General features: G+C 57.5%; 96 protein-coding genes, 3 tRNA genes and 1 other RNA gene (2 of these 100 running past the window's edge). 56 read left to right on the plus strand and 44 right to left on the minus strand.

Going from position 1 to position 115,343, the window contains the following annotated elements; all coding sequences use genetic code 11:
- From KRR23_RS09690 to KRR23_RS09715, 6 genes are all read right to left on the minus strand, one after another.
- On the minus strand, nt 1-806 hold the 5' portion of the coding sequence (locus KRR23_RS09690) for a hypothetical protein (protein ID WP_216742329.1). It extends 736 nt beyond the left edge of the window; only the first 806 of its 1,542 coding nucleotides appear in the window; the start codon lies at nt 804-806; its stop codon lies beyond the left edge, outside the window.
- A 4-nt stretch (nt 807-810) separates the two neighbouring features.
- Nucleotides 811-2,925, minus strand: a complete 2,115-nt coding sequence (locus KRR23_RS09695) for a hypothetical protein (RefSeq protein WP_216742330.1) — start codon at nt 2,923-2,925, stop codon at nt 811-813.
- Between the two features lie 213 nt (nt 2,926-3,138).
- Nucleotides 3,139-4,503: a DNA cytosine methyltransferase gene (locus KRR23_RS09700; protein ID WP_216742331.1), complete on the minus strand. Its 1,365-nt coding sequence runs from the start codon at nt 4,501-4,503 to the stop codon at nt 3,139-3,141.
- Nucleotides 4,504-5,250: 747 nt separating this feature from the next.
- Nucleotides 5,251-6,219 carry a DUF932 domain-containing protein gene (locus KRR23_RS09705; protein WP_216742332.1) on the minus strand — a complete coding sequence of 323 codons (969 nt, stop codon included), beginning with the start codon at nt 6,217-6,219 and terminating at the stop codon, nt 5,251-5,253.
- Between the two features lie 120 nt (nt 6,220-6,339).
- A complete protein-coding gene (locus tag KRR23_RS09710) occupies nt 6,340-6,681 on the minus strand; it encodes a hypothetical protein (RefSeq protein WP_216742333.1) in 342 nt (113 codons plus the stop codon).
- Nucleotides 6,682-6,728: 47 nt separating this feature from the next.
- Complete coding sequence (locus KRR23_RS09715; protein WP_216742334.1) at nt 6,729-7,073, minus strand: hypothetical protein; 345 nt, start codon at nt 7,071-7,073, stop codon at nt 6,729-6,731.
- 76 nt (nt 7,074-7,149) lie between these two features.
- Here KRR23_RS09715 and KRR23_RS09720 point away from each other — a divergent pair, with 76 nt between their 5' ends.
- The 3 genes from KRR23_RS09720 to KRR23_RS09730 all read left to right on the plus strand — a co-directional run bounded on the left by KRR23_RS09720 (nt 7,150) and on the right by KRR23_RS09730 (nt 9,185).
- Nucleotides 7,150-7,395, plus strand: coding sequence for a helix-turn-helix domain-containing protein (locus KRR23_RS09720; RefSeq protein ID WP_216742335.1), 246 nt, complete (start codon nt 7,150-7,152; stop codon nt 7,393-7,395).
- Nucleotides 7,396-8,220: 825 nt separating this feature from the next.
- Entirely contained in the window at nt 8,221-8,667 is a 447-nt protein-coding gene (locus KRR23_RS09725) for a hypothetical protein (protein ID WP_216742336.1), read from the plus strand.
- A 74-nt stretch (nt 8,668-8,741) separates the two neighbouring features.
- The gene (locus KRR23_RS09730; protein WP_216742337.1) at nt 8,742-9,185 is read left to right on the plus strand and encodes a hypothetical protein; all 444 of its coding nucleotides are present in this window, start codon (nt 8,742-8,744) and stop codon (nt 9,183-9,185) included.
- Nucleotides 9,186-9,561: 376 nt separating this feature from the next.
- Here KRR23_RS09730 and KRR23_RS09735 read toward each other — a convergent pair whose 3' ends face one another.
- On the minus strand, nt 9,562-10,824 hold the full coding sequence (locus tag KRR23_RS09735) for a hypothetical protein (RefSeq protein ID WP_216742338.1): 1,263 nt from the start codon (nt 10,822-10,824) through the stop codon (nt 9,562-9,564).
- Between the two features lie 629 nt (nt 10,825-11,453).
- On the opposite strand from KRR23_RS09735, the gene KRR23_RS09740 reads away from it, so the two are divergent.
- From KRR23_RS09740 to KRR23_RS09760, 5 genes are all read left to right on the plus strand, one after another.
- Nucleotides 11,454-11,867 carry a hypothetical protein gene (locus KRR23_RS09740; protein WP_216742339.1) on the plus strand — a complete coding sequence of 138 codons (414 nt, stop codon included), beginning with the start codon at nt 11,454-11,456 and terminating at the stop codon, nt 11,865-11,867.
- A 6-nt stretch (nt 11,868-11,873) separates the two neighbouring features.
- Complete coding sequence (locus tag KRR23_RS09745) at nt 11,874-13,127, plus strand: hypothetical protein (RefSeq protein WP_216742340.1); 1,254 nt, start codon at nt 11,874-11,876, stop codon at nt 13,125-13,127.
- Nucleotides 13,128-13,794: 667 nt separating this feature from the next.
- Nucleotides 13,795-14,085, plus strand: a complete 291-nt coding sequence (locus KRR23_RS09750) for an AlpA family transcriptional regulator (protein ID WP_253912008.1) — start codon at nt 13,795-13,797, stop codon at nt 14,083-14,085.
- A 4-nt stretch (nt 14,086-14,089) separates the two neighbouring features.
- Entirely contained in the window at nt 14,090-15,568 is a 1,479-nt protein-coding gene (locus KRR23_RS09755; RefSeq protein ID WP_253912009.1) for a YfjI family protein, read from the plus strand.
- A 349-nt stretch (nt 15,569-15,917) separates the two neighbouring features.
- The gene (locus KRR23_RS09760; protein WP_216742342.1) at nt 15,918-16,973 is read left to right on the plus strand and encodes an inovirus-type Gp2 protein; all 1,056 of its coding nucleotides are present in this window, start codon (nt 15,918-15,920) and stop codon (nt 16,971-16,973) included.
- Nucleotides 16,974-17,066: 93 nt separating this feature from the next.
- Here the strand turns inward: KRR23_RS09760 and KRR23_RS09765 are convergent, their stop codons facing one another.
- The 9 genes from KRR23_RS09765 to KRR23_RS09805 form a co-directional block, all read right to left on the minus strand.
- Nucleotides 17,067-18,092 carry a hypothetical protein gene (locus KRR23_RS09765; RefSeq protein WP_216742343.1) on the minus strand — a complete coding sequence of 342 codons (1,026 nt, stop codon included), beginning with the start codon at nt 18,090-18,092 and terminating at the stop codon, nt 17,067-17,069.
- A gap of 235 nt (nt 18,093-18,327) precedes the next feature.
- On the minus strand, nt 18,328-19,563 hold the full coding sequence (locus KRR23_RS09770) for an integrase domain-containing protein (RefSeq protein WP_216742344.1): 1,236 nt from the start codon (nt 19,561-19,563) through the stop codon (nt 18,328-18,330).
- A gap of 182 nt (nt 19,564-19,745) precedes the next feature.
- Nucleotides 19,746-20,139: a transfer-messenger RNA gene (gene ssrA, locus KRR23_RS09775) on the minus strand.
- Between the two features lie 93 nt (nt 20,140-20,232).
- A complete protein-coding gene (locus KRR23_RS09780; protein ID WP_103318571.1) occupies nt 20,233-20,508 on the minus strand; it encodes a hypothetical protein in 276 nt (91 codons plus the stop codon).
- Between the two features lie 163 nt (nt 20,509-20,671).
- A complete protein-coding gene (locus KRR23_RS09785) occupies nt 20,672-23,482 on the minus strand; it encodes an FAD-binding and (Fe-S)-binding domain-containing protein (protein WP_216742345.1) in 2,811 nt (936 codons plus the stop codon).
- Nucleotides 23,479-24,150: a lactate utilization protein C gene (locus KRR23_RS09790; RefSeq protein ID WP_216742346.1), complete on the minus strand. Its 672-nt coding sequence runs from the start codon at nt 24,148-24,150 to the stop codon at nt 23,479-23,481. The genes KRR23_RS09785 and KRR23_RS09790 overlap by 4 nt, the downstream gene beginning before the upstream one ends.
- Nucleotides 24,150-25,604 carry a LutB/LldF family L-lactate oxidation iron-sulfur protein gene (locus KRR23_RS09795; RefSeq protein WP_216742347.1) on the minus strand — a complete coding sequence of 485 codons (1,455 nt, stop codon included), beginning with the start codon at nt 25,602-25,604 and terminating at the stop codon, nt 24,150-24,152. The genes KRR23_RS09790 and KRR23_RS09795 overlap by 1 nt, the downstream gene beginning before the upstream one ends.
- The gene (locus tag KRR23_RS09800; protein ID WP_216742348.1) at nt 25,601-26,425 is read right to left on the minus strand and encodes a (Fe-S)-binding protein; all 825 of its coding nucleotides are present in this window, start codon (nt 26,423-26,425) and stop codon (nt 25,601-25,603) included. The genes KRR23_RS09795 and KRR23_RS09800 overlap by 4 nt, the downstream gene beginning before the upstream one ends.
- A 146-nt stretch (nt 26,426-26,571) precedes the next feature.
- The gene (locus tag KRR23_RS09805; protein WP_216742349.1) at nt 26,572-28,260 is read right to left on the minus strand and encodes a lactate permease LctP family transporter; all 1,689 of its coding nucleotides are present in this window, start codon (nt 28,258-28,260) and stop codon (nt 26,572-26,574) included.
- 261 nt (nt 28,261-28,521) lie between these two features.
- Here KRR23_RS09805 and KRR23_RS09810 point away from each other — a divergent pair, with 261 nt between their 5' ends.
- On the plus strand, nt 28,522-29,289 hold the full coding sequence (locus KRR23_RS09810) for an FCD domain-containing protein (protein ID WP_216742350.1): 768 nt from the start codon (nt 28,522-28,524) through the stop codon (nt 29,287-29,289).
- 173 nt (nt 29,290-29,462) lie between these two features.
- Here KRR23_RS09810 and smpB read toward each other — a convergent pair whose 3' ends face one another.
- Complete coding sequence (smpB, locus tag KRR23_RS09815; RefSeq protein ID WP_019691770.1) at nt 29,463-29,945, minus strand: SsrA-binding protein SmpB; 483 nt, start codon at nt 29,943-29,945, stop codon at nt 29,463-29,465.
- A gap of 118 nt (nt 29,946-30,063) precedes the next feature.
- Between smpB and KRR23_RS09820 the strand changes: the two genes are divergently transcribed.
- The 3 genes from KRR23_RS09820 to KRR23_RS09830 are packed head-to-tail and all read left to right on the plus strand — an operon-like array spanning nt 30,064 to nt 32,219.
- Nucleotides 30,064-31,467 carry a sodium-dependent transporter gene (locus KRR23_RS09820; RefSeq protein ID WP_216742351.1) on the plus strand — a complete coding sequence of 468 codons (1,404 nt, stop codon included), beginning with the start codon at nt 30,064-30,066 and terminating at the stop codon, nt 31,465-31,467.
- A gap of 7 nt (nt 31,468-31,474) precedes the next feature.
- Nucleotides 31,475-31,909 (plus strand): type II toxin-antitoxin system RatA family toxin, encoded by a 435-nt coding sequence (locus tag KRR23_RS09825; protein WP_145015679.1) that lies wholly within the window; start codon nt 31,475-31,477, stop codon nt 31,907-31,909.
- The gene (locus KRR23_RS09830) at nt 31,902-32,219 is read left to right on the plus strand and encodes an RnfH family protein (RefSeq protein ID WP_216742352.1); all 318 of its coding nucleotides are present in this window, start codon (nt 31,902-31,904) and stop codon (nt 32,217-32,219) included. The genes KRR23_RS09825 and KRR23_RS09830 overlap by 8 nt, the downstream gene beginning before the upstream one ends.
- Nucleotides 32,220-32,279: 60 nt before the next feature.
- Here the strand turns inward: KRR23_RS09830 and KRR23_RS09835 are convergent, their stop codons facing one another.
- A complete protein-coding gene (locus tag KRR23_RS09835) occupies nt 32,280-32,807 on the minus strand; it encodes an outer membrane protein assembly factor BamE (protein WP_054594074.1) in 528 nt (175 codons plus the stop codon).
- A gap of 97 nt (nt 32,808-32,904) precedes the next feature.
- Between KRR23_RS09835 and fur the strand changes: the two genes are divergently transcribed.
- Nucleotides 32,905-33,309, plus strand: coding sequence for a ferric iron uptake transcriptional regulator (gene fur / locus KRR23_RS09840; RefSeq protein ID WP_019691775.1), 405 nt, complete (start codon nt 32,905-32,907; stop codon nt 33,307-33,309).
- A 75-nt stretch (nt 33,310-33,384) separates the two neighbouring features.
- Here the strand turns inward: fur and recN are convergent, their stop codons facing one another.
- Complete coding sequence (gene recN, locus KRR23_RS09845) at nt 33,385-35,058, minus strand: DNA repair protein RecN (protein ID WP_216742353.1); 1,674 nt, start codon at nt 35,056-35,058, stop codon at nt 33,385-33,387.
- 248 nt (nt 35,059-35,306) lie between these two features.
- On the opposite strand from recN, the gene grpE reads away from it, so the two are divergent.
- From grpE to KRR23_RS09885, 8 genes are all read left to right on the plus strand, one after another.
- Entirely contained in the window at nt 35,307-35,873 is a 567-nt protein-coding gene (gene grpE / locus KRR23_RS09850; protein WP_054594072.1) for a nucleotide exchange factor GrpE, read from the plus strand.
- A gap of 102 nt (nt 35,874-35,975) precedes the next feature.
- Nucleotides 35,976-37,892, plus strand: a complete 1,917-nt coding sequence (gene dnaK / locus KRR23_RS09855; RefSeq protein WP_216742354.1) for a molecular chaperone DnaK — start codon at nt 35,976-35,978, stop codon at nt 37,890-37,892.
- Between the two features lie 319 nt (nt 37,893-38,211).
- Nucleotides 38,212-39,336 carry a molecular chaperone DnaJ gene (dnaJ, locus tag KRR23_RS09860; protein WP_054594070.1) on the plus strand — a complete coding sequence of 375 codons (1,125 nt, stop codon included), beginning with the start codon at nt 38,212-38,214 and terminating at the stop codon, nt 39,334-39,336.
- Between the two features lie 10 nt (nt 39,337-39,346).
- Nucleotides 39,347-40,153: a 4-hydroxy-tetrahydrodipicolinate reductase gene (gene dapB, locus KRR23_RS09865; RefSeq protein WP_216742355.1), complete on the plus strand. Its 807-nt coding sequence runs from the start codon at nt 39,347-39,349 to the stop codon at nt 40,151-40,153.
- 258 nt (nt 40,154-40,411) lie between these two features.
- Nucleotides 40,412-41,548 carry a glutamine-hydrolyzing carbamoyl-phosphate synthase small subunit gene (carA, locus tag KRR23_RS09870; protein WP_216742356.1) on the plus strand — a complete coding sequence of 379 codons (1,137 nt, stop codon included), beginning with the start codon at nt 40,412-40,414 and terminating at the stop codon, nt 41,546-41,548.
- A gap of 139 nt (nt 41,549-41,687) precedes the next feature.
- Nucleotides 41,688-44,909 carry a carbamoyl-phosphate synthase large subunit gene (gene carB, locus KRR23_RS09875; protein ID WP_216742357.1) on the plus strand — a complete coding sequence of 1,074 codons (3,222 nt, stop codon included), beginning with the start codon at nt 41,688-41,690 and terminating at the stop codon, nt 44,907-44,909.
- Complete coding sequence (gene greA, locus KRR23_RS09880) at nt 44,906-45,382, plus strand: transcription elongation factor GreA (RefSeq protein ID WP_054594066.1); 477 nt, start codon at nt 44,906-44,908, stop codon at nt 45,380-45,382. Before carB ends, greA begins: the two co-directional genes overlap by 4 nt.
- A 28-nt stretch (nt 45,383-45,410) precedes the next feature.
- On the plus strand, nt 45,411-45,815 hold the full coding sequence (locus KRR23_RS09885) for a hypothetical protein (RefSeq protein WP_054594065.1): 405 nt from the start codon (nt 45,411-45,413) through the stop codon (nt 45,813-45,815).
- 9 nt (nt 45,816-45,824) lie between these two features.
- Here the strand turns inward: KRR23_RS09885 and KRR23_RS09890 are convergent, their stop codons facing one another.
- Complete coding sequence (locus KRR23_RS09890) at nt 45,825-46,133, minus strand: YhbY family RNA-binding protein (RefSeq protein WP_019691785.1); 309 nt, start codon at nt 46,131-46,133, stop codon at nt 45,825-45,827.
- A 106-nt stretch (nt 46,134-46,239) separates the two neighbouring features.
- Between KRR23_RS09890 and rlmE the strand changes: the two genes are divergently transcribed.
- The 16 genes from rlmE (at nt 46,240) to KRR23_RS09970 (ending at nt 61,732) form a co-directional block, all read left to right on the plus strand.
- Nucleotides 46,240-46,890, plus strand: coding sequence for a 23S rRNA (uridine(2552)-2'-O)-methyltransferase RlmE (rlmE, locus tag KRR23_RS09895; protein WP_019691786.1), 651 nt, complete (start codon nt 46,240-46,242; stop codon nt 46,888-46,890).
- Nucleotides 46,891-47,080: 190 nt separating this feature from the next.
- On the plus strand, nt 47,081-48,982 hold the full coding sequence (gene ftsH, locus KRR23_RS09900; RefSeq protein ID WP_054594064.1) for an ATP-dependent zinc metalloprotease FtsH: 1,902 nt from the start codon (nt 47,081-47,083) through the stop codon (nt 48,980-48,982).
- An 8-nt stretch (nt 48,983-48,990) separates the two neighbouring features.
- On the plus strand, nt 48,991-49,842 hold the full coding sequence (gene folP, locus KRR23_RS09905) for a dihydropteroate synthase (RefSeq protein WP_216742358.1): 852 nt from the start codon (nt 48,991-48,993) through the stop codon (nt 49,840-49,842).
- A gap of 16 nt (nt 49,843-49,858) precedes the next feature.
- Nucleotides 49,859-51,196, plus strand: coding sequence for a phosphoglucosamine mutase (glmM, locus tag KRR23_RS09910; protein ID WP_216742359.1), 1,338 nt, complete (start codon nt 49,859-49,861; stop codon nt 51,194-51,196).
- Nucleotides 51,197-51,262: 66 nt separating this feature from the next.
- Nucleotides 51,263-52,018: a triose-phosphate isomerase gene (gene tpiA, locus KRR23_RS09915; RefSeq protein WP_216742360.1), complete on the plus strand. Its 756-nt coding sequence runs from the start codon at nt 51,263-51,265 to the stop codon at nt 52,016-52,018.
- A 4-nt stretch (nt 52,019-52,022) separates the two neighbouring features.
- Complete coding sequence (secG, locus tag KRR23_RS09920) at nt 52,023-52,406, plus strand: preprotein translocase subunit SecG (protein ID WP_054594060.1); 384 nt, start codon at nt 52,023-52,025, stop codon at nt 52,404-52,406.
- Nucleotides 52,407-52,428: 22 nt separating this feature from the next.
- Nucleotides 52,429-52,514: transfer RNA gene (locus KRR23_RS09925), tRNA-Leu, on the plus strand.
- Between the two features lie 96 nt (nt 52,515-52,610).
- Nucleotides 52,611-52,687 (plus strand) — tRNA-Met (locus KRR23_RS09930).
- A gap of 139 nt (nt 52,688-52,826) precedes the next feature.
- On the plus strand, nt 52,827-53,285 hold the full coding sequence (gene rimP / locus KRR23_RS09935) for a ribosome maturation factor RimP (RefSeq protein ID WP_024265126.1): 459 nt from the start codon (nt 52,827-52,829) through the stop codon (nt 53,283-53,285).
- A gap of 47 nt (nt 53,286-53,332) precedes the next feature.
- Nucleotides 53,333-54,814, plus strand: coding sequence for a transcription termination factor NusA (nusA, locus tag KRR23_RS09940; RefSeq protein ID WP_019691793.1), 1,482 nt, complete (start codon nt 53,333-53,335; stop codon nt 54,812-54,814).
- Between the two features lie 26 nt (nt 54,815-54,840).
- Nucleotides 54,841-57,357, plus strand: a complete 2,517-nt coding sequence (infB, locus tag KRR23_RS09945; RefSeq protein ID WP_054594059.1) for a translation initiation factor IF-2 — start codon at nt 54,841-54,843, stop codon at nt 57,355-57,357.
- 159 nt (nt 57,358-57,516) lie between these two features.
- On the plus strand, nt 57,517-57,918 hold the full coding sequence (rbfA, locus tag KRR23_RS09950) for a 30S ribosome-binding factor RbfA (RefSeq protein WP_019691795.1): 402 nt from the start codon (nt 57,517-57,519) through the stop codon (nt 57,916-57,918).
- A 3-nt stretch (nt 57,919-57,921) separates the two neighbouring features.
- Complete coding sequence (gene truB / locus KRR23_RS09955) at nt 57,922-58,839, plus strand: tRNA pseudouridine(55) synthase TruB (RefSeq protein WP_216742361.1); 918 nt, start codon at nt 57,922-57,924, stop codon at nt 58,837-58,839.
- Between the two features lie 117 nt (nt 58,840-58,956).
- Nucleotides 58,957-59,226 (plus strand): 30S ribosomal protein S15, encoded by a 270-nt coding sequence (gene rpsO, locus KRR23_RS09960; RefSeq protein ID WP_003197723.1) that lies wholly within the window; start codon nt 58,957-58,959, stop codon nt 59,224-59,226.
- 197 nt (nt 59,227-59,423) lie between these two features.
- Nucleotides 59,424-61,529, plus strand: coding sequence for a polyribonucleotide nucleotidyltransferase (gene pnp / locus KRR23_RS09965; RefSeq protein WP_216742362.1), 2,106 nt, complete (start codon nt 59,424-59,426; stop codon nt 61,527-61,529).
- Between the two features lie 127 nt (nt 61,530-61,656).
- A tRNA-Thr gene (locus tag KRR23_RS09970) sits at nt 61,657-61,732 on the plus strand.
- Nucleotides 61,733-61,742: 10 nt separating this feature from the next.
- Here the strand turns inward: KRR23_RS09970 and KRR23_RS09975 are convergent.
- Nucleotides 61,743-62,249, minus strand: a complete 507-nt coding sequence (locus KRR23_RS09975; RefSeq protein ID WP_216742363.1) for a hypothetical protein — start codon at nt 62,247-62,249, stop codon at nt 61,743-61,745.
- Between the two features lie 302 nt (nt 62,250-62,551).
- On the opposite strand from KRR23_RS09975, the gene KRR23_RS09980 reads away from it, so the two are divergent.
- Complete coding sequence (locus KRR23_RS09980) at nt 62,552-62,857, plus strand: DUF6388 family protein (protein WP_054598178.1); 306 nt, start codon at nt 62,552-62,554, stop codon at nt 62,855-62,857.
- A 38-nt stretch (nt 62,858-62,895) separates the two neighbouring features.
- Here the strand turns inward: KRR23_RS09980 and nadC are convergent, their stop codons facing one another.
- Complete coding sequence (gene nadC, locus KRR23_RS09985) at nt 62,896-63,744, minus strand: carboxylating nicotinate-nucleotide diphosphorylase (protein WP_216742364.1); 849 nt, start codon at nt 63,742-63,744, stop codon at nt 62,896-62,898.
- A 353-nt stretch (nt 63,745-64,097) separates the two neighbouring features.
- Here nadC and KRR23_RS09990 point away from each other — a divergent pair, with 353 nt between their 5' ends.
- From KRR23_RS09990 to KRR23_RS10005, 4 genes are all read left to right on the plus strand, one after another.
- Nucleotides 64,098-65,222, plus strand: a complete 1,125-nt coding sequence (locus tag KRR23_RS09990) for a DUF1631 family protein (RefSeq protein ID WP_216742365.1) — start codon at nt 64,098-64,100, stop codon at nt 65,220-65,222.
- Between the two features lie 53 nt (nt 65,223-65,275).
- On the plus strand, nt 65,276-65,836 hold the full coding sequence (gene ampD / locus KRR23_RS09995) for a 1,6-anhydro-N-acetylmuramyl-L-alanine amidase AmpD (RefSeq protein ID WP_216742366.1): 561 nt from the start codon (nt 65,276-65,278) through the stop codon (nt 65,834-65,836).
- Nucleotides 65,833-66,669 (plus strand): regulatory signaling modulator protein AmpE, encoded by an 837-nt coding sequence (gene ampE / locus KRR23_RS10000; RefSeq protein WP_216742367.1) that lies wholly within the window; start codon nt 65,833-65,835, stop codon nt 66,667-66,669. Before ampD ends, ampE begins: the two co-directional genes overlap by 4 nt.
- Before the next feature lie 293 nt (nt 66,670-66,962).
- A complete protein-coding gene (locus KRR23_RS10005; RefSeq protein WP_216742368.1) occupies nt 66,963-68,993 on the plus strand; it encodes a methyl-accepting chemotaxis protein in 2,031 nt (676 codons plus the stop codon).
- Between the two features lie 28 nt (nt 68,994-69,021).
- Here KRR23_RS10005 and KRR23_RS10010 read toward each other — a convergent pair whose 3' ends face one another.
- Nucleotides 69,022-69,798 (minus strand): TatD family hydrolase, encoded by a 777-nt coding sequence (locus tag KRR23_RS10010; RefSeq protein ID WP_216742369.1) that lies wholly within the window; start codon nt 69,796-69,798, stop codon nt 69,022-69,024.
- Nucleotides 69,799-69,801: 3 nt separating this feature from the next.
- The gene (gene cra / locus KRR23_RS10015; protein WP_216742370.1) at nt 69,802-70,797 is read right to left on the minus strand and encodes a catabolite repressor/activator; all 996 of its coding nucleotides are present in this window, start codon (nt 70,795-70,797) and stop codon (nt 69,802-69,804) included.
- A 306-nt stretch (nt 70,798-71,103) separates the two neighbouring features.
- Here cra and ptsP point away from each other — a divergent pair, with 306 nt between their 5' ends.
- The 4 genes from ptsP (at nt 71,104) to KRR23_RS10035 (ending at nt 78,315) form a co-directional block, all read left to right on the plus strand.
- The gene (gene ptsP, locus KRR23_RS10020; RefSeq protein ID WP_216742371.1) at nt 71,104-73,965 is read left to right on the plus strand and encodes a phosphoenolpyruvate--protein phosphotransferase; all 2,862 of its coding nucleotides are present in this window, start codon (nt 71,104-71,106) and stop codon (nt 73,963-73,965) included.
- A complete protein-coding gene (gene pfkB, locus KRR23_RS10025; protein ID WP_216742372.1) occupies nt 73,965-74,906 on the plus strand; it encodes a 1-phosphofructokinase in 942 nt (313 codons plus the stop codon). Before ptsP ends, pfkB begins: the two co-directional genes overlap by 1 nt.
- 11 nt (nt 74,907-74,917) lie before the next feature.
- Nucleotides 74,918-76,657 carry a PTS fructose-like transporter subunit IIB gene (locus KRR23_RS10030; protein ID WP_216742373.1) on the plus strand — a complete coding sequence of 580 codons (1,740 nt, stop codon included), beginning with the start codon at nt 74,918-74,920 and terminating at the stop codon, nt 76,655-76,657.
- Nucleotides 76,658-76,773: 116 nt separating this feature from the next.
- On the plus strand, nt 76,774-78,315 hold the full coding sequence (locus KRR23_RS10035) for an alkaline phosphatase (RefSeq protein WP_216742374.1): 1,542 nt from the start codon (nt 76,774-76,776) through the stop codon (nt 78,313-78,315).
- Between the two features lie 199 nt (nt 78,316-78,514).
- Here the strand turns inward: KRR23_RS10035 and KRR23_RS10040 are convergent, their stop codons facing one another.
- Together KRR23_RS10040 and KRR23_RS10045 are read right to left on the minus strand one after the other, a co-directional pair.
- Nucleotides 78,515-81,046, minus strand: coding sequence for a sulfite reductase flavoprotein subunit alpha (locus KRR23_RS10040; protein ID WP_216742375.1), 2,532 nt, complete (start codon nt 81,044-81,046; stop codon nt 78,515-78,517).
- Between the two features lie 146 nt (nt 81,047-81,192).
- A complete protein-coding gene (locus KRR23_RS10045) occupies nt 81,193-83,517 on the minus strand; it encodes a TonB-dependent siderophore receptor (RefSeq protein ID WP_216742376.1) in 2,325 nt (774 codons plus the stop codon).
- 206 nt (nt 83,518-83,723) lie between these two features.
- On the opposite strand from KRR23_RS10045, the gene KRR23_RS10050 reads away from it, so the two are divergent.
- Together KRR23_RS10050 and KRR23_RS10055 are read left to right on the plus strand one after the other, a co-directional pair.
- Nucleotides 83,724-84,404: a Fe2+-dependent dioxygenase gene (locus KRR23_RS10050; protein ID WP_216742377.1), complete on the plus strand. Its 681-nt coding sequence runs from the start codon at nt 83,724-83,726 to the stop codon at nt 84,402-84,404.
- A gap of 2 nt (nt 84,405-84,406) precedes the next feature.
- Entirely contained in the window at nt 84,407-85,165 is a 759-nt protein-coding gene (locus KRR23_RS10055; RefSeq protein WP_216742378.1) for a tetratricopeptide repeat protein, read from the plus strand.
- Between the two features lie 79 nt (nt 85,166-85,244).
- Here KRR23_RS10055 and KRR23_RS10060 read toward each other — a convergent pair whose 3' ends face one another.
- From KRR23_RS10060 to KRR23_RS10080, 5 genes are all read right to left on the minus strand, one after another.
- A complete protein-coding gene (locus tag KRR23_RS10060) occupies nt 85,245-86,408 on the minus strand; it encodes a type III PLP-dependent enzyme (protein ID WP_103318642.1) in 1,164 nt (387 codons plus the stop codon).
- A 445-nt stretch (nt 86,409-86,853) separates the two neighbouring features.
- Nucleotides 86,854-88,011, minus strand: coding sequence for a betaine/proline/choline family ABC transporter ATP-binding protein (locus tag KRR23_RS10065; RefSeq protein ID WP_216742379.1), 1,158 nt, complete (start codon nt 88,009-88,011; stop codon nt 86,854-86,856).
- Nucleotides 88,008-88,661, minus strand: a complete 654-nt coding sequence (locus KRR23_RS10070; RefSeq protein WP_054594039.1) for an ABC transporter permease — start codon at nt 88,659-88,661, stop codon at nt 88,008-88,010. Before KRR23_RS10070 ends, KRR23_RS10065 begins: the two co-directional genes overlap by 4 nt.
- 12 nt (nt 88,662-88,673) lie before the next feature.
- Nucleotides 88,674-89,567 carry a glycine betaine ABC transporter substrate-binding protein gene (locus KRR23_RS10075; protein ID WP_216742380.1) on the minus strand — a complete coding sequence of 298 codons (894 nt, stop codon included), beginning with the start codon at nt 89,565-89,567 and terminating at the stop codon, nt 88,674-88,676.
- 24 nt (nt 89,568-89,591) lie between these two features.
- Entirely contained in the window at nt 89,592-90,308 is a 717-nt protein-coding gene (locus KRR23_RS10080) for an ABC transporter permease (protein ID WP_216742381.1), read from the minus strand.
- Between the two features lie 375 nt (nt 90,309-90,683).
- Here KRR23_RS10080 and KRR23_RS10085 point away from each other — a divergent pair, with 375 nt between their 5' ends.
- Complete coding sequence (locus KRR23_RS10085) at nt 90,684-92,267, plus strand: peptide chain release factor 3 (protein WP_216742382.1); 1,584 nt, start codon at nt 90,684-90,686, stop codon at nt 92,265-92,267.
- A 241-nt stretch (nt 92,268-92,508) separates the two neighbouring features.
- The gene (locus KRR23_RS10090; protein ID WP_103315791.1) at nt 92,509-92,739 is read left to right on the plus strand and encodes a hypothetical protein; all 231 of its coding nucleotides are present in this window, start codon (nt 92,509-92,511) and stop codon (nt 92,737-92,739) included.
- A gap of 119 nt (nt 92,740-92,858) precedes the next feature.
- Here the strand turns inward: KRR23_RS10090 and KRR23_RS10095 are convergent, their stop codons facing one another.
- The 10 genes from KRR23_RS10095 to KRR23_RS10140 all read right to left on the minus strand — a co-directional run bounded on the left by KRR23_RS10095 (nt 92,859) and on the right by KRR23_RS10140 (nt 106,614).
- Nucleotides 92,859-93,830 carry a peptide ABC transporter ATP-binding protein gene (locus KRR23_RS10095; RefSeq protein WP_216742383.1) on the minus strand — a complete coding sequence of 324 codons (972 nt, stop codon included), beginning with the start codon at nt 93,828-93,830 and terminating at the stop codon, nt 92,859-92,861.
- Nucleotides 93,830-94,798 (minus strand): ABC transporter ATP-binding protein, encoded by a 969-nt coding sequence (locus tag KRR23_RS10100; RefSeq protein WP_216742384.1) that lies wholly within the window; start codon nt 94,796-94,798, stop codon nt 93,830-93,832. Before KRR23_RS10100 ends, KRR23_RS10095 begins: the two co-directional genes overlap by 1 nt.
- 10 nt (nt 94,799-94,808) lie before the next feature.
- Nucleotides 94,809-95,720, minus strand: a complete 912-nt coding sequence (locus KRR23_RS10105; protein WP_019691855.1) for an ABC transporter permease subunit — start codon at nt 95,718-95,720, stop codon at nt 94,809-94,811.
- Between the two features lie 10 nt (nt 95,721-95,730).
- On the minus strand, nt 95,731-96,741 hold the full coding sequence (locus KRR23_RS10110; protein WP_103315790.1) for an ABC transporter permease subunit: 1,011 nt from the start codon (nt 96,739-96,741) through the stop codon (nt 95,731-95,733).
- Nucleotides 96,742-96,815: 74 nt separating this feature from the next.
- Nucleotides 96,816-98,411, minus strand: a complete 1,596-nt coding sequence (locus KRR23_RS10115; RefSeq protein WP_216742385.1) for an ABC transporter substrate-binding protein — start codon at nt 98,409-98,411, stop codon at nt 96,816-96,818.
- A gap of 78 nt (nt 98,412-98,489) precedes the next feature.
- Nucleotides 98,490-99,884, minus strand: coding sequence for an OprD family porin (locus tag KRR23_RS10120; protein ID WP_216742386.1), 1,395 nt, complete (start codon nt 99,882-99,884; stop codon nt 98,490-98,492).
- 170 nt (nt 99,885-100,054) lie between these two features.
- Nucleotides 100,055-101,656: an ABC transporter substrate-binding protein gene (locus tag KRR23_RS10125; RefSeq protein ID WP_216742387.1), complete on the minus strand. Its 1,602-nt coding sequence runs from the start codon at nt 101,654-101,656 to the stop codon at nt 100,055-100,057.
- 302 nt (nt 101,657-101,958) lie between these two features.
- On the minus strand, nt 101,959-103,584 hold the full coding sequence (locus tag KRR23_RS10130; RefSeq protein WP_216742388.1) for an ABC transporter substrate-binding protein: 1,626 nt from the start codon (nt 103,582-103,584) through the stop codon (nt 101,959-101,961).
- A gap of 258 nt (nt 103,585-103,842) precedes the next feature.
- The gene (locus KRR23_RS10135) at nt 103,843-105,444 is read right to left on the minus strand and encodes an ABC transporter substrate-binding protein (RefSeq protein WP_216742389.1); all 1,602 of its coding nucleotides are present in this window, start codon (nt 105,442-105,444) and stop codon (nt 103,843-103,845) included.
- Between the two features lie 453 nt (nt 105,445-105,897).
- Nucleotides 105,898-106,614, minus strand: a complete 717-nt coding sequence (locus KRR23_RS10140; protein WP_216742390.1) for an SIMPL domain-containing protein — start codon at nt 106,612-106,614, stop codon at nt 105,898-105,900.
- A 391-nt stretch (nt 106,615-107,005) separates the two neighbouring features.
- Here KRR23_RS10140 and KRR23_RS10145 point away from each other — a divergent pair, with 391 nt between their 5' ends.
- The 4 genes from KRR23_RS10145 to KRR23_RS10160 all read left to right on the plus strand — a co-directional run bounded on the left by KRR23_RS10145 (nt 107,006) and on the right by KRR23_RS10160 (nt 111,558).
- Entirely contained in the window at nt 107,006-108,268 is a 1,263-nt protein-coding gene (locus KRR23_RS10145; RefSeq protein ID WP_103315782.1) for an ATP-binding protein, read from the plus strand.
- Nucleotides 108,261-108,821 carry a response regulator transcription factor gene (locus tag KRR23_RS10150; RefSeq protein WP_103315781.1) on the plus strand — a complete coding sequence of 187 codons (561 nt, stop codon included), beginning with the start codon at nt 108,261-108,263 and terminating at the stop codon, nt 108,819-108,821. Before KRR23_RS10145 ends, KRR23_RS10150 begins: the two co-directional genes overlap by 8 nt.
- Before the next feature lie 96 nt (nt 108,822-108,917).
- Nucleotides 108,918-110,645, plus strand: a complete 1,728-nt coding sequence (locus KRR23_RS10155) for an ABC transporter ATP-binding protein/permease (protein WP_216742391.1) — start codon at nt 108,918-108,920, stop codon at nt 110,643-110,645.
- Between the two features lie 166 nt (nt 110,646-110,811).
- Nucleotides 110,812-111,558: a FadR/GntR family transcriptional regulator gene (locus tag KRR23_RS10160; RefSeq protein ID WP_216742466.1), complete on the plus strand. Its 747-nt coding sequence runs from the start codon at nt 110,812-110,814 to the stop codon at nt 111,556-111,558.
- 11 nt (nt 111,559-111,569) lie between these two features.
- Here the strand turns inward: KRR23_RS10160 and KRR23_RS10165 are convergent, their stop codons facing one another.
- The 3 genes from KRR23_RS10165 to KRR23_RS10175 all read right to left on the minus strand — a co-directional run bounded on the left by KRR23_RS10165 (nt 111,570) and on the right by KRR23_RS10175 (nt 113,995).
- The gene (locus KRR23_RS10165; RefSeq protein ID WP_216742392.1) at nt 111,570-111,926 is read right to left on the minus strand and encodes a hypothetical protein; all 357 of its coding nucleotides are present in this window, start codon (nt 111,924-111,926) and stop codon (nt 111,570-111,572) included.
- Nucleotides 111,927-112,169: 243 nt separating this feature from the next.
- Nucleotides 112,170-112,361: a hypothetical protein gene (locus tag KRR23_RS10170; protein ID WP_216742393.1), complete on the minus strand. Its 192-nt coding sequence runs from the start codon at nt 112,359-112,361 to the stop codon at nt 112,170-112,172.
- Nucleotides 112,362-112,375: 14 nt separating this feature from the next.
- Nucleotides 112,376-113,995, minus strand: a complete 1,620-nt coding sequence (locus KRR23_RS10175; protein ID WP_216742394.1) for a phospholipase — start codon at nt 113,993-113,995, stop codon at nt 112,376-112,378.
- Between the two features lie 236 nt (nt 113,996-114,231).
- Between KRR23_RS10175 and kdgD the strand changes: the two genes are divergently transcribed.
- Together kdgD and KRR23_RS10185 are read left to right on the plus strand one after the other, a co-directional pair.
- On the plus strand, nt 114,232-115,143 hold the full coding sequence (kdgD, locus tag KRR23_RS10180; protein ID WP_216742395.1) for a 5-dehydro-4-deoxyglucarate dehydratase: 912 nt from the start codon (nt 114,232-114,234) through the stop codon (nt 115,141-115,143).
- Nucleotides 115,144-115,217: 74 nt separating this feature from the next.
- Nucleotides 115,218-115,343, plus strand: the start of a protein-coding gene (locus KRR23_RS10185) for an aldehyde dehydrogenase family protein (protein WP_216742396.1). The gene runs 1,320 nt beyond the window's last position; the window shows 126 of its 1,446 coding nt (coding positions 1-126); it begins with the start codon at nt 115,218-115,220; the stop codon falls past the right edge of the window.

The raw sequence follows: 115,343 nt of genomic DNA on the forward strand, positions 1-115,343 counted from the left end.
CGGCATCTGTCATTTGCGTGGCAACACCAGGTAACGTGAGCAGCGGTTCCTATTCGGCATAAACTCTCCAGCATGCTGACCCATTGTCTACGAGTAAGGTCCTGTTTCAAATCGAGAACCACGTGGAGATCTTCGACAAAACGCTTGGCCGGGCAGTTAAGGTTTAACGGGCCGCGGAAGGTGCTTTCATCTTGCGGGAACGCGGTCGGCTTTTGCCAAGCTTGGCTTAGGCTCTCGACACGCCAAGACTCGAACTCAGATTGCAGCATTCTTGCCCAGATATCATCCTCTTCCGAAGTAACACTTAACTTGCTGAATAGTTTCTGCCAGATAGCCAGAGCTGCATCGTAATCACCGCAACCGATAGCTACCATTCGTGCCACAAGCTTGCCTGGGTTCCATGGGTGGCCTTTGAGTCGTGCCGACATGGAGTAAATTGTAGCGTCGGGCACAAGCGGGGCAATTTGGCTTCCTCTCTGGCGGGATTGTCCCGCTAGATTCGGCGTCGCGATTACTCGATTTACCACGTTGTTCCACAACTTGGTGTCGAACTCGACTTCGCTCTGCACATTACCCGGACGCTTGCCATTTTCCAGCTGTTTTTTGAAAGGGGTTCCAAGGTTCCAGACGGTTTCACTCACCGCGCTATTATTGAGGAATCCTACGTTCCGATACAAGGAAGCCAGGAGAATCTCGCCTGTCGTTACTTCGGGTGACGGAGTCAAGTGCAAGAAGCTGTCTTTGTAAGTTTTATGTAGGCTCGCCTGCTTCCAGGGGTCGTTCAAGTAATCTTTTAAAGTGTCCACGAATTTATCCCCTGAATCGGATAGTTTTGCCGACTTTTAACGTGTAGGTTTCCTGGCCTATGGTTAGATCCACGTTGCCGTCTACAAAGTTCTTGTCCCTCGCTATCTGGCCTGCTGTTACTGACTTTACTTCATCAAAGAGGGCAAATACTTCCTGTGGCAGGGAGGCGGGGTCTAACCCTTCCTCGAGTTCCACGAGAGCTTTGTATAATGCGAAAGTTACTGGCACGTACCGGTTGTGAACCTTGATGAAAGGAAAGCGGTTTGCCGGCCGAGATATATCTCCTTGAAACATTTCTATTGAGGTCTTTACGCTGCGAACTCTAAGCGAAACCTCCCTGTCCCAGTGTGCAACTGGCTGCCCAAAGGTAGTAGATAATGGGATTTTGAAAAAACGCCTGTCTTCGTTCACTAGTTGTTCGACAAGGTCTTCTAGGGCTTCATGATGTAAGTCGCTCTGATATAAGCCAGCATAATCTGCGAATAACGTTTGATCTTTAGGAATGCCGTATCTTAATCCGAGGCTCCGTTTTGCTAACCTTCCGGCGAATTGTCTCAAGGAGGATTGGAGCCGCCGCACTTGCCTTGATACCTTGGCGGTGTGGTGTTGGTCCATCAACGCTTCATCTGCGTCTGATAACTGTGCAAGCAATTTTCGTTCGCTCGGTGCCAGACGATTGCCTACCAGTTCCAGTCCGTCTTTTATGGATAGACTAAAATGCTCATCCACGTCGTTGACGGTAACTGTTTTTCCATCCTTCGCTTCGGTAAATATATTCTGTTCCCCGTATAAAAGCGCGGGGTCCAAGAATGTGGCGAAATCACCTGACAAAAGTTCACTGATGGCGGTGTGTTCTTTCTCGGCCAGAGTTTTGAGTGACCTAAAATGATACTTTGCTAAGTTGAAGGACTTTTCGTCAAGCTGGTCGGGTACCTTCGAGCCCGCGAACACTGCATTGTAAGCCTCAAGGTGTTTTCCCGAGGCTAGTTTGGGCCAGTTGGAAAAAAGTCGGTGGTGGTATAACCGAGAGGTCAATAAGTAGCGAGCTCTCGCTCCAGCCAAGGTGCCAGGACCCTTCGCCTCCAGTTGCAGCATCTTAGTTGTCCAGTCGCAGGGTGCGTAGGATTTACCGTCGATTGTTAAGGAACCAGGCTCCCCAATAAAAAGATGGGATACTAGGGAGTACAGGTCACGAAATGTCCATCGCTTGCCAGATGCGAGCTCGTAGTAGTAAAGAAATTGAATCAGGTTATCGCGAGCTTTTTTGCTCGCCAGCAAACTTCTGTTCTGACAAAACGGGCAGTCTGTCTTGTTGTCACACGCTGGTTTCCACTTCTCTTCGGCCAGAGCTTTTTCTAGCACTCGATGGGCGACGCTGCTGTTGGAGTCGCCGTTTTTAGGGGCTACCAAAGAGTCCACATCCATTGGCCACAAAGCAAGGGTGCTTTCTTGAAGAGGCCAGCAAGCTGGGGCATCGACTCCGCCACTTACGGCTGAGACGATTCTTGCGATAAATGAGGCCATCTCTGTGTCGCCGTTTCGGATGGCAAGTGCTGACGTGTTCGCGAGGATCCCGCGATTTACACAGCCGATGTAAATTCCGTTGTACTCTCCGTACCTAATTCCCCTCAGTTCTTCTAGTAGCAGCGACTCCGCTGTCTCGCCTGGCTGCGCTGGATCTTTTTCAGTGGCGTCTTGCACCAACCGGATCACCGAAGTCATCCCACTGCCGTCAGGTACGATACCGTTAAACCTAACCTCGGTTCGCCGAGGGGGAAGAGCCCCTGTTGGCGTCTCGTACTGAGCGGCGAACTTAGCCAGCAACAGTCCGCCAGCAAGGCTTAACCGGTCAAAAGTTTCGATGGCACCCTCAACGGCATCTGTTTTCCCGTTACCGGGGCCGCCGACTAGTAGTACAGCCGAAGGAGTCCCTGGCGTGCCTGCGATTACTGACTCAACCCAACTTGACAGTTTTTCCACTAGAGGAGTTGCTAATTGCTCTTTTACCGGCCTTCCGGAATCTTTCTGAAAGGGCTGCCTGACTCCTCCTTTTTTGGCACCAGACCAGTTGGTCAGTCCCTCCGGGTAAAGCAATTCATCTTGCTTTTCAAATTCCATGATAACCCTTGAATACGAATGCTTGAGCCGCTGCGACCCGTTGATAAGGCTGGCCGGTTAAAGTTGCACAGAGTTGAAGCAGGGAAACAAGCCTTCCTCTAGTGGTTGCTTTTACGGTTGGCGGCTGGGTACCTTGCTGCCCTGGCGACCAGGGCAGCAAGGTACCCCGACCCTTTGAGTGGGGGCAATTCACTTTCCTTAAGTCTTGTGTTTCTAAGCTAAGGCTAAGGTTTGTTGCTCTACCTCAATGATTGCGTGGCGGCTAGCGGCAGCCATTGCTTCCTCTAGTACCGATCTGATGGCTAGACCGATAGCTCTCGCAAGGTAAGGAGGAACTGCGTTACCCACCTGAGTGTATCGTGGGCATTCTTTGGTTCGTCGACTGCCCCCCGTAGTGAATTTACCGCGGAACTGGAACCAATCGGGAAACGACTGCAGGCGCGCAGACTCTCGGACAGTCAGTATTCTTGGTTCGCTGTAATGGAGCACATCGTCGGGGAGCGTTGTTATTGTTGGTGCAGGGTTCTCCGCCCGCATAAGGCAAATGCGGTGCTTCTTGAGACCATATTTCTCCCGCTGGGCCAAGGTCATTAAGCCACCTTTGATGCACTCGGGGTCCTGGATAATGCTCCTAAACCTTTCACTGATTTCGGGCTTGTGTTTTGCTAAGCGCACGCTGTCCATAGAACCGTCCACCCCTCGTTGCATAAGGGCTTGATAGTGTGTCCGAGGCCCCTTATATGCAAGCTCTTGAAAACCGGTGCGGGAGGAGGGGTCAGTGCATGGTCTGGTCCCCGCGTGTTTTATTTCCAGATCAGAAATGGCCTCTGAAGCGCTGACTGATTCGGGAAGGCCAAGCTCCTGAAGTTGGCTTAGCCTCGCTTCCTCTAATAGCTCGAAAGCTCTGGTGGCGCCGCCACGAAGATGACAAGCGAGGTCCTTGCGGATCCCAATTACGATTAGGCGTGGACGCTTCTGGGGAACTCCGAAGAGTGAGGAGTCCACTATTCGACCGAGGACCTGATAGCCGACCCTGTCCAGACTTTCGACAAGCTTGTCATAGTAGGATTGGGGTTTCACCGGTATCCCAAGGTCTTTCCAAGACTTGGCCTTATGTGCGACCTTCATGCCTGGCACGTTTTCCAGGACGATGGCCGCTGGCTGAATGGCCTTGACCATTTCCACGTACTTCTCAAACAGTTGGTTTCGTGGATCGCTCTCTAGGCGCTTGCCTGCGAAGCTGAATCCCTGGCAGGGAGGGCCTCCCGCAAGCACATGCACTTTGCCGTTAAGCTTGGAAAGATCAAGTGGATGCTGTTCAAGAATTTCATCGATACCCCAGGCTTTTCTTTCCAGCCAAGAGGGCCACTCGAACTGACTCACGGGTACGTCGCGGCCTTCGAGTAGGTTGGCTGACAGAGTGGAGAACGCCATTTTGTCGCGCTCTACGGCAAAAACACCATTAAGTCCTGCCAGCGAAAGACCGAGCGAGAGGCCTCCACAGCCCGCAAAAAGATCCGCAAACATTAGCGGTTGCCCAGGGGTGGGTAACGAAGGGGGAGTCTCGATATTTTTCATGGGCTCCTGCCCGGATATGGCTGTGTTCAGGGTAGGGAGCGTCTCGCGAAACCCTTCGCTATCACCTATGTACTCAGGCCGACGGTGGATTTTTCTCACCGGAGACGAGGAAGGTTCAACCACAAAGTGGTCTAGGGGCAGCTCGATAGGCGTCGAAGGTGCAATAGTGATGGATAATGGATTGACCTGCAAGGAAACGCAATGGCTTGTAACGTCTGGAGGTCGGCCATGGTTGAGATCGGAGGGGCCTCTTATGTCGTTGAATTGGCGCATAAATTCTTTACCGGATAGTTAAGGGGTGTCGATAGGTGGTAGCCACATGGTTGAGCTCCATCAGCCGGTCTGTAACCGAGCAATCTCTAAAAGTGAGCTTGTGAGCGAAGGCTGGCGAAAGTAGCCATCCGGCTGTGACTATTGACTGGAATGGAGAGGTCAGATGTAGTCCCCTTGATGGTTGAGGTCGAGCAATCAGCGATTAAGCATTGATAGTGCGAGTCCTCGATGAGCAGGGGCAGGGGAGTACTGGCCTGGCAGGCGTCGATAGAAAAGCTGGTATCGAGGAGCGCACCGCTGGGTTTTAGGTGCCTTGGTCTCTCCCGCTCGAGATGGGTACTGTTTTTATATACAGTATCCACCTTTTCGCGAATTGCAAGGCAGGTCCGTCGAGCGGGCAGAGCCTGACTACCCTCCTGAGCGGGAGGTTCAAATGTCCCGCTCCTGAGTTAAAGGTGGCCAGAGGAAGGAAGCTCACACTACGAGTTGGAGAGCTGCATCTAATGCTTTCTGTTTGATTACCGCGCCCTGACCAAACCAAGCGGAATCCATTCGATACTCAGAGCTCCTGGCGCGTCTTTCATGATCCACGTATTCGGTCACCGCGTTCAGCAAGCCCCATGCTGTTCCGCGAGCGGACTCCATATCAGAACCTCGGCCTTTACCTTCGTACAGGCTCTGTACCTTCTCCATTGCTCGTTTGTTTGCCTGTACTTTGGGAATCGGGTCATACACGTTGGTGTCGCAAAGCACGTTCATAAAGAAGCCCATGGCCTCAGGCCACTGAACCTTACGTTCCGCAAGCGTGCGCATCCGGTACATAAATTCGTCCCATTGCGAAACGGCTATGCCCAGTTGTTTTTTTACTGCTTGCGAATCAAAGCGCGTGTTGTGCGGAACCTTGATGGCGCGGGCAGCGCTATTCAGGGAGATCGTCAAAGTGTTGTTACAGACCACGCGCACTGTGGTCGGAGTTGCTGTGGTAGCAAGGGTGCCGTCACAGGAAGTGGCCAGCAGCAGATAGCCGTTGACCTGATCGTTACCCTTCAAGGCAGTGGTCTGCCCAGTACGGGCTAGCGCCCAGAACTTGCGCCCACCTTTTAATACTCCAGCGGTCTCCAGTTCATAACCAGAGCGCTCGGACAGGTCTCGATAGAACTCCAGCACCTCACGTGGCTGTACAACTTGATAACGCTGGGACACAACCGACAATGGAGCCTTGGTGTCAGAGCGATAAAGAACCTTCTGATCGGGAAAGGAATGAATGGTGCTGAGATTACCGATGGTGTCCGCCTTGAAGTGGACCGGGCTTTCTTGGATATACCAGTTCATACCTGCTTCACGTTGCCAGATTTCGAGTGGTTGTTTCTCGGATAGGCGACTTCCCAGACCATGCCAAGGAGTGGCGCCAACGTAAGCCATGTTTTCGATTAGATGCGACATAATGTGCTCTCGAACTAAGTGAACGAAATAAAAAGGGCCAGACAATTGTCTGGCCCTTTTTTGCTGCGGTTGAAGTCGTATGACATTATTAACGCGTTTCTGGATTGCATTTTTTAAAGGTTATAATGTGCCACCAATACCTTGGCGGCACCAGGGGAGTATGTTTTGCCTAGCCCATTGTGTGTACTGGGCACCCCAAGCATTGGAGGAGGCTATGAAGTTGTTGGCCACCCGTGCGCCCACGCGCATATCAATATTTTTGTTGTTGTTCATGTTGACGGAAATTGTATACAGAGGATTGTTGGTGGTGCTGTTGATGTTTGCATATGCATTAATTACGAAAGACTGCGCGTAGCTACACGCTTTTTCGGTAATCGGATATTGCTGAGGATCTAATTGTGCTGCATGTGCGTGAGGGGTAAATATAATCATCACTAACAGCGTCTTTCTCCAAAAATACATACTTGCTCCCTCTAGAGTTTTCTTTGGTGGAAGCCTTGAAAGGCTGGTCAGGTACAGTTTCTAAGTGCAATTACATCGAAGTCTTTTAACTTGCCCCAGCCCACTACTTTCCCCTCGCCTGTTTGCGGGGCGGGCAGCGAGTAATCTGGGGTAGTAATCAACCTGATAAATCCATTCTCTTCTGCGTCTATGCGAAAAGATGACATAGAGGTCAAAGATTTCGCGCCTTCTGGTGAGGGCTTATCAGAGATATAGGTGGGTTTGACGAGGGATAGATTGCCGTTGGGGAGCGTTTTTGTTTTAGGAAATACGCATTGCCCGACCTGATTTGACGCGTAGGCGGCATTCGCCGCCAGCAGGCCTGACACGATTAGTAAAAGTACCTTTTTCACGAAACTCCTTAAGACGGCTCAAAATGGGTCGTAAATACCGTGGCCGTATAGGCATCATATCCACACCATTGCAGGCATGACAAGAGTCTCTGGTGCACGCGACAACGAAGCTAATCTGACCCGGTTCGGGGCGGCTGTACGTGCTCGGCGGAACGCTTTGTCACTTTCCCAAGAGGCCCTTGCAGATCTGTCAGGCGTGGACCGGTCACACATGGGCAAGATTGAACGGGGAGAGCGAAACGTTACGCTCCTCAACATTGTTCGAATCGCAGAAGGTTTGAATTGCAAACCTTCGGATCTGCTCAGCGAGGCAGGGATATAGGGTCTAAGACCATTTTTATTCGCTGCTGAACTGGAAGCCACAATCCAAGCACTCGTTGTTGTCTAACACTTCCTCGTCGAATACTTGCCCTAACGTAGCGCCTGTTACCCCTCCCGCAGCACCTCCGAGCATCCCCCCAAAAATAGCGCCAGCGAATGTTCCAATTGCTAGTCCGATAGGGCCAGCAACAATCCCGATCAAGGCGCCGGCCTCTGCACCACTCACCGCGCCAGTTACTCCTCCAACGGCCCCGCTGACGCCCCCCACAACACCCCCCACTTTTCTTCCATAGTTTTTGGTTCTTACCCTTGTAGATTCACAGCTTGGGCAATTCATGATTTTTTTCCTCGTATGGTAATCAACTCAATTTCGAGGTTCGGTTCATTGAATGAACCTCCAGCTCTCATTGGGGTGATATGTGACTGTCTTTTTCTAGCTTAGATAGCCTATGAGCATCTGCGACATCACCACCGGGTGATCCGAGGAGAGCGTAAAATCGAAGCCTGAGTGAGAAAGTTTCAAGCCGAAGGTGTGGTTGTACGCATCCGATATGTACTGACAGAGCCACATAAACACCTCTGATCGGGTGGTTGTTGAAACGCTGCCTCCTTCAAATGAGATCTTGGGTGTCCCCGTTGCCCCTTAGGAGTACGACCGCCTAGAAGCAACCCGCTGACCCAATTGGTGGCCACATGCGGTTATTGATGTACAGTGACATTTCTACCGGGCTGGCTGCATCGTTGGGGCTGGCACACAGCTTTATGCAAGCTAACGTCAATCATAGGTGCGGCCCAATTTTTCTTAAACAGCATGGATTAAGCGCTTATGAAAGGTGACCGAAACCGCCAGCCCATAAAGCAGGACTACACGTCTGCCTTAGGGCAAGCTGCATTTTGCTTCTCGATCTGTGAATGGAACGTAGTTTGGAGCTGTGAAAAAATCAAACCTGGGGCACTAGGGAAGATCTTGGACGAGGAACTCACTGCGGGACGAATTGCGAAGCGCTATATTGATTTAGTACGCAATATGCCTAGGTCGGCGGCGCGCGATGAACTCACCTCCGTCGCCCAGGACTTTGCAGGTTTGGTGCAGGTTCGAAATGACATATTTCATGGAAAACCTTGCACCGGGGCGAATGGAGAAGCTCGTTTGAGCTCTAAGAAAGTTCTTGAGATAGAAGATCTCGAAGAAGCGGCCGACGCGTTCAGCGAGTGCAGTATTAGGGTGAACAGCCTCCTGCACGGATTTCTGAAGACATATGTTCCAGTATAGCTACTGCAAGGTGCTTCTCGAACTAGCCTCTTGTGCCGACCGTACCGCCCACGATTCTCTTTGTCAGATAACATATGAAAATACTTAAAACACTCTTCGGTTTAAAAAAAAGTAGCCTTGCCAGGATAGAGATATCCTCTTTACCTAAAGATTTGCTGGGGAAGCTTATGATGGCGGGGTGTACCGCGCCAAAACAGTGCTATGCGAATTGTTTGTCCGCAGTTACCAATCATCTGTTAGCTGAGACGTACGTGCTTTGCTATGTGGAGATAGCGAGTGGCGAAAAGCTGGGGCATGCCGTAATTAAAATAGGCGATAACTATTACGATCCTACATTGGAGCCCCAAAATGTGAGGCCAGTAAGATATTGGCTTCATACTGAGTTCTCCAAGAGTGAGGTTCGTGATTTTGTACGGGCCCAGCATGAACATATAATCAAAACTAATGGCGGTATAGAGATCTACCCTCCATCCTTAAGGGTGGACGGAAAAATTGTTTGCGAAGAAATAAAATCTTAAAGTGGTGAAAACTGTTCGATGGACAAACTGAAGGCGGTACACGTGTTCGCCGTCTATAAGCATTGGATTGTGAAGAGGGTGTTCTTTTCATGAGTTATCGATAGGCTACTTATGGCCGGTTTCTACCGGTCGAGGTGCACCCGTACGCTGGTCAGATCCTATGCAAACGGGTGGTCAAGTCCCTGCTATGACTCACCGTAATGCGAGCTCCCATCAAACGGGGTTTATCGAGACCAGATGCGTCGGCGTGATGCACAACAACCCATACCGGGTGTGGCTGGTGAAAAGGGAATTCTGCAGGTGGGGAAGCGCTTGATGGCACAGCAGACGTTGCTGGCCAGCACGTTTAGCTGACCAACAACTTATTCACTCATCCTCACTCGGCACTGCCACCCGCTGCAATGTCGGTGGATGGCATATGTTGAGATGAGCCGAATCTGGCGTGTGCCGCCAGGGCCAGTACCAAGATGTCGTTCGTAGTGATGTCAGCCTTGAATACCCGGCCTTCTTTGACAGGAGGGCGATTCTGAAAGTCGCGAAAGGTGTCGTTGCTTATGACGTACTCAGTCTCCCCACTTGCGAGCTCGATAATGCTCTCGTCGGCTTTACTGCCCTGGGCGATCTCGTGGATCTGGACCGAGTGAGGGAAATGCTTTTCACCATCTGGCCAGAGCTTTGCTGAATTCTTCAAAGTCCCCGGATCGAAGCAGATGATGATCTCGACGCCAGGCCACAAATGCTGAAGGGTCGGAAGCAGGTGAGTGAGTGCGACCACACCGATGAATTTTCGATTGGGGTTTCTCCCTCGATAGCAAAGGTTTGTGCCATCAATGACTATGCGGGTGATGCCTCGGCTATCACGCTTTTGCAACTCAACAATTCTGGTCTCAATTTTTGCAAGGTTGCGCTGCAGGGATTCGACCTGCCCGGTTTTGATTCGGACAGCTTTGTCGGTATTGTCGAGCCCAAACAGATTGAAGCATTGCTGCTGCACACCCCGCCGACTCATTGCGTCTGGTGCTGCTTTGAACCGGAGGTCAAATTCAGTTGCCGATTCCTGAGCTTCGATCGCCAAAGCCAGTTCGCCAGTCAGCTTTTCCCTTTCATGCAGCGGCTCCACCAAGTGCTCATCAAAACGTCTCACATCTGCTTCGAGCTTCGCGACGTCGGGTTCAAGGTCAGCGACCTGGCGGTTGTAGGTAGCGATCTCTGCATCAGCCTCTAACCAGTCCAAGCTTTTGTGGAACTGGATCTGGTAATAGATCTTCTCGACGGCGCCGACCCGAACCTTGAGCTCAGCCTCGAGGCCAGCAATCTTGGCCTCACGCTCAGGGTCCATCTGCTGATCAGTAAAACCCTTAGAGCTGGGTGTTGAGCCAAAGACCTTGAATTTGATGACATCGAGTAAAGAGGGTTGTGGCCAGCTCACCAGTAGCGGTTTGCCCATACGCGCCGTGTTCAGTGCCTTCTGTAGAGCGACTACTCGAGCACGCGCCTCATCAAGAGCTATTTGGGCCTCAACCTCGTTGAATCGATGAAGCCAGCCCAGTAGAGTGTGCTGGTCTTTGACATTTCTCTTGGCCGCCAATAGGGCAGCGGCTGCAGCTTCGAATCGCTTGCGATATGGGTTGAGTTCCATTGGTGCCCTCAGTCACGTCTATCTCGGGTATTCGTGCTTTGACCTTTTGGGTCAGTCTTGTTCAAAGCGCCTGGCTGGGCAGGTCATCCAATCCAAGCCGTGAGAGCAAACCCCATTATCCCACTATCCCACTCCTCTGCTTGAGTCGCTCGGAGTTCCTCTTGGGTTTGATATTCATAAGTCTCACGCGCATAAGCGAAAGCGGATTTCTCAGCCTCCCGATCGGAAAACTCATCCAGCATCGATTCGCACAACGTAGAGTGAACAACGGTCTCCTATGTTGCGCCGTGTTTACAGGCAGCTGAATAGAGGTCATCGACGCGTTGCTTGATCTCTCAAGAGGCATCCGTTTCGTGCATGATTCAGGTGCCCTAGTCTGTGAGCGTTGCTGGACATTCTAACGCCCTTGGGCGGTGCACATAGCCAAGTGCTCTCGTGCGACACGAATAGCACGAATGCTTCTTTGCTTCGAGTGGCCTTACCCATTGATCTCGGCCGCGTTGGTTTCACCGCTGTACTAGTGTAGGAAAAGGTACGGCACTTTTCGCAATTGTCAGCCTCATGTCGACTGAACACAATTGCCTCCAAGCCGTTCGGAAATGTCTTTCGAGCGTAACCTGGAGTTCAGCATGTCTTTTTTCGACTCGCTTTTTGATTTGGTTGGCAGCGCGATTGGCACGGTAGGTGATCTAGCAGTTTCAGCGGTCGACATTGTGATCGAAAACCCTGGCAAAACCGCATTGGTATGCCTCGGTACGCTCGCCACTGGTGGTACAGCGCTGGCTTTTGCAGGTCCACTCGCTGCAGCCGCAGGATCTGCAGGGCTGTTGGGCGCTACGGCATCGGGGACGGCAATTAGCTCACTCTCAGGTGTAGCGCTGACAAACGCTTCACTGGCGGCTGTTGGTGGAGGCGCGCTCGCTGCTGGCGGTGGTGGAATGGCGGTGGGCGCTACGGTAGTGGCTTCGACCGGAGCGGCATTAGGTGCTGCAGCTGGCGCTGGTGTAGCGGCAGGTGTCGCAGAGGCGGACAAAAAAGGGTAGGGGTAGATGCCGCGCATGACCAAGGCACATAAGGCTGGTCTGGATTTTCTTGACTTGGTTTTCTTCAACGACCTGGTCGTTCACGTAGGCATGGATGTCGAAGAACGCTCGCAGCTCGATAAAATCGTAGAGCGGGTCACGCTAGAGGTCGAGAGCCGGCATTCGGGTCGTGAGGCAGACATCATCAAGCATGTGACGTACTACCTCTTGGAGGTAAGCCTGGCCAACTCCACCGAGGAGTTGAGTCAGGCGAGTCCGCATGTGTCGCGGCCACCAAATCTGTCCTCTGAGCAGATGGAGGCTGTCGACAACTTCTGGAATGATTATCAGATGGCTTACATGTCTGTCATCACAGAAAAAAGCACTGGGGTTTTGGCCAATCATGCATTGGAAATCGCCTCGACCCTGATCGAGGAGTTCGTTGAATGCTCGCCACTGGTAAGGCGAGATCTACTCACTCGATGCTTTGTCAGTGAGTTCACTGACGCGTCCGTAGCCGCTTACTGCTGGCTGGTCGTTTCTGGAGTTTTGCCCGTCACCAAAAACAGTCCGGATCGAATCACGGATGAATTTTCCGATTCGTTCACGACACGCCTAGCCCTGCTCGCCGATTACCAGATGATTGTCCACGCCTTTAACATGAACATCAGCAAGGATGATGCGAGCGCCGTGTACCTCCAAATGCGCAGTCTCAATCTGACTGAAAATACTGTCGATCGCTTGCTGGATATTCAAAGGCATTTCAACGAAGCCAACAGCAAAACAAGCCTGGCTGGCATCCCGCTAATCTGCAGGAGAGATCTGACAAATTCAGTGAAGGTTCAGGAATTTTTCGAAGCGTGGGGGAAGCGTAAGGTGCGCTTTCGGATGCACACGGGAACGCTGGGCAGTTGGCTCAGCATTTTGGGTGCGGGCATGGTTCATCGGCGGCTGTTGAGTGAGTATGCCCATGCCGCCAGAATTCAATACCCCAACAGAATCGGAGTGGTTAAGCTCAAGGAGCTTAAGGTTCCTGCGGTCTTTAATGCTTGTGATAATCAGCACACGATCACCGAATTCGTGAAAGGCCGGCTCGCTGAATACGGACTCAGAATTAACCCTGACACCCTATATCGCAGCCATTCGAGAATGAAAAAAACAACCCTGCGGTTGCTGGCCATGTACTGCAAAATGACGCGTGAATTGGGCGTTGCCATGTCCGCTCCGTACGAGGACGTCTGCTACGGGAATGCCTTCATAAACTCAGACAAGTTTACGTGAAAGAGCTCTTCACCATGACGCCCCTCGGCCGGCTGAGGCGATAGTCTCACATCTCTACAAGGGCAACGTTCAGGCATAGCCATTCAGGTGGGCAGAACGGTAGGTGTCGTCATGTTGGTGCAGCCACACCATTAGGAATGGCGCATGCACACCACACCGCTGGATTTCTACCAGTCAAGGACACCCAGTCTGCTGGTCAAATCCGATGCAAACGCTTGGTCAGGTCGGATGCAATTGAACGGTCAGTGGCGATGCAAACGGGTGGTCAAGTGGAATGCAATCACGCACTTGTGATGCTCACTGCAATCGAGGTTCATTGCGCAGCCTTTCGATGAGCGAGGCACATTGCGTACCGGTAGGGTGAGAGTTCGAGAAATCACAACGGAAATCCTCCTGCTATTTTTGCTACTCGTAGCAGGAATAGCAGCTTTATGACGACAGCTTGTTTTCGTACGCCGAGTTGATCTGTCAGATCAGCGCTGGATGTGCGCCCTGTGGTGACAGTGAACCAGAATGCCGCTGACGCGGGTGAGGTATCAGAGCCAAGAGAGGGGCAAGGGCGGCCGGAAGGTGGCCCTAACGTTAGCAATCGTTAGGCTCACGGAGTTCAGTTTTTGAGGCTGCTTTCTTAGGATGGGCGCAGGTCAATCCTATGGAGGACACACCGATGACTACTCAGCTAACCCCAGTGCTTATCATGCTTCGCCTGAAGCAGGTAATCGAGCGTACGGGCCTTTCCCGGTCTACCATCTACGGCAAGCTAGACTCAAAATCGACACAATATGATCCGAGTTTCCCCAGTCAAGTTTCTCTCGGTATTGGGGCTGTGCGTTGGATTGATTCAGAGGTAAACGCTTGGATTGAGCAGTGTGTGACATTATCGCGCACTGATTGCAAACAAGCTGGGCGCGAGGCGGGTAAAACTGCAACCACGGCATTAGAGCTGGAAAATGAGTAGCTTTATGAATGCTGATGGTCAGCAACCGGCGGCTGTGTTTCACCAGCCATTTCATATGCCGTCCTCACTACTTCAACGCGCAGCAGATGAAGTACAAACTAATATACAGGCCCCTCTTGGGTTGATTTTGTCGAGCGCTCTGACGGCAATTGCTGTCGTGTCGCAAGGTCTCATTGATGTCCGTAAACCAAGTGGTCAGGTAGTACCCACGTCATTGATGGTGCTGGCCATCGCTGACTCAGGAGAGCGCAAGTCGACAGTAGAGAATGTTTTTTTAGGGCCTGTACGTGACTTCCAGCGTCAGCAAGGTTCCGTCTACCAGGACCAAATGCAGCAGTGGCAGGTCCGCCACGATATTTGGAAAGCGCATCGTAAAACGCTTCTTAAGGACATTACAAAAAAAGGCAGTCTAGGGGAGCCGACACAGGACGAAGTGCAGCGGATGTCGACACACGAAGTCGCGGAGCCGTTACGACCGAAAGAATTTAAAATGCTTTATGAGGACTCCACATCCGAGGCTCTTTTCTTCGGTTTGTATCAAAATCTACCTACGGCAGGTCTAACATCCAGTGAAGGTGGTGGAGTGCTGGGTGGCCGTGCTTTCAATGATCTTTCAAAGATGAATTCCATCTGGAGCGGTGACGCGATCACCGTCGACCGCAAGACTGCACATAGCTTTGTACTAAACGAAGCTCGGCTTACCGTTTCGATCATGGCACAAGTGAGCGCCGTTAGTGGCTACATAGCGCGCCGTGGCGAAGAGACTCGTGGCTCGGGCCTCTGGGCACGTTTTCTAGTTTGTCACCCCTCCTCAACGCAGGGCTACCGGAAGAGTCATGACACCACGCAATCCTGGGAGCATTGTGGCAGTTTCAAACAACGTTTAAACGACCTGCTCCAGCAGAACGCAAAGCTGCTGCAAGAACCTGCGTTCAAAAAGGATGTATTAGCGTTCACATCCGAAGCCTCTAACCGCTGGCTTCAACTCGCCGATGCCATTGAGATAGACAGCCGTCCAGGAAAGCGCTTTGAAAGCGCTCGTGATCATGCGTCAAAGCTTGCAGACAACATCGCCAGAGTTTCGGCTTTACTGCACCACTTCGAAAATCTCGAAGGGGATATTTCATTGAGTACGTTAAATGCTGCCATTAGTTATTGTGAAGGGTGCTCACATGACTTCCTCAAATTATTCATGCCTCCTGCGCAACACGTTTTGGATGCAGATGAATTAGATCAGTGGCTGAGCCGCTTCCGAGAGGATAACAATCGTTTAGTTCGTAAAAACCATATCCGTCAGTATTGTCCAAATAAACTTCGGGAGAAAGGTCGCTTAGATCGTGCTTTGGAGGTGCTACAGAATGCTGGGAGAGTTTTGCTCGGGACAATGGACGGCTTTGCTTGGGTGGACGTGCAGCCCTGGCTTGAGCATCATCAGCCTTCGCCGCAAATGAAAGATTTACACCGTTATTGCGCCCAGATTTAACGGACATCTTATCACTAACTATTTCTGGTTTTAGTTAAATTTCCCTGCTGTTCTCTTAGGCGCGTTAGGCATTTTGTAGTGCATTTGCCATGTGTGCTTTATGGAGTATTATTTAATTAGGAATTATAGTTGTGTGGTTGTAGTCATCGGCTTCTGTGGATTTTTAAGATGGTGATTAATGTACGGCGCTCAATGATGTGTCGGTGGGATCGTTAACGTCTAGGAACTGCTTGTATCTAGTTGAAAGTAATGAGTTTTCATTGGAGAGGACTTGAGTCTCTTAATAGTGCTAGTTGCACACTGATTTAAAATAGGGTGAGTGAAAGTTTCACAATAGCAGAGGTGGGGCATGGATTTCAGTGATCCAACAGATTGCCTGTCAAAGTCGTCTGGAGAGTTGAGCTATAAGGTATTGACGGAGGAGGATGTCTTATTAGAAAAGCTAAAGCAGATTGAGCCAGTCGTTAGGCTGGTGGTGCAGAGTAGCGAAGAGCTCTTCTCGGTTGCAAAAAATAAGCGTGGCGATAATACACTTCAGGCTACGCAGTTGGGTAAGCTATTGCTAAAGGCATTAAAGAATGGTTCTGGGGAGTTCCACTGTTATTTTCCGTTTCATTCCCTGAATCCCTACGTGGCGTTGCTCTTTGAGTGTGCGGAAAAATTCGATAGTGTCCTGGTACTTTCGTCTACTACAAAATTGGCGCCTTCAGAGGTTGAGAAGGAAGTAGAGATTTTGAATGGTCTGGTTGGCTTGTTGAGGGTGGGGGCGTCAGGTCATGGATTTAAGGCATTAATAAAACGATTTATAAGGGCGGAAAAGAAGCGGGCTCACAGCCTAGATCAATACATCGATGCTCTGTTTGAAAAGCATTCTCGAATGGTGGTTATCCGAGTAGATTTGTACTATCAGCCTGGTTTTTTTAACGAGCGAAAAAACCTACAGCTTGATCTCGCTCGCGTGAATGCAGACTGGGAGAAACTTCGAAAAGACCTGCACAAAGGTCTGCCAATAAAAGGGATGCTGGGTTTTGCGTGTAAGTTGGAGTATGGGCATCTCAAAGGGTTCCATTTTCATCTGTTGGTTTTTTATAATGGAGCAGTTTATCGAGAGGATGTGGTCTTAGCCAGCCTAGTTGGAAAGCACTGGGCACAGAAAGTAACGGGCGGCCAGGGGCGATATTTCAATTGTAATAAAAAGAAAAAGGAGTATCGGCTTTTAGGGGTTGGGATGATCGGTTGGTCTAACAAGGAACTCGTTTCGAATCTGAAAACTGTGGTCGCGCCGTATTTGATAAAGACAGATTATTGGTTGAGATTTTCGATCAACTGCGGGCGGTCTTTTTTTAGGGGGAATATGCCGAAATCTGAGGGCGTCAGACGGGGAAGGCCAAGAAGAGTTAACTAAAGGTGAATGCCCACTCGTGGTGGGTATTCCTACTCGATAACAATTTTGGCATCTGAACTTTAAGAGCTGAGTCCTTGCGACAAGGGTTTGTCACTACTTCGCGTTAGGTCGAATTATTGCAGCTGTTGTCGAGGCTAGTTTTACTGTAAAATTATACTCTTGGCACAGCTCGTCTATAATGGTCTTCCTCTTAGGAAAGGTCCTGATTTTTCCAGATTGAAGATTTTCCCAATATACTTTGGATTTTTCATTTATCAGGATCAAGGCGGTTGATGCGTACTTATTATGTTCGTTTCTTAAAGAGTCGTTCACCTTACTCCTTGGTAGTGCAGCGTTATACATGCTGTCAGGTAAAATAGCATTTGCTGCTTGCTCTAACACGTCTTGACTACTGCCTTCCCATCGATATCTAAACCACGTTATTATCTCACTGCGGAGCACCGATTTTTCAACGTTTATCGACTCGCCCGAGAGAAAGTGAGTGGAGGCTTCGTTAAGCTGCGCCAGCATTGTTGATGTCCATTCCTCAACCTGAAACTTTCCATAGGCAGGTCGCTTATGAGTTAGCTCCTCCCTAATTGACTGGAGATCTTTGGAGGTCATTAATAAGTCTGCAAATTCAACGGTTATTACTCTTTCTTCCCCTGGGTTGCTCGGAGGCATTAGAGGAGCTGTTTTTTCCTTGTAAAAAGAGTCAAAGGTTCCTTTAAACTCAGTTGGTGAATAAAGGGATGTATAAGTCGCTGCGTCAAGGATTGTTATTTCGTAATTCGTTTCTAGTTTTGCGATTGCCTTAAATTCTTTAATTTGTATTTGTCCCATCGGTACAATAGGTTCGTAATCGGATGGATCAAGGCACAAATAACTTGCGTTCAAAGTAGCAGCAATCGTTCGCTCGTTTCGATTGAAGTTAAGGACTTGCCCCCAATTCCCCCATCGATTTACTAAGAGCTTTTTATAGCTATCTCGTAGATAAATCTCTGTGTCCTCAGGCGTCCTAACCAGAAAAACCGCATTGAGTTTTAATGCCGTATCGACAACGGTTTTAGGTGAAATGCTTAGCTCGCGGGCGACGTTCATGGCTGAGTGGATTTTGCGACCGTCGTCGATAGTTTTCATTCTTAACGCATCTCTTAAGTTTACGTTGGATGAGGGGGGCCAGCTCTCAGTGTAAGCGGTGGTCCTGCTCGAATCCCTGTAGGGTGATAGTTCCATGCGTTAGGCGCGGAATATTGAAGCGCAGCCCAGCCACTCACCGCGTGGCTGACTTCGCCTCGTACTGCCGATTGCGCGTGAACCTCTGCTTGGCAAGCTTCCGAAGATAACGCACTGCTCGACCCTGCGAGGCGAGTTTTCAATCCCTGCTATCGATGATCGCGGACATCGAAAGGCTTCCTGTGGCAGCTTCGTTGATATGCTCGCTCCACCATTTCATCATCGGGCGCCGGCGCTCTATGTAATCGGCCCGATTATAAGCGCTGCGCACCTCGTCCTTATCGACGTGAGCAAGCGCAACCTCGACTAGTTCGGGATCCCAGCCGTGCTCGTTGAGGATGGTGCTGGCCATCGAGCGCATCCCATGGCTCACCAGGCGACCCTCGAACCCCATTCGCTTCAACGCCATATTCGCAGTTTGGCTGTTGCAATGCGTACGGGGATTCCGGTCTGCTGGAAAGACAAACTCACGGTGGCCACTGAGCGGCTTTATAGCCTCCAATAGGCTCAAAGCCTGTTCGGAAAGGGGGATGATATGCGTGCGACGCTTTTTCATCCGCTCGGGCGGTATCGTCCAGATCTTCTTTCCGATATCGATGTCTGCCCAGCGTGCAGTAGCCGCCTCAGCTGGACGGGTCATAGTGTGAAGCTGCCACTCGATCAAGCAACGTGTTGTCCTTTTTATGCTGGCATTGGCCACCGTGACCATCAGCTCTTTCAGTTCATCGGGCGCGAGTGCCGCCATGTTTTTCTTTTTCGGCTTCTTGAAGACCGAGCGAATCCCGCTGAGTGGATTTGAGTGAATCAAGCCGGAGTTGACACCGTAGGTCATGATCTCGTTAAGGCGCTGGCTTAGTCGCTTCACGGTCTCGAGACTGCCCTTGGTCTCGAGCGGCCGAAGCAATTTTATGACGGCCGGAGCCGTAATGGCTGAGATCGGTATAGCACCCAAGTCGGGGAAGACATGTAGCGTCAGGGAGCGCCAGATGTCTTCAGCATAAGCAGTAGTAACAGAGTCTTTCTTGAGCTCGAACCATGCGGTCGCCACATTTTTAAAAGTGTGTTCCGTAGTCGCTCTTAAAGCTTGCCGATCCGCGTCACGCTTCTCTTTCGGATCTAGCCCTTGCGCTACCTGCTCCCTGGCTTCTACTGTCCGTTTCCGAGCTTGAGCCAGGCTCACCTCTGGGAAGGTACCAAGCCCCATGTTGATCCGTTTTTTGGTTGCAGGGTGAATGTAGTTAAAATTCCACAGCTTTGAGCCGTTGGCCCGCACCCTCATCTGAAGGCCGTCGCCATCAGTGAGGATGTAGTCTTTTTCCTTTGGTTTCGCTGCTTTAACTTTGACGTCTGAAAGCCGCGTGGCTTGGGCACCCATGGTGAACTCCGATGCTGCGTGTATTCCAAAAAATACCAGTCGTGGGCTTGGAATACCACGTGGAATACACGAATTGTAGGATGAGCTCAGATACCATCGGACCCCTTTGGACCTTAAACCCCTGTATTCACTGGATTTCAGGCACAAAAAAAGACGTCCGTGGACGTCTTTAGATGATGAAGTGGTGGAGCCGGGGGGATTTGAACCCCCGTCCGCCAGTACTCCGCTGTCGGTACTACATGCGTAGCCGTGTCTATTAAGTTAACCCTCAGCGACCCGACGGGCAGGGTGCTTTGGGCGAGTTGTGTAAGTTTTAGCCGCTTCGTCCACAACGTACTGCACGGCGATTCTGTTCTATATGACAATCACTTTGGGTTTACAGACATCCCCTGATGATTGCTGGACCCGAAGGTACCAGGAGGGAAGGGCTAAGGCTGCTTACGCAGCGAGAGCGTATTCCCCGTAGGTTTCGTCATTGGCAACTATAGGAAGTTGCAACAGTGGATTTACGAGTTCTGTTACCAACTCGGCATGCACCTAAAGTTTCGCAACCGGCGTCGAATCCTAAACGGCCCCGAACCTGCTGTGTATAACCAGCAGGTGAACACAGTGTACGCCAATGCGTGGGGCGAGTCGACCTTCTGTCCGCGCTTGTGCGTCAGGGCCGGGTTACTGGCTGTTTTTGTGGCTTTGAACGGATTGCAGCGCCTGCTGCGTCAGGGCTACGCATTCCCGGTCGTTTTTCGCGTCATAGGCGGATTTGGCTTGCTGGAGTTTGCTCGTGGCGTCGCTTTGTGTGGCGGCATCGAGCTTGGTCGCATTGGCCAGTTCGCTGGTGAGTGTTTGAAGATTCCTTGCGCACATATCGCTCTCGTTTGAGGCAAAGGCGTGGGAGGTTGTCAGTGTCGCGCAGATAAGCAGTCCGGCCAGGGCGGATCGCTTCATGGGGTTTCTCCTTGAACAGCGTCGGGAAGCAAGGGGCTTGGGCTTAACAGATAGACTGTGGCGGCGCACAAGGGTTCTTGTGATGCGAGAAAAATAGCGTTGTTTTCGTCGGCAGGAGAGTACAGCAAAGGGGCCGAGCGCCCCTTGCTGGATAGCGTCGATTTCAGAGCGTTTTGGCTTGGGTCACCCGGTCTACCAGGTAAACCAGCCCGTGGTAGTCGATCCCGCCATGCTGGCTCAGGCCGATTTCACAGGTGCGGCTGGTGGAGATGCCTTCGCTGCAATGCTGCACGGCGTCTTTCAATGTGCGCAGTGAGTGAGCGTTCAGTTCAGGTGTGGTGAAGCCCTTGTCGCCGGCAAACCCGCAGCAGTGAATGCCTTCCGGAATCACCACGTTTTTGCTGCAACGTCGCGCCAGATCGATCAACGCCTGGCTCTCGCCGAGGTGCTGAGTGCTGCAGGTGACATGCACTGCAATCGGCGCTTCCTGGGGCGTGAAGTCCAGTCGGTCCATCAAGTGCGTGCGAATGAAACGCACCGGGTCGTACAGGTCCAGGCGCACATCGCCAAGGTCTTGCACCAGGCGTAAGGTGCAGGGGCTGGTGTCGCAATAGATCGGGTCGAGCCCGCCGCGGCTGGCATGCAGCAATGCACCGATCAGCTCCTGGCGTTTGTGCTCGGCTTGCTCGGCATAACCTTTGGAGGCGAATGGCTGACCGCAACAGAGGTTGTCTTGATTGTCTGGCGAGACTACGTGGTAGCCGGCTTTTTCCAGCAGGCCACGGGTCTTGTCGTAGAGCGACATTTGCTCCTTGTCTCCCGCCGCCGGACCCATCACCCGCGACACGCACGCCGCCAGATAGACCACGCGCGGGCGCTCGTCGGTCACCGTCGGGCTGAAACGAATCGCTCGTTCCGGTTGCGGCATGGCGTTGGTCCACTGCGGGATTTGTCCTTTGGACAGCTTGGTCAGCGCAGCGGAAATCTTCGTCAGCCGTGGTGCGCCCAGTAGCATCCGCGCACCGTTGGCCACGTGCAGTGTGAAGCGTGCACCTTGCAGCGCTATGGCGAAATTTCCTTCGAGCCAGTTGGCGGTTTTGGTCCGGGTTGCGGTGCGGCTACGGAGTTTTTTCACCAGTTCGCCGGTATTGATTCCGACCGGGCAGCGTTGTGCACAGAGGCCGGTGGCGGCGCAGGTGTCGAGGCCTTGATATTGATAAGCCTCTTCCAGCGTCGAGGTATCGAGGCCTGCGCGTTTTTTTGCCTGAATGTCCCGCCAGATCACGATGCGCTGGCGCGGGCTCAAGGTCAGGCCTTTCGATGGGCAGACCGGTTCGCAGAAACCGCACTCGATGCACTTATCCACAATCTCGTCGGCGGCCGGAAGCGGTTTCAGGTGCTTGAGGTGGATCTGCGGATCTTCGCTGAGCACCACGTCCGGGTTAAGAATCCCGTTTGGGTCGAGCAGGCGCTTGAGCTGCCACATCAACTGATAGGCATCGCTGCCCCATTCCAGTTCGACGAAGGGCGCCATGTTGCGTCCGGTGCCGTGTTCGGCTTTCAGCGAGCCGCCAAACTCGACGGCGACCAATTGCGCCACGTCGTCCATGAACGCCTGGTAGCGTGCGACTTCTTCCGGGCTGTTGAAGCCTTGGGTGAAGACGAAGTGCAGATTGCCTTCCAGTGCGTGGCCGAAAAGGATTGCTTCGTCGTAGTGATGTTTGTCGAACAGCTCGATCAAACGGTTCACGCCTGCCGCCAGTTGCTCCACCGGGAAGGTCACGTCTTCGATGATCACCGTGGTGCCGGTTTTGCGCACCGCGCCGACGGCGGGAAAGGTGTCTTTGCGGATCGCCCACAGCTTGGCGTTTTCTGCCGGGTCTTGCGTGAAGTCGACCTGTTTCTCCACCGGGAACGCGGCCAGTGAATTCATGATCTGCGCCAGCTGTTCGTGCAACAACGCAGTTGATGCAGCGCGGGATTCGATCAGCAAGGCGCAGGCGTTGGCCGACAGTTGTTGGACGAAGGCCGGCATTCCGGGTTTGTCCTGCACCGAGCGCAGGCTGCGACGGTCGAGCAATTCCACGGCCGAGACCGGTTGGGTTTTCAGCACCGTCACGGCGTTGCAGCAGGTTTCGACATCCGGAAAGACGATCAGCGCCGAGGCTTTGTTCGGATGGTCGATCACCGTGTCGTAGGTCACTGCGCTGATAAACCCCAGTGTGCCTTCGGAGCCCACCAGTAAGTGGCTCAAGATATCCACAGGCTCGTCGAAATCCACCAAGGCATTGAGCGACAGGCCTGTGGTATTTTTCAGACGGTATTTGTGGCGAATCCTTGCGGCCAATTCGGCATTGGCGCGGGTCTCGCGGCCCAAGGTCGCCAGACGCTCCAGCAACTCGGAATGACTGCTGCGAAATGCCGCGACACTGGTGGCGTCCTCGGTGTCGAGCCGGCTGCCATCGGCCAGTACCAGGCGAATGCCGGCCAGCGTGTGGTAGGTATTTTGCGCGGTACCGCAGCACATGCCGCTGGCATTGTTGGCGACGATGCCGCCGATTTTGCAGGCATTGATTGACGCCGGATCGGGGCCGATCTTGCGGCCAAACGGTGCCAGCCAAGCGTTCGCCTGTGCGCCGATCACGCCCGGTTGCAGACGGATTTGTGTGCCCTGACTGCGGATCTCGCGACCGTTCCAGTTGTCGCCAAGGACGATCAGCACCGAGTCGCTGATGGCCTGGCCAGAGAGGCTGGTGCCAGCGGCGCGGAAGGTCACCGGCACCCGGTCACGTTGCGCCAGTTTGAGCAGGGCAACCACTTCGTCTTCAGACTCGACACGAATCACCAGTTTCGGGATCAGCCGATAGAAACTCGCGTCGGTGCCGAAGGCCAGGGTCGAGAGCGGGTCGTCGAAACGCCGGTCTTGTGGAATCAGTTGCTGCGCATCACGCAGGAAAGCCGCCGGTAGACTCATTGGTCCTCCAGGATCAGCACCACCAGGTCTTTCGGACCGTGGGCGCCGTAAGCCAGGACTTGTTCGATGTCGGCGGTTTTCGACGGGCCGGAGACCAGCAATGCGTTGGTCGGCATACCTTGAGCCCACTCGTACTCTTGTTGCACCTGATAGAAGTTGTCGCGAATTTCACTGGCCTTGAGCAGGGCGAAATGCACCGGCGGCACCAGGCTCATCAGCCGTGGTTCTTCGCGGGTGGGCCAGATGATCAAGCTGCCGGTGGCGGCGATCGCTCCGAGGGTGGTGGTCAGGCTGGCCGGGGTGTCATTGAACAACTCGGCTTTCCATTCTTCTACCGGACGGTCGTAGGCCTTGAGTGTGGGCAGGTGGGGATTGTTCGCCCAATGCTGCGTGACTCGTTGCCCGTGTGGTGTAGTCGGTGCGATCAGCAGGCTCGGCAACTGGCGGTCGCGCAGCAATTGCGCGAGCAACTCCGGCCAGCCTTGTTCGCTGGTCAGATGGATTTCAGTGTGCACCGCTTCCATCAGTTTGCGCAGTTGCGGGATGCGTTGTTCCGGGGTGTAAGTGTAAGGCTCGGTCACCAGTGCTTCGTCGAAGTTGTCAGGCACTGGCGTGGTGCCGGTCAGGCTGTTGCGCAGTTTGGCGAGGATGTTTTGCTTGGCGCTCATCAACGTTCTCCCTGTTTGGCCAGATGCTCGCGGGCCATATCGTGCAGTGAGCGAGCGGCGGGTTTCGGTGCGCTGTGGTTTTGTGTCCACGGGCCAATGTTGCTTGGCGTAAGGGCGCGCAGGCGAGTGGCGAAAAAGCCGAACAGCCGATACAGCGTCGGCGAGCTGTTGAGCTTTGCCCAGGCGTTCCAGATGAAGCGCTCTTTGCGCGAGTACTTGCTGCCTTGGCCGCGCATCACTTGATGAGGGCTGTCTGGGGCTTTGACGTTTTCTTCGCGTAGGCGGCGCAGCAGTGCCGGGATCGGAATTTTTACCGGGCAGACTTCACCGCAGGCGCCGCACAGCGACGAGGCGCTCGGGTGGTCCGGGACTTTCGCCAGGCCTACCATGTGCGGGGTGATGATCTTGCCGATCGGGCCTGGGTAAACCTCGCCATAGGCATGGCCACCGATGCGTGTGTAAACCGGGCAATGGTTCATGCAGGCGCCGCAGCGAATGCAGTTCAGCGTCTGGCGCAGTTCGCTGTCGGCAAACGCCTGGCTGCGACCGTTGTCGAGCAAAACCAGGTGCACTTCTTGCGGGCCGTCGAGTTCATGTGCTTTGCGCGGGCCGGAGATCATGTTGACGTAAGTGGTGATTGGCTGACCGAGGGCCGAGCGTGTCAGCAAGGAGAGCAGGGGTACAACGTCGCGCAGGTTTTCGACGACTTTCTCGATCCCGGTGACGGCGATGTGTACCGGCGGCACGGTGGTCGACATGCGGCCGTTGCCTTCGTTTTCCACCAGCAGCAGGGTGCCGGTTTCGGCCACGGCGAAGTTGACGCCGGAGACGCCGATGTCCGCTTCGAAGAATTTCTGCCGCAAGACTTTGCGACCGATCTGAATGAGTTGGTCAACGTCCTTGGTGTATTCCACGCCAAGTTTGTCGTGGAACAAGGACGCGACCTGACCGGCATTCTTGTGGATCGCCGGCATAATAATGTGGGAAGGCTTCTCGTGGTCGAGCTGGACGATGAACTCGCCCATGTCCGACTCAAGGCATTCAACGCCTTGTTCAGCGAGGACATGATTCATCTCCATCTCTTCGCTGACCATCGATTTGCCCTTGATCACTTGCCGCGCCTCGTGAGCACGGATGATCGACAAGACGATGCCATTGGCCTCGTCCACCGTTTCCGCCCAGTGCACTGTCACACCGTTGCGGGTCAGGTTCTGTTCCAGTTGCTCGAGCAGGTCGGGCAACTTGGATAACGCGCGGGCACGAATAGCATTGCCCAGTGCGCGTAAGTGTTCTCGCTCGAAGGCATCGCTGAAGGACGCTGCCCGCTTTGCCATCAGTGAGTCCATTGCACTGCGAAAGTTGTTTCGCAGTTGCTTGTCACCCAACGCCTCGTGAGCCCGGGTGCGAAAATCTTCTTCAACCGCCACCGTTGGAATCAGCGTGGAAGTGCTCATTTTGCACCTCCGGTACGCTGCCAGAGGAAGCTGGCCAGATGTTGGCCGCGTAACGCTTCGTTCTGTTTTTCCAACGAGCCGTTGATGTTCATCAAACAGCCGCAGTCAGCACTCAGCACCGTGTGTGCGCCGGATTCCTTCAGGGCTTTGGTCTTGTCAGCGACCATTGCACCGGAAATGTCTGGCATTCGGACGCTGAATGTCCCACCAAAGCCACAGCATTCACTTTCGTGATCGTGGTCGACCCGCTTCACGTTGCTCAGCTGCGACAACAACTCGCGACCATGCAAGTGGGTGTTCATCTCCCGCCGTGCCGAGCACGAGGTGTGCAACGCCACTTTGACCGGCTTGCCGCTGTCCTTGAGCTGCACCTTGCAGACGAACAGCAGAAACTCGGCCAGCTCATAGGTCCGTGCCGCCAGGGCTTGAACCTGTTTCAACGTGTCCGGCTCGTCCTTGAACAAGTCGGCGTAATGTTCACGCAGCATGCCTGCGCAGGAGCCCGACGGCACCACCACCGGATAGTCGCCGGCAAACAGCGCCAGTTGAGAGCGCGCTACGGTCCGGGCCTGTTCGGTGTAACCCGAGGTGTAGGCCGGTTGTCCGCAGCAGCTTTGCCCTTGCGGGTACTCCACGCGAATGCCTTCGCGTTCGAGCAAGTGAATCGCGTCCATCCCGGCTTCGGGATAAAACAGGTCGACCACACACGTGCCGAACAGGTAGACCCGCTGGGGTTTCTCGCTGGGGTACTGGCGCGGTTGAGGCAGTGGCGGGGCGACACGGGTCGCGTTCGGCACAGCGTTGTAAAAAAGCTCGCTCATCAGGCGTGTCTCTCGGCCGGTTATCCGTCCGCTGAGGCTGCTGACTATAAAGCGAGAAGCTTTCAGCAGCCTTGCAGACCGGGTGGTGAGTCGCTGACGCCAGGGCCAAAGCCCGGCGTCGGTTTTTTCGGCGTTTCGCGTAGCGTTTAGTGCACCAGCATGCCGGTAAACCAGTAGGCCTGGGCCAGCGTAATCAGGCCGACGATAGTGGCAAAGAATAGGCTGTGCTTGAGGGTGAAGCGGAACAGGTCGGATTCCTTGCCCACTAGGCCAGTCGCGGCGCAGGCCACGGCGATCGATTGTGGCGAGATCATCTTGCCGGTCACGCCACCACTGGTGTTCGCTGCCACCAACAGCACGTCGTTGACGCCGATCTGGTGTGCGGTGGTTGCTTGCAGCGAGCTGAACAGCGCGTTGGACGAGGTGTCCGAACCGGTCAGGAACACGCCCAGCCAGCCGAGGAATGGCGAGAAGAACGGGAAGGCCGCGCCGGTGGCTGCCAGCACCAGCGCCATGGTCGATGACATGCCCGAATAGTTGGTGACGAAGGCGAAGGCCAGCACCATGCCGATCGACAAAATAGGCCAGCGCAGTTCAAAGAAGGTTTCTTTTAAAGTGGTAAGACCAATTTTGAAGTTGATCTTCAGGATCAGCATCGAGATCAGGGCGGAGAAGAAAATCGCCGTGCCGGTCGCCGAAATCGGATCAAGTTTGAACACTGCAGGAATCGCAATCGGGGCGGCTACGATTGGGGCGGTCTTGATCACCAGTTGGTCCAGGTGCGGGATGGCGAAGTTGAACACCCAGCTGTACATCGAACCGCCGGCGGCGAACATTGCCTTGAAGGGCTTGAGGGTCCAAATGGTCACCAACGCGGTGAGGATCAGGAACGGCGACCAGGCCTTGAAGATCTCGCCGAAGCTGTACGGCGAAGGCTGGGTCGTACGCGGTTGACCGAAACCTCCGGCACTTCTCACCGTTGCGGCACCGACGCTGGCGGTCGCTTCGGCGAACGAACGCTTGGGCTGCCAGACCTTGAGGAACAGGGTCAGGGAAACCAGGCTGACCAGTGCCGAGGTGATGTCGGGCAGCTCCGGGCCAATGAAGTTCGAGGTGAAGAACTGGGTCACGGCAAAGCTCAAGCCCGCCACCAACGCTGCCGGCCAGGTCTCTTTGACGCCGCGCAGCCCGTCCATCATGAACACCAGCCAGAACGGCACGAACACTGACAGTAGTGGCAGTTGGCGACCCGCCATGGCGCCGATCTTGAACGCGTCGATGCCGGTTACTTGCCCGGCAACGATGATCGGAATCCCCAGTGCGCCGAAGGCTACCGGCGCGGTGTTGGCAATCAGGCACAGGCCGGCGGCGTACAGCGGGTTGAAACCCAGCCCTACCAGCAGCGCGGCGGTAATCGCTACCGGTGCGCCGAATCCGGCAGCACCTTCCAGGAACGCGCCGAAGCAAAAGCCGATCAGCAGCACTTGCAGGCGTTGGTCGTCGGTAATCGACAGCACCGAGCTGCGGATCACTTCGAACTGTCCGCTCTTGACCGTCAGTTTGTAGAGGAACACCGCGGCCACGATGATCCAGGCAATCGGCCATAGTCCGTAGGCAAATCCATAACCAGCAGCAGCGAAGGCCATGTCGACAGGCATCTGGAAGGCAAAGATCGCCACCAGAATCGACAGTGCCAGGGTGATGCTCCCGGCGACGTGTCCTTTGAGGCGAAACACGGCCAAAGCGAGGAAGAAAAATACGATGGGGATAACGGCCGCGAGTGCGGACAAGCCGAGGCTGCCGAGCGGGCTGTAGAGCTGTTGCCAGGTTTGCATATGGGGTGGCCCCTAATTGTTGTTGGTCAGGCACTGGTCAGCGTTCTTGGTTAATTGGTAATACCAATTTACAATCGCTGTTGGCTAGGGTAAAAGCCTTGGGTGTGGTGTGTCAATTTGCCGCCCTGAAACTTTCGTCGAATGAGCGGTGCAGAGGTCATCTGATCTGTTCGATCAAACGCCGTCTGGTAGGTGCTGGCACGACGCCAATAGGCCAGAATAGAGAGCCCGGCGAGCCGTCGGGATCGTGGAGAATGAGTTATGGGGTTTGATCAGATTCGTCAGCGCCGTTTGTCTGACGATATTGTCGAGCGGCTCGAGGGGATGATCCTTGAGGGCACGCTGAAGTCCGGTGAGCGATTGCCGGCGGAGCGCGCTCTGGCGGAGCAGTTCGGTGTATCGCGCCCTTCATTGCGTGAGGCGATCCAGAAACTGACGGCCAAAGGGCTGCTGGTCAGTCGCCAGGGTGGCGGCAACTATGTGGTTGAATCGCTCGGTTCAACCTTCAGCGATCCGTTGCTGCACCTGCTGGAAAGCAACCCCGAAGTCCAGCGTGATCTGCTGGAGTTTCGCCATACGCTGGAAGCTTCATGCGCTTATTACGCTGCATTGCGCGCGACGGATGTTGATCGCGAGCGACTGACTGCGGCATTCGAAGAGTTGCAGGATTGCTACTCGCGGCATGATCAGGTGAGTCGTGCGGAAGAGGGCGCGGCGGATGCGAACTTTCACCTGGCCATTGCCGAAGCCAGTCACAACGCGGTGCTGTTGCACACTATTCGCGGGCTGTTCGATCTGCTCAAGCGCAACGTGGTGACCAACATCGGTGGCATGTACAAGCAGCGCGTCGAAACCCGCGACATGCTGATCAGTCAGCACCGGGAGTTGTATCAGGCGATTATCGAAGGGCGTGCAGAGCAGGCGCGAGAAATCTCCAGCCGACACATTTTGTATGTGCAGGAAGTGCTCGAAGAAGTGCGTCAGGAAATGCAGCGCATGGCTCGGGCGGAGCGGCGCAAGGGGATGTAGCTGTGTGAGTGGATTTTGTGTGGCGAGGGAGCTTGCTCCCGCTGGGGTGCGAAGCGCCCCTCAAGCCAGTCATTACAATCGCGCAGACGGAATATGTTTACCGTTTTACGACTGCTTCGCAGCCGAGCGGGAGCAAGCTCCCTCGCCACAGTGGTCGCGTTCAGGCTGGAAGATTAATCTTCCTTGCCCTTGTTCCGCACCGCTCGCTGCAACTCGCGACCGGCATCGCGTTCGCGCTCGGTATCACGCTTGTCGTATTCCTTCTTGCCCTTGCCCAGAGCGATCTCGCACTTGATCAAGTGCTTGCTCCAGTACAACGACAGGCAGACGCAGGCGTAACCCTTCTGTTGCACGGCGGCAAACAGCTTCTCCAGCTCGCGCTGGTTGAGAAGCAGCTTGCGCGTGCGCGTCGGGTCGGCGATGACGTGGGTGCTGGCGGTGGTCAGCGGAGTGATATGACTGCCGAGCAGCCACGCCTCGCCATCCTTGAGCAGCACATAACTGTCGACCAGTTGTGCCTTGCCTGCACGCAGACTCTTTACTTCCCAGCCGGCCAGGACCATGCCAGCCTCGAATCGATGTTCGATGAAGTAATCGTGTCGCGCCTTTTTATTCTGCGCGATGGTCCCTTCGGGGTGTTTCTTCTGTTTAGCCATAGGGGCGGCATTATAGGGAGTTGCACGCGAGTCGGCTACGGTGAACCTGCGTGCTTGAGCGCATTGAGTGAATCCCGGACAATGCGCCCTCTTTTTTGATCGGTTGGGCGTGTTCAGGATGTCGTCAGACAAGGTTTCAGTCCACGGTAGTTGGGCTAGCCGTTGGGTTTTCATACTCGCTGCGACCGGTTCAGCCGTGGGGCTGGGTAGTATCTGGAAGTTTCCCTACATGGTCGGCGTCTATGGCGGCGGCGCGTTTGTGTTGGTGTTTCTGGCGTGTATTGCGCTGATCGGCGTGCCGGTGATGCTGGCCGAAACCCTGATCGGTCGCCGTGCCCGGCAAAGTCCGGCAAACGCCTTGAAGGTGCTGGCGCTTGAAGCCGGGCATTCGGCGAAATGGTCCTGGGGCGCGTTTGCCGGGATGATCACGGCACTGCTGATTCTGTCTTTCTATAGTGTGGTGGGCGGTTGGTCGCTGGATTACATCATCGACATGGGGCGTGGTGACTTCCAGGGCGTGACGGCCGATCAGGTCGGCGCCTATTTTGGCGGGGTGATCGCCGACCCTTGGCGTCTGACGCTGTGGCACACCCTCTTCATGTTGCTGTCGGCGTTCGTTATTGCTAAAGGCGTCGTCGCGGGGCTTGAGCGCAGCTTGCGGATCATGATGCCGTTGCTGTTCGTGATGCTGGTGATTCTGTTGGGCTATAGCCTGACCACCGGACACTTCATGGAAGGCGTGCATTTCATGTTCGACTTCAACCCGGACAAATTGCTGGACGGCTTGCTGCCAGCCATGGGGCATGCGTTTTTTTCCCTGAGTGTCGGTGTGGGCTCGATCATGATCTACGGCGCTTATATGCCTAAGCATTCGTCGATTTCCGGGACCATCGTCGGCGTTGCGTTGCTGGATACCTTTGTTTCGCTGCTGGCCGGTCTGGCGTTGTTTCCGATTGTGTTTGCTGCCGGTTTGAACCCAAGCGAAGGGCCAGGATTGATGTTTGTCAGTCTGCCATTTGCCTTTGGTAACGTTGCATTCGGCCAGTTGATGGGTGTGGTGTTTTTCGTACTGGTGGCGATTGCGGCCTGGAGTTCGGCGATTTCCTTGCTGGAGCCGATGGTGGCCTACCTGATTGAGCGGACCAACATCCGTCGTGGCTGGGTGACGTTCTGGCTGGCATTCAGTTGCTGGTTTGTTGGCTTGGGAACGGTGTTTTCCTTCAATATCTGGAAGCAGGCCAAGTTTTTCGTGAATGATGGCGGTGCGTTTCACCTCTACCAGTGGGGGGCGCAAAATGGACTGGATTTCTTTGGCGTGATCGACTTCTTCACCTCGCGGATCATGTTGCCGCTCGGTGGTTTGTGCTTTGTGGTGTTTGCAGGTTGGGTGATGGGCCGTGAAGCGGTGCGCGACGAACTGTCGATGCGCAGCCCGGCATTGTTTGCTCTGACATTGTTCTTGATGCGCTATGTGGCGCCAATCGGCATTCTTGTAGTGTTTGCCGCCCAGCTGTGGAAGTGACGCTGACATGACGACACATATTCAACGTTCGGCCCTGTTGCCGTATCCGGCGCAAGCGCTGTATGACCTGGTCAATGACGTGGCGCGTTATCCGGAGTTTTTGCCCTGGTGTTCCGAGGCTGAAGTGCTGGAAAGCTCTGCCGTGCACATGCGTGCAAGCGTGGGTGTGGCCAAGGGCGGGTTAAGCCAGCATTTCGTGACGCGCAATACGCTGGTGCCTGGGCAATCGATCGAGATGAATCTCGAAGAGGGTCCATTCAATCAGCTGCATGGTGTTTGGGTGTTCAAGCCGTTGGGTGAGAAGGCCTGCAAGATCAGTCTGGACCTGTCGTTCGATTATGCCGGGCCGATTGTTCGGGCGACCCTGGGGCCGTTGTTCAATCAGGCGGCTAACACGCTGGTGGACGCGTTCTGCCAACGCGCCAAACAGCTGCATGGTTGAGTCGGTGATTGAGGTCGAGGTGGTGTATGCCGCTGTCGATCGCCAGGTGTTGCTCAAGGTGGCGGTGCCTGTAGGCACTACTTTGCGAGCGGCGCTGGCTGAATCAGGCATCGCCGAGCAGTTTCACGAACTGGACCTGACGACTTGCCCTGTAGGGATTTTTGGCAAGGTTATTGCCGATCCCGAGAACCGTCAGATTCAGGCGGGTGACCGCATCGAGATTTATCGAGCGTTGCTGGCGGATCCAAAAGAGGTTCGCCGGCTTCGTGCGGCCAAGGCTGCGGCGCAGGCCAAGGCTCGGGATCAGTAGATTTCACAAATGGCAGGCAACAAAAAGCCCGGCATGCCGGGCTTTTTGTCGTGTCGCAATTTACTGCGGCGATGTGTCCAACGGTGTTGGCGTCGGGACCGGAACGGTTTCGACCTTGTCGACGTCCTTCTGGATCTGGTCCAGCAGCGAACCTGGTTTTACCGGTTTCTCTGGCTTTGGCTTCTCGGCGTTTTCAGCAGGGGCGGTTACGGTGGTGCCGCTGTTCTTGCCGAGAATCGCTTCGTCACGGCTCACGCCAGGCATGAAATCGCCCGACAGGCTGACTAGCTGGTCGTTAGGGTTGAAGATAACGCTGATGCGTTCCTGTTGGCGTTCACCGCCGCCTGGCTGCAGGCTATACAAGTAATCCCAGCGATCGGCATGGAACGTGTCGGTCAGCAGAGGGTTGCCCATGATAAACCGTACTTGCCGACGGGTCATTCCCGGGCGTAACTGGTCTATCATGTCCTGCGTGACGACATTGCCCTGCTGGATGTCGATTTTGTAAACCCCGGGGAATGAACAACCGGCGAGTGCGAGCAGTCCCACAAAGGTGAAACTGGTTAGCAAGAGCTTGGTGTTTTGCATCGGTGGGCGACTTCCACTATCTTGGCTGGGACAACGTAAACGCCGATCATACCCGCATTAAGAGTAGCTGCGAAGCAGCATCGCGAGAAAGCTGACCATGGTTGAAAATAGCGAACTACGCAAAGCCGGCCTTAAAGTGACCCTGCCACGGGTCAAAATTCTGCAAATGCTCGATTCCGCCGAGCAACGTCACATGAGTGCTGAAGATGTTTACAAGGCGCTGATGGAAGCTGGCGAGGATGTCGGTCTGGCCACGGTTTACCGTGTGCTGACCCAATTCGAAGCGGCTGGTCTGGTGGTCCGTCACAATTTCGACGGCGGTCACGCGGTCTTCGAACTGGCGGACGGCGGTCACCACGACCATATGGTTAACGTGGAGAACGGTGAAGTGATCGAGTTCTTCGAGGAAGAAATCGAAAAGCTTCAGAAGGCAATCGTCGAGAAGCACGGCTTCGAGTTGGTGGATCACAACCTGGTGCTGTACGTACGCAAGAAAAAGTAAGCATGTCGCGCGGATTTCTGGTCCGCGATACGAACGAAGGCGACCCAAGGGTCGCCTTCGTGCTGTCTGGTGACTTTAGATTTTTGCCGTCACGACCATTTTCTTTGCGTGGGCCAGGGACTCCTTGGTCAGGTCGATCCCTCCCAGCATTCGTGCCACTTCTTCAATACGCTCGTTTTTACTCAGCTTGGACACGGCGGTGTGCGTGGCATCGTCACCGCGCACCTTGTGGACAAATAGATGCTGATGGCCCTGGGAGGCTACCTGCGGCAAGTGCGTGACGGTCAGCACCTGTCCGCGCTCTCCGAGGCGGCGCAAGAGCTGGCCGACAATTTCCGCTGTCGGGCCGCCAATCCCGACGTCCACTTCGTCGAACACCAGTGTTGGCACTCGCGAGGTTTGTGCGGTGATCACCTGGATGGCCAGGCTGATTCGTGACAACTCACCCCCCGATGCGACTTTGGCCAGTGCCTTGAGCGGTTGCCCTGGGTTGGCGCTGACCAGCAGTTCCACCTGTTCGAGGCCGTTGGGCAGCAGTTCAGTGCTGGTGTTGGGGTGTAGCTCAATGGTGAAGCGGCCGCCGGGCATGCCCAGGCGTTGAATTTCCTGTTCGACGGCATTGGCCAGGCTGGTCGAAGCCTGATGACGCAGATCGCTCAGCTCCCGGGCTTTTTCCTGGTAATGCCGGGCGAATGCACCCAGCTCTTCGCTCAGTCGTTCGATGGACTCGTCGTTGGCATTCAGTGTTTCGATTTCGTCCAGCAGTCGTTGCTGAAGCTCCGCGACTTCGGTGGGTTGAATCCGGTGTTTGCGAGCCAGGGTGTAGATCGAATCCAGGCGCTCTTCGAGTTGCTGGAGGCGTGCCGGATCGGCATCGAAATGGTCGAGAAAACGGTTCAGTTCGCCGACAGCTTCTTCCACCTGAATTTGCGCGCTGGTCAGCAGATTGGTTGCTTCGCCCAGGGCGCCGACCGAATTGTTCACGCTCGACAGGCGATTGAGGCTGGCTGTCAGGGCGTTCAGTACATTGCCGGAATCGCTTTCGCTGCACTGCTCGACCACTTGTCGGCAAATCCCCAGCAAGGTTTCGGCGTTGGTCAGGTTTTTGTGTTCCTGCTCCAGTTGCTCAAGCTCACTTTCGCCGAGGCCGAGGTTTTCCAGCTCTTCGAGTTGATAGCTGAGCAATTGGTGGCGAGCGCGCTGCTCGTCGCCGGAGTTGGAGAGGCGCTCCAGCTCCTGGCGAGTCTGGCGCCAGCGCTGGGCGGCCAGTTGCACCTGGCGGGCGAGGTCCGTGGCGCCGGCGTATTCGTCGAGCAGCCGACGGTGCGTGTCGGTTTTCAGCAACGATTGGTGTTCATGCTGGCTGTGGATATCGATCAGCAGTTCGCCAAGGGCTTTAAGGTCGCCCAGCGGGCAGGGGCTGCCATTGATGTAGCCGCGCGAGCGACCCTCGGCGGTAATCACCCTGCGCAGGATGCATGGGCCGTCGGTGTCGAGGTCGCGCTCGGCCAGCCAGGTACTGGCTTCCGGAATATCGGCCAGGTCGAACGTGGCCAGGATGTCGGCCTTCTCGGCGCCTGGGCGAACCACGCCGCTGTCGGCGCGATCACCAAGTGTCAGGCCCAGGGCATCGAGCATGATCGACTTGCCGGCGCCGGTTTCCCCTGTGATCACGCTCATCCCGCGATCAAGTTCCAGATCGAGATGTTCAACGATTGCGTAGTTATGTACGGACAGGTGCACCAGCATAGAGGCCGCTCCCAGGCTTTAAGTCTGGTTATTTATACAGTGTTTTGTTTCTGGCTGACAATGCCCGTGTTTAGCTCGATTTGCTTGGGAAATGGATTTTTTTAAAACCGCCGGGATATTAAATCAGTCGTTTTGTAAGGGTAATGGCGTTCAGCGCTCCGGCAGCCCTTGAACCTGGAATTTGCGACCCCATATACCGGGGCAGAAGCGCGAGTCGAGTTCGCGCACGATTTTGAAAGGAGAAATCTATGGCTGACGAACAGACGCTGGATACGCAAAATCCAGACGCCAATCAGGCTCCCGAAGCATCGGGTGAAGACCTGGCGGCTCGTGTACAAGTGCTCGAAGAGCAACTGGCTGGCGCGCAGGATCAGTCTTTGCGTGTTGCTGCCGATCTGCAGAACGTCCGCCGTCGCGCTGAGCAGGATGTAGAAAAAGCTCACAAATTCGCGTTAGAGAAGTTCGCCAACGACTTGCTGCCGATCGTCGACAGCCTGGAGCGTGGTCTTGAGCTGTCCAACCCGGACGACGAAAGCATCCGCCCTATGCGTGAAGGCATCCAGCTGACCCTGAAAATGTTCCAGGACACCCTGAAGCGTTATCAGTTGGAAGCGATCGATCCTGAAGGTGAGCCGTTCAACGCTGCACATCATCAGGCGATGGCCATGCAGGAAAGTGCAGACGTCGAGCCCAACAGCGTGCTCAAGGTGTTCCAGAAGGGTTACATGCTCAACGGTCGTCTGCTGCGCCCGGCCATGGTCGTGGTCAGCAAGGCTCCGGCGCCGGTTTCGCCTTCGATTGACGAGCAGGCTTGAAATCCGCCGTAAGGCCCCCATTTAGATGTCAAGCGTTTAAGTGCTACCGCAGTTAGCCACCACTGCTGCGGCAACCAAATCCAAAGTTTCGGGAGAGTGAACATGGGCAAAATTATCGGTATCGACCTGGGGACTACCAACTCCTGCGTCTCCGTGCTGGAAAACGGCGTAGCCAAAGTTATTGAAAACGCTGAAGGCGCGCGCACGACGCCGTCGATCATCGCTTATGCCAACGATGGCGAGATCCTGGTGGGTCAGTCGGCCAAGCGTCAGGCTGTGACCAATCCGCACAACACCCTGTATGCGGTGAAGCGTCTGATCGGCCGTAAGTTCGACGAAGAAGTCGTACAGAAAGACATCAAGATGGTCCCTTACAAAATCGCCAAGGCTGACAATGGCGACGCTTGGGTTGAAGTGAACGGCCAGAAAATGTCGCCGCCACAGATCTCGGCTGAAATTCTGAAGAAGATGAAGAAAACCGCCGAAGACTACCTCGGCGAGACTGTGACTGAAGCGGTCATCACTGTTCCGGCCTACTTCAACGACAGTCAGCGTCAGGCGACCAAAGACGCCGGCCGTATTGCTGGCCTGGATGTAAAACGCATCATCAACGAACCAACTGCAGCCGCTCTGGCCTACGGTATGGACAAGGCCAAGGGCGATCACACCGTGATCGTTTATGACCTGGGTGGCGGTACTTTCGACGTCTCCGTAATCGAGATCGCCGAAGTCGATGGCGAGCACCAGTTCGAAGTGTTGGCCACCAACGGTGACACCTTCCTCGGCGGTGAAGACTTCGACATTCGTCTGATCGACTACCTCGTTGACGAATTCAAGAAAGAAAGCGGCATGAACCTCAAAGGTGACCCGCTGGCCATGCAGCGCCTGAAAGAAGCTGCTGAGAAAGCCAAGATCGAGCTGTCTTCGAGCCTGCAGACCGACGTTAACCTGCCGTACATCACTGCAGATGCGACCGGTCCTAAGCACTTGAACGTGAAAATCTCCCGCGCCAAGCTGGAAGCGCTGGTTGAAGACCTGGTTCAACGCACCATCGAGCCTTGCCGCATTGCACTGAAAGATTCGGGTATCGAAGTTGGCGCGATCAACGACGTGATCCTGGTCGGCGGTCAGACCCGTATGCCACTGGTTCAGAAGCTGGTGACCGAGTTCTTCGGTAAAGAAGCACGTAAAGACGTTAACCCGGACGAAGCGGTTGCCATGGGTGCTGCTATCCAGGGCGCAGTATTGGCCGGTGACGTGAAAGACGTTCTGCTGCTCGACGTCAGCCCGCTGACTCTGGGTATCGAAACCATGGGCGGCGTGATGACTGCGCTGATCGAGAAAAACACCACGATTCCTACCAAGAAATCGCAAGTGTTCTCGACTGCCGATGACAACCAGGGCGCAGTGACCATTCACGTGCTGCAAGGCGAGCGTAAGCAAGCTGCCCAGAACAAGTCCCTGGGCAAGTTCGACCTGGCCGAGATTCCACCAGCACCACGTGGCGTGCCACAAATTGAAGTGACCTTCGACATCGACGCCAACGGCATCCTGCACGTAGGCGCCAAAGACAAGGCCACCGGCAAGACTCAGTCGATCGTGATCAAGGCCAACTCCGGTCTGTCCGAGGAAGAAATTCAGCAGATGATTCGCGATGCTGAAACCAACGCTGACGAAGACCGCAAGTTCGAAGAGCTGGCCACTGCCCGTAACCAGGGCGACGCGCTGGTTCACTCGACGCGCAAAATGGTCGCTGACGCTGGCGATAAAGTGACTGCTGAAGAGAAGACCGCAATCGAAGCTGCCGTGGTTGCCCTGGAAGCCGCTGTTAAAGGCGACGACAAGGCTGCCATCGAAGCCAAGGTTGAGGAGCTGTCGAAAGTCTCCGCTCCAGTGGCGCAGAAGATGTACGCCGAACAGGCCCAGCCAGCTGAAGGTGCGGCACCGCACGCTGAGAAGGCCGAAAAGGCTGACGACGTTGTCGATGCTGAGTTCGAAGAAGTTAAAGACCACAAGTAAGTTGTTGGTCGGCCGGTTGACTGCCTTTGTGCGGTGACTGGTAGGATGTCGCCGCGCGGGAGCTTGCTCCCGCGTTGGCGTGTCTGGAGTAGACGAATTTTTACAGCATGCGACAGCGTTCGGATGCTGGCGGTAAGGTCGGGAATGCTCCTGCTTTCCGATTCATGAATGCCGCAACAGCAAGCTGGTGTTCCAGCTTCGAATCAAAGACCAGGATCGTTGAATTGACGTGAGTTGGGTCCGGGCCTGTATTGGGGCTCAACGAGTTTGGCGAAGCTCAGGAGGGGTTTGCCGAACGTCCTTAAGAGTGCAAAGACTTATGGCAAAGCGTGACTATTACGAAGTGTTGGGTGTTGAGCGTGGCACGAGCGAAACGGACCTGAAAAAGGCCTACCGTCGCTTGGCAATGAAGCACCACCCGGACCGTAATCCTGACGACAAAGCGTCGGAAGAAAAATTCAAGGAGGCCAACGAGGCCTACGAAGTACTGTCCGATTCCAGCAAGCGCGCGGCGTACGACCAGTATGGTCATGCCGGTGTCGACCCAAGCATGGGTGGCGGCGGTGCTGGTTTTGGTGGTCAGAACTTCTCCGATATCTTCGGTGATGTGTTCAGTGACTTCTTCGGTGGTGGTCGCGGCGGTTCCCGTGGCGGTGCTCAGCGCGGTAGCGATCTGCGCTACACCCTGGAGCTGAACCTGGAAGAAGCGGTGCGCGGCACAACCGTGAATATCCGTGTTCCGACACTGGTCAACTGCAAGCCGTGCGACGGTTCGGGTGCCAAGAAAGGTTCTGCGCCGGTCACCTGCCCGACCTGCGGTGGTATCGGTCAGGTGCGCATGCAGCAAGGCTTCTTCTCGGTGCAGCAAACCTGCCCGCGTTGCCATGGCCAGGGCAAGATCATTTCCGATCCATGCAACTCCTGCAATGGCGAAGGTCGTGTCGAAGAGTACAAGACTCTGTCGGTGAAAGTGCCGGCTGGCGTTGATACCGGCGACCGTATTCGTCTGTCTGGCGAAGGCGAGGCGGGGACTCAAGGTGGGCCGACTGGCGACCTGTACGTGGTGATCAACGTGCGCGAGCACGCAATCTTCCAGCGTGATGGCAAGCATCTGTTTTGCGAAGTGCCGATCAGCTTCGTCGATGCGGCGCTGGGCGGCGAGCTGGAGATTCCGACCCTTGATGGTCGGGTCAGGCTGAAGATTCCTGAAGGCACGCAGACCGGCAAGCAGTTCCGGGTGCGTGGCAAGGGCGTGGCACCGGTTCGTGGCGGTGGCGCGGGCGACCTGATGTGCAGTGTGGTGGTCGAGACTCCGGTCAATCTGGGGCGTCGTCAGCGCGAATTGCTGGAAGAGTTCCGCAGTTCCCTGGCGGACGACAACAGCCATTCGCCGAAAACCACCGGTTGGTTCGAAGGCGTGAAGCGCTTCTTCGGCGATCTGTAAGGAGTCAGGCATGCGACGTATTGCTGTGATGGGCGCTGCCGGGCGCATGGGCAAGATCCTGATCGAGGCGGTGCAGCAGCGCGCACCGCTCACCGGGCTGACGGCGGCAGTCGTGCGCCCTGGCAGCACGCTGATCGGCGTGGATGCCGGTGAGCTGGCCTCGCTGGGGTGGATCGGTGTACCGCTGTCCGGTAGCCTGGAAATGGTGGCGGCTGAGTTCGATGTGTTGATCGACTTCACGCTCCCGGAGGTCATGCTGAAGAACCTGGCGTTCTGCTGCAAGGTGGGCAAGGCCATGGTCATCGGCACTACGGGGCTGGATGCTACGCAAAAACAGTTGCTGGCCGAGGCGGGGAAGGACATTCCAATTGTCTTCGCGGCCAATTTCAGTGTTGGCGTGAACCTGTCGTTGAAGTTGCTCGATATGGCGGCTCGCGTGTTGGGTGATGATGCTGATATCGAAATCATCGAAGCTCATCATCGAAACAAGATCGATGCGCCTTCGGGTACGGCTTTGCGCATGGGCGAGGTGATCGCCAGCGCGCTGGATCGTGATCTGCAGAAGGTTGCGGTCTACGGGCGTGAGGGTCACACCGGTGTGCGCGAGCGCGAAACCATCGGTTTTGCCACCGTTCGTGGTGGTGATGTGGTTGGCGATCATACGGTGCTGTTCGCCTGTGAGGGCGAGCGACTGGAAATCACCCATAAAGCGTCCAGTCGCATGACCTTCGCCAAGGGCGCGGTGCGTGCCGCGTTGTGGCTGGATGGTCGTGAGCCGGGTCTTTACGACATGCAAGACGTGCTCGACCTGCGTTAAGATGCCCCCGAAATCGGGTTCAAACACAGCGTTTGAGCCCGATTTATCCCGCCAAGCGACGTCCTGTCGCATTCCCCGGCCTTTTAGGCTCATTGGCGGTAGACCAAAAAAGCCTTTTTCTGTAAGCTACAGCTTTAGTGTGTCCACTAAAAGCGCGCAGAATAATTCAGTGAAGAAGCGGGGTGACGTGTCCATACGTCACTCCGCTTTTTTGCAACCTGCGATCGCCCTTTCAGGCTTTATTTACGGGAGGTCTTCTTGACTAAGCCAGCCATACTCGCCCTTGCTGATGGCAGCATTTTTCGCGGCGAAGCCATTGGAGCCGACGGTCAAACCGTTGGTGAGGTGGTGTTTAACACTGCCATGACCGGCTATCAGGAAATCCTTACCGATCCTTCCTACGCCCAACAGATCGTTACCCTGACTTACCCGCACATCGGCAATACCGGCACCACGCCGGAAGACGCCGAGTCCGACCGCGTCTGGTCTGCAGGTCTGGTGATTCGTGACCTGCCACTGGTTGCGAGCAACTGGCGTAACACGATGTCCCTGTCCGACTACCTGAAAGCCAACAACGTTGTGGCAATCGCTGGTATCGACACCCGCCGCCTGACACGCATCCTGCGCGAAAAAGGCGCGCAGAACGGCTGCATCATGGCTGGCGACAACATCTCCGACGAAGCTGCGATTGCAGCGGCGCGCGGCTTCCCGGGCCTGAAGGGCATGGATCTGGCGAAAGTCGTCAGCACCAAAGAGCAGTACGAATGGCGCTCGACTGTCTGGGATCTGAAAACCGACAGCCACGCGACCCTCGACGCTTCCGATCTGCCGTACCACGTGGTTGCCTACGACTATGGCGTCAAGGTCAACATCCTGCGCATGCTGGTCGAGCGCGGTTGCCGCGTGACCGTGGTGCCAGCTCAAACGCCGGCTGCTGACGTTCTGGCTCTGAAGCCGGACGGTGTGTTCCTGTCCAACGGCCCGGGTGACCCTGAGCCATGCGACTACGCGATCCAGGCCATTAAAGATGTGCTGGAAACCGAGATTCCGGTGTTCGGCATCTGCCTCGGCCACCAACTGCTGGCCCTGGCCTCTGGCGCCAAGACCCTGAAAATGGGTCACGGTCACCACGGTGCCAACCACCCGGTTCAGGATCTGGATACCGGTGTCGTCATGATCACCAGCCAGAACCACGGTTTTGCGGTAGACGAGGCGACTCTGCCAGGCAACGTTCGGGCGATCCACAAATCGCTGTTCGACGGCACCCTGCAAGGTATCGAGCGTACCGACAAGAGCGCGTTCAGCTTCCAGGGTCACCCTGAAGCCAGCCCTGGTCCGAACGATGTGGCGCCGCTGTTCGATCGCTTCATCAACGAGATGGCCAAGCGACGTTAATCGCCGGGCTTGAGCATGTAGCGAGAAGTCCCTGAGGGTGGCCCCGGTAATCCGGCGGTCCCTGAAGGGCTTCAGAGATTGATCAAGACGGCTTCTCCTCGGGGATTGCCGTCGGACCTGCGGATTTGAGTGACTACCCATGCCAAAACGTACAGACATTAAAAGCATCCTGATTCTCGGCGCTGGCCCGATCGTGATCGGCCAGGCTTGCGAATTCGACTACTCCGGCGCCCAGGCTTGCAAAGCCCTGCGCGAAGAGGGTTACCGCGTCATCCTGGTGAACTCCAACCCGGCCACCATCATGACCGACCCGGCCATGGCCGACGCCACCTACATCGAACCGATCAAGTGGCAGACCGTTGCCAAGATCATCGAGAAAGAACGCCCGGACGCGCTGCTGCCGACCATGGGCGGCCAGACCGCTCTGAACTGCGCCCTGGACCTGGAGCGCGAAGGCATTCTGGAGAAGTTCGGCGTAGAGATGATCGGCGCCAACGCTGACACCATCGACAAGGCTGAAGACCGTTCGCGTTTCGACAAGGCGATGAAATCCATCGGCCTGGCTTGCCCGCGTTCCGGCATCGCCCACAGCATGGAAGAGGCCAACGCGGTCCTCGAGAAGCTCGGCTTCCCATGCATCATCCGCCCGTCCTTCACCATGGGCGGCACCGGTGGCGGTATCGCTTACAACCGCGAAGAGTTCGAAGAAATCTGCGCCCGCGGTCTGGACTTGTCGCCGACCAAAGAGCTGTTGATCGACGAATCGCTGATCGGTTGGAAAGAGTACGAAATGGAGGTTGTCCGCGATAAGAAGGACAACTGCATCATCGTCTGCTCGATCGAAAACTTCGACCCGATGGGCGTGCACACCGGTGACTCGATCACCGTGGCTCCGGCACAGACCCTGACCGACAAGGAATACCAGATCCTGCGTAACGCCTCCCTGGCGGTACTGCGCGAGATCGGCGTGGAAACCGGTGGCTCCAACGTCCAGTTCGGCATCTGCCCGAACACTGGCCGCATGGTGGTCATCGAGATGAACCCGCGGGTATCCCGTTCCTCGGCGCTGGCTTCGAAAGCGACCGGTTTCCCGATTGCCAAGGTCGCGGCCAAGCTGGCTGTGGGTTACACCCTGGATGAACTGTCGAACGACATCACTGGCGGTAAAACCCCAGCCTCTTTCGAGCCGTCCATCGACTACGTCGTGACCAAGCTGCCACGCTTCGCTTTCGAGAAATTCCCGAAAGCCGACGCCCGCCTGACCACTCAAATGAAGTCGGTTGGCGAAGTCATGGCTATCGGCCGGACCTTCCAGGAATCCCTGCAGAAAGCTCTGCGCGGTCTGGAAGTTGGTGTGTGCGGTCTGGACGAGAAGCTCGACCTGAGCAATCCGGAAAGCATGAGCGTGCTCAAGCGCGAACTGACCGTGCCGGGTGCCGAGCGTATCTGGTACGTGGCTGACGCCTTCCGTGCCGGCATGAGCGTCGAAGACATCTTCGGCATGAACATGATCGATCCTTGGTTCCTGGTGCAGATCGAAGACCTGATCAAGGAAGAAGAAAGGGTCAAGACGCTGGGCATGTCCAGCATTGACCGCGACATGATGTTCCGTCTCAAGCGCAAGGGCTTCTCCGATCAGCGTCTGGCCAAGTTGCTGGGCGTCACCGAGAAGAGCCTGCGGACTCACCGTCACAAGCTGGAAGTGTTCCCGGTCTACAAGCGCGTCGACACCTGCGCGGCCGAGTTCGCCACTGACACCGCTTACCTCTACTCGACCTACGAGGAAGAGTGCGAAGCTGCGCCATCGGGTCGCGACAAGATCATGATCCTGGGCGGCGGTCCTAACCGCATCGGCCAGGGCATCGAGTTCGACTACTGCTGCGTACACGCGGCACTGGCGCTGCGCGAAGACGGGTACGAGACCATCATGGTCAACTGCAACCCGGAAACAGTTTCCACCGACTACGACACCTCCGATCGTCTGTACTTCGAGCCAGTGACTCTGGAAGACGTGCTGGAAATCGTCCGCGTCGAGAAGCCAAAAGGCGTGATCGTTCAATACGGCGGCCAGACTCCGTTGAAGCTGGCGCGTGCCCTGGAAGCTGCTGGCGTACCGATCATCGGCACCAGCCCTGATGCCATCGACCGTGCTGAAGACCGTGAACGCTTCCAGCAAATGGTTGAGCGTCTGAACCTGCGTCAGCCACCGAACGCCACCGTGCGCAGCGAAGACGAAGCGATTCGCGCTGCCAGCAAGATCGGCTACCCGCTGGTAGTGCGTCCGTCCTACGTATTGGGCGGTCGGGCGATGGAAATTGTCTACGAAGAAGACGAACTCAAGCGCTACCTGCGTGAAGCGGTTCAAGTGTCCAACGACAGTCCTGTGCTGTTGGACCACTTCCTCAACTGCGCCATTGAAATGGATGTGGATGCGGTTTGCGACGGCACCGACGTAGTCATCGGCGCGATCATGCAGCACATCGAACAGGCAGGCGTTCACTCCGGTGACTCCGCGTGCTCGCTGCCACCGTACTCGCTGCCTGCACATATCCAGGACGAGATGCGTGAGCAGGTCAAGAAGATGGCTCTGGAGCTGGGCGTGGTCGGCCTGATGAACGTTCAGTTGGCGCTGCAAGGCGAAGACATCTACGTCATCGAAGTCAACCCGCGCGCTTCCCGTACCGTACCGTTCGTGTCCAAGTGCATCGGTGTTTCCCTGGCAATGATCGCGGCTCGCGTGATGGCCGGTAAAACCCTGAAGGAAATCGGTTTCACCAAGGAAATCATTCCTAACTTCTACAGCGTGAAAGAGGCGGTGTTCCCATTCGCCAAGTTCCCTGGCGTTGACCCGATCCTTGGCCCGGAAATGAAGTCCACCGGTGAAGTGATGGGCGTCGGTGACACCTTCGGTGAAGCCTTTGCCAAAGCCCAGATGGGTGCCAGCGAAGTGCTGCCGACCGGCGGTACTGCCTTCATCAGCGTGCGTGACGATGACAAGCCGCTGGTTGCAGGCGTAGCCCGTGATCTGATCAACTTGGGCTTCGAAGTGGTCGCCACTGCCGGTACTGCCAAGCTGATCGAAGCTGCAGGCCTGAAAGTGCGCCGTGTGAATAAGGTGACCGAAGGTCGCCCGCACGTGGTCGACATGATCAAGAATGACGAAGTCACGCTGATCATCAACACCACTGAAGGTCGTCAGTCGATCGCTGATTCGTACTCCATTCGTCGTAATGCCTTGCAGCACAAGATCTACTGCACCACCACCATTGCTGCTGGCGAAGCTATCTGTGAAGCGCTGAAGTTCGGTCCCGAGAAGACTGTGCGCCGCTTGCAGGATCTACACGCAGGATTGAAGGCATGATCAAATACCCAATGACCGTTAAGGGGGCGAAAGCCCTCGAAGAAGAACACGCTCACCTGACCAAGGTCGTCCGTCCGAAGCTCAGCCAGGACATCGGTACGGCTCGCGAGTTGGGTGACTTGAAGGAAAACGCCGAATACCACGCTGCTCGCGAGCAGCAGGGTATGGTCGAAGCGCGGATCCGTGATATCGAAGGCCGCATGCAGAATGCGGTGATCATCGATGTCACGAGCATTCCTCACACCGGCAAAGTGATTTTCGGTACCACCGTTGAAATCGCCAACGTCGAAACGGATGAAAGTGTCACTTACCACATCGTGGGCGAGGATGAGGCTGACTTCAAACTCGGCAAGATCTCCGTCAGTTCGCCACTTGCTCGCGCCTTGATTGCCAAGGAAGAGGGCGATGTGGTGGCGGTCAAAACGCCTAGCGGCGTTATCGAGTACGAGATTGTCGAAGTCCGCCATATCTGAAGGCAAGCGCCTGCTTCGTGCGGGCGCCATGCTTTGGCAGCTGACTCAGATGTTATGGGTTGGTGGCCTGTGGTTGTTGCACATCGGTCTGCTGCCGGTGCTGAGCCGTATTGGCCTGGCACCGCTGCTGATCGAAGAAATTTCAAGCATGCTGAGTGCGCTGCTGGTCGGGTTTTCAGCGGCGTGCGTGGTTTTTCAGGTTTTGGTGCTGGTTCAGGCCAAGGGCCTTGTCAGTCTATGGCGCGATATTCGCGGGCAACTGCTGTTGATGGCGCTATACGCGAGTGCGATGTACTTCGTCGTGCGAATCGACTGGCCGCAGGCGCAGCACTGGTTGTTGTTCAGCTATCTTGTGCTGGGTTTTTCCGGGTTGCTGCTGGTTTTACAGCCGGTGCCGGGATGGGGTGGCAGGGTGCGCGAAGCACACCCTTGACCCGTATCATCACTTGAAGCGATGAACGTTCGACAACTGCTTGTTGACGCTGAAGTTCTTGCGGTAAATCAGCGCCATCTTGCCGATGACTTGCACCAGATCCGCTTTGCCGGCCTTGCACAGTTCTGCAATGGCTGCCAGGCGCGATTCGCGATCGAGGATGCTGAGCTTGATCTTGATCAGCTCGTGATCGCCCAATGCGCGTTCCAGTTCGGCTAAAACACCTTCAGTCAAACCGTTGTCAGCCACAGTCAAAACTGGTTTCAGATGGTGGCCAATGGACTTGTACTGTTTCTTCTGCTCTTGAGTGAGCGGCATAATCTGACCCCTGCGTCTGATCTTGTAAAAAGCGGCGGCCAGTTTACCCGAGCGAGTCCGGGACCGCCCAGTTAATCGCGACTCGTTTATTTTTTTGAGGTGGCCCGTGGCCCGTTCCAAGACTAGCCTTAACTGGCTGAAAGAGCATTTCAACGACCCGTACGTCAAAATGGCGCAAAAAGACGGGTATCGTTCGCGTGCCAGCTACAAATTGCTGGAGATCCAGGAAAAGGATCGCCTGATCCGTCCGGGCATGACCGTAATCGACCTCGGTGCAGCGCCGGGTGGCTGGTCGCAAGTGACCAGTCGTCTGATTGGTGGTCAGGGTCGTTTGATCGCCTCCGACATCCTGGAAATGGACAGCATCCCCGATGTGACCTTCATTCAGGGCGACTTTACCGAAGATGCGGTGCTGGCTCAGATCCTCGAGGCGGTCGGAAATACGCAGGTAGACCTTGTGATTTCCGATATGGCCCCCAATATGAGTGGATTGGCGGCAGTAGATATGCCACGGGCGATGTTCCTTTGCGAGTTGGCACTGGATCTCGCCGGTCGGGTTTTACGGCCCGGTGGTGATTTTTTGATCAAGGTCTTCCAGGGTGAAGGCTTCGACGAATACCACAAGGAAATCCGCAAGCTGTTTGACAAGGTACAGATGCGCAAGCCTTTGTCTTCGCGTGACAGGTCTCGCGAGCAGTACTTGCTGGGACGCGGTTTCCGCGGTGTTGAAGGTTCCGAGAGCGTCGAGCGTTTCTAAGGGGGCGATAGGTTTTTTTGTATCGCTTTACAGAGCCGGTATAACGAATATTGTGTAGTCATTGTTTCACAAAGGGTTACAGACGGCGCCTGCCAGAGCCGTAGGTAATGTAGTAAGTTAGGCCGGTGAATATCATGCGAAGCGCGCGCCAGTAGCGGAGCTTGCTTCAGAGGGTAGTTAATTGAACGATATGGCAAAGAATCTGATCCTGTGGTTGATCATCGCGGCTGTCCTCGTGACGGTGATGAACAACTTCTCCAGCCCTAACGAGCCACAGACCCTCAACTATTCCGACTTCATCCAGCAGGTCAAGGATGGCAAGGTCGAGCGCGTAGCCGTGGACGGCTATGTCATTACTGGCAAGCGCAATGATGGCGACAGCTTCAAGACCATTCGTCCGGCCATTCAGGACAACGGTCTGATCGGCGATCTGGTGGATAATCACGTAGTCGTTGAGGGCAAGCAGCCTGAACAGCAAAGCATCTGGACTCAGCTCCTGGTTGCCAGCTTCCCGATCCTGGTGATCATCGCCGTCTTCATGTTCTTCATGCGGCAGATGCAGGGCGGTGCCGGCGGCAAGGGCGGACCGATGAGCTTCGGCAAGAGCAAGGCGCGCCTGCTCTCCGAAGACCAGGTGAAAACCACCCTGGCTGACGTTGCCGGTTGCGACGAAGCCAAGGAAGAAGTGGGTGAGCTGGTCGAATTTCTGCGTGATCCGGGCAAGTTCCAGCGCCTGGGTGGGCGTATTCCTCGCGGTGTGCTGATGGTGGGGCCGCCGGGTACCGGTAAAACCCTGCTGGCCAAAGCCATTGCCGGTGAAGCAAAAGTCCCGTTTTTTACCATCTCCGGTTCCGACTTCGTCGAAATGTTCGTCGGTGTGGGTGCCAGCCGTGTTCGCGACATGTTCGAGCAGGCTAAAAAACACGCTCCATGCATCATCTTCATTGATGAAATCGACGCTGTCGGTCGTCATCGTGGTGCTGGCATGGGTGGTGGTCACGACGAGCGTGAACAGACTCTCAACCAGTTGCTGGTAGAGATGGACGGTTTCGAAATGAATGACGGCATCATCGTCATCGCCGCAACCAACCGTCCTGACGTACTTGACCCTGCGCTGCTGCGTCCGGGCCGTTTCGACCGTCAGGTTGTCGTAGGGCTGCCGGATATTCGTGGTCGTGAGCAAATCCTGAAAGTCCACATGCGCAAAGTGCCGATGGGTGATGACGTTGCTCCGGCGGTTATCGCACGTGGTACGCCTGGTTTCTCCGGTGCCGACCTGGCCAACCTGGTGAACGAGGCCTCGCTGTTTGCTGCCCGTACCGGCAAGCGCGTTGTCGAGATGAAAGAGTTCGAGCTGGCGAAAGACAAGATCATGATGGGCGCTGAGCGCAAGTCCATGGTCATGTCCGAAAAAGAAAAGCAGAACACTGCCTATCACGAAGCGGGGCACGCGATCGTTGGTCGTGTGGTTCCCGAGCATGATCCGGTCTACAAGGTCTCGATCATCCCGCGCGGCCGAGCGTTGGGTGTGACGATGTTCCTGCCGGAAGAGGATCGCTACAGTCTGTCCAAGCGTGCGTTGATCAGCCAGATCTGCTCGCTGTACGGCGGCCGTATTGCTGAAGAGATGACTCTGGGTTTCGACGGTGTCACCACGGGTGCCTCCAACGACATCATGCGTGCCAGCCAGATTGCGCGGAACATGGTCACCAAGTGGGGCTTGTCGGAAAAGCTCGGTCCATTGATGTATGCCGAAGAAGAAGGTGAGGTGTTCCTTGGTCGTGGCGGCGGCGGTCAACACGCCAGCTTCTCGGGCGAGACTGCCAAGCTGATCGACTCTGAAGTGCGCAGCATCATTGATCAGTGCTACGGCACGGCCAAGCAGATCCTGACGGATAATCGCGACAAGCTCGACGCCATGGCTGATGCGCTGATGAAGTACGAAACTATTGATGCCGAACAGATCGACGACATCATGGCCGGTCGCACACCGCGTGAGCCTCGTGACTGGTCGGGCGGTACCGGTACTCCTCCTGTCGTACAGGAAGAGCGTCCGGAAACCCCAATCGGTGGCCCGGCCGCCGACGTCTAAGGTTTGAAATGACTCTTGTACAGTCCTCAACCCGGTTGCCTTGCGGTAACCGGGTTCTTGATTTAGCTCATGCTCATGTCATGGGCATCCTCAATGTCACCCCCGATTCTTTCTCCGACGGTGGTCGCTTCAGTCAGCTCGATGCTGCTCTGCGACACGCTGAGGCGATGGTGGCTGCTGGTGCGACCCTCATTGATGTAGGTGGCGAGTCGACCCGGCCTGGCGCACGGGCGGTCTCGCCGCTTGAGGAGCTGGAGCGCGTGGCGCCGATCGTCGAGCGTATTCATCGCGAACTGGACGTGATTATCTCGGTCGATACCTCGACACCTGCTGTCATGCGTGAAACTGCACGCCTGGGAGCAGGTCTGATCAACGACGTGCGTTCGCTGCGTCGAGACGGAGCGCTGGATGCAGCAGCAGCCACCGGATTGCCGGTGTGCCTGATGCATATGCTCGGTGAGCCGGGAGATATGCAGGACAACCCGCATTATGATGACGTGACGAGAGAGGTTGGTGAGTTTCTTGCCGAGCGTATGGCGTCGTGTGCTGCGGTCGGTATTCCGGCCGAGCGGATCATTCTTGATCCGGGTTTCGGGTTCGCGAAAAACTTGCAGCACAATTTGAGTCTGTTCAAGTATATGGAAGCCCTGCATGCCTTGGGGCGGCCCCTGTTGGTCGGGGTTTCGCGAAAGAGCATGATCGGGCAGGCATTGAATCGCCCGGTGGGAGAGCGGCTGCATGGTGGCCTGGCTCTCGCGGCGTTGGCTGTCATTAAGGGGGCGCGCATCTTGCGCGTGCATGACGTGGCCGAAACAGTCGATGTGGTGCGGATGATCACAGCAGTTGAGTCAGCCGAATAAGAATGATGGAGCACTTATGACTAAGAAATATTTTGGCACCGACGGCATTCGTGGTCGGGTCGGCGAATATCCGATTACCCCTGAGTTCATGCTCAAGCTTGGTTGGGCTGCGGGCATGGCCTTTCGCAGTAAGGGTGCTTGCAAGGTTCTTGTCGGCAAGGACACTCGAATCTCTGGTTATATGTTCGAATCGGCGCTTGAGGCCGGGCTTACCTCTGCCGGGGCTGATGTCATGCTGCTGGGGCCGATGCCTACTCCGGCTATCGCCTATTTGACGCGCACCTTCAATGCTGAGGCCGGTATTGTAATCAGCGCTTCGCACAATCCTCATGACGATAACGGCATCAAGTTCTTCTCTGGACAAGGCACGAAACTGCCGGATGATGTTGAGCTGATGATCGAAGAATTGCTCGATATGCCGATGACCGTGGTTGAGTCGAGCAAGATCGGCAAGGTCTCGCGAATCAACGATGCCTCAGGTCGTTACATCGAGTTCTGCAAAAGCAGTGTGCCAACCGGCACCAATTTCGCTGGTTTGAAAATTGTGATCGATTGCGCACACGGTGCTACCTATAAGGTGGCTCCGAGTGTTTTCCGTGAGCTGGGTGCGCAGGTGACGGTGCTTTCTGCGCAGCCTGACGGTCTGAACATCAATCACAATTGCGGTTCCACCCATATGGGGCAATTGCAGGCAGCTGTATTGGCTGAGCACGCAGATCTGGGCATTGCCTTCGATGGTGATGGCGACCGGGTATTGATGGTTGATCACACTGGCGCGATCGTCGATGGCGACGAATTGTTGTTCATCATCGCGCGTGACTTGCATGAGCGTGGCAAGTTGCAGGGTGGTGTTGTTGGAACCTTGATGAGTAACCTGGGGTTGGAACTGGCCCTGGCGGATCTGGGGATTCCTTTTGTGCGGGCCAACGTCGGTGACCGCTATGTAATCGCCGAACTGCTTGAGCGCAACTGGCTGGTGGGTGGTGAGAACTCCGGCCACGTCGTTTGCTTCAGTCATACCACCACGGGTGACGCGATTATCGCTGCGTTGCAGGTGTTGATGGCACTGAAGTGTCGTTCCGAAGGGCTTGCTCAATCGCGTCAGGCGCTACGCAAATGTCCTCAGGTATTGATCAATGTGCGTTTCGGCGGCGGCGAAAACCCGGTCGAGCATGCGACTGTCAAAGAGGTCAGCGAGCGCGTCACCAAGGCCATGGCCGGGCGTGGTCGCGTGTTGTTGCGCAAGTCTGGCACAGAGCCGCTGGTGCGGGTCATGGTCGAAGGTGAGGACGAAACACTGGTTCGCGGTTACGCCGAGGAGCTGGCAAAACTGGTTGCTGAAGTTTCTGCCTGATTTCGGCTTGCCAGTAATGATGTGGTTGGGTAACATCTGCGCCCACTTTGACCGACGAGGTACAGCATGCGTCGCCCTATGGTAGCTGGTAACTGGAAGATGCACGGTACCCGCGCCAGCGTCGCTGAGCTGATAAACGGCCTTCGTCATCTGGCCTTGCCGAGCGGTGTTGAGGTCGCGGTATTCCCGCCTTGCTTGTATATCAATCAAGTGATTGATGGCTTGGAAGGTACGTCGATTTCGGTCGGCGCGCAGAATTCTGCGGTGGAAGCCATGCAAGGTGCATTGACCGGTGAGATTGCGCCGAGTCAGTTGGTGGATTCAGGTTGTTCCCTGGTGCTCATTGGGCACTCCGAGCGTCGCCAGATCATCGGCGAGCGTGACGAGACGCTGATTCGCAAGTTTGCAGCGGCACAGGCATGTGGCTTGACTCCGGTGTTGTGCATAGGGGAAACCCTTGAGCAGCGTGAGGCCGGAAAAACGCTTGAGGTTGTCGGGCATCAGCTGGGCAGCATCATCGATGAGCTGGGTGTTGGTGTATTTGCAAAAGCAGTAATCGCTTACGAGCCGGTCTGGGCCATTGGCACCGGGCTGACTGCTTCGCCGCAACAAGCGCAGGATGTGCATGCAGCCATTCGTGCACAGTTGGCGGCAGAGAATTCTGAGGTCGCACAAGGTGTGCGGCTTCTATACGGCGGCAGCGTGAAGGCGGCCAATGCGGTCGAACTGTTCGGCATGCCGGATATCGATGGGGGGCTCATTGGTGGAGCTTCCCTGAATGCAGATGAGTTCGGTGCGATTTGTCGCGCCGCGGGAAACTGAAAAAATGCTGGAAACAGTCGTAGTCGTTTTTCATCTGCTGGGTGCACTGGGCGTAGTTGCTCTCGTATTGCTGCAGCAGGGTAAAGGTGCGGACGCTGGTGCGTCTTTCGGAGCAGGTGCTTCAAATACTGTGTTCGGAAGCCAAGGTTCCTCTACCTTTCTTAGTAAGTTTACTGCTATACTTGCCGCAGGTTTCTTCATAACCAGCTTAGGGTTAGGTTACTTTGCTAAAGAGAAAGCTCACCAGCTGACTCAAGTAGGTTTGCCAAACCCAGCAGTGTTGGAAGTTCCAAAGCAAAAACCGGCTTCTGATGATGTACCGGTGCTTCAAGAGCAAAAGTCGGCAACCAATGCGACTGACGTACCTCCAGCTCAAGAGCAAAAGTAAGAAGGGTTTCAAACGTAGTATTGCCGAGGTGGTGGAATTGGTAGACACGCAACCTTGAGGTGGTTGTGCCCATAGGGTGTAGGGGTTCGAGTCCCCTTCTCGGTACCAATTATCAGGAGAGCCCGCTGTTGCGGGCTTTCTTGTAGGTGGAAGGTTACATTGACCCTGTTAGGGATCGGTCGTATACTTCCGCCCCAGCTTTGTCGCGGGGTGGAGCAGTCTGGTAGCTCGTCGGGCTCATAACCCGAAGGTCGTCGGTTCAAATCCGGCCCCCGCAACCAGTTTCAGGAGCCCCTTTTCAGGGGCTTTTTGTTAGCTGGACACTTTATAACGCCGCTGTTCAACGGCGTTTCAGGGATGGGCGTTTCGCCCATTTTTTTATTTTGCATAGCATGCATTTACATGCACGAGGGGGTTCAGGTGTCGAGCAAGCTAGAACAGTTGCAGGCCTTGTTGGCCCCGGTGGTCGTGGCCCTTGGCTATGAATGCTGGGGTATTGAGTTTTCGGCTCAAGGTCGCCACTCACTGTTGCGCGTTTATATCGATAAAGAAGGCGGTGTGCTGGTGGACGATTGTGCCATCGTCAGCCGTCAGATCAGCGGTGTACTGGATGTTGAAGATCCGATCTCCGTTGAATACACCCTTGAAGTTTCCTCGCCTGGCATGGAACGCCCGCTGTTCACGCTTGAACAGTTTGCAAAGTTTGCCGGTGACCAAGTGAAGATCAAGCTGCGCTCGCCTTTCGAAGGTCGACGCAACTTTCAGGGCCTTCTGCGCGGTGTAGAAGAGCAGGACGTCGTGGTGCAGGTTGAAGACCATGAATTCCTGTTGCCGATCGATATGATCGACAAGGCCAACATTATTCCCAGTTTTGACTGAGACGCGGATCCCGCGGATCCAATGGCTTGCGAAAGGCGAGGCGTACGATGAGCAAAGAAGTACTGCTGGTTGTTGAGTCGGTATCCAATGAAAAGGGCGTACCGGCAAACGTAATTTTTGAAGCGCTGGAGCTGGCTCTGGCCACCGCTACCAAAAAGCGTTTTGAAGACGAAGTTGATCTGCGTGTGGAAATCAATCGCCACACCGGTGCTTATGAAACTTTCCGTCGCTGGACGGTAGTCGAAGAAGCAGACCTGGATGATCCGGCTGTTGAAACCTGGCCGAGCAAGGTTCAGGAAACGCATCCTGGCGCGAAGGTCGGTGATGTAGTCGAAGAAAAAATCGAGTCCATCGAATTCGGCCGCATTGCTGCGCAGACTGCCAAGCAAGTTATCGTGCAGAAAGTCCGCGAAGCCGAACGCGCTCAAGTCGTTGATGCCTACCGCGAGCGTCTGGGAGAAATCATCTCCGGCACCGTGAAGAAAGTAACCCGCGACAACGTGATCGTTGATCTGGGTAACAACGCTGAAGCGCTGCTGGCTCGTGAAGACATCATTTCTCGCGAAACTTTCCGGGTGGGTGTGCGCCTGCGTGCACTGCTCAAGGAAATCCGCACCGAGAACCGCGGCCCGCAGCTGATTCTGTCGCGTACCGCGCCAGAAATGCTGATCGAGTTGTTCCGCATCGAAGTGCCGGAAATCGCTGAAGGCCTGATCGAAGTAATGGCTGCGTCCCGTGACCCGGGTTCGCGCGCCAAGATCGCGGTCCGCTCCAAGGACAAACGCATCGATCCGCAAGGTGCTTGCATTGGTATGCGCGGTTCACGCGTCCAGGCAGTGTCGGGCGAATTGGGTGGTGAGCGTGTGGATATCGTCCTGTGGGACGACAACCCGGCGCAGTTCGTGATCAACGCCATGTCCCCGGCTGAGGTTGCGGCAATTATCGTTGACGAAGATGCCCATGCAATGGACATCGCCGTTGGCGCAGACAATCTGGCTCAGGCCATCGGTCGCGGTGGTCAGAACGTGCGTCTGGCTAGCCAGTTGACTGGCTGGACCCTGAACGTGATGACCGAATCGGACATCCAGGCTAAACAGCAAGCAGAAACCGGCGACATCCTGCGCAACTTCATCGACGAGCTGGAAGTCGACGAAGATCTGGCACAGGTGCTGGTTGATGAGGGCTTTACCAGCCTGGAAGAGATTGCCTACGTACCGTTGGAAGAAATGCTCAACATCGATGGCTTTGACGAAGACACCGTCAACGAGCTTCGCGCTCGGGCCAAGGATCGTTTGTTGACTAAAGCCATCGCTACTGAGGAAAAGCTGGCAGACGCCCATCCGGCCGAAGACCTGCTCTCGCTTGAGGGTATGGACAAGGATTTGGCGATGGAACTGGCGGTGCGCGGCGTAATTACCCGCGAAGACCTGGCCGAGCAGTCTATTGACGACCTGCTCGACATCGACGGCATTGACGATGATCGTGCCGGCAAGTTGATCATGGCCGCCCGAGCCCATTGGTTCGAGTAATAGGCGCGGCCTGAGGAGAGAAGTGCATGACGCAAGTCACGGTGAAACAACTGGCCGATGAGGTCAAAACACCGGTAGAGCGCCTGCTGCAGCAGATGCGTGAGGCAGGTCTGCCGCACACCGCCGCCGAGGAACATGTGACCGACAGTGAGAAGCAATCTTTGCTGACTCACTTGAAAAGCAGCCACAAGGCGAAAGTGGAAGAACCGCGCAAAATCACGTTGCAGCGTAAAACCACCAGCACCCTGCGTGTTGCTGGCAGCAAAAGCATCAGCGTTGAAGTACGCAAGAAGAAAGTCTTCGTACAGCGCAGCCCGGAAGAAATCGAAGCCGAGCGCAAACGCGAACTGGAAGAGCGTCGCGCAGTAGAAAATGCTGCACGTCAGAAGGCTGAAGAAGAAGCCAAGCGTCGCGCCGAAGAAGAAGCGCGTCGCCAGCCTGCTGCTGTGCAATCTGCTTCTACTGAAGCTGTTGCAGCACCTGTCGCAGTTGCCGAGCCAGTGCGTGAAGCACCGGTTGTAGCAGCAGCGCCAGCGGCTGACACTCGCAAACGCGACGAACAGCGTCGTCCGGACAAACCACGCGCCGACGATAACAATCGTCGTGGCGCGGGTGATGGTGAGCGCAAAAACGCTCCACATCGCGCTTCGGTCAAGGAAAAGGCGCCTGCTCCACGCGTTGCTCCACGGACTACCGACGAAGAAAGCGATGGCTTCCGTCGTGGTGGTCGCGGCAAGGCCAAGCTGAAGAAGCGCAACGCCCACGGTTTCCAGAGCCCAACCGGCCCTGTCGTGCGCGAAGTGAAGATCGGCGAAACCATCACTGTTGGCGATCTCGCTCAGCAGATGTCGGTCAAGGCTGCTGAAATCATCAAGTTCATGTTCAAACTGGGTACTCCAGCGACCATCAACCAGGTACTTGATCAGGAAACTGCTCAACTGGTTGCTGAAGAGCTGGGCCACAAAGTGACCCTGGTCAGCGACACCGCCCTGGAAGATTCCCTGGCCGAGTCCCTGAAGTTTGAAGGTGAGGCTTTCTCCCGTGCGCCAGTCGTGACCGTAATGGGCCACGTTGACCATGGTAAGACCTCGCTGCTCGACTATATCCGTCGTGCCAAGGTAGCAGCTGGCGAAGCCGGCGGTATCACCCAGCACATCGGTGCGTACCACGTTGAAACCGAACGCGGCATGGTCACCTTCCTCGATACCCCGGGTCACGCCGCGTTTACCGCTATGCGTGCTCGTGGTGCCAAGGCAACCGACATCGTGATCCTGGTGGTTGCAGCGGACGACGGCGTAATGCCGCAGACCATTGAAGCCGTACAGCACGCCAAGGCTGCTGGTGTTCCGCTGGTTGTTGCAGTGAACAAAATCGACAAGCCGGGCGCTGATCTCGATCGCATCCGTAGCGAACTGTCGGTTCACGGCGTGACCTCGGAAGAGTGGGGCGGCGACACTCCGTTCGTATCGGTTTCGGCGAAAGTCGGTACTGGTGTAGACGAGCTGCTCGAAGCTGTTCTGCTGCAAGCTGAAGTTCTCGAACTGAAAGCGACTCCTTCGGCTCCTGGCCGTGGTGTCGTGGTTGAATCGCGTCTCGACAAAGGTCGTGGCCCGGTTGCAACCGTTCTGGTCCAGGACGGTACTCTGCGCCAAGGCGACATGGTGCTGGTCGGTTCGAACTATGGCCGCGTTCGCGCCATGCTCGACGAGAACGGCAAGCCAATCAAGGAAGCCGGTCCTTCCATCCCTGTCGAGATTCTCGGCCTGGACGGTACCCCGGACGCTGGCGACGAGATGAGCGTGGTTGCCGACGAGAAGAAAGCCCGTGAAGTGGCTCTGTTCCGTCAAGGCAAGTTCCGCGAAGTCAAACTGGCTCGTGCTCACGCAGGCAAGCTGGAAAACATCTTCGAGAACATGGGCCAGGAAGAGAAGAAGACGCTTAACATCGTCCTCAAATCCGACGTCCGTGGTTCGTTGGAAGCGTTGAACGGCGCCTTGAACGGCCTGGGTAACGACGAAGTGCAAGTGCGTGTAGTCGGTGGCGGTGTCGGTGGTATCACCGAGAGCGACGCCAACCTGGCACTGGCCTCCAACGCTGTACTGTTCGGCTTCAACGTGCGTGCCGATGCTGGCGCTCGCAAGATCGTCGAGCAGGAAGGTCTGGATATGCGTTACTACAACGTGATCTACGACATCATCGAAGACGTCAAGAAAGCCCTGACCGGTATGCTTGGCAGCGACGTTCGGGAGAACATCCTGGGTATCGCTGAAGTCCGCGACGTGTTCCGTTCGCCGAAGTTCGGCGCGATCGCCGGTTGCATGGTTATCGAAGGTGTTGTGCACCGTAACCGTCCAATCCGTGTACTGCGTGAAGACATCGTTATCTTCGAAGGCGAGCTGGAATCCCTGCGCCGCTTCAAGGATGACGCTTCCGAAGTACGTGCCGGCATGGAATGCGGTATCGGCGTGAAGAGCTACAACGACGTCAAAGTCGGTGACAAGATCGAAGTCTTCGAGAAGGTTCAGGTTGCTCGCAGCCTCTAACTCGCGCACTTCAAGAGCCGTGATGGGCAGCCGCATGCAAATGCACGGCGCATCACCCGGACTCTAAACGCAACGCCCGGTCTGGCTTCTGTCAGGCCGGGCGTTTGCCGCTTTCAGACCACACGGGTTTCACCGTGAGGCAGTAACAGGTAACAAGACATGGCAAAAGAATACAGCCGTACCCAACGTATCGGCGATCAGATGCAGCGTGAGCTGGCACAGCTGATCCGTCGTGAAGTCAAAGACCCGCGCGTCGGCCTGGTCACCATTACCGCTGTTGAAGTCAGCCGTGACGTCGGTCACGCCAAGATTTTCATCACCGTGATGGGGCAGGACAGCGCAGACGATATCGCTCAAAGCATCAAGGTGTTGAACTCGGCCGCCGGTTTCCTGCGCATGCAGTTGGCTCGCGAGATGAAGCTGCGCAGCGTTCCTCAGCTGCACTTCCACTACGACGAAAGCGTCGTGCGTGGCGCTCATCTGTCGGCATTGATCGAGCGCGCCGTGGCTGAAGACAATCAGCACCCGGTTGCGGCAGAACCCGTAGACACCAAGGAGTAATCGGTGGCTCAGGTCAAACGTATCCGTCGTAACGTCAGCGGCATCATCCTGCTCGACAAGCCGCTGGGGTTCACCTCCAACGCGGCCTTGCAGAAGGTTCGCTGGCTGCTCAATGCCGAGAAGGCCGGGCACACCGGCAGTCTTGATCCGTTGGCCACCGGCGTGTTGCCGCTGTGCTTCGGTGAGGCGACCAAGTTCTCGCAATACCTGCTCGACTCCGACAAGGGCTATGAAACCCTGGCGCAATTGGGCAAGACCACCACCACGGCAGACGCTGAGGGTGAGGTTTTGCAGGAGCGCGCGGTGACCGTTGGTCGCGCCGATATCGAAGCGGTTTTGCCGAAATTTCGTGGGCAAATCAGTCAGATACCGCCGATGTACTCAGCCCTCAAGCGTGACGGTCAGCCGTTGTACAAGCTGGCCCGTGCAGGTGAAGTGGTGGAGCGCGAACCGCGTTCTGTTACTATTGCGCGCTTGGAATTGCTGGCCTTTGAAGGTGATACTGCGCGCTTCGCCGTAGATTGCAGCAAAGGCACCTATATCCGCACCCTCGTGGAGGATATTGGTGAAGAGCTCGGTTGTGGCGCTTACGTTGCGCAGTTGCGACGTACCCAGGCCGGTCCGTTCAGCCTGGCCCAGACGGTCACGCTGGAAGAGTTGGAAGCAGTACATGCCGAAGGCGGCAACGAAGCGGTTGATCGCTTCCTGATGCCATCGGACAGCGGCTTGCTGGATTGGCCACTGTTGCAGTTCTCGGAGCACAGCTCGTTCTACTGGCTCAACGGCCAGCCGGTACGCGCCCCGGATGCACCGAAGTTCGGCATGGTACGAGTACAGGATCACAATGGTCGCTTCATCGGTATCGGTGAAGTGAGCGAAGACGGGCGCATCGCGCCGCGTCGACTGATTCGGTCAGAATGACCGAACGAGGGTGGCTGTTAACAGGCACGGTCACTACTCATTTTTAGATACAGGGATTTGTCCCTGGCCTGTTGAAACTGTTTCTTTGAAATAGTTTCCTGATAAAAGGATTGCCTCATGGCTCTCGACGTTCAAGAAAAAGCTCAAATCGTAGCTGACTACCAGCAAGCTGTTGGTGACACTGGTTCGCCAGAAGTGCAAGTTGCACTGCTGACCCACAACATCAACAAACTGCAAGGTCACTTCAAGGCCAACGGTAAAGATCACCACTCCCGTCGTGGTCTGATCCGCATGGTAAACCAGCGTCGTAAGCTGCTGGACTACCTGAAAGGCAAGGACGTGAGCCGTTACAGCGCTCTGATCGCTCGCCTGGGTCTGCGTCGCTAATCAGCGATTGCGCTAGAGGTTGGTTGTCTGTCATGCGTCAGCGGGTTTCCCGCCGGCGCATGGCAGGCTCCCAGCCTCAAGTTTTATCTGGACAACAGTTTTACCTGGACAATCAAAGTCGGGCCGATTCCCGGCATTGCCCAAGAATTTCGCAAGAAAACCAGTTCCCCCAAGAGCCACAAAGAAGGTAGGACACCGTGAACCCGGTAATCAAAAAATTCCAGTTCGGTCAGTCGACCGTTACCCTCGAGACTGGCCGTATCGCCCGTCAGGCCTCCGGCGCAGTATTGGTCACCGTTGACGACGACGTCAGCGTATTGGTGACCGTAGTCGGTGCCAAGCAAGCCGATCCAGGCAAGGGCTTCTTCCCCCTGTCTGTTCACTACCAGGAAAAAACTTACGCTGCAGGTAAGATCCCTGGCGGTTTCTTCAAGCGCGAAGGCCGTCCTTCCGAGAAAGAAACCCTGACTTCCCGACTGATCGACCGTCCGATCCGTCCGCTGTTCCCGGAAGGCTTCATGAACGAAGTGCAGGTTGTCTGCACCGTCGTTTCCACCAGCAAGAAGACCGATCCGGACATCGCTGCGATGATCGGTACCTCGGCTGCGCTGGCGATCTCCGGCATTCCTTTCGATGGCCCGATCGGCGCTGCCCGCGTTGCGTTCCACGAAAGCACCGGTTACCTGCTGAACCCGACTTACGAACAACTGAAAGCATCGAGCCTGGACATGGTCGTTGCCGGTACTTCGGAAGCGGTATTGATGGTTGAATCGGAAGCCAAAGAGCTGACCGAAGACCAGATGCTGGGCGCGGTACTGTTTGCTCACGACGAGTTCCAGGTTGTGATCAACGCCGTTAAAGAACTGGCTGCCGAAGCTGCCAAGCCAACCTGGACCTGGGCTCCTGCGCCTGAAGCCACCGCACTGCTGGGCGCCATCCGTGCCGAGTTCGGCGAAGCGATCTCCCAGGCTTACACCATCACCGTCAAGGCCGACCGTTACGCTCGCCTGGGCGAACTGAAAGACCAGGTTGTTGCCAAGCTGTCCGGTGAAGAAGGCCAGCCTTCGTCCAGCGAAGTCAAAGCAGCTTTCGGTGAAATCGAATACCGCACCGTTCGCGAAAACATCGTTAACGGCAAGCCACGTATCGACGGTCGCGACACCCGTACCGTACGTCCGCTGAACATCGAAGTCGGTGTTCTGCCGAAGACCCACGGTTCGGCATTGTTCACCCGTGGCGAAACCCAGGCTCTGGTCGTTGCGACTCTGGGCACCGCCCGTGACGCACAACTGCTGGACACCCTGGAAGGCGAGAAAAAAGACCCGTTCATGCTGCACTACAACTTCCCTCCGTTCTCGGTGGGCGAGTGTGGTCGCATGGGTGGCGCTGGTCGTCGTGAAATCGGTCACGGCCGTCTGGCCCGTCGTTCGGTTCAGGCCATGCTGCCTGCTGCCGACGTGTTTCCGTACACCATCCGTGTGGTATCGGAAATCACCGAGTCCAACGGTTCCAGCTCCATGGCTTCGGTCTGCGGTGCTTCCCTGGCTCTGATGGACGCTGGTGTGCCGATGAAGGCGCCGGTTGCCGGTATCGCCATGGGTCTGGTTAAAGAAGGCGAGAAGTTCGCCGTCCTGACCGACATCCTGGGCGACGAAGACCACCTGGGCGACATGGACTTCAAAGTAGCCGGTACCTCCAAAGGTGTTACCGCGCTGCAGATGGACATCAAGATCAAAGGCATCACCGAAGAAATCATGGAAATCGCTCTGGGCCAAGCCCTGGAAGCGCGCCTGAACATCCTCGGCCAGATGAACCAGATCATCGCCCAGTCGCGTACCGAACTGTCGGAAAACGCTCCGACCATGATCGCGATGAAAATCGACACCGACAAAATCCGTGATGTCATCGGTAAAGGCGGCGCGACCATTCGTGCGATCTGTGAAGAGACCAAGGCTTCGATCGACATCGAAGACGACGGCTCGATCAAGATCTTCGGCGAAACCAAGGAAGCAGCTGAAGCCGCTCGTCAGCGCGTTCTGGGTATCACCGCTGAAGCTGAAATCGGCAAGATCTACGTCGGTAAAGTTGAGCGCATCGTCGACTTCGGCGCATTCGTCAACATCCTGCCGGGCAAGGACGGTCTGGTTCACATCTCCATGCTGAGCGACGCTCGCGTTGAGAAAGTGACCGACATCCTGAAAGAAGGCCAGGAAGTGGAAGTACTGGTACTGGACGTGGACAACCGCGGCCGTATCAAGCTGTCCATCAAAGACGTAGCAGCAGCCAAGGCTTCGGGCGTTTAATTACCCCGCAGCTTAAGCGCTGAACAAGCAAACGCCCCGACTGGTTCGGGGCGTTTTGCTGTGTGCTGGAAATTGAGGGGCTTACCGAGTTGCCCGACCCCAAAGTCAGTGCTAGGTTTAGCCCACCGCCCGTGTAGCTCAGCCGGTAGAGCAGCGCACTCGTAACGCGAAGGTCGCAGGTTCGATTCCTGTCTCGGGCACCACTTCCCCCTGTTATTTCACCTTTCTGCTCAGCTCCTCGACGGTGCGTTTGAGCTGATCCATCGCACGATCCTGATCGCTGATGGTCCGTTTCAGGTTCGAGATATCGCTGCTGTTCGAGCTGGAGCTGGAGCCGCTGTTGCGATTGAGGTCTTCCACCTGCCGAGCGAGTTTATCCAGATCACGTTCCTGCTCTTTGACCTTGCTCTTGAGGTCGTCGATCTCCTTGCTGCTGGAGCTTGAGCTGGAACCGCTGCTGCGCTTGAGTTCTTCGATCTGGCGCGTCTGATTGTTGATGGTTTCCTGCATCTTTTTCAGTTCGTCGATGCGGAAATCGCTTTTGACCAGAACGTCCTTGCCGTATTCATTGTGGATGGCGGAGAGTTTGTCATCGTAAGACGGACCGCTGTTGCTCAGCTCAACGCTGGCCATTGCGGTGCCTGGCAAAGCCAGGACACCCATCAGGGCGGTCATTGCGGTGGCGGACAGAACAGAGGAAAGCTTCGAAAAACTGCGCATCACTGAGATTCCTTGTGAAATACCGATATGGCACATCGCTATGACTTTGGATTTGAAATTATGTTCCCGATGCTCTCGACGCGCCCTGCATGAAACTTTTTGTGGGATAGATGTAAAGAGCCGTGTAATTCACGGGCCAAACGTCCTATATTCGGTGCCTGCATGAGCATCGCCCAGCAGTTTTCAGATGATCCCGAATGGTTCTGAAGGCCAGATAAACCGGGCTTCAAACGGTTTTCTGCGTCAGAGAGATCCTTGATGATCCAGATCCATCTTCCATTCCCATGATCAGCGAGAACGCCATGACCGTGAACGAAATGACTCAAGAACAAAGACACGAAGAGGCCCTCAAGAAGTACATGCTTGATGCGCCAGAATTGATGGAAGAGATCAAGAACCTGAGCGCCGACGATCAGAAAGATCAGATTCAGTGGGCGTTCGAGGACGAGGCAGAAGCGCAGGGCTTGCAGCCTTGGGAGCTGACGCTCAAGTACACCTCAACGCCGGAAGAATACGAGGCGACGCGCCTTGCGTTGCACAAGGAAGCAGCCGAGGTGCTGGGCGTCGAGTGGGAAGAATACTGCGAGATGAACAATCTGGTGGTTTGAAAGCAACGCCAGCCTCATGAGGCTGGCGTTTCTTTTTGTCAGAGACTCAAGCGCATCGACAGGTCTACAGCCTTCACATCCTTGGTCATCGCGCCAATCGAGATGTAATCCACGCCCGTCTCGGCGATTGGCCGCAAGGTGCTTTCGTTGACGCCACCGCTGGCCTCGAGTTTCGCCTTGCCGGCATTCAGCCGCACGGCTTCACGCATGTCGTCCAGGCTCAGTTCATCAAGCATGATGATGTCGGCGCCCGCCGCCAGGGCCTCCTTGAGCTCCTCCAGGCTTTCCACTTCAATCTCCACCGGTTTGCCCGGCGCGATCTTGTGCGCGGCGGCGATGGCTTGAGGGATGCCGCCGCAGGCAGCGATATGGTTTTCCTTGATCAGAAAAGCGTCGTACAGGCCGATGCGGTGGTTGTGGCAGCTGCCGCAGGTCACGGCGTACTTTTGCGCCAATCGCAGCCCAGGCAGGGTTTTGCGGGTATCCAGCAGTTTCACCTGAGTATCGGCAACGAAGTCGGCCAGGTATTGCGCACGAGTGGCGACACCGGAAAGCAGTTGCAGAAAATTCAGCGCACTACGCTCTCCGGTCAGCAGCGAACGGGCGGGGCCTTCGAGGTGAAACAACGCCTGATTGGGGCTCACGCGCTCACCGTCGCGCACTTGCCAGTGCACCGCAACGCGCGGGTCCAGTTGCCGGAACACCGCGTCGACCCAAGCGGTGCCGCTGATGACGGCCGCATCACGGGTAATGATCGTGGCTTTGGCCAGGCGCTCGGCCGGGATCAATTGTGCGGTGATGTCGCCGCTGCCGATGTCTTCAAGCAACGCACGGCGCACGTTGGCTTCGATTTCGGCGGTCAAATCGGCGAGGCGTAGATTCGGCATAACGGGCTCCACAAACAAAGTGGCTCGATTATAGGGCCATGCTGCAAGCGAACCCAAGGCGCCCACCACTTTCAGCAGGTTCTAAAGCCTGCACTTGGTCGACTCGCCCGCATTACCCCTGCGTGCCGATCTGTGATCGAGCGCTGTTTCATAGGCTGATGCAGAGTCTGCTGGCACTCGGGAGGTCTTTTGCAGATAATCGCGCCTTGCGTTTGACGTCATGGCCTTGACGTCTCTTTGGCGTCCCGACACTTGAAATGCTGCGCGGTGCATCACGATTGCGTTGTGAGCCGGCCGTGTGCGTTTGTCGCTTCACATTGAATGGAGGAATCACCCCTTTGCAGGAGGCTTGGATGCACAACGACGGGAATGTAGTGCCTTTGCACAAGGCCGCTACCGATCAGGCGAATCCATCGCCGCTCGCCCGCCTGCCGGTGATTCTGCTTCAGGTTCGCGACAAGGCTGCGCAACAACTCAGGCTTGGTTTGCAGGAGCTGTTCGATAACGCCGACAACACCTTGTTCGAAATGGCCGACCGGGCACAGAACAATGTCGAGCAGAACATCTTCTTTGAAGCCATGCGCGATTTGCGCCTCAAGCGCAAAAACATCGAGCGCGGCTTTCACGAGAGCTTCTTCGAAGCCTTTGCCGGCCTCATCCCGTACGACCTGGTACACGCCACCTTGCCATTGGCGATGAATCCCGCCCCTTCGATCGAACTCCCCGATGACCAGCCTGAGCGGCAAGCGGCGCTGGAAGCCATGGTCGCCAAGGCGCTCAACCGGGACGGCTTTGCCCTTGGACAACTGACCGCGCGCCTGAGCACTCTGCTGGGCAAGCCCCTGGATGATTCGCGCAATCCCATGGGGCCGGCGATGCTCTGCGAGTACTTTTTGCAGGCTGGACGCAATCTGGGGGTGGAGATCAAGGTCAAGTTGATCATCCTCAAATTGTTCGAACGCTATGTGCTCAGCGATGCTGATCAGCTCTATGCGCAAGCCAACCAATTGCTGATCGCCACTGGCGTTCTGCCTGAACTCAAGGCCGCACCCGCGCGTCGTGTCACGGGCCGGGCGGCGGCCAGTGTTCATGCAGAGTCCAGCGAGTCGGGCGTCAGATCCAACAGCACGCACGACGATAAAAGCGTGCAGGAAGTCTTCGCCACCTTGCAGGCGTTGCTGTACCCCGTGCGCGGCAGTGTTGCGCCGACCCTCGAGGCGAGCGCCCAGAGCCAGCCCATCTCGACCCGCGATCTACTGCGCCTGCTCTCGCATTTGCAGAAATTCGTGCCGGCCCCTGCCGCCCTGGATGATTTCGATCTGCGCAATCAGCTCGAACAGTTGCTGACCCGGGTCAGTGTCAAAAGTGGCAAGTCTCGGGTGGTCGGGGTAGCGGATGAGGATGTGATTAATCTGATCGCGATGCTCTTCGAATTCATTCTCGCCGACCCTCAATTGCGCCAAGTGATCGCAACCTGAGGGGCGATCACGGCATACTGGAGCCCGTCAGAGCCGTCATTGAAGGAGCCTGTATGCAGTTGGACCCCGCGAGCGGTTGGTTTGAAGGCGTGCGCCATTGCCCGTCACCCAACTTCAATGCGCGCCCCACGGGCGAAATCTCCTTGCTGGTGATCCACAACATCAGCCTGCCACCGGCGCAGTTCGCGACGGGCAAGGTGCAGGAATTTTTTCAGAACCGCCTGGATGTCACCGAGCACCCCTACTTTGAAGGGATTGCCGACTTGCGTGTGTCTGCACATTTTCTGATTGAGCGTGACGGCGCGGTCACGCAGTTTGTCTCTTGTCTTGATCGGGCGTGGCACGCAGGCGTGTCCCAATTCGAGGGGCGCGAAGGCTGTAACGATTTCTCCCTTGGCATCGAGCTTGAAGGCACTGATGATCTGCCGTTCACCGATGCTCAATATCACGCGCTGATTGCCCTGACCCGCCAATTGCAGTCTACGTTTACAGCCATCACCCATTCACGTATCCAGGGGCATAGCGATATCGCCCCCGGACGCAAGACTGATCCGGGACCGGCGTTCGACTGGGCACGCTATCGCGGGGCTCTGGAAAAAGGGGAAGCACAATGAGTTTTCTGGTGTTACTGCTGGCGGTCTGGATCGAGAAGTTCTCGGCCTTGCGTCATCAAGTTCAGCGCGACGGTGGATGGCTGCGGGAGCTGGCCAAGTATGAAGCCAGCCCAAAGCTTGCGAATCGGCCCTGGCTGGTACTGGCATTGCTGGTGCTGTTCCCTGTGGCGTTACTCGGCTTTTTGTTGCTGGTACTGGAGCCGGTAGCCTATGGCTTGCTGGCCTTGCCGGTGCATTTGCTGGTGGTGATTTACAGCCTGGGCCGTGGTGATTTGCTCGGCGGCCTGGGACCGTTTCGTGATGCCTGGCGCCGGGAAGACCTGCAAGCGGCGGCGCTTGTCGCCAAACGTGACCTGGATATTTGCGCCGACAGCGGCGAGCAATTGCTGCAGAAGGTTCAAGCTCATTTGCTGTGGCAGGCTTATCAGAGTTTTTTTGCGGTGATTTTCTGGTACTTCCTGCTCGGTCCGGTGGCGGCCCTGAGTTATCGCTTGCTGGCCCTGGCGGCCGAGCACAGCAAGAACCCGGCGGTGGTCGAGCGAGCCGCACAATTGCGACATGCCTTTGACTGGCTGCCGGTGCGTTTGTTGGCCGCGAGTTTTGCGCTGGTCGGCAACTTCGTCGCGGTCAGTCGGGTGATGCTTCATGAATTGTTGAACTGGAATATTAGCGCCGCGCAGTTGATCGAGAATGTCGGCGTGGTAGCGGGTGAGATTCCGGCGCCAGTGGCGGGGCCAGAAGGGGTTCACAACCTGGATCAGATCTGGGAACTGCTGCTGCGGGCGGCGGTGGTCTGGTATGCCGGGTTTGCCGTTTGGACCGTGCTGCCCTGAAATACGAATGGCCCCCCTGTGGCGAGGGAGCTTGCTCCCGCTGGGTTGCGAAGCGACCCCGAAATTTTCGGTGCGTTTAGCCGACTGAATGCGTTCCGCCGTGTTCGCAACCGCTGCCCGCTCGAGCGGGAGCAAGCGCCCTCGCCACAAAGGGATCGCGGATCTCTTGGCTGTTAACCTTAAGTTACAAAACCCCCTTTCGATTTGAGCTATACAGAAGCAGCGCGCCATAGTGGCTATCTGCTGCATCTGCGTGCCTGCGAATAAAAATAAGAAATGAAAGGGGGACGTCTGTGAAGGGTTTGCTCTATCCCGCCGTTGCACTGATGAATCGCCTGAGCTTCGGCATGAAGTTCAGCCTGATCAGCGTGCTGTTTTTCTTTCCCATGCTGGTGACCAATTTCTATCTGGTCCGCGACTCGTATCGCGAGTTCCAGGGCACTCAGGTCGAATTGCAAAGCCTCGACCTGTTGGGCAGTGGTCTGACGCTGCGGCGGGATCTGGAAACCCTGAACAACCTGGTACAGATCAACGCGACCCTCGGCCAGTCTGGCAAGGCCGGAGATACCGAATCGAAAATCAGCGCCCTTGAGCAGAGCGTGCTTGCGCGCCTGCAAAGCCTGACCGCGACGACCATCGATCCTGAGCAGGTCAGTGTTTTTGATGGCAAGCGCGATGAAATGATTGCAGCGTTCAAGGCTCAACAAGCGGAGACGTCTGTGCAAAGCAAAAGTGCGCTGATCGGCAAACTGCTCGGCAATGCGCAGATTTTCAGTCAGATCATCGCCAGTCAGGCCGGTCTGAGCCGCGACAACCAGAGTGACATGCGCCAATTGAGCGAGCTGATCACCAATGTCACTCCACGAGTCACGCAAACCCTCGGCGAAGGCCGGGCGATGGGGGCCTACTCGCTGGGGCAGAGGTTTCTCAATTCCGCTTCGAGCACCCGGTTCGATGAACTGCTGGCGCAGATCGACAAGCTTCAGGCCGAATACGCCTTGAAGTTGCAGGACGCACTGGCGGCCGGCAAAGCGGCGCGTGAGGTGCTGGAACCCTCGGCCAATGCCAGCAAAGCCACGCTCAAACAGGCCAGCGAGCTGTTTGAAGAGCAAGTGGTGGTGGCCGATACCCTCGATAAACCCTGGCAGGGTTTTTACGATCAGGTCACCGGGCTGATGGACAAGACCTATCAACTGAATGACGCGACGCTTAAATTTCTCGGCGTTCAATTGCAGCAACGCCTGGAACAGAACCGCACGCACATGGTGCTGCAAGCGGTGGCACTGTCGGTGGTGTTCGTGCTGATTTTTTACCTCTATGGCGGCTTCTATGCCTCCACCCGCACCACCCTCAAGCGTCTCGGCGGAGTCATGGACAAGGTGGCGGCCGGTGACATGACCATCACGTTTACCGCCCACAGCCGTGATGAGTTGGGTGAGTTGGGCAACGTCTTCAATGGCACCGTGGCGAAGATCCATGACCTGATCGAGTTGGTTGGCAAGACCGTCAACGAGGTCGAGCGTCAGGCGAGTCAGGTGGAAACGGTGTCGGCCCGGAGCAATCAGGCGGTGGCCGGTCAGCGTACGCAGATCGAGCAAGTCGCTACGGCGATGAACCAGATGTCGGCCACCGCTCAGGAAGTTGCGCGCAGTGCGGCGGCTGCCGTCAGCAGCGCCCACAGCGTCAACGATGAAACCATTAGCGGGCGCGGGTTGGTCGAGTCGCAACAAGGCAGCATTGCGCAACTGGCCAGCGAGATCGACTCGTCAGTGCTGGTGATCAATCAACTGGCCAGCGACAGCCAGTCCATCAGTCGCGTGCTGGAAGTGATCAAGAGCATCGCCGAGCAGACCAACCTGCTGGCGCTCAACGCGGCCATCGAGGCCGCCCGTGCGGGTGAGCAGGGACGTGGCTTTGCGGTGGTGGCCGATGAGGTCCGCACCTTGGCCAAACGGACCCAGCGATCGACCGAAGAAATCGAGCAGATGATTACCAGGCTGCACGGTGGCGTTGGCGCCGCCGTGAAGGCCATGGGCGTCAGCCACCAGATGGCCAGTGGCACGGTCGGTCAGTCGGAAAAGGTCCAGCAAGCCCTGGAAAACATCCTGGGTGCGGTGGGCATGATCGTCGATCAGAATCAGCAAATTGCCGCGGCAGTCGAGCAGCAAACCGCGGTGGCCCACGATATCGACCAGAACATTGTCGAGATCAACCGGGCTGGCGAGCGCACCGCCGAAGGTGCGCACCAGACCGAGCATGCCAGCCGTGCACTGTCGGCCCAAGTGGTGCAGTTGAAGCACTTGATCAGCGCGTTTCGGGTTTGACGATTACCGGCCGCCGCAAGCCGATGGATTACCAGTTGAACAGCTCGCAGGCGTTGGTGGTGCTGGCGGCGGCCAGTTGTTCGGGGCTGATGGCCATGATTTGCGCCAGAGCCGTGCAAATCGCCGGCAGGTGAGCAGGGCTGTTGCGTTGTCCGGGGTACATGGCGGGTGCCATGTCCGGTGAGTCGGTTTCCAGTACCACCGAGGTCAGTGGCAGACCGGCGATCACTTTGTGCATGCGCAACGCTTGTGGCCAGGTCGCCGCGCCACCCAATCCCAGTTTGAAACCGAGCTTGAGGTATTCGCGGGCCTCTTCCTGGCTGCCGGCAAAGGCGTGAATGATGCCGGCGCGTTTGAGCCTGAAGCGTTTCAAGGTCGCAATCACCGCCGCATGACTGCGTCGCACATGCAGCAGCGCCGGCAACTGGAAGTCTGCCGCCAGTTGCAGCTGTGCTTCAAACAGCGCTTGCTGACGTTCGCGGTCCAGGTCCTGAAGAAAGTAATCCAGACCAATTTCGCCCACGGCGCACAGTTGCCGATGGCCGGCCAGACGCGTCAGCCAGTCCGCCAACTCGGTCAGGTCCGCGGGACGATGCTCATCGACATAGACCGGATGCAGGCCAAACGCGGCATGCAGGTCAGGATCGCTTTGCACCAGGTCCCACACCCGCTGCCAATTGCGCTGATAAACCCCCAGCACCACCATCTGCTTCACACCCAAGGCGCGGCTTTGAGCCAGCAGCGCCTGGCGGTCCGGGTCGAAATCCGGGAAGTCCAGATGAGTGTGGCTGTCGATCAGCTCCACGTTTCAGTCCTGGCGAATACGCTGTTTGAAGGTCCGCGCGATGGCTTGCACACCGGGTTGGTAATGGGCTTCTTCAATCGCCGCGAGCGCCAGTTGCAGTACTTTGTCGGCGATCAGTTGATGCTGCTGGGCCATGGCGTTGACCGGCAGCGGCAGGAAGTCCAGCAACTGCGTGTCACCAAACGTGCCGAGGCGCAACGGGCGGGTTTTCAACGGGAAGTCATGCAAGGCATCGAACACGCCTTGAAGCAGCACGTAGGACGTCGTCACCAACGCATCCGGCAAATGGCCGAGGCGTTGCAGTAATTCTTCCATCAGTTGTCGACCGCAGTCGCGGCTGAACGCCTCGCCGTGTTCGATCAAGACTTCGCCCTTGAAGTCGATCAGAGCCTGTTTGAAGCCGGCGGCACGTTCCTGGCTGATGCTCAGCTCGGGTCGCGCACCGATCAGCGCAATCTGCTTGGGCTGTGGTTGCAACAGGCTGCGGGTGAGGTTCAGGCTGGCTTCGCGATCATCGCTGATCACCGAGCAGAAATGCTCAGGCTCCATGACCCGGTCAATCGCAATGATCGGCAAGCCCTTGGCCTGCAACTGGCGATAGCTGTCATCGCCGGCCGGCAGGCAGCTGGCGACAATCAATGCATCGCAACGCCGTGCGCGAAACAGCTTGAGCAACTGGCGCTCGCTGTCCGGTGCATCGTCGGAGCTGGCAATCAGCAACTGATAGCCACGCGCCCGGGCACCTTGTTCGAGGAGCTTGGCGATCCGCGCGTAACTGGGGTTTTCCAGGTCCGGCAGAATGAAACCCAGGGTGCGGGTGTGCCGACTGCGCAACCCGGCCGCTTGAGGATTAGGCGTAAAGCCATGTTGCTCGACCACCGCGCGCACGCGCTCGACGGTGGCGTTGCTGATGCGCTGCTGTTCGGCCTTGCCATTGATGACATAGCTGGCGGTGGTGACTGACACACCGGCCAACTGGGCGATATCACTGAGTTTCAACCGGGATTTCCTTGTTTTTTCGAGCTTGCCCCGACATTTTGTCCAATCCTACCCGATTACGGCAGGCGACCCATGTCGCAACGCATCCGACAAGTTGGACTTCAAGGTTGGGAGATTATCGAGTAACGTGCCAATTCATCTAGATTAAACGTTTCAGCAAGCGTATTTTCTGCGCTATTGGCTCTTTTTGCCGGTTCTGCCGTGAAACCGACAAAGGATGCTCTGAAAAAGAGTGCTCTGAATAAAGCCTAAACTGATTCAATCAAAACAATACCTGGCGCGACCCCGCGCCAAAAAGGAGAAAGCATGCTCGAGCTCACCATAGAGCAGATATCCATGGGCCAGTCGGCTGTGGATAAATCCGCCGCATTGCATTTGCTGGCCGACACGCTGGTTAACGATGGCCTGGTGGCCGAGGGTTACCTCAGCGGCTTGCAGGCGCGTGAAGCCCAGGGTTCGACCTTTCTCGGCCAAGGTATTGCGATCCCCCACGGAACCCCCGATACCCGCGATCTGGTGCACACCACCGGCGTGCGTTTGCTGCAGTTCCCCGAAGGGGTGGATTGGGGCGACGGGCACATCGTGTACCTGGCGATCGGTATCGCGGCCAAATCCGACGAGCATTTGCGCCTGCTGCAATTGCTGACCCGGGCCCTTGGCGAAACCGATCTGGGCCAGGCTCTGCGCCGCGCCAGTAGCGCCGAAGCCTTGCTGAAACTGCTGCAAGGCGCGCCGCAAGAACTGGCGCTGGATGCGCAAATGATCGGCCTGGGCGTCTCCGCCGACGACTTCGAAGAACTGGTCTGGCGTGGCGCGCGGTTGTTGCGTCAGGCCGACTGCGTGAGCAATGGTTTCTCTGCCGTATTGCAGCAGGTTGAAGCGCTGCCGCTGGGTGATGGCCTGTGGTGGCTGCACAGCGAACAAACGGTCAAGCGCCCGGGCCTGGCCTTCGTCACCCCGGATAAACCGATTCGTTACCTCGGTCAGCCACTGAGCGGGCTGTTCTGTCTGGCCAGCCTTGGCGAGGCGCATCAGGCCTTGCTTGAACGTCTTTGCGCCTTGCTGATTGAAGGCCGTGGTCACGAGCTCGGTCGCGCCACCAGCCGTCGTGCGGTGCTGGAAGTGCTCGGCGGTGAATTGCCGGCCGATTGGCCGAGCGCTCGTATTGCCTTGGCCAACGCCCACGGTTTGCACGCGCGGCCAGCGAAGATCCTTGCGCAGTTGGCGAAAAGCTTTGAAGGCGAGATCCGCATCCGCATCGTCGACGGCCAGGACAGCGCGGTGTCGGTGAAGAGCTTGAGCAAACTGCTCAGCCTCGGCGCCCGTCGCGGCCAGGTGTTGGAGTTGATTGCCGAGCCGAGCATCGCCGCCGATGCGTTACCAGCGCTGCTGGCGGCTATCGAAGAAGGCCTGGGCGAAGACATCGAACCGCTGCCGACTGCGAGTGCACAGAACGAGGTCATCAATGAAATCGCTGACGTCGTGGTTGCTCCCGCCTCCGGTTGCGTGATTCAGGCCGTTGCTGCTGCACCAGGGATTGCCATTGGTCCTGCACATATTCAGGTGCTGCAAGCGATCGATTACCCGTTGCGGGGCGAGTCCACGGCGATCGAACGCGAGCGTTTGAAAACATCTCTGGCCGATGTCCGTCGCGACATCGAAGGGTTGATCCAGCGCAGCAAGGCCAAGGCCATCCGCGAGATTTTCATCACCCACCAGGAAATGCTCGACGACCCGGAACTGACCGATGAAGTCGACACTCGCCTCAAGCAAGGCGAAAGCGCTGAAGCGGCGTGGATGGCGGTAATCGACGCGGCAGCCAGACAACAGGAATCCTTGCAGGACGCCTTGCTTGCCGAACGGGCAGCGGACTTGCGCGATATCGGTCGGCGGGTGCTGGCGCAACTGTGTGGCATCGAAACCCCGAGCGAACCGGATCAGCCGTACATCCTGGTGATGGATGAAGTCGGGCCTTCGGATGTCGCGCGCCTTGATCCAACGCGGGTGGCCGGCATTCTTACCGCGCGCGGTGGTGCCACGGCCCACAGCGCGATCGTCGCTCGGGCCTTGGGCATTCCGGCGTTGGTCGGTGCTGGCGCGGCGGTGTTGCGGCTGGCGTCGGGCACGCCATTGCTGCTGGATGGCCAGCGTGGTCGACTGCATGTCGACGCCGATGCGGCGACGTTGCAGCGTGCCGCCGAAGAACGTGACAACCGCGAGCAACGCCTGCAAGCGGCCGCGGCCCAGCGTCACCAACCGGCGCTGACCACCGACGGTCATGCGGTCGAAGTGTTCGCCAACATCGGCGAAAGCGCAGGTGTGGTCAGTGCGGTGGAGCAGGGCGCTGAAGGGATTGGCCTGCTGCGCACCGAACTGATTTTCATGGCCCATTCGCAAGCACCGGACGAAGCGACTCAAGAAGTCGAATACCGTCGGGTGCTCGATGGCTTGGCCGGGCGGCCGCTGGTGGTGCGGACCCTGGACGTTGGCGGTGACAAGCCGTTGCCGTATTGGCCGATTGCCAAGGAGGAAAACCCGTTCCTCGGCGTACGTGGCATTCGCCTGACCTTGCAGCGCCCGCAAATCATGGAAGCCCAGTTGCGTGCCTTGCTGCGCGCCGCTGACAACCGCCCGTTGCGGATCATGTTCCCGATGGTCGGCAGCGTGGATGAATGGCGTCAGGCGCGGGACATGACCGAGCGCCTGCGTCTGGAAATCCCGGTGGCGGACCTGCAACTGGGGATCATGATCGAAGTGCCGTCGGCAGCCTTGCTGGCACCGGTTCTGGCCAAGGAAGTCGACTTCTTCAGCGTTGGCACCAATGACCTGACCCAATACACCCTGGCCATCGATCGCGGTCATCCGACCCTGTCGGCTCAGGCCGATGGCTTGCACCCGGCGGTGTTGCAACTGATCGACATCACGGTGCGCGCCGCCCATGCTCATGGCAAATGGGTCGGTGTGTGTGGCGAACTGGCGGCAGACCCGCTGGCGGTACCGGTGCTGGTCGGCCTGGGTGTGGATGAGTTGAGCGTTTCGGCGCGCAGCATCGGCGAGGTCAAGGCACGGGTTCGTGAGCTGAGTCTTGCGCAGGTAAAACATCTGGCCCAACTGGCTCTGGCCGTGGGCAGCGCGAATGAAGTGCGCGCATTAGTGGAGGCTCTGTAATGGCCAAAATCCTAACCCTGACCCTCAACCCGGCGCTGGACCTCACCGTTCAGTTGCCGCATCTGGAACCTGGTCAGGTCAATCGCAGCGACGCTATGCACACCCACGCCGCCGGCAAAGGCATCAATGTGGCACAGGTGCTGGCAGACCTCGGGCATCAGCTGACGGTCAGCGGTTTTCTCGGTGAGGACAATCTTCAGGCGTTCGAAGCGCTGTTCGCCAAACGCGGTTTTGTCGACGCCTTCATCCGCGTACCCGGCGAGACTCGCAGCAACATCAAACTGGCGGAAACGGACGGACGCATCACTGACATCAACGGTCCAGGGCCGGTGGTCAGTGCGGCTGCGCAGCAGGCGTTGCTCGATCGTCTGGATCAGATCACCTTGGGTCATGACGCCGTAGTGGTCGCCGGCAGTTTGCCGCGTGGCGTCAGCGCACAGTGGTTGCACGGGTTGCTGCTGCGCCTCAAGTCGCGGGGTTTGAAAGTCGCCCTCGACACCAGCGGCGAAGCCTTGCGCGCAGGGCTGTCGGCGGGACCGTGGCTGATCAAACCGAACACCGAAGAGCTGTCCGAGGCGCTGGACTGCGAGGCGGTTTCGGTGGCTGCTCAAGCTGAAGCGGCGAGTCGTTTGCACGCTCATGGAATCGAACACGTGGTGATTTCCCACGGTGCCGAGGGCGTTAACTGGTTCAGTGTTGGCTCGGCGATGCACGCCACACCACCCAGGGTCAGTGTTGTCAGTACGGTGGGCGCCGGCGATTCATTGCTCGCGGGCATGCTCCACGGTTTGCTCAGTGCCGATACGCCAGAACAGACCTTGCGCACCGCCACCGCGATTGCCGCCATGGCCGTTACGCAGATCGGTTTCGGTATCGGTGACGCCGCGCAACTGGCGCAGCTCGAACAGGGCGTGCGTGTGCGCCTCCTGACAGAACAATAAGAGGGTTGGTCATGAAGTTAGCCATTGTTACTGCCTGCCCGAATGGCATGGTTACCAGTGTGCTGTGCGCGCGTTTGCTCGATGCCGCCGCGCAGCGCCAGGGCTGGAGTACTAGCGTTGAAGTGCATGACGCCGCGCACCCGGAACGTCAGTTGTCTGCAGCGACGCTCGATGATGCCGAGTGGGTGTTGCTGGTCAGCACCGGGACTGTGGATATGTCGCGGTTTGTCGGCAAGCGGGTGTTCCAGAGCACGCCGTCCCAAGCCCTGCAAGACGTCGATGCAGTGCTGCGCCGTGGTGCTGAAGAAGCCCAAATCTATGTCGCCCCGCAAGCTGTCGTTGAACCCGCAACTGTCAGCAAAACCGCGCCGCGTCTGGTGGCGGTCACTGCGTGCCCGACCGGTGTCGCCCATACCTTTATGGCGGCCGAAGCCTTGCAGCAGGCGGCCAAGCGTCTGGGTTATGACTTGCAGGTGGAAACCCAGGGCTCGGTCGGCGCCCGTAATCCGTTGAGCGCGCAAGCTATTGCTGATGCTGACGTGGTGCTGTTGGCGGCGGACATCGAAGTCGCCACCGAGCGCTTTGCCGGCAAGAAAATTTACCGCTGCGGCACTGGTATCGCCCTGAAACAGGCCGAGGCCACACTCAACAAAGCACTGGCCGAAGGCAAGCAAGAAACCGCGTCGAGCGGCGCCCAAGGCCCGGCCAAGAAAGAGAAAACCGGGGTTTACAAACACCTGCTGACGGGCGTCTCGTTCATGCTGCCGATGGTCGTGGCCGGGGGCTTGATGATCGCGCTGTCGTTTGTCTTCGGCATCACTGCGTTCAAGGAACCGGGCACGCTGGCGGCGGCACTGATGCAGATCGGTGGCGATACCGCGTTCAAGTTGATGGTGCCGTTGCTGGCGGGTTACATCGCCTACTCTATTGCGGACCGTCCTGGCCTGGCGCCAGGGATGATCGGTGGCCTTTTGGCGAGTACCTTGGGCGCCGGTTTTATCGGCGGGATCATTGCCGGATTCATTGCCGGCTATGCGGCGCAGGCGATCAACCGTTATGCGCGTCTGCCGCAAAGTCTGGAAGCACTGAAACCGATTCTGATCATCCCGTTGCTGGCGAGTCTGTTCACCGGCCTGGTGATGATCTATGTGGTCGGCAAACCGGTCGCCGGACTGCTGGAAAGCCTGACGCATTTCCTCGACAGCATGGGCACCACCAACGCGATTCTGCTGGGGGTATTGCTCGGCGGCATGATGTGCGTCGACCTCGGCGGGCCGATCAACAAGGCCGCTTATGCGTTCTCGGTGGGGCTGCTGGCGTCGCAAAGTTATGCGCCGATGGCCGCGACCATGGCCGCTGGCATGGTGCCGCCGATTGGCCTGGGCATCGCCACGTTCATCGCTCGGCGCAAGTTTGCCCAGACCGAGCGCGAAGCCGGTAAAGCCGCCTTGGTGCTGGGGCTGTGCTTTATCTCCGAAGGGGCAATTCCGTTCGCCGCCAAGGACCCGCTACGAGTGATCCCGGCGAGCATCGCCGGTGGTGCACTGGCCGGTGCACTGTCGATGTATTTTGGCTGCAAGCTGATGGCGCCTCACGGCGGACTGTTCGTGATGCTGATCCCGAATGCGATCAACCATGCGCTGCTGTACCTGCTGGCGATTGTCGCCGGTAGCTTGTTGACGGCGGTGGTCTATGCGCTGGTCAAGCGTCCGGAAGTCGTCGAGTTGGCATTGGAACCCGCCAACGCCTGACCGCCATACCCTGTGGGAGCAAGCCCGCTCCCACAGAAATCTGTTGCAACGGCAGATTTCTGTGTCACACCTGATTCATGTAGCCATGTTTAAGTTTTCCTTTTAGGGAGAACTCCATGAGCGAATTCGACTTGGGACGCCGTCGAGTGATGCAGGCTGTCGGCGCCGGCTTGTTGTTACCTGGCCTGGCTCCGGCAGTGATCGCCTCGGTCAAGGATCGTCCACAGCTCACCGATGGCGTGCAGTCCGGTGACTTGTTGGGCGACCGGGCGATGATCTGGAGCCGCAGCGACCGCCCGGCGCGGATGGTCGTGGAATGGGACACTCGCAGCCTGTTCAGCAACCCTCGGCGTTTCGTCTCACCGTTGGCCGATGCTCGCACCGACTTCACGGCCCGGGTCGAGCTGACCGGGTTGCCCGCCGATCAGGCGATCTTCTATCGCGTGTACTTCGAAGACGCCCAAAGCGGTGTGGCCAGCGAACCGTGGTTCGGTCACCTGCGCAGCGTGCCGCAGGCCCGTCGCGACATCCGTTTTGTCTGGAGCGGCGACACCGTCGGCCAGGGCTTCGGGATCAACCCGGACATCGGTGGCATGCGCATTTACGAAGCGATGCGCTTGCGCCTGCCGGACTTCTTTATCCACAGCGGCGACACCATCTACGCCGACGGCCCGGTACCGGCGCAACTGACCACCGAAAGCGGTCGGGTGTGGCGCAACATCACCAGCGAAGCCAAGAGCAAAGTCGCGGAAACCCTCGACGAATATCGCGGCAACTACCGCTACAACCTGATGGACGAAAACATCCGCCGCTTCAACGCGGAGGTGCCACAGATCTGGCAGTGGGACGACCACGAAGTGGTGAACAACTGGTCGCTGGGCAAGCAGCTCGACGAGCGCTACCAAAGCAAGGATATCCATAGCCTGGTCGGCCGTGCGCGGCAAGCCTGGCTCGAATACGCGCCAATGCGCTTGCAGGCCGCCGACAACGGCGGGCGGATCTATCGCAAGCTCGGTTACGGGCCGCTGCTGGATGTGTTCGTGCTGGACATGCGCAGCTATCGCGGGGCCAATGACGACAACCTCGGCGGCGAAAAAGCCTTCCTCGGACGCGAGCAACTGGAGTGGCTCAAGCGTGAATTGAAAAACTCCGGCGCACAGTGGAAAGTCATCGCCGCCGACATGCCGATTGGCCTTGGCGTGCCCGATGGCGAAGTCAGCCCCGGTGTTCCGCGCTGGGAAGCCGTGGCCAACGGTGACCCGGGCCCGGCCCAGGGCCGCGAGCTGGAGATCGCTGAATTGCTGGGTTTCTTGCGGGCGCAGCAGGTGCGCAATTACGTCTGGCTGACGGCTGATGTGCATTACTGCGCGGCTCACCATTACCACCCGGATCGCGCAGCGTTTCAGGATTTCGAGCCATTCTGGGAGTTCGTCGCAGGTCCCTTGAATGCCGGCAGCTTCGGGCCCAATCCGCTGGATAAAACCTTCGGCCCCGAAGTGGTGTTCGAGAAAGCCCCGGCGGTACAGAACACCTCACCGTTTGCCGGATTTCAGTTTTTCGGCGAGGTGAATATCGATGGCCAGACCAGCGAAATGAGCGTGATCCTGCGGGATCTGGATGGGGTGGCGGTGTTTGAGCAGCGGTTGCAGCCGGTTTGAGTGTGTGAACCGTCAATAGCCACCCCTCACCCCAGCCCTCCCGAAACGTCGGACCGCCCCAGAGGGGAGAGGGGGAAAGGGAGCTAATCTTCTTCGTTTTCAAACCTGAGTTCGACTCGGTATTTCAGGTCGATGGACAGCGTTAGACACCTCGGTCAGTCCCCTCGCCCCCTGGGGAGAGGGTTAGGGTGAGGGGGCTTCAGTAGACGTCGCGGCGGTAGCGGCCCTGCTCGATCAACCGCTCGACTTCATCAACACCGAGCACGTCGTTGAGCACCTGATCCACCCCTGACGCCATCCCTTGCAGGCTGCCGCAGATGTAGATCGATGCACCGTCCGCCAGCCACTTTTTCAGCTCGACGGCACGTTGGCGCAGGCGATCCTGAACGTAGATCTTCTCGGCCTGATCCCGTGAAAATGCCAGGTCCAGTCGCTCCAGATCACCTTCGATCAACCATCCCTCGAGCTCATCGCGACAGAGGAAGTCATGCTCGCGATTGCGTTCGCCGAACAGCAGCCAGTTGCGTGTCTGGCCCTCGGCTATTCGCGCCTTGAGCAAGCTGCGCAGGCCAGCCAGCCCTGTGCCGTTGCCCAGCAGAATCATCGGCACGGGCGTTGCCGGTAGATGGAAACCGCTGTTGCGCCGCACCCGCAGGCTAATGGCTGAGCCCAATGGCGCGTATTCGGTCAGCCAGCCGGAGCCGATGCCCAGACGCCCATCCGCATGGCATTCCTGACGCACCAGCAGTTCGAGCACGCCGTCGGCGGCAATCGAGGCGATCGAGTATTCGCGCATGGCCAATGGCACCAGCGCGTCGACCAGCGCCTGAGCGTGCAAGCCGACCAGGTGCACGCGATTTTCGGGTAATTGACGGCTGGCCAAGGCGTGTTCCAGGGTTTCCTGCACGCCATTGAGTTGCACCCGACTGTTGCCGGCGATGCCCAGCCCTTCAAGGAACTGTTCAATCGCGCCCCGGCAGTTGCGCGGCAGCGCTTCAACCAGGTCGCCGGCCAGCCAACTGCTGGTGTCGGGCGCCGTCAGGCCCAGCAGGTAAACGTCGGCGCCGCTGCTGTCGGGGTTGAGCAGTTCGCGCTTGCTCAAGGTCCAGTTGTTGTAGCTCGGGGCTTTCCAGGTATCGACCGGTGGCTGCCCGGTCAGTTGACCAAGTTGCTGCTGCCAATGGCGCAGGGCATAAGGGTCGCCGCTGTCGACTTCCACCGGGGCGAACAGCGTGGTGCCACCGTGTTCCGCCAGCCAGCTGTGCAGGCGTTTGGCGAAGCCGCAGAAGTGTTGATACTGCCGATCACCGAGGCCAAGCACGGCGTAGTTCAGGCTCGAAAGGCTCAGCGCCCGACCCAGCACCTTGCGCTCGAAACCACGAGCGCTGTCCGGTGCTTCGCCGTCGCCAAAGGTACTGACCACGAACAGCGCATTGCTCGACTCGCGCAGGTCCTGCTCGCTGACAGCCGCCAGCGGTTGGACCTTTACCGGCAACCCGGCGGCCTGCAATTGGCTGGCGGTCTGCCAGGCCAACTGTTCGGCAAAACCGCTCTGGCTGGCAAAGCCGATCAGCCACGCCGGTGCATCGCTGGTGGTGTGCACCAGGTCTTTACGGGCGTTTTTGATCTGACGTTTCTTGCGCCGACGGTCCAGGTACAACAACCAGCCGGTGATGAAGAACAGCGGCATGGTCAGCGAGGCCAGTGTCAGCACAATTCGCCCGACGAGACCAAAGTAACTGCCGACGTGCAGCGCGTAAATGCTGGTCAACAGTTGCGCCTTGAAGCTCTTGTCGCCGTAGCGATCATGACGGCTGATAACACCGGTGGCCGGGTCGAGAGTGATCTGGTTCAGCGCCCGGTCATGGGGTGAGTTTTTCAACAGATAGAACACAGTCGCCGGTTGTCCGGCCACCGGTGGCATGCGCACGTTATAGGCGCTCAGGCCCGGTCCCGCGGCGCTGTAGATGCTGCTCCAGATCGCGTTGTAATCGGCGGTCGGCAGGGGGCCGGCCGGTGGCGGTGCACCACGCCCCTGTCTGACGCGTTCGTTTTGCGGTGCGTCCGACAGCAGTTTGCTCAGGCCCTTGTTGTACCACTCATAGGACCAGGACAGCCCGGTCAGCGCCGCCAGCAAATAAACCAGCAAGCACCAGGTGCCCGCGACCGAGTGCAGGTCCCAGTTGAAGCTGCGACCTTTTTTCGCCCAGTCGAGGGTCAGCCAGGCACGCCAGCTCGCCACCTGACGCGGCCAGCGCAAGTAGAGCCCGGACAGGCAGAAGAAAATCAGGATCAGTGTGCAGGCACCGGTGATTTGCCGGCCGGTGTCGCCCATCGCCAGGAAACGGTGCAGTTGCAGCATCAGGCCAAAAAAGTCCTGGCCAACGGCATCGCCCATGTAGTCGCCGGTATACGGGTCGACGTAGCGCATCTGGCCACGGCGCTCGCCCGGCGGCGGGGTGAAGAACACGCGCGCAGCAAAGCCACTTTCGGTTTCGACCCAAAGCATCGCGACTTTCTTGCCCTCGGCAGCCTCGACCTTGGCCACCAGATCCGCCGGCGGCAGTACGCCGGCCACCTGCTTCTCGACCTGCAGGACCTGTGGGTTCAGTGCCCGCAGGATCTCATCCTGAAACGACACCGCCGCACCGGTAATGCCCATCAAGGCCAGTACCAGACCCGCGCTGATGCCGAAGAACCAGTGCAGCTGGAACAGGGTTTTCTTCAACACGTCGACCGCCTTGTTCGTCTAAAACTGTTTGTTCAATAAGAAACGTCACGGCGCGCATTATGCCGTGAGTTGTCGAGAAACATTCTTTTTTACACGCAAAAGCCCCGCTCATCGTGATGGGCGGGGCTTGGCGACTTCGTTCTTTATCAGAAGTGGAAGTTGGTGCTCAGCAATGCCGTACGCCCCGGCGCCTGATTGGCGAAGTGGGTGGCGAAGGCTTTGTCGTAGTAGGTCACGTCGGTCAGGTTTTGCAGGTTCAGTTGCAGGTCGACGTTTTTGGTCAACTTGTAGCTGGCCATCGCGTCGTAACGAACGTAGGAGTTGACCATGGTGGTGTTGGCCACGCTGCCGAACACGTCATCGACATAGAACGCGCCGCCACCCAGGGTCAGCTTCGGCGTGACGTTGTAAGTCGACCACAGGCTGGCGCTGTTTTTCGGGGTGTTAGGCAATTGATTGCCATCGGTGGCGTGGTTCAGCGGGCCGCCATCGACTTGCTCGCTGTCCATGTAGGCGTAGCCGGCGAAGACCTGCCATTTGTCGGTGATCTTGCCGTTGGCCGACAGCTCGATCCCTTGAACGCGGGTTTTGCCGGCGTTTGCGTAGGAAGTGGTATCAACCTGAACGCGCGCATTCTCTTTCTCGGTACGGAATAGGGCGGCGGTCAACGACATACGATCGTTGAGCAGGTCCCACTTGGTGCCGACTTCGTAGTTCTTGGTGGTTTCCGGCTCCATGTCGCTGCTCAGCAGATTGCCGTTGCGATCCTTGGTGCCCGACAGCGGGTTGCCGTCCATGCCTTCGCCCAGGGTATTACCCGGTGGTGTGGCGGAGGTCGCGTAAGAGGCGTAGATGCTGCCGTTTTCAGCCGGTTTGTAAACGACACCCAACTGACCGGTGACGAACTCGCTGGTGTCAGCGCCTTTGGCCGTGGTGGCACCCGCCGCGGTGAAGGTCTTGTACTGGGTGTCGAAGTGGTCGTAGCGCAGGCCCATGTTCACCAGCCATTGCGGCGACAGTTCCAGCGTGTCGAACACGTACAGGGCACGTGTGTTGGCGGTGGTGTCGGTGCCCGCGTAGTTGCGCGAAATCGCACCGTTCCACGGATCGTTCGGGTTCGGGTTGGCCAGCGAGGTGCAGTTGTAGCCGCTGGACGCGCCGATCATCGACGGCGTGCAATTGCTGCTCGATGTCGCGGGCGATCCCGGCGTGGTATCGGTGTTCACGTTGTACGAGGATTTTTCGCCTTCTTCACGGGTGAACTCGACACCGGTGGAGAAACTGTTCTTGAAGCCGGCGATGTAGAAATTGCCAAACAGATCGGTCTGGTTGGTGGTGGTCGCGACGTTGCTGACACGGCTGTTGGCACGACGCCAGACGCTGCCGTTGTTCACGTTGCCCTTGCTGTCGTCCGGCTGGGTCAGGATGTAATCCTGCATGCTGGTGCCGTGACGCAGGGTGTTCTTGATGGTCAGCGCATCGCTCAGGTCGTGCTCGATGGCGAAGGTCGCAGTGTCAGTACGGGTCTTGCGGAAGTCGCGGTCGGTCAAGCCATAGAAGTTGCTGCTGTCGCCACCCGCGTAAGGTTTGTCCGGGTTGCTCTTGGTGCGATCAGCGGTCTTGCCCGAAGCCGGTACGGTGTACGGAATGCCCGAGTCCGGCAGGTCGTTGCTTTGCAGATGGTAGTAGTCGAGGTTGACGCGGGTGTCGGTGCCCAGGCCGAAGGCCAGCGACGGCGCGATGCCCCAACGGTCGTAGTCGACCTTGTCACGACCAGCAACGTTGCTTTCGTGGCTCAACAGATTCAGGCGGCCAGCGGCGGTATCGCTGAACTGGTAGTTGCTGTCCAGGGTGTAGCGCTGGGTCTGGTCCGAACCCCAGGTGAACCCGCCATTGAACGAGTCGCCCAAGTGGGCCTTTTTGCTCACCAGGTTGATGCTGCCGCCCGCTGCGCCACGACCGCCAATCGCGGAGTTCGGGCCTTTGCTGACTTCAATCGACTCAACGGCGAAGATTTCACGGCTCTGGGAGCCGGTGTCACGCACGCCATCCAGGTACGTATCGCCCTGAGCGTCGAAGCCGCGAATGAACGGACGATCGCCTTGCGGGTTGCCGCCTTCACCGGCACCGAAAGTGATGCCTGGAACAGTGCGCAGCGCATCCTGCATGTTGAGGGCGCCAGTGTCCTTGAGGACCTGCTGTGGAATCACGGTCACCGAACGCGGGGTATCAATCAGCGGCGCGGTGTACTTGGGCGAAGAGGCTTTTTCGACCTGGTAGGAGGTGGAGTCCTGGGCTTCACCGGTGACACTGGTGGCATCCAGGGCAATCGCATTACGCGGCGCTTTATCGTCGGTCTTTTCTGCCGCGTAAGCCATGTGCGCTGCAGAGCTGGCAGTGATCGCCACGCCAATTGCAGAGGCGAGTAGACGCGGTGAGCTGACCGGTGATTGTGGTAGTTGGCGTGACATTGTGAATTCCCCTCCCCAGGGTTTGAGGCGGCGGAATATAGGCTAAACAGGTATTTGTATCAATTGCGATATATTGCTATTTGCATTGAATTTACATTCTTTACAGTTTTTCCTTACGGGTTTTGCGGACTCTTCCGTCAGAGCGATTTTACATTGTCAATAAGAATCAATACCATTGGCATCCCTTTGCCCTCAGGTATCGCCCCATGCTGCTGCATATTCCCGGCTTGTTCTCCCGCGAAGAGGTGCAGCGCATTCGCGAGGCTCTGGAGCAGGCTGACTGGGCGGACGGCAAGATCACCGCAGGCTTTCAGTCGGCCAAGGCCAAGCACAACCTGCAACTGCCGGAAGGCCACCCGCTGGCCCAGGAAATTGGCGCAGCGATGCTCGAGCGGTTGTGGAAACATCCGCGATTCATGTCAGCGGCGTTACCGCACAAAGTCTTTCCACCACTGCTGAACTGCTACACGGCGGGGGGCAGCTTCGACTTTCATATCGACAACGCCGTGCGTCAGCCCAAGGGCAGCATCGAGCGCGTTCGCACCGACCTGTCGTCGACGTTGTTCTTCAGCGACCCGAACGAGTACGACGGTGGCGAGCTGGAAATCCAGGACACCTTCGGTACCCAACGAGTGAAGTTGCCGGCCGGCGACCTGGTGCTCTATCCGGGCACCAGCCTGCACAAGGTCAACGCAGTCACTCGCGGTACACGTTATGCGTCGTTCTTCTGGACCCAAAGCCTGGTTCGCGAAGACAGCCAGCGCGCCTTGTTGTTCGAAATGGACGAGGCGATCCAGCAACTGACCCGGGACATGCCGGATCACCCGTCGCTGATCCGCCTGACCGGCACCTATCACAACCTGCTGCGTCGCTGGGTCGAGGTGTAACCGTGAGCTATCGACTGCGCCGTGAGGAAGTCCTCGACGGCAATCAACTCAGCGCGATGCTCGCCGAAAGCCCGGCCCGTGCCGCCCAGGCAATCCTGATCGCTGCAAAGGCCGGGCTCCTCGATGGTCAGGCCTTACTCGGTCAAATCCTGCTCGAAGGGCAGGGCATCGCCAAGGACCAGGCGCTGGCTTTGCGCTGGTTCGAGATTGCCGCCAACGGAGGTCATCTGATGGCGCGCAACATGCTTGGCCGTTGTCATGAACATGGCTGGGGCTGCGTGGCCAATGCCTCGGTAGCGGCACGGCATTATCGTCAAGCCGCTGAAGCCGGGCTGGATTGGGGTTTGTACAACTACGCCAATTTGCTCGCGACCGGTCGTGGCGTGGTCGAGGACCAAACACAGGCGTTGGCCTGTTATCGCGGCGCAGCCGAAAGGGGTCATGCCAAGTCGATGAACCTGCTGGGGCGCTATCTGGAAGAGGGGCGATTCTGCAAGGCGGATCCTGTTGCAGCGGTTGACTGGTATCAGCGTTCGGCAGAGGGCGGGGACTTTCGGGGGCAGTTCAGTTATGCAGCCGTGTTAGCCGATCAAGGGCAGATTGAGGCTGCGCTGAGCTGGTTGCGTGAGGCATTGGCGGGTGGGAATTTGAAGTTTCTGCGAGTGGCAGGCACGGCGCTGTTGAGTGCGAGCGATCCGCAAATCCAGGCGCTGGCCACGGATTATCAGCAACGAGCCGCTGGCTTGGCGCAGGTCCTGTAGGAGCACGGCTTGCCGGCGAAGGCGTTCCTGGGATCGCTATCGCCGGCAAGCCGTGCCCCTACAGCCTTAACCGCTGCGTTTAGACGTAAAACGACTTCAACGGCGGGAAGCCATTGAACTCGACGGCGCTGTAGCTGGTGGTGTACGCACCGGTGGACAACCAGTACAGGCGGTCACCGATGGCCAGGTTCAGCGGCAGGCCGTACTTGTAGTTTTCGTACATGATGTCGGCGCTGTCGCAGGTTGGGCCGGCAATCACCACTTCTTCCATCTCGCCTTTCTTCTCGGTCCAGATCGGGAACTTGATGGCTTCGTCCATGGTTTCGATCAGGCCGGAGAACTTGCCCACATCCGTGTACACCCAGCGCTCGACGGCAGTGCGGGATTTACGCGCGACCAATACCACTTCGCTGACCAGGATGCCGGCGTTGGCGATCAGCGAACGGCCTGGCTCGAGGATGATTTCCGGCAGGTCGTCACCGAAGTCTTCCTTGAGGAAACGGATGATTTCTTCGGCGTAGGTTTCCAGGCTGTTGGTGCGGGTGATGTAGTTGGCCGGGAAGCCGCCGCCCATGTTGATCAGCTTGAGGTGGATGCCGTCTTCTTCTTTCAGACGCTCGAAGATCACTTTGACCTTGGCGATTGCCGCGTCCCAGACGCTGATATCGCGCTGCTGCGAGCCAACGTGGAAGGAGATGCCGTAAGGCACCAGGCCCAGGTCGCGAGCGAGGATCAGCAGGTCCATGGCCATGTCGGTCTGGCAGCCGAATTTGCGCGACAAAGGCCAGTCGGCGGTGGTCGAGCCTTCGGTGAGGATGCGCACATAGACTTTCGAGCCCGGTGCAGCCTTGGCGATGTTGCGCAGGTCGGCTTCGGAGTCGGTGGCATACAGACGCACGCCCTTCTCGTAGAAGTAGCGAATGTCCTTGGATTTCTTGATGGTGTTGCCGTAGCTGATGCGGTCCGGGGTTACGCCGCGGCCCAGCACTTTGTCCAGCTCGTAGATCGAGGCGATGTCGAAGCTCGAACCTTTCTCTTTCAGCAGGTCGATGATCTCGACGGCCGGGTTGGCCTTGACCGCGTAGTAAACCTTGGCGAATTCGAAACCGGCGCGCAGGTCGTCATAGGCCTGAGCAATCATCGCAGTATCAATGACCACGAACGGGGTTTCTTGCTTGTCAGCGAAGGCCTTCATTTTCTGAAAGGTTTCGCGCGCAAAATAGTCTTCGACGTTGATCGACATGCTGGGAACTCCTACTGGCAAACTGAAATTATCAATGGGTGCAAATGAACGTCCTCCGTATCCCCACTTTGGTTCGCCTACTTCCCAAGGCATGTCGCCGAAAGCAAAAAGGCCATGGGAAATGGTGCTTCCCTTGGCCTTGCTGTCTCGTCGTCAGTACTTGAGCCGGATGGATCGTTTCCAGCATGGACGTTCGGCGCGAACTTTAGGGCGTGAGGGCCTTGAGATCAACAAAAAATGTCGCGTTTTTGCACGCATCCGTCGTGCGGTCCTGGTCAGTCACTTGTGTAACCGACCCTGATGACAGTGTGATGTTCCCGTTGGAGGGATATTTGGGGTGTAAATAATCGTTCCCACGCTCCGCGTGGGAATGCCTCCCTGGACGCTCTGCGTCCGCCCTTTGGGGGTCAGTTCACAGAGCGTGGGAACGATCAGTCGGAACGAATCAGGCCAGCGCAGTCTCTGCAGGCGAAACAATGCTGGTCTTGCCACCCCGCGAGCGCCCGGAACTCAGGTACTCGGCAATCGACTCCTGCGTCACTTCACCGAGGAACACCCGCTCGGCGTCCATCACCGGCAGCCACGAGCGGTTGAACTCGTACATGCGCGACAAGAGGATTCGCAGGTGCTCGTCGTAGGCTGCCGTGGCGTTGAATTCGCGCAGGTATTGCACGCAGGTGCCGGCCTGACGGTGCAGATCGCGGCGGCGCACGTAGCCCAGGGCCTTGTTGTCGGCGCAGGTGACCACCACGTAGCGGCGGTCGAGTTCGTCCATCAGTTCCAGCGCTTCGGCCACCGGCGTTTCCGGGCTGACTGACGGCGCGTTGTCCGCCGCGTCCTCGGCCTTGACCAGCAGCAGGCGCTTGAGCGTGCTGTCCTGGCCGACGAAGTTGCTGACAAAGTCATCCGCCGGGTGTGCGAGCAGGGTGTCCGGGTGATCGACCTGAATCAGCTTGCCGCCACGGAAGATCGCGATCTTGTCGCCGAGCTTGATCGCTTCGTCGATGTCGTGGCTGACCATGATCACGGTCTTGCCCAGCGCCCGCTGCATCTCGAAAAACTCGTTCTGGATCATCTCGCGGTTGATTGGGTCGACCGCGCCGAACGGCTCGTCCATCAACAGCAGAGGCGCGTCTGCGGCGAGGGCGCGGATCACGCCGATCCGCTGTTGCTGACCACCGGACAGCTCACGCGGATAGCGGCTCAGATACTGCTTGGGTTCGAGCTTGATCATGTTCATCAACTCGCGGGCGCGGTCGTGGCATTGCTGTTTGTCCCAACCGAGCAGGCGCGGCACGATGGTGATGTTTTCTTCGATGGTCATGTTCGGGAACAGACCGATCTGCTGGATCACATAACCGATGTTGCGGCGCAAGGTAACGGCGTCGAGATTGGTGGTGTCTTCGCCGTTGATCAGGATTTTGCCCGAGGTCGGTTTGATCAACCGGTTGATCATTTTCAGCGTGGTGCTTTTGCCGCAACCCGACGGGCCGAGGAACACGCAAATCTCGCCTTCATTGACGATCAGGCTTACCGAGTCCACGGCTTTCACATCTTTACCGTTGCTTTGGAAAGTTTTGCTGAGGTTTTGAAGTTCGATCATTTGAGTAATCCTTTTGGAGTCAGCGAACGTTGCAGCCATTGCAGAAGCAGGTCGGCGAAGATCGCCAGAAGACTGACCAGTACTGCGCCGACAATCAGCATCGACATGTCGCTGCGGCTGATGGCAGCGAGGATCAGTACGCCCAGACCACCGGCGCCGATGGTGGCGGCGATAGTCATGACGCCGATGTTCATGACCACGGCGGTGCGTACGCCGGCGAGGATCACCGGCACCGCAATCGGTAACTCGACCATGCGCAGGCGTTGGCCGAAGGTCATGCCGATGCCCCGGGCTGCTTCGCGAATGCCGGGTTCGACGCCGGTCAGCGCCAGGTAGGTGTTACGCATGATCGGCAGCAGGGAATACAGGAACACCGCGGTGATGGCTGGCATCGGTCCCAGGCCCTGGCCGAATTTCGAGTAGAACGGCAGCAGTAGACCGAACAGCGCAATCGACGGGATGGTCAACAGCACCGTGGCGCTGGCTTGCAAGGGACCGGCCAGCGTCGGGAAGCGCGTCATCAGAATGCCCAGCGGCACGCCGACCACAATCGCCAGGGTCACGGCGATGCCGACCAGGGTGATGTGTTGCCAGGTCAGGTGCAGGACGAGTGGCCAGTCCAGGTGGGAAAAGGCGTTGAGAAATTCCATGGCTTTTCCTCCTTAGTTCAATGGGTGCTGGCGCAAGAAGTCTGCGGCCACGGCGGAAGGGCTTTCATGATCGACATCGACCCGCGCATTGAGCTGACGCATGGTTTGGTCGTCGAACAGTTCGGCCAGTGGTTTGAGTTGTTCGGCCAGTTGCGGATGGGCATCGAGGTACACCTGACGCACAACCGGCGCAGCGGTGTAGTCGGGGAAGTAATGCTTGTCGTCTTCCAGCAGTTTCAATTTGAAAGCGTTCAAGCGACCGTCAGTGGTGTAGACCAGACCGGCAAACACCTGGCCATTGCGCAGCGCGGTGTAGACCAGTCCGGCGTCCATCTGCCGGATATTGTTGCGCGTCAGGTTCATGTCGTAGAGCTTGACCATGCCTTTGAGGCCGTCGGAACGGTTGGCGAACTCGGTGTCCAGAGCCACCAGGTGGTTGGCCTTTGCCTCAGCGTCGAGCACGTTGTTCAAGTCGCTGATGCGGTTGATCTGCGGATATTCATCGGCAACGTTCTTCGGCAGTGCCAAGGCATAGGTGTTGCTGAATTTCGACGGGGTGAGCCAGACCAGACCCTTTTTCGCGTCGAGTTCCTTAACCCGGGCGTAGGACTGTTCGCTATCGAGTTTCTCGGTGACATGGTTGTAAGCCACCAGCGACACACCGGTGTATTCCCACATCAGGTCGAGCTGGCCGTTTTCATGGGCGCTGCGGGCCAGGCTGCTGCCTAGGCCGCCGGTCACCTGGACCTCATAACCCAGGGTCCGCAGGTATTGCGAGGTGATCTCCGCGAGCAGGGTTTGTTCGGTGAACACCCGGGCGCCGATGCGGATCAACGGTTTGTCGGCGGCGTGGGCAAATCCTGCGCACAGCAGGACGCAGCCTAGTAATAAGCTAAATGTCTTCATGATTATTCCTTCGCTCAGCCGGATTCAGGACTGGGGTAAACCGCGTTCCAGCCAAAGTCGGCTGGCCAGTGTCACCAGACCGTCGAGCAGTAACGCCAGCAGGGCGGTGCAGGCTGCGCCGAGAATCAATTGCGGCTGGTTGTTCAAGGCAATGCCGGGGAAAATCAGGCTGCCCAGGCTGTTGGCGCCGATCAGGAACGCCAGCGGCGCAGTGCCGACGTTGATCGCCAGTGCGACGCGCACGCCGCCGATAATGATCGGCATCGCGTTCGGCAGTTCGACCCGCCAGAGCACTTGGCGCGGGGTCATCCCGATGCCGATGGCTGCTTCCTTGAGTGAGCCCTGAACGTTTTTCAGGCCTTCGTAGGTGTTGCGCACGATGGGCAACAGGGACGCGAGGAACAGCGCGAAGATCGTGGGGCCGCTGCCGATCCCGAGTATCCCCAGGGCGATGGCCAGTACGGCGAGAGGCGGGACAGTGTTGCCGATGTTGAAGAGCTGCATGAAGCGTTCGGCGCGTCCGACCATGGTCGGGCGGCTGAGGAAGATACCGGCAGGGATGCCCACAACGAGGGCGGCCAGCATGGAAGCGAGGACGAGAATCAGATGAGCTTGCAGGTAAAACAACAAATCGTCGCGGTACAGGTCGATCGTGTTGATGCCGATCCAGTGGATCAGCAGGGCCAGAAGGGCGACGACAACCGCTCCTCCTGTCAGCCCTTTGCCATAGCGAATAGCCACAGGCGGACTCCTTTATTTCAGTCGGCGGACAGTGCTTCGTGTGGCGACGCCATACTTGGCTGCCGAAGACACTGTTCGCGAAAAGCAGCTCGTTCGATGCCGGCAAAGCGGCAAGAGATCGAGCCATAAGCGCAGCCTCGTCAGGCTGACTTGCTGATATTTCAGCCCCTGACGACAGGTCGTAACAGGGGAGTGGACGCCTCCACTCTTTAAAAGGTTCCACAATTAGCAGCATTTAGCCACCCCGGTCGCCTCCTGTCCCGTAGCAGCAGCCTCGCACGCTCGGCAGCTGCTACAGGGTGAACGGTGGTCCGTGGCCCCATGTTTACGCTATACTCGCCGCCCTTTTTTGAATCACCTGCCAGGCGATTTCCCATGACCAAACAGGCCGCCGAAGTCGCGAAACGCCGCACTTTCGCCATTATTTCCCACCCCGATGCGGGTAAGACCACCATCACCGAGAAGCTCTTGCTGATGGGCAAGGCGATTGCGGTTGCCGGCACGGTGAAGTCTCGCAAGTCCGACCGCCATGCCACCTCCGACTGGATGGAAATGGAAAAGCAGCGTGGTATTTCCATTACCACGTCGGTCATGCAGTTCCCGTATCGCGATCACATGATCAACCTGCTCGACACCCCGGGCCACGAAGACTTCTCCGAAGACACCTACCGCACCCTGACGGCGGTCGACTCGGCATTGATGGTCCTCGACGGCGGTAAGGGTGTAGAGCCACGGACCATCGCCCTGATGGACGTTTGCCGTCTGCGTGACACGCCGATTGTCAGCTTCATCAACAAACTCGACCGCGACATTCGTGACCCGATCGAACTGCTCGACGAAATCGAAGCCGTCCTGAAGATCAAGGCTGCGCCGATCACCTGGCCGATCGGTTGCTACCGCGATTTCAAAGGCGTCTATCACCTCGCCGACGACTACATCATCGTCTACACCGCTGGCCATGGCCACGAGCGGACCGATGTGAAAATCATCGAGAAGCTCGACTCCGATGAAGCCCGCGCCCACTTGGGTGACGAGTACGAGCGCTTCATCGAACAGCTGGAATTGGTGCAAGGCGCCTGCCACGAATTCAATCAACAGGAATTCCTGGACGGCCAACTGACGCCGGTGTTCTTCGGTACGGCGCTGGGCAACTTCGGGGTCGATCACGTGCTCGACGCCGTGGTCAACTGGGCTCCAAAGCCGCTGGCCCGCGTCGCCAACGAGCGTACCGTGGAGCCGGTTGAAGAGAAGTTTGCAGGCTTCGTGTTCAAGATCCAGGCGAACATGGACCCAAAACACCGCGACCGCATCGCCTTCATGCGTATCTGCTCCGGCAAGTACGAAAAAGGCATGAAGATGCGCCATGTGCGCACCGGCAAAGACGTCCGGATCGGCGACGCGCTGACCTTCTTCTCCTCCGAGCGTGAGCAGCTGGAAGAGGCGTTTGCCGGCGACATCATCGGTCTGCACAACCACGGCACCATCCAGATCGGCGACACCTTCACCGAAGGCGAAGCCCTGGGCTTCACCGGTATCCCGCACTTCGCTCCGGAACTGTTCCGTCGCGTACGCCTGAAGGATCCGCTGAAATCCAAGCAACTTCGCCAGGGCTTGCAGCAGCTGGCCGAAGAGGGCGCGACCCAGGTGTTCTTCCCGGAACGCAGCAACGACATCATCCTCGGCGCCGTCGGTGTGCTGCAGTTCGATGTGGTCGCCAGCCGCCTGAAAGAGGAATACAAGGTCGAATGCGCCTACGAGCCGATCACCGTCTATTCCGCCCGCTGGATCGATTGCAGCGATAAGAAGAAGCTCGAAGAGTTCAGCGTCAAGGCCGTGGAAAATCTCGCGATCGACGGCGGTGGTCACCTGACCTACCTGGCCCCGACCCGGGTCAACCTGGCACTGATGGAAGAGCGCTGGCCGGACGTGAAATTCCGTGCGACGCGTGAGCATCACTAAGCGCTGAACCGCTACGCCCAAAGCCCCGACGCGAAAGCCTCGGGGCTTTTTTGTGGGAGCGAGCATTTTGGTATATCGATTATTCCAAACCTGTCTTTTGGCAAAAGGCAATTGGCGACCATCGTTAGTGTCCTATCTGGTCAATCCGGTCTATCCAGACTAGATTTCAGACAGCGCTGCGGTCGTTGGAACTACGATCCGTAGCTACTCGTGATTCACCTACGAAAGGATGGAATCAGCTATGAGCATTTTTCAACGCATGGTTTTACTGATCAAAGTGCTGGTGCTGCTGTCGGTGGGCACTTCGGCAGCGTGGGCGAGCAGCGGCGCGGTGCAGGACCAGGGTTTTTGGGCAGCAAAAAGTGTGCAGGGCAGTGGCTTGATGGTCGCCACTGGTGATCAGAGTCAAAGTGACACTAAAGGCGATGAGGACCCATCCTCCGACGATTCCGAAGACGATACCCAGGGTTAAGGCTTAAGGATTCAGACAAAAGAACCCTCCTCCTGTCGGACTGATGCGCAGTCCGACAGGAGGAGGGTTGGTCAACGCGTTTCAAAAAGCGCCCCAGAGGGCGCTTTTTCATGCCCGGCCTAGACGACGAATTGCTCGGCGTAATGGCAGGCCACCTGGCGGCTGTCGAGCTGGCGCAGGGCTGGCTCTTCTTTGCTACAGCGCTCAGTGGCGTACGGGCAGCGCTTGTGGAACGCACAGCCGGACGGCGGGTTCAACGGGTTCGGCAGTTCGCCGACGATCTTGATTTTCGGCTTGGTCGGATCTGGATGGATCGTCGGCGTGGCCGACAGCAGGGCCTGGGTGTACGGGTGCAGAGGACGGGTGTAGATGTCTTCTTTCGGGCCCATTTCCACCGGGCGGCCGAGGTACATCACCATCACGTGGTCGGCGACGTGACGCACTACTGCCAGGTTGTGGGAGATGAACACGTACGCGGTGTTGAACTCTTGTTGAAGATCCATGAACAGGTTCAGCACCTGAGCCTGAATCGACACGTCCAGCGCCGAGGTCGGTTCGTCCGCGACCAGCACTTTGGGTTGCAGCATCATGGCCCGAGCCAGGGCGATCCGTTGACGCTGGCCACCCGAGAACATGTGCGGATAACGCTGGTAGTGCTCAGGGCGCAAGCCGACCTGCTTCATCATCGCCTGGACTTTTTCACGGCGTTCGGCCGCGGAAAGCTTGGTGTTGATCAAGAGTGGCTCTGCAAGCTGATCGCCGATTTTCTGCCGTGGGTTCAACGACGCGTAAGGGCTCTGAAAGACCATCTGCACGTCTTTGCGCAGCTGTTTGCGTTCGGCCTTGTTGGCACCGGTGACTTCTTGCCCGGCGATTTTCAACGAGCCTGAAGACGGCTCTTCGATCAGCGTCAGGGCGCGGGCCAGGGTCGACTTGCCGCAGCCGGATTCGCCTACCACAGCGAGGGTTTTGCCGGCTTCGAGTTCGAACGACACGCCATTGAGTGCGCGTACCAGCGCGGTGCCTTTGAACAGGCCGCGGGAGACTTCGTAGTGACGGGTCAGGTCACGGGCGGTGAGAACGACGGCCATTACGCCACCTCCTGATTCAAAGGATAGAAGCAGCGGGCGAGGCTGTTGCTTTTCGGGTCCAGGCCTGGACGTTGTTGACGGCAGCTGTCCTGCACGTACGGGCAGCGTGGCGACAGCAGGCAGCCTTGCGGACGGTCATAGCGACCGGGAACGATGCCCGGCAAGGTGGCCAGGCGCGAGGAACCCAGGCTGTGCTCGGGAATAGCCTTGAGCAGCGCTTCGCTGTACGGGTGTGCCGGGATGTCGAACAACTGCGGTACCTGACCGACCTCTACCGCTTGGCCGGCATACATCACGCACACGCGCTGGGCGGTTTCGGCCACCACGGCGAGGTCGTGAGTGATCAGCACCAGGCCCATGTTCTGCTCTTTTTGCAGCGCCAGCAGCAGGTCCATGATCTGCGCCTGAATCGTCACGTCCAACGCGGTGGTCGGTTCGTCGGCGATCAGCAGTTTCGGCTCGCCGGCAATCGCCATGGCAATCGCCACACGTTGGCTCATACCGCCGGACAGTTGGTGCGGGTAGGCGTCCATACGGCTCGCGGCGCCCGGGATTTCGACTTTTTCCAGCAGCTCGATGGCGCGCTTGCGGGCGTCCTTGCCGGACATTTTCAGGTGCAGGCGCAGCACTTCTTCGATCTGGAAACCGACGGTGTAGCTCGGGTTCAGCGCGGTCATCGGGTCCTGGAAGACCATGGCCAGGTCTTTGCCGACAATTTGCCGACGCTGACGATTGCTGAGCTTGAGCATGTTCTTGCCGTCGAAATTCAGGGCGTCAGCGGTGACGATTCCCGGATGTTCGATCAGGCCCATCAGCGCCATCATGGTCACGGACTTGCCGGACCCCGACTCGCCAACGATGGCCAGGACTTCGCCCTTGTCCACGGAAATGTCGAGACCGTCGACCACCGGAACGGCGTTCTTGTCGCCGAAGCGAACGTTGAGATTCTTGATTTCCAACAGTGACATTTGAATCTCCTCAGGCGGCGTTCTTGAGTTTCGGGTCCAGCGCGTCGCGCAGGCCGTCGCCCATCAGGTTGATTGCCAGCACGCTGAGCAAAATGGTCAAGCCAGGCAGGCTGACGACCCACCAGGCGCGTTCGATGTAGTCGCGAGCCGAAGCCAGCATGGTGCCCCACTCAGGGGTTGGCGGTTGTACGCCAAGGCCGAGGAAGCCCAGTGCCGCGGCATCGAGAATCGCCGAGGAGAAGCTCAGGGTTGCCTGAACGATCAGCGGCGCCATGCAGTTGGGCAGCACGGTGATGAACATCAGGCGCGGCAGACCGGCACCGGCCAGGCGCGCGGCGGTCACGTAGTCGCGGTTCAGTTCGCCCATGACCGCAGCGCGGGTCAGACGAACGTAGGCCGGCAGGGACACCACGGCGATAGCGATCACGGTGTTGATCAGGCCAGGGCCGAGGATGGCGACGATCGCCACAGCCAGCAGCAAGGATGGCAGGGCCAGCATGATGTCCATCAGGCGCATGATGGTCGGGCCCAGCAGGCGTGGGAAGAACCCGGCGAACAGACCCAGCAGTATCCCCGGAATCAGCGACATGACCACCGACGACAGGCCGATCATCAAGGACAGGCGTGAACCATGGATCAGGCGCGACAGCAGGTCGCGTCCCAGCTCATCGGTGCCGAGCAGGAATTGCATCTGCCCATTGGCCAGCCAGGCCGGTGGGGTCAGCAGGAAGTCGCGGAACTGCTCGCTCGGGTTATGCGGAGCAACCCATGGGGCGAAAATCGCGCAAAAAATAACCAGCAGCATGAACAACAGGCCGGCGACGGCGCCCTTGTTCTTGGAGAATGCTTGCCAGAACTCTTTGTACGGGGACGGATACAGCAGACTTTGATCGACTGCTACGGCGGTAGTTGGAGTACTCATACGTAGGGTCTCAGCGCTGGTGACGGATGCGTGGGTTTGCGAAGCCATAAAGAATATCCACTACAAAGTTGACCAGAATCACCAGGCAGGCGATTAACAGAATTCCGTTTTGCACCACGGGGTAGTCCCGGGCGCCAATGGCTTCGATCAGCCATTTGCCGATACCGGGCCAGGAGAAGATGGTTTCGGTCAGGACCGCACCGGCGAGCAATGTGCCGACTTGCAGGCCGACCACGGTCAGTACCGGGATCAAGGCGTTGCGCAGGCCGTGAACGAACACCACGCGCGACGGCGACAGGCCTTTGGCCCGGGCGGTGCGGATGTAGTCTTCACGCAGGACTTCGAGCATCGAGGAGCGGGTCATCCGGGCGATCACCGCCAGCGGGATGGTGCCGAGCACGATGGCCGGAAGAATCAGGTGGTGCAGGGCGTCGAAGAACGCGCCGGTGTCATTGGCCAGCAGGGTGTCGATGAGCATGAAGCCGGTTCTTGGCTCGATGTCATACAGCAGGTCGATCCGCCCGGACACCGGGGTCACGCCCAGGGAGACCGAGAAGAACATGATGAGGATCAGGCCCCACCAGAAGATCGGCATCGAATACCCGGCAAGGGAGATGCCCATCACCCCATGGTCGAACAGGGACCCTCGCTTCAGCGCCGCGATCACCCCGGCCAACAGGCCGAGAACGCCGGCGAACAGCAGGGCCGCCATGGACAGTTCCAGGGTGGCGGGGAACAGCGAGGTGAATTCAGTCCATACGCTTTCACGGGTTCGCAGGGATTCACCCAGGTCGCCGTGGGCCAGTTTGCCGATGTAGTCCAGATACTGGGCATACAGCGGTTTGTTCAGACCAAGGCGTTCCATTGCCTGAGCATGCATTTCGGGATCGACCCGACGTTCGCCCATCATGACTTCCACGGGGTCGCCGGGAATCATGCGAATCAACGCGAAAGTCAGCAAGGTGATGCCGAAGAACGTGGGGATCAATAATCCCAATCGGCGGGCAATAAAACTAAACATCTTGTGGTGTACCTCATCAGCCGGTTAGGCGTTCCCGGCAGCGTTGGGGTCAACGTTGCCGGGCGTTTTCTTATCTACTTCACTTGGGTGGTAGCGAAGTTGTTAGTGGTCAGGGGGCTAATGTGATAACCCTCGACGTTATTGCGCATGGCCGTAAACATTCGGGTGTGCGCCATGCTGATCCATGGCTGGTCCTGATTGAAAACAGCCTGCGCCTGTTCATAGAGCGCTGCGCGTTCGGTCGGGTTTACTTTGGCCCTGGCCTCATCGATCAGCGTCTGGAACTTCTCATTGCACCAGCGGGCGTAGTTTTCGCCGTTCTTCGCGGCTTCACAACTGAGCATAGGCGTCAGGAAGTTATCCGGGTCGCCGTTATCGCCCGCCCATCCGGCAGACACCATATCGTGTTCACCGTTTTTCGCGCGCTTGAGCATTTCGCCCCATTCCATGACGCGAATGTCGACCTTGATCCCGACCTTGGCGAGGTCGGCCTGCATCATCTGCGCGCCGAGCATCGGGTTCGGGTTGGTCTGGCCACCCCCGTTACGCGTGAACAGGGTGAACACGGTGCCTTCCGGCACGCCGGCTTCCTTGAGCAGCGCGCGAGCCTTGTCCAGGTCACGTTTCGGGTTTTCCAGGGTCTTGTTGTAACCCAGCAGGGTCGGTGGGTACGGGTTCACTGCTACCGAAGCATTGCCTTTGCCAAACAGCGCGTTGACCGCGGCTTCTTTATCGAAGGCGATGTCGATGGCTTTACGTACCCGCACGTCGCTCATGTACTTGTGAGTGGTGTTCATGGCGATGTACGAAACGGTCATCGCGTCGAGTTCATCGACGCTCAGGTTGGTGTCTTTCTTGATGCTCGGAATATCATCCGGTTTCGGATAGAGGGCGATCTGGCACTCGTTGGCCTTGAGCTTTTGCAGGCGAACGTTGTTGTCGGTGGCGATGGCCAGAATCAGCGCGTCGGCCGGCGGCTTGCCACGGAAGTACTCCGGGTTGGCCTTGAAGCGAACCTGAGCATCCTTGGCGTAACGCTGGAAGATGAACGGGCCGGTACCGACGGGTTTGTTGTTCAGGTCGCCGGTCTTGCCGGCCTTGAGCAACTGGTCGGCGTATTCGGCGGAGTAGATCGAGGAGAAGGCCATGGCGATGTCCGCCAGGAACGGCGCTTCACGGCGGGTCAGGGTGAATTTGACCGTGTTGTCGTCGACCTTCTCGACACTTTTGAGCAGCTCTTTGAAGCCCATGCTTTCAAAGTACGGGAAGCCCACGCTCGACTTGGTGTGCCACGGGTGGTTCGGGTCCAGCTGACGCTGGAAACTCCAGACCACGTCGTCGGCATTCATGTCGCGGGTCGGCTTGAAGTATTCGGTGGTGTGAAACTTGACGCCTTTGCGCAAGTGGAACGTGTAGGTCAGACCGTCTTCGCTGATGTCCCAGGAGTCGGCCAGTGCCGGAATCACTTCAGTGGTGCCGGGCTTGAAGTCCGCCAGACGGTTGAAGATGGTTTCGGCCACCGCATCGGCTGTGACTGCAGTCGTGTACTGGACCATATCGAAGCCTTCCGGGCTGGCTTCGGTACAGACCACCAAGGGTTTGGCCGAGGCGCCGATAGCGACACTCAGCAGCGCGGCGGCGATGGCCGCACGTAGGGGAAGCATTTTCATCAAGAGCCCTCTGCAATCGGTTGAACAGGAAAAAACCAGACGGCCGACTCATCGTGAGTCAGCCGTTTGGCAGCGCTTTTACAGAATGTTGAACGGGATGGTGGTCACGAGACGGAACTCGTTGATGTTGCCGTCGCCCTGGTTCGCGCTTGCACGGTGAGTGGTGTAGGTCGCGCGAACGGTGGTAGCTTTCAGCGGGCCACTTTGTACGGCGTAGGAAGTACCGATGCCGTATTCGTAGTGGTGTTCGCCATCCAGGTTTTTCACGTCATAGGCAGTCCCGGTGTAGTGCGTACCGTCGATGCCCCAGCCGCGTGCCTGATAGATGTTGAACTTCAAACCGGGCACACCGTATTCAGCCATGTTCAGGCCATAGGCGATCTGGAAGGATTTCTCGTTCGGGCCGTTGAAGTCCGACAGCAGGGAGTTGGCCAGGTAGATGCCGTTGGTTTCGTGCAGGTAGTCGAAGTACTCGTCACCGACAATTTGCTGCCAGGAGAACGTCAGGCTGTGGGCCTGGTGGGTCAGGCCGAACGACAGGGAGTAGGCATCGTTGTCGATTTTCCCCATTTCCTTTTTGCCGGTGTCGAGGGTCTTGTAGTAGTTCAGGCCGGTGGTCAGGCCCAGCACCGAGCTATCGCCCAGTTCGTGGGTGGCGCCGAAGTAGTACTGATTCCAGAAGTCTTCGACATTCGCGACGTACAGGCTGGTCTTCAGGCTTTTGAATGGCTGATAGTTCAGACCGGCGGTGTTCACGTGATCGGTTTCGGCGTTGTTGTTGTTATATTCGGAGCGGAATTTCGACAGGCTTTGTTCGGTCCGTGGCGATACGCGGTCGAACGTGCCGAGATCGAACGACAGGTTATTGAACTCTTCGCTGTGGATCGACACACCTTCAAAGCTTGAAGGCAGTGGACGGTTGCCGATGACATCGACAATCGGGGTGCTGAAGTTCTGACGGCCGGCGGTCAGGGTGGTGTTGGAAATACGTGCCTTGACGTTCGCCAGGCCGAGCTTGCTCCACTGATCTACCGGATCGCCATTGTTGTCACTCAGGGTGCGGTTGTTCGCACTTGCGCCACCGCTGCCAGCGGCAACGTCGTGACGGCTGCGATCCAGAGCAATCGCGTTATACGCCGCGATCTCGGTACTGATACCGACCGTGCCTTGGGTAAAGCCCGAGGTGTAATTGAGAATCGTGCCTTGAACCCAGTTTGTACGACGCGGAGTCGTGGTGAGTACGCCATCTTTTTGGTATTTGAAGCGGTCATCACGACGCTTCAATTCGTTTGCGTACCAGTTGCGAGTGCTCCCCGACAGGCTCTGACCTTCGACAAAGCCCTTGGTGTCAGCCTGGGCGTTGGTGGTGCTCAGGCCGGTTGGAACGAAATCCTGACTAACGGTTTCAGCATAAGCCGTGGCCGTGATGCTGCTGATGGCCAAGGCCAATAACGCGGTGCTGCTCAGTTTCATGGGTGAAGCTCCTTTCTTTCTTTTTTTAATGCCGGTCTTTTTTGGTGATCCGGCTATTTGGTTTTGAACTCATTCACGTATCGCAAACGTTTGCATTTGGCGTGTTCGCCGAATTCAGGCAACACCTTTGCGTGAGGGCGAAAATCGCCCTCAGGTTTTTGGCTAATCAGTTATTGGTCGATGCTGACACCCGAGAAGACGTTACGGCCGAAGGGGCTGACCTTGAATCCTTCGACTTTGGCGCTCAACGGCTGGTTGACCGTCGAGTGGGCGACAGGGGTGATCGGCACTTGCTGCTTGAGCAATTGCTGAGCCTGTTTGTAGAGCACCGTGCGTTGCTCACGGTCGGTGACAATCTTGGCCTGCTTGATCAGCTTGTCGTATTGCGGGTCACACCACATGGAGTAGTTGTTGCCGCCAATCGCGTCGCAGCTGTAGAGGGTGCCCAGCCAGTTGTCCGGGTCCCCGTTGTCGCCGGTCCAGCCGATCAGGCTGATGTCGTGTTCGCCATTCTTGGTGCGTTTGATGTACTCGCCCCATTCGTAGCTGACGATCTTCACTTTCAGGCCGATTTTCGCCCAGTCCGACTGCAGCATTTCAGCCATCAGCTTGGCGTTCGGGTTGTAGGGCCGCTGTACCGGCATGGCCCAGAGCGTGATCTCGGTGCCTTCCTTGACCCCGGCAGCCTTGAGCAATTCCTTGGCTTTTTCAGGGTTGTAGGCGGCGTCTTTGATCGTTTCGTCGTAGGACCACTGGGTCGGTGGCATGGCGTTGACCGCCAGTTGGCCGGCGCCCTGGTACACCGCCTTGAGAATCCCCTGCTTGTTCACCGCCATGTCCAGTGCCTGGCGTACTTCGAGCTGGTCGAAGGGTTTGTGCTGCACGTTGTAGGCGATGTAGCCAAGGTTGAAACCGGGCTTCTCGATCAGTTGCAGCTTGGGGTCGTTTTTCAGCGCCTCGACATCGGCCGGGCGTGGGTGCAGGGTGATCTGGCATTCGTTTTTCCTGAGCTTCTGCACGCGCACCGACGCATCGGTGTTGATGGCGAAAATCAGCTGGTCGAGCTTGACCCGGCTCGGGTCCCAGTACTGCTTGTTGCCGGTGTAACGGATGTTGGAGTCTTTCTGGTAGCTCTTGAACACGAACGGCCCGGTGCCGACCGGCTTCTGGTTGATGTCGCTCGGCTTGCCGGACGCGAGCAACTGGTCGGCGTATTCGGCGGAGAGAATCGCGGCGAAACTCATGGCGATGTTCTGAATGAACGCGGCGTCTACCGAGTTCAGGGTCATGACCACGGTCAACGGCCCGGTCTTCTCGACCTTGGCGATGTTCTTGTTCAGGCTCATCCCGTTGAAGTACGGAAACTCGGTCGGGTAAGCCTTGCGGAATGGGTGCTCGGTATCGAGCATGCGATTGAAGGTGAACAGCACATCGTCGGCGTTGAAGTCGCGGCTCGGTGTGAAGTACTGGGTGGTGTGAAATTTCACCCCTTCGCGCAGGTGGAACGTGTACTTGAGACCATCCTCGGAAATATCCCAACGTGTGGCCAGGCCCGGTACGACATTGGTGGAGCCTTTTTCGAACTCGGCCAGCCGGTTGTATAAGGGTTCGGCAGCGTCGTTGTCGGTTGCAGTGGTGTACTGCGCGGTGTCGAAGCCTGCCGGGCTGCCTTCAGAGCAAAACACCAGGCTGTTGTTGGCGGCCTGGCTGATTGACGTGGCGGCCAACAGGCCGGTGCCCAGCAATGCGGATAAAACCAAAGTATGGCGCATAACGCTCCCTCTCTTTTTAGGTGTTAAACAGTGAGTCGTCGTCCCGTCCTGGGACGTGCAGACATCACTGATCCAAAGCCATGGGGTCAGCAGTTGCCAGCCGCAGCGAAAAAACGGCCGTACCCCGACGGTATGGGTCGAAGGTCAGGCGGTAAATGCGTAAGGCCTGAAAAACAGGTAGGAAAAGGCGACACGTCCTAATCCCGCTGCAGTAGTCCGCAGTGGTTTGGGAAGTAGGCGAATTCCAGCTGTCTTGGCAGATAAGGCAACGGCGACGTCAAGGACGTCACCGTTGCAAAACCTTATTTGCTGACGCTGACTCCGTAGAAGGAGTTCAAGCCAAACGGGCTGATCTTGAAGTCCTGCACGTTGTCGCGCATGGGTTGGAACACCGTCGAGTGAGCGATAGGTGTCATTGGAACGGCGTCTTTGAGGACGTGTTGCGCCTGTTTGTACAGTTCGGTGCGCTTGGCCTGATCGGTGGTGCGCTTGGCTTCTTTCACGATGCCGTCAAACTTCTTGTCACACCATTTGGAGAAGTTGTTGCCTTGCAGCGAATCGCAGCCGAACAGCACGTTCAGCCAGTTGTCCGGGTCACCGTTGTCGCCGCTCCAGCCAATCAGCATCGCGCCGTTTTCGCCGCCTTTGGAGCGCTTGATGTACTCGCCCCACTCATAGGTCACGATCTTGGCCTTGATACCGATCTTGGCCCAGTCGGACTGCAGCATTTCAGCCATCAGCTTGGCGTTCGGGTTGTAAGGACGCTGCACCGGCATCGCCCACAGGTTGATCTCGGTGCCTTCCTTGATGCCAGCTTCCTTGAGCAGCTCGCGGGCTTTCTCAGGGTTGTATGGTGCATCCTTGATGGTGGTGTCGTAGGACCACTGGGTTGGCGGCATGGCGTTGACCGCCAGTTGACCCGCACCCTGGTAAACCGAATCGATGATCTGCTGCTTGTTGACGGCCATGTCCAGTGCCTGACGCACTTTCAGTTGAGCCATCGGGTTCGGCTGATCGCTGCCCTTGATCTTGTCCATCACGTTGTAGGCGATGTAACCCAGGTTGAAACCAGCCTGGTCAGGCACCTTCAGAGTCTTGTCTTCTTTCAGCGCCTTCAGGTCGGCCGGGCGTGGGAACAGGGTGATCTGGCACTCGTTCTTTTTCAGCTTCTGAATACGCACCGACGGGTCGGTGGTGATGGCGAAGATCAGGTTGTCGATCTTGACGTCGTCAGGCTTCCAGTAGTCCTTGTTCCCGGTGTAGCGGATGTTGGAGTCTTTCTGGTAGCTCTTGAACACGAACGGACCAGTGCCGACCGGCTTCTGGTTGATGTCGGCGGCTTTGCCTTCCTTGAGCAGCTGGGCAGCGTACTCGGCGGACTGGACCGACGCGAAGCTCATGGCCATGTTCTGGATGAACGCGGCATCAACTTCCTTGAGGGTGAACTTGACGGTGTGATCGTCGACTTTATCGATCTTGGTGATGTTGGTGTCCATCCCCATGTCGGTGAAGTACGGGAATTCGGTAGGGTACGCCTTACGGAACGGGTCATCCTTGTTAATCATGCGATTGAAGGTGAACAGCACGTCGTCGGCGTTGAACTCACGAGTTGGCTTGAAATACGGGGTGGTGTGGAACTTGACGCCTTCACGCAGGTGGAAGGTGTAAGTCAGGCCATCCGGGGAAATGTCCCAGCTGGTGGCCAGGCCAGGAACAACGGCGGTGCCGCCACGTTCGAACTGGCTCAAACGGTTGAACATGGTTTCTGCAGAGGCGTCGAAGTCGGTTCCGGTGGTGTATTGACCAGGATCAAAACCGGCCGGGCTCCCTTCGGAACAGAACACCAGGTTAGTCGCAGCGAAGGCGGAAGGAGCGCTAGCTAACAAGCTTGCGCCGACTAAAAACGGAATGACCGCGTGTTTAAGCATGGTGGCCTCATGATTTGTTGTCATTTTTGGAATTAGAGGACGACCTCGTGAGTCGACCTGCGGATACTTATGCAGGGCCCATACCCAATGCAAGATGCCGGGGAGCTACAAGCCTTAAACAGTGGCACGAACGTACCTAAATGTCGCATATGTATAAAAGTTGACGCATTTGACCGTTTGCGGTCGTATTTCTCGGTGCAAACGACGCACCATAGAGGTGCGGCCAGGGCGCCTGGCGCACCCGGCCGGAGCGCGGTGTTACTTATTTATACCCACGCCATAAAAGGGTGTGAGGCCGAACGGGCTGATCTTGAAGTCGGAAACTTCCTTGCGCAGAGGCTGAAAAACCGTCGAGTTGGCGATCGGTGTGATAGGCACTTGTTGCTTAAGGATTTTTTGTGCCTGTTGATAGAGCTTGACCCGCTCGTCACGGTCAGTGGAGACCTTGGCCTGCTGAACCAGCTTGTCGTACGCCGGGTCGCACCACTTGGCGTAGTTGCTACCTTTCACGGCGGCGCAGCTGTAGAGCACGCCGAGCCAGTTGTCCGGGTCACCGTTGTCGCCGGTCCAGCCGTAGATCATCGCGTCGTGCTCGCCGTTCTTGGCGCGTTTGATGTACTCGCCCCATTCATAGCTGACGATGTTGGCCGTGATGCCGACCTTGGCCCAGTCCTGCTGGATCATCTGCGCTGACATTCGCGCGTTCGGATTGGACGCCCGCTGCACGGTCATTGCCCATAAGTTGATAGTGGTACCGGGTGCAACCCCTGCTTCTTTTAGTAGCGCCTTTGCTTTGGTGGGGTCGTAGGGCGCGTCCTTGATGGTCGGGTCATACGACCATTGCGCTGGCGGCAGGGCGTTCTGCGCCAGTTGCCCGGCACTTTGATAGACGGCCTTGATGATCGCCGGCTTGTCGATGGCCATGTCCAGCGCCTGGCGAACCTTGAGCTGGTCCAGTGGCGGGTGGGATACGTTGTAGGCCAGGAAGCCAAGGTTGAAACCGGCTTGCTTGAGCACCCGCAGGTTCGGGTCCTGTTCCATCACCTCGATGTCGGCCGGGCGCGGGTAACCGCTGACCTGGCACTCGCGGGTCTTGAGCTTTTGCAGGCGCACGGCGGCGTCCGGGGTGATCGAGAAAATCAGGTTGTCGAGTTTCACATCCTCGGGTTTCCAGTAGGCGCGGTTGGCGCTGTAGCGGATCTGCGAGTCCTTCTGATAACGCTTGAACACAAAGGGTCCGGTGCCGACCGGCTTCTGATTGAGGTCAGCGGCTTTGCCTTCCTTGAGTAACTGCGCGGCGTACTCGGCGGACTGGACCGACGCGAAGCTCATCGCCAGGTTCTGCACAAACGCGGCGTCAATGTTGTTCAGGCTGAAGCGCACGGTGTGTTCGTCGACCTTATCGACACTCTTGATCGTGGTGTTCAGGCCCATGTCGGTGAAGTACGGCGACTCGGCGGGGTAGGCCTTGCGAAACGGGTTTTCGGGGTCGAGCAAGCGCTGGAAGGTGAACAGCACATCGTCCGCATTGAAATCGCGGCTCGGCGTGAAGTAGTCGGTGGTATGAAACTTCACCCCGTCACGCAGGTGGAAAGTGTAGGTCAGGCCGTCTTTGGCGACCTCCCAACTCGTCGCCAACCCCGGCTCGACTTCGGTGCCACCGCGTTTGAACTGGGTCAGGCGGTTGAAGACTGTTTCTGCCGAGGCATCGAAATCCGTGCCGCTGGTGTACTGGCTCGGGTCGAACCCGGCAGGACTGGCTTCGGAGCAGTAGACCAGGGTCGTCGCGGCCTGGGCGAATGGGGCGATGGTGGCGAGGGTGAGGGCAAGCAGAAGCGGTTTGACGGTGGTTCTATCCATGGAGTCCCCGAGGGTTTGGCGGCGGCTTTTCCTGGAGAGTAGCGTTGTTGACGGGGAGCGCGGAAATATCCGTTTGTTAGGGTGACCCCTCTGTTATGGCATACACGGCGGGTTGTTGGCCTTAGAAGTGTGTGGTCCGCGGCTCAGCCCAGCAGTCCGGAGTACTTCCCCCATCCCCATAGGGCAAAAAAGCCGAAGAATGAATAGGCAACCATTCGATGGGAAATAACGACCCAACGTCGTAGATGCGGGGGAAAGCGCTTGATGTCACCGATAGAGTGCGGGTCGCTTCTCAGCAGAAATGAATCTTGCGCGTGCAGCATTTGATCGTTCCCACGCTCCCGCGTGGGAATGCCTCTTGTGACGCTCCGCGTCACGGTACTGGGACGCGGAGCGTCCCGGGCTGCATTCCCACGCAGAGCGTGGGAACGATCAATCACGAGAGCTCTGGCATTACGGCATCAACACTTCAATCGAGCCATCGGCGGTCATGTTGACCTGGCTGGTGCCGGCTTCGACATCCGGGGTCACCGGTGCCGAGTCCATGCCCGCAGCTTTCATCATCATTGGCGCACGCAGGTAAGGCTGTGGATAGCCGTTGCTGTTGAGGTTCAGGTTGACGATTTTGTAACCCTTGCCGCCCAGTGCATCGGTGGCCAGTTGGGCGCGGGCCTTGAAGGCGGTGACGGCTTCTTTGAGCAGCGCATCTTCGCTGGCCTTGCGGGTCGGGGTGGCGATGGCGAAGTCCATGCCGCCCATTTTCAGGTCGGTCAGCAGTTCGCCGGTGAGTTTGGACAGCGCCGCGAAGTTCGAGCTTTCCAGGCGCAGTTCGGCACGTTCACGCCAGCCGGTGATCTTCTGGCCCTTGGAGTCGTAGATCGGGTAGCTGTGACGGCTGCCCTGACGCAGGGTGATGTCCTTGACCTGTTTGGCCTGGGCTAGCGCCTTGTTCATGGTGGTGCTGACGTCGGCGGCGAGTTTCGCCGGGTCGGTGTTTTGTTCTTCGGTGTAGAGGGTCACGATCATCAGGTCGCGGGCCACTTCCTGACTGACTTCGGCGCGCAGGGAAATCTGGTTGTAGTGAAGTTCGTCGGCGGCCAACGCTGGCAGGCTGGCGAGGGTGCCGGCACTGAGGGCGAGAAGGGCGGCGCTGCGGCGCAATGTGTTCATGAAAGCTCCTTGGATGATGCGCAGGGGTTATGGTCCGAGCCTGCGTGAAACCATCAGACTGTAGCTTTTATTGTCGGGTTCACCCGATTACAACTTCTATACAGATCTGACCGCACACCGTTCCCCTTGGCAGAAGAGCTTTTGTGGCGAGGGAGCTTGCTCCCGCTGGACTGCGAAGCAGGCCCAAAACCTGTCGACTGGATATTTCAGGGAAACCGCGTACACAGGATTACGACTGCTGCGCCCGAGCGCGGACCGGCCGGCGGGGGCAAGCCCCCTCACCACAATGGATCTTCAATGTCCTGTGGCGCTTTGCCGCACTTTTGCCTGTCGGGGCCCTCGCTTGGTTATACTCGACGCGATCCGCCTGGAGCGCTCATCAGGAGAGCTCATGCTCGCCCCCGTACAACTGCTTTCCGCGACTCGCCAGAACCTCTGGCGACTGACGTTCATCCGCACCCTGGTGCTGGCCGCTCAGGCCGGTTCGGTGGGGCTCGCCTACTGGTTCAACCTGTTGCCGCTGCCGTGGTTTCAACTGGCGGCGACCCTCGGTTGCTCGATGCTGTTGTGTGCCTTTACCGCGATCCGCTTGCGCACTTCGTGGCCGGTCACCGAGCTCGAATACGCTGTGCAACTGGCCTGCGACCTGTTTATCCACAGTGCGCTGCTGTACTTCTCCGGTGGTTCGACCAACCCGTTCGTTTCCTATTACCTGGTGCCGCTGACCATCGCCGCCGTGACGCTGCCGTGGCGTTATTCGGTGATTCTCTCGGGCATCGCACTGGCGATGTACACCTTGTTACTGGCGCAGTTTTACCCGCTGGAAACATTCCCGATGTACCGGGAAAAGATGCAGATCTATGGCATGTGGCTGAGTTTTGCCTTGGCCGCTGCGGTGATTACCTTCTTTGCTGCGCGGATGGCCGAAGAGCTGCGCCGCCAGGAAGAACTGCGGGCGATTCGCCGGGAAGAAGGCCTGCGCGATCAACAATTGCTGGCCGTGGCGACCCAGGCCGCTGGCGCCGCTCATGAATTGGGCACGCCGCTGGCGACCATGAGCGTGCTGCTCAAGGAAATGCAGCAAGACCATCACGACCCGCTGCTGCAAGATGATTTGAGAGTGCTGCAGGATCAGGTAAAGCTGTGCAAGGAGACTTTGCAACAGCTGGTTCGCGCCGCCGAAGCCAATCGCCGGCTGGCGGTAGAGATGCAGGGTGTCAGCGTCTGGCTCGATGAAGCGCTTAATCGCTGGCACCTGATGCGTCCCGAAGCGACCTACCGTTTGCGGCGCCTGGGACTTGGCGATGAGCCGCGTCTGGCGCCGCCGCCGGACCTGACCCAAGCCTTGCTGAACTTACTGAACAACGCCGCCGATGCCTGCCCCGAAGGGCTGGAAGTGACGCTGAACTGGGATTCCGTCGAGCTGACCATCAGTATTCGCGACCATGGCGCCGGTGTGCCGCTGGCGATTGCCGAACAGATCGGCAAGCCGTTTTTTACCACCAAGGGCAAAGGTTTCGGCCTGGGCCTGTTTTTGAGCAAGGCCAGCGTGACACGCGCTGGCGGCTCAGTGAAACTCTACAGTCATGAGGAAGGCGGTACGCTCACCGAGCTGCGCCTGCCCCGTGTCGCCCGAGGAGACGAACATGAGTGACGAGATCCAAGTCGAAGGCGAAGACCTGCCGCATTTGTTGCTGGTAGACGACGACGCAACATTCACCCGCGTCATGGCCCGCGCCATGAGCCGCCGTGGCTTTCGGGTCAGCACTGCAGGCTCTGCCGAAGAAGGCCTGACCATCGCTCAGGCCGATCTGCCTGATTTTGCCGCGCTGGACCTGAAAATGGACGGTGATTCGGGCCTGGTGCTGCTGCCCAAGCTGCTCGAGCTCGACCCGGAAATGCGCGTGGTGATCCTCACCGGTTACTCGAGCATTGCCACCGCCGTCGAGGCAATCAAGCGCGGCGCCTGCAACTACCTGTGCAAACCGGCTGACGCCGATGACGTGTTGGCCGCCTTGCTGTCCGAGCACGCGGACCTCGACACCCTGGTGCCGGAAAACCCGATGTCGGTGGACCGCCTGCAATGGGAGCACATCCAGCGCGTGCTGACCGAGCATGAAGGCAACATCTCCGCCACTGCCCGCGCCCTGGGCATGCACCGGCGTACTCTGCAGCGCAAACTGCAGAAGCGTCCCGTTCGTCGCTGAACCGGCGCTGAACGGTTATCGCCAGACCTCGCGACAACCCGAGCCGATCATCTATGATCGGCTTGTGCCTGTTCTTTTCTTTATCGAGTCTGAACCATGAATCAGAACGCTGAATATTCCGCGGTCAACGACAGTGTGCGCGGGCAGTTTTTTCGCCGTGTCTGGCAGATGATCACGCCGTACTGGCGCAGTGAAGAGAAGGGTACCGCCTGGGCATTGCTGATCGCGGTGATCGTGCTGTCGCTGATCAGCGTGGGGATCTCGGTGTGGTTCAACACCTGGTACAAGGATTTCTACAACGCCCTGCAAAAAAAGGACGAAGCGGCTTTCTGGCAGTTGATCCTGTATTTCAGCGCGATTGCCGCGGTGGCGATTGTCGGTGCGGTGTACCGGCTCTATCTGACCCAGATGCTGACTATTCGCTGGCGGGCCTGGCTCACCGAGAAGCACTTCGCCCGTTGGCTCGGCGACAAGAACTACTATCAGCTGGAGCAGGGCGGTTACACCGATAACCCGGACCAGCGGATTTCCGAAGACCTTAACAACTTCACGTCCAACACCCTGGCTTTGGGGCTGGGCCTGATCCGCAATATCGTCAACCTGGTGTCGTTCTCGATCATCCTGTGGGGGGTGTCGGGCAGTATCGAGGTGTTTGGCTTTACCATTCCTGGCTACATGTTCTGGTGCGTGCTGGTCTATGCGACGGTCGGTAGCTGGCTGACGCATTTGATCGGTCGCCGCTTGATCGGTCTGAATAACCAACAACAACGCTTCGAAGCCGACCTGCGTTTTTCCATGGTCCGGGTGCGTGAAAACGCCGAGAGTATCGCCCTGTACAACGGCGAACCGAATGAACATCAGCGCTTGAGCACACGGTTTGGCAGGGTCTGGCACAACTTCTGGGACATCATGAAAGTGTCCAAGCGCCTGACCTTCTTTACCTCCGGTTACGGCCAGATCGCGATTATCTTCCCGTTCATGGTCGCCGCGCCGCGCTACTTTGCCGGCAAGATCGAACTCGGTGAACTGATGCAAATCAGTTCGGCCTTCGGCAACGTGCAGGAGAGTTTCAGCTGGTTCATCAGTGCGTACCAGGACCTCGCCTCGTGGCGCGCCACCTGCGACCGTTTGCTGAGTTTCCGTCAGGCCATGAGCGAAAACGAAGAGCGCCAGCCGGCCATCGACGTGCAGAATCAGGGCTCAGAGCTGAAAATCCACAACCTGGGGCTGGACCTGGCCGACGGTCGTCACTTGCTGACCAATGCCGACATGACGGTAGAGGCAGGCGAGCGCGTCATGCTCAGCGGTCGTTCCGGCAGCGGCAAATCCACCTTGCTGCGGGCGATGGGGCACCTTTGGCCTGCGGGGCACGGCAACATCCGACTGCCGGCTGCGCGCTATCTGTTCCTCCCGCAAAAGCCGTATCTGCCGATTGGCAGCCTGCGTGACGCCCTGAGTTATCCACAGGCCGGCGACACCTACACGCACGAGCACTACGCGCGCGTGCTGGAAACCTGCCGTTTGCCGCATCTGGTTTCCCGCCTCGACGAAGCCAATCACTGGCAGCGAATGCTCTCGCCGGGTGAGCAGCAACGTCTGGCGTTTGCCCGAGCGCTGCTCTATGCACCGCAATGGCTGTACATGGACGAAGCGACCTCGGCGATGGACGAAGAAGATGAAGCGTCGCTGTATCAGGCGCTGATCGATCACTTGCCAGGCCTGAGCATCGTCAGCGTCGGCCATCGCAGTAGCCTGAAACGTTTCCATCCACGGCATGTGCGCATCGACAGCGGCCATCTGCTGGAGCAAACAGTCACCGCGTAAACACTTCCCCTCCGTAGGAGCTGCCGCAGGCTGCGATCTTTTGCCTTTAAAAGATCGCAGCCTGCGGCAGCTCTTACGTCGGGGGGTGTTGTAGCTCGACAGTGATCGTACAACTGCGCTGCGCTATGATGCGTTCACCACCGTTTGCCTGAGACTGATGTTCACCATGGAAAACCCGATCGACGCCCCCCGTCTTCCGCGCAAGCGCCGCAGCCTCGCGCAGGAACTGGTCACGGTGCTGTCCGAGCAGATTCGCGACGGCATGCTCAAGCGTGGCGACAAGTTGCCCACCGAGTCGGCGATCATGGAGGCTCATGGCGTCAGCCGCACCGTGGTGCGCGAAGCGATATCGCGTTTGCAGGCGGCAGGGCAGGTCGAAACCCGTCACGGCATCGGCACGTTTGTACTCGACACGCCAAGCCCAAGCGGCTTTCGCATTGATCCGGCCACCGTGGTGACCCTGCGTGATGTGCTGGCGATTCTGGAGTTGCGCATCAGCCTCGAAGTCGAGTCCGCCGGCCTCGCCGCACAACGCCGCAGCCCCGAGCAGTTGGCCTTGATGCGCGCGGCTCTGGATGCCCTCAACGAAAGCGCAGCCCACGCCGGCGATGCGGTGGCATCGGACTTCCAGTTCCATTTGCAGATTGCCCTGGCCACCGGCAACCGCTACTTCACCGACATCATGACCCACCTGGGCACCAGCATCATTCCGCGTACCCGGCTCAATTCTGCGCGGCTGGCCCACGATGACCAGCAGCACTACATGAGTCGTCTGGCCCGCGAGCACGAAGAAATCTACGACGCCATCGCCCGCCAGGATTCGGACGCAGCCCGCGCAGCCATGCGCCTGCACCTGACCAACAGCCGCGAACGACTGCGCCATGCCCATGAAGAGGCAGAAGCGCAGCGCTGAGGCGGGACGGGTTATTTTTCGACTTTGATGACCAAGTCTGGGGATTGAGCCTCATTGCCGGATTGCTCAACGACGCTGTAATGCAGTTTGGCAGTGGCGCCTGCAACGAGGTTCTTTTCAAAGACGTGTTTCGGGATGGCGACAGTAATAGTTTTTCCCACCTCCGCAGCAGTTACAACGTGCACTGCGCTCCAATGATTGCCGTAAGAGGGTTGAACGGTAAACTTGACTGTCTGGCCTGCCACCATGTTTGCATACGACGGAACCAATCCGTGGGCCGGGTCTATCAAGTTGTGAACGTAAAGCACCCCTTCTTGGGCTTCTTTAAGGGCGGGGGGGGCAAGCAGAACCTTCTGTTGTGCGGTCATGATCAAAATCCCTTTAGCGATATTTCAAACCGTTTGATAAGCACCGCTTTGAACGCTGCGCTGAAGGAGCCGGTCTGTTAACTCCCGAGCTATTTAAGTCACAGCCGGCTAAGTCCGCCTACTGTCAGAAATTACAGGTTCGACGAACGGTAGGTATTCGGAGGTCCAGCTGCAAGAAGGGTATCGCCTGGCAGACTGCTTTCGCTTGCTCGCGAAGGGGCCGGCAGTCAGTTCTCTATAACTTCAGCCAGTCTTGAGGATCGAACGATCCACCCTCACCGCCAGTTTCCCGGCTCCGGGTTTGGCGTTAAACGCTACGTTCCCTTTGTCATCCACAACTGCCCGAGCAACCGGCACGCCATTGGCCAGCAGTTCCAGCGGGGCACCGTTGAGGGATTGGCCCGAGGCCAGTTCGAGTGTCAGGTTGATAGTCATCGGTGATTTCCTTATCAGGCGTTACGGTCAATGAAGGTGCTGGTGTGCGCGTCGATCGAGCCGATCAGCTCGGGTGAGCCGCCGCGAAACTGGCGGAAAATGTTGCGTGAGGCGCCATTGCCCGGCACGTTCAGCGTCGGCTGGAAGCGTTCGCTCAACTCCGCGTAATTCGACCAGGGGCCGATGTAGGACTCGTTCAAGTCGTTGGTGTAGCTGAAGGCGTAACGCACAGCGTTGCCGGGCAACCAGTTGGGTTCGCCGGGCGTTTGGCTCTTCCAGCCGTCAGCCTGGATCGTCGGTGCTGTGGCTGGGGATTCCAGGTAGCCGGCCGGTTTGTTCGGTGTGTAGTCCTTGAGCAGCAAGTAAGTGCTCCAGCCCCACCAGTTGTCGATCCGGCTGCTGTCGTTGAGGTTGTTGACGTCGCTGCGACGCAGCACCTTGTTGCCATCCAGAACAAATAACCCGGAGAAGTTGCCCGCCGGTTTTTTCACGGCGTTGAGGTCCGGCAGATACTTCAGCGCAACGTAGCTGGAAGGCGCGGGCAGTGAACCGCTGAGGAAGGTCCCGAAGACTTCGTCGGCCGAGCGCTGGACCGCGAGTTTGACCTGTTTGCGGTTGGTGCTGTCGACCGAGTCGAAGTAGCGTTTGTCGCCGTAGGCATGCCACTGATCACCGTTGGCGTTGTTCACGTTGAGGCCGTATTTGCTGTCTTCGTCATGCATGAAACGGGTGATCAGCGAACCCAGGTCACTCGGCGTAACCGCTGCTGCCAGTTGTTTGCGCGGGATTCGCAGATGGCCGGCAGAGAACAGGTCGGTCAGGTAATGGTCGGCAAATGCATTCATTGCGTAGGCCAGTTCCAACTGCTTTTCATCGCCACTGTTGTGGGCCAGAACGGCCTGTTGCAGGGCGGCGGTGTGCCCGGCGATGTACGCCAGCAATGCCCATTCGCCGAAATGGTCGGCGTTGTTCGCCGCCAGTTTCAGATAGCGCCCCAAGGGGAACAATGCCGAGACGAAGCTGCCGCCGCCGGTAATCTTGTTCCACTCTTCGGACAACGTATCACCGAGAGCATCGTAGGCTTCGTGGGGTTGTTTGCCGTCCTTGATCGCCTGATTGGCGGCGGCGATTTCCTTCTGCATCACGCCGAGAATCAATCCGGCTTCTGCTCGCGAAGCTGGTAGTACGGCCAGTGAGTTGAACGCGGCAGTAAAACGCTGGATGCGATCAACCGGGGTCGCGCCATCGCAGATTGGCTGGTCGGGAATGCCGTAGAAATCACCGCCTAGCGAAACGATTTGGCCGTAGCTCAGTGCCAGGCCATTGGGCAGGTGCAATGGCACTTGCCAGGCCGCAATGGCCGGTGCGTCTTTGACGAAGCGCAGCAGGGTGGCATCGCCGATGGCGGTGTGTTCACCGCCTTCGAAGCGCGGTGCGGGCTCGGTGTACAGCGATTTTCCAGCCAGACCAGGTGGGTGATGTTTGGGCCTGTGATGACTGCGAGTCAGCAGTATCAGGTGATCGCCGTCACCGGAAATGGCAATGCCACGTTCGCTGAACAGCTGATCCAGATCGGCAATGATCCGGTCGTCATGATTGAGGTTTTCCTGCGGTTGGGTGTGTAGACCTGACACTTCTAGCTCCTTGATATGTCGTAGGTTGTGTCTCGAATAGCTGTATGTATATACAGTTATTATCGAGCATAGCTGCAAACTCTCCTACGTCAAGGAAGTGCTTTTTCTTACCCGGATTTTCCATCTGGCGATGAAATGCAGTTGACGGTCGTATTTTAAGTTGTACGATGACTTACAACTTCGGCGAGAGCTGAGCGGGTTTTCTCATCACAACGTGCGTCCAGGGTGTTCGAATAATGAATCCACAAGAACTGAAGTCCATCCTCTCCTCCGGTTTGCTGTCGTTCCCGGTTACCGATTTCAATGCTCAGGGCGATTTCCATCGCGCGGGCTATATCAAACGTCTCGAATGGCTGGCCCCATACGGCGCTTCGGCCTTGTTCGCCGCAGGCGGCACTGGTGAGTTCTTCTCCCTGGCGGCCAGCGAATATTCCGATGTGATCAAGACGGCTGTAGACACCTGCGCCAGCAGCGTGCCGATTCTGGCCGGTGTCGGTGGTTCGACCCGTCAGGCCATCGAATACGCTCAAGAAGCCGAGCGCCTGGGCGCCAAAGGCTTGCTGCTGCTGCCGCACTACTTGACTGAAGCCAGTCAGGACGGCGTTGCCGCTCACGTTGAAGCCGTGTGCAAATCGGTAAAAATCGGTGTAATCGTCTACAACCGTAACGTCTGCCGCCTGACCGCGCCGCTGCTGGAACGCCTGGCTGAACGCTGCCCGAACCTGATCGGCTACAAGGATGGCCTGGGCGATATCGAGTTGATGGTGTCGATCCGTCGCCGCCTCGGTGATCGCTTCAGCTACCTCGGTGGCCTGCCGACCGCAGAGGTTTACGCCGCTGCCTACAAGGCTTTGGGCGTTCCGGTCTATTCCTCGGCGGTGTTCAACTTCCTGCCGAAAATGGCGATGGATTTCTACCACGCCATCGCTCGCGACGATCACGCTACCGTCGGCAAACTGATTGATGACTTCTTCCTGCCTTACCTGGACATCCGTAACCGCAAGGCCGGTTACGCGGTGAGCATCGTCAAGGCGGGCGCGAAAATCGCCGGCTACGATGCCGGCCCCGTACGTACCCCGCTGACTGACCTGACGCCAGAAGAGTTTGAAATGCTCGCGGCGTTGATGGACAAGCAAGGCGCGCAATAACCCGCTGAATCAACCAGGGCCGCTGAGCAATCGGCGGCTTTTTGTGTAAGAACTTCTGTTAAGGGGAAAGCGCTGTGGCAGACGTAAAACGATTCGACAATTACATCGGCGGCCAATGGGTCGCAGGTGCCGAGTACTCGACCAATATCAACCCGTCCGAGTTGTCCGATGTCATTGGCGAATACGCCAAGGCTGACCTG

It is taken from the genome of Pseudomonas sp. CVAP#3 (assembly GCF_018986375.1).
Taxonomy (GTDB): Bacteria; Pseudomonadota; Gammaproteobacteria; order Pseudomonadales; family Pseudomonadaceae; genus Aquipseudomonas; species Aquipseudomonas helvetica.

Coding starts and splice junctions, on each gene's coding strand:
- KRR23_RS09695 (WP_216742330.1), bottom strand. CDS start 2,925: ATGGAATTTGAAAAGCAAGATGAATTGCTTTACCCGGAGGGACTGACC.
- KRR23_RS09700 (WP_216742331.1), bottom strand. CDS start 4,503: ATGAAAAATATCGAGACTCCCCCTTCGTTACCCACCCCTGGGCAACCG.
- KRR23_RS09705 (WP_216742332.1), bottom strand. CDS start 6,219: ATGTCGCATCTAATCGAAAACATGGCTTACGTTGGCGCCACTCCTTGG.
- KRR23_RS09710 (WP_216742333.1), bottom strand. CDS start 6,681: ATGTATTTTTGGAGAAAGACGCTGTTAGTGATGATTATATTTACCCCT.
- KRR23_RS09720 (WP_216742335.1), top strand. CDS start 7,150: ATGACAAGAGTCTCTGGTGCACGCGACAACGAAGCTAATCTGACCCGG.
- KRR23_RS09725 (WP_216742336.1), top strand. CDS start 8,221: ATGAAAGGTGACCGAAACCGCCAGCCCATAAAGCAGGACTACACGTCT.
- KRR23_RS09730 (WP_216742337.1), top strand. CDS start 8,742: ATGAAAATACTTAAAACACTCTTCGGTTTAAAAAAAAGTAGCCTTGCC.
- KRR23_RS09735 (WP_216742338.1), bottom strand. CDS start 10,824: ATGGAACTCAACCCATATCGCAAGCGATTCGAAGCTGCAGCCGCTGCC.
- KRR23_RS09740 (WP_216742339.1), top strand. CDS start 11,454: ATGTCTTTTTTCGACTCGCTTTTTGATTTGGTTGGCAGCGCGATTGGC.
- KRR23_RS09745 (WP_216742340.1), top strand. CDS start 11,874: ATGCCGCGCATGACCAAGGCACATAAGGCTGGTCTGGATTTTCTTGAC.
- KRR23_RS09750 (WP_253912008.1), top strand. CDS start 13,795: ATGACTACTCAGCTAACCCCAGTGCTTATCATGCTTCGCCTGAAGCAG.
- KRR23_RS09755 (WP_253912009.1), top strand. CDS start 14,090: ATGAATGCTGATGGTCAGCAACCGGCGGCTGTGTTTCACCAGCCATTT.
- KRR23_RS09760 (WP_216742342.1), top strand. CDS start 15,918: ATGGATTTCAGTGATCCAACAGATTGCCTGTCAAAGTCGTCTGGAGAG.
- KRR23_RS09765 (WP_216742343.1), bottom strand. CDS start 18,092: ATGAAAACTATCGACGACGGTCGCAAAATCCACTCAGCCATGAACGTC.
- KRR23_RS09770 (WP_216742344.1), bottom strand. CDS start 19,563: ATGGGTGCCCAAGCCACGCGGCTTTCAGACGTCAAAGTTAAAGCAGCG.
- KRR23_RS09780 (WP_103318571.1), bottom strand. CDS start 20,508: ATGAAGCGATCCGCCCTGGCCGGACTGCTTATCTGCGCGACACTGACA.
- KRR23_RS09785 (WP_216742345.1), bottom strand. CDS start 23,482: ATGAGTCTACCGGCGGCTTTCCTGCGTGATGCGCAGCAACTGATTCCA.
- KRR23_RS09790 (WP_216742346.1), bottom strand. CDS start 24,150: ATGAGCGCCAAGCAAAACATCCTCGCCAAACTGCGCAACAGCCTGACC.
- KRR23_RS09795 (WP_216742347.1), bottom strand. CDS start 25,604: ATGAGCACTTCCACGCTGATTCCAACGGTGGCGGTTGAAGAAGATTTT.
- KRR23_RS09800 (WP_216742348.1), bottom strand. CDS start 26,425: ATGAGCGAGCTTTTTTACAACGCTGTGCCGAACGCGACCCGTGTCGCC.
- KRR23_RS09805 (WP_216742349.1), bottom strand. CDS start 28,260: ATGCAAACCTGGCAACAGCTCTACAGCCCGCTCGGCAGCCTCGGCTTG.
- KRR23_RS09810 (WP_216742350.1), top strand. CDS start 28,522: ATGGGGTTTGATCAGATTCGTCAGCGCCGTTTGTCTGACGATATTGTC.
- smpB (WP_019691770.1), bottom strand. CDS start 29,945: ATGGCTAAACAGAAGAAACACCCCGAAGGGACCATCGCGCAGAATAAA.
- KRR23_RS09820 (WP_216742351.1), top strand. CDS start 30,064: ATGTCGTCAGACAAGGTTTCAGTCCACGGTAGTTGGGCTAGCCGTTGG.
- KRR23_RS09825 (WP_145015679.1), top strand. CDS start 31,475: ATGACGACACATATTCAACGTTCGGCCCTGTTGCCGTATCCGGCGCAA.
- KRR23_RS09830 (WP_216742352.1), top strand. CDS start 31,902: ATGGTTGAGTCGGTGATTGAGGTCGAGGTGGTGTATGCCGCTGTCGAT.
- KRR23_RS09835 (WP_054594074.1), bottom strand. CDS start 32,807: ATGCAAAACACCAAGCTCTTGCTAACCAGTTTCACCTTTGTGGGACTG.
- fur (WP_019691775.1), top strand. CDS start 32,905: ATGGTTGAAAATAGCGAACTACGCAAAGCCGGCCTTAAAGTGACCCTG.
- recN (WP_216742353.1), bottom strand. CDS start 35,058: ATGCTGGTGCACCTGTCCGTACATAACTACGCAATCGTTGAACATCTC.
- grpE (WP_054594072.1), top strand. CDS start 35,307: ATGGCTGACGAACAGACGCTGGATACGCAAAATCCAGACGCCAATCAG.
- dnaK (WP_216742354.1), top strand. CDS start 35,976: ATGGGCAAAATTATCGGTATCGACCTGGGGACTACCAACTCCTGCGTC.
- dnaJ (WP_054594070.1), top strand. CDS start 38,212: ATGGCAAAGCGTGACTATTACGAAGTGTTGGGTGTTGAGCGTGGCACG.
- dapB (WP_216742355.1), top strand. CDS start 39,347: ATGCGACGTATTGCTGTGATGGGCGCTGCCGGGCGCATGGGCAAGATC.
- carB (WP_216742357.1), top strand. CDS start 41,688: ATGCCAAAACGTACAGACATTAAAAGCATCCTGATTCTCGGCGCTGGC.
- greA (WP_054594066.1), top strand. CDS start 44,906: ATGATCAAATACCCAATGACCGTTAAGGGGGCGAAAGCCCTCGAAGAA.
- KRR23_RS09885 (WP_054594065.1), top strand. CDS start 45,411: ATGCTTTGGCAGCTGACTCAGATGTTATGGGTTGGTGGCCTGTGGTTG.
- KRR23_RS09890 (WP_019691785.1), bottom strand. CDS start 46,133: ATGCCGCTCACTCAAGAGCAGAAGAAACAGTACAAGTCCATTGGCCAC.
- ftsH (WP_054594064.1), top strand. CDS start 47,081: ATGGCAAAGAATCTGATCCTGTGGTTGATCATCGCGGCTGTCCTCGTG.
- folP (WP_216742358.1), top strand. CDS start 48,991: ATGACTCTTGTACAGTCCTCAACCCGGTTGCCTTGCGGTAACCGGGTT.
- glmM (WP_216742359.1), top strand. CDS start 49,859: ATGACTAAGAAATATTTTGGCACCGACGGCATTCGTGGTCGGGTCGGC.
- tpiA (WP_216742360.1), top strand. CDS start 51,263: ATGCGTCGCCCTATGGTAGCTGGTAACTGGAAGATGCACGGTACCCGC.
- secG (WP_054594060.1), top strand. CDS start 52,023: ATGCTGGAAACAGTCGTAGTCGTTTTTCATCTGCTGGGTGCACTGGGC.
- nusA (WP_019691793.1), top strand. CDS start 53,333: ATGAGCAAAGAAGTACTGCTGGTTGTTGAGTCGGTATCCAATGAAAAG.
- infB (WP_054594059.1), top strand. CDS start 54,841: ATGACGCAAGTCACGGTGAAACAACTGGCCGATGAGGTCAAAACACCG.
- rbfA (WP_019691795.1), top strand. CDS start 57,517: ATGGCAAAAGAATACAGCCGTACCCAACGTATCGGCGATCAGATGCAG.
- rpsO (WP_003197723.1), top strand. CDS start 58,957: ATGGCTCTCGACGTTCAAGAAAAAGCTCAAATCGTAGCTGACTACCAG.
- KRR23_RS09975 (WP_216742363.1), bottom strand. CDS start 62,249: ATGCGCAGTTTTTCGAAGCTTTCCTCTGTTCTGTCCGCCACCGCAATG.
- KRR23_RS09980 (WP_054598178.1), top strand. CDS start 62,552: ATGACCGTGAACGAAATGACTCAAGAACAAAGACACGAAGAGGCCCTC.
- nadC (WP_216742364.1), bottom strand. CDS start 63,744: ATGCCGAATCTACGCCTCGCCGATTTGACCGCCGAAATCGAAGCCAAC.
- KRR23_RS09990 (WP_216742365.1), top strand. CDS start 64,098: ATGCACAACGACGGGAATGTAGTGCCTTTGCACAAGGCCGCTACCGAT.
- ampD (WP_216742366.1), top strand. CDS start 65,276: ATGCAGTTGGACCCCGCGAGCGGTTGGTTTGAAGGCGTGCGCCATTGC.
- ampE (WP_216742367.1), top strand. CDS start 65,833: ATGAGTTTTCTGGTGTTACTGCTGGCGGTCTGGATCGAGAAGTTCTCG.
- ptsP (WP_216742371.1), top strand. CDS start 71,104: ATGCTCGAGCTCACCATAGAGCAGATATCCATGGGCCAGTCGGCTGTG.
- pfkB (WP_216742372.1), top strand. CDS start 73,965: ATGGCCAAAATCCTAACCCTGACCCTCAACCCGGCGCTGGACCTCACC.
- KRR23_RS10030 (WP_216742373.1), top strand. CDS start 74,918: ATGAAGTTAGCCATTGTTACTGCCTGCCCGAATGGCATGGTTACCAGT.
- KRR23_RS10035 (WP_216742374.1), top strand. CDS start 76,774: ATGAGCGAATTCGACTTGGGACGCCGTCGAGTGATGCAGGCTGTCGGC.
- KRR23_RS10045 (WP_216742376.1), bottom strand. CDS start 83,517: ATGTCACGCCAACTACCACAATCACCGGTCAGCTCACCGCGTCTACTC.
- KRR23_RS10050 (WP_216742377.1), top strand. CDS start 83,724: ATGCTGCTGCATATTCCCGGCTTGTTCTCCCGCGAAGAGGTGCAGCGC.
- KRR23_RS10060 (WP_103318642.1), bottom strand. CDS start 86,408: ATGTCGATCAACGTCGAAGACTATTTTGCGCGCGAAACCTTTCAGAAA.
- KRR23_RS10065 (WP_216742379.1), bottom strand. CDS start 88,011: ATGATCGAACTTCAAAACCTCAGCAAAACTTTCCAAAGCAACGGTAAA.
- KRR23_RS10070 (WP_054594039.1), bottom strand. CDS start 88,661: ATGGAATTTCTCAACGCCTTTTCCCACCTGGACTGGCCACTCGTCCTG.
- KRR23_RS10075 (WP_216742380.1), bottom strand. CDS start 89,567: ATGAAGACATTTAGCTTATTACTAGGCTGCGTCCTGCTGTGCGCAGGA.
- KRR23_RS10085 (WP_216742382.1), top strand. CDS start 90,684: ATGACCAAACAGGCCGCCGAAGTCGCGAAACGCCGCACTTTCGCCATT.
- KRR23_RS10090 (WP_103315791.1), top strand. CDS start 92,509: ATGAGCATTTTTCAACGCATGGTTTTACTGATCAAAGTGCTGGTGCTG.
- KRR23_RS10095 (WP_216742383.1), bottom strand. CDS start 93,830: ATGGCCGTCGTTCTCACCGCCCGTGACCTGACCCGTCACTACGAAGTC.
- KRR23_RS10100 (WP_216742384.1), bottom strand. CDS start 94,798: ATGTCACTGTTGGAAATCAAGAATCTCAACGTTCGCTTCGGCGACAAG.
- KRR23_RS10105 (WP_019691855.1), bottom strand. CDS start 95,720: ATGAGTACTCCAACTACCGCCGTAGCAGTCGATCAAAGTCTGCTGTAT.
- KRR23_RS10110 (WP_103315790.1), bottom strand. CDS start 96,741: ATGTTTAGTTTTATTGCCCGCCGATTGGGATTATTGATCCCCACGTTC.
- KRR23_RS10115 (WP_216742385.1), bottom strand. CDS start 98,411: ATGAAAATGCTTCCCCTACGTGCGGCCATCGCCGCCGCGCTGCTGAGT.
- KRR23_RS10120 (WP_216742386.1), bottom strand. CDS start 99,884: ATGAAACTGAGCAGCACCGCGTTATTGGCCTTGGCCATCAGCAGCATC.
- KRR23_RS10125 (WP_216742387.1), bottom strand. CDS start 101,656: ATGCGCCATACTTTGGTTTTATCCGCATTGCTGGGCACCGGCCTGTTG.
- KRR23_RS10130 (WP_216742388.1), bottom strand. CDS start 103,584: ATGCTTAAACACGCGGTCATTCCGTTTTTAGTCGGCGCAAGCTTGTTA.
- KRR23_RS10135 (WP_216742389.1), bottom strand. CDS start 105,444: ATGGATAGAACCACCGTCAAACCGCTTCTGCTTGCCCTCACCCTCGCC.
- KRR23_RS10140 (WP_216742390.1), bottom strand. CDS start 106,614: ATGAACACATTGCGCCGCAGCGCCGCCCTTCTCGCCCTCAGTGCCGGC.
- KRR23_RS10145 (WP_103315782.1), top strand. CDS start 107,006: ATGCTCGCCCCCGTACAACTGCTTTCCGCGACTCGCCAGAACCTCTGG.
- KRR23_RS10150 (WP_103315781.1), top strand. CDS start 108,261: ATGAGTGACGAGATCCAAGTCGAAGGCGAAGACCTGCCGCATTTGTTG.
- KRR23_RS10155 (WP_216742391.1), top strand. CDS start 108,918: ATGAATCAGAACGCTGAATATTCCGCGGTCAACGACAGTGTGCGCGGG.
- KRR23_RS10160 (WP_216742466.1), top strand. CDS start 110,812: ATGGAAAACCCGATCGACGCCCCCCGTCTTCCGCGCAAGCGCCGCAGC.
- KRR23_RS10165 (WP_216742392.1), bottom strand. CDS start 111,926: ATGACCGCACAACAGAAGGTTCTGCTTGCCCCCCCCGCCCTTAAAGAA.
- KRR23_RS10170 (WP_216742393.1), bottom strand. CDS start 112,361: ATGACTATCAACCTGACACTCGAACTGGCCTCGGGCCAATCCCTCAAC.
- kdgD (WP_216742395.1), top strand. CDS start 114,232: ATGAATCCACAAGAACTGAAGTCCATCCTCTCCTCCGGTTTGCTGTCG.